The sequence below is a fragment of the Natrarchaeobius chitinivorans genome (assembly GCF_003841505.1).
Classification (GTDB): domain Archaea; phylum Halobacteriota; class Halobacteria; order Halobacteriales; family Natrialbaceae; genus Natrarchaeobius; species Natrarchaeobius chitinivorans.
This window is the reverse complement of the sequence record NZ_REGA01000005.1, coordinates 1-115343: the sequence shown is the minus strand read 5'-3', so window position 1 is coordinate 115343 and position 115343 is coordinate 1. Positions and strand designations below refer to the sequence as shown.

Annotated in this window: 84 protein-coding genes and 2 pseudogenes (1 of these 86 running past the window's edge); 46 read left to right on the top strand and 40 right to left on the bottom strand. The window is 59.3% G+C overall.

Going from position 1 to position 115343, the window contains the following annotated elements; translation table 11 throughout:
• The 5 genes from EA473_RS07975 to EA473_RS07955 form a co-directional block, all read left to right on the top strand.
• Positions 1 to 1520: the 3' portion of an acyl-CoA synthetase gene (locus EA473_RS07975; protein WP_124195135.1), read on the top strand. It extends 178 nt beyond the left edge of the window; 1520 of the gene's 1698 nt are visible here — the last part of the coding sequence; its start codon lies beyond the left edge, outside the window; its stop codon occupies positions 1518 to 1520.
• 142 nt (positions 1521 to 1662) lie between these two features.
• On the top strand, positions 1663 to 2439 hold the full coding sequence (locus EA473_RS07970) for a cyclase family protein (RefSeq protein WP_124195134.1): 777 nt from the start codon (positions 1663 to 1665) through the stop codon (positions 2437 to 2439).
• Between the two features lie 223 nt (positions 2440 to 2662).
• Positions 2663 to 3832 (top strand): thiolase domain-containing protein, encoded by a 1170-nt coding sequence (locus EA473_RS07965; RefSeq protein WP_124195133.1) that lies wholly within the window; start codon positions 2663 to 2665, stop codon positions 3830 to 3832.
• Entirely contained in the window at positions 3829 to 4791 is a 963-nt protein-coding gene (locus EA473_RS07960; protein WP_124195132.1) for a hypothetical protein, read from the top strand. Before EA473_RS07965 ends, EA473_RS07960 begins: the two co-directional genes overlap by 4 nt.
• A complete protein-coding gene (locus EA473_RS07955) occupies positions 4791 to 5210 on the top strand; it encodes a Zn-ribbon domain-containing OB-fold protein (RefSeq protein WP_124195131.1) in 420 nt (139 codons plus the stop codon). The genes EA473_RS07960 and EA473_RS07955 overlap by 1 nt, the downstream gene beginning before the upstream one ends.
• Positions 5211 to 6126: 916 nt before the next feature.
• On the opposite strand, the gene EA473_RS07950 is transcribed toward EA473_RS07955, so the two are convergent.
• The 7 genes and pseudogenes from EA473_RS07950 to EA473_RS07920 form a co-directional block, all read right to left on the bottom strand.
• On the bottom strand, positions 6127 to 7329 hold the full coding sequence (locus EA473_RS07950; RefSeq protein ID WP_124195130.1) for an MFS transporter: 1203 nt from the start codon (positions 7327 to 7329) through the stop codon (positions 6127 to 6129).
• Positions 7330 to 7340: 11 nt separating this feature from the next.
• Positions 7341 to 8840, bottom strand: a complete 1500-nt coding sequence (locus tag EA473_RS07945; RefSeq protein ID WP_124195129.1) for a tripartite tricarboxylate transporter permease — start codon at positions 8838 to 8840, stop codon at positions 7341 to 7343.
• Positions 8831 to 9397 (bottom strand): tripartite tricarboxylate transporter TctB family protein, encoded by a 567-nt coding sequence (locus EA473_RS07940; RefSeq protein WP_124195128.1) that lies wholly within the window; start codon positions 9395 to 9397, stop codon positions 8831 to 8833. The genes EA473_RS07945 and EA473_RS07940 overlap by 10 nt, the downstream gene beginning before the upstream one ends.
• 29 nt (positions 9398 to 9426) lie before the next feature.
• A complete protein-coding gene (locus tag EA473_RS07935; protein ID WP_165875229.1) occupies positions 9427 to 10458 on the bottom strand; it encodes a Bug family tripartite tricarboxylate transporter substrate binding protein in 1032 nt (343 codons plus the stop codon).
• Positions 10459 to 10658: 200 nt separating this feature from the next.
• On the bottom strand, positions 10659 to 11816 hold the full coding sequence (locus tag EA473_RS07930) for an NAD(P)/FAD-dependent oxidoreductase (protein WP_124195126.1): 1158 nt from the start codon (positions 11814 to 11816) through the stop codon (positions 10659 to 10661).
• Between the two features lie 446 nt (positions 11817 to 12262).
• Positions 12263 to 12412, bottom strand: a pseudogene (locus EA473_RS07925) (IS5/IS1182 family transposase); the annotation flags it as partial.
• Between the two features lie 25 nt (positions 12413 to 12437).
• The gene (locus EA473_RS07920; protein ID WP_165875228.1) at positions 12438 to 13379 is read right to left on the bottom strand and encodes a D-2-hydroxyacid dehydrogenase; all 942 of its coding nucleotides are present in this window, start codon (positions 13377 to 13379) and stop codon (positions 12438 to 12440) included.
• 189 nt (positions 13380 to 13568) lie between these two features.
• Here EA473_RS07920 and EA473_RS07915 point away from each other — a divergent pair, with 189 nt between their 5' ends.
• Entirely contained in the window at positions 13569 to 14789 is a 1221-nt protein-coding gene (locus EA473_RS07915) for a metal-dependent hydrolase family protein (protein WP_124195124.1), read from the top strand.
• A gap of 17 nt (positions 14790 to 14806) precedes the next feature.
• Here the strand turns inward: EA473_RS07915 and EA473_RS07910 are convergent, their stop codons facing one another.
• Together EA473_RS07910 and EA473_RS07905 are read right to left on the bottom strand one after the other, a co-directional pair.
• Positions 14807 to 15949: an NAD(P)/FAD-dependent oxidoreductase gene (locus EA473_RS07910; protein ID WP_124195123.1), complete on the bottom strand. Its 1143-nt coding sequence runs from the start codon at positions 15947 to 15949 to the stop codon at positions 14807 to 14809.
• A 170-nt stretch (positions 15950 to 16119) separates the two neighbouring features.
• Positions 16120 to 16881, bottom strand: a complete 762-nt coding sequence (locus EA473_RS07905; RefSeq protein WP_124195122.1) for an IclR family transcriptional regulator — start codon at positions 16879 to 16881, stop codon at positions 16120 to 16122.
• A 548-nt stretch (positions 16882 to 17429) separates the two neighbouring features.
• Between EA473_RS07905 and EA473_RS07900 the strand changes: the two genes are divergently transcribed.
• Positions 17430 to 18899, top strand: a complete 1470-nt coding sequence (locus EA473_RS07900; protein ID WP_124195261.1) for a CoA-acylating methylmalonate-semialdehyde dehydrogenase — start codon at positions 17430 to 17432, stop codon at positions 18897 to 18899.
• A 49-nt stretch (positions 18900 to 18948) separates the two neighbouring features.
• Here EA473_RS07900 and EA473_RS07895 read toward each other — a convergent pair whose 3' ends face one another.
• From EA473_RS07895 to EA473_RS07885, 3 genes are all read right to left on the bottom strand, one after another.
• Entirely contained in the window at positions 18949 to 20196 is a 1248-nt protein-coding gene (locus EA473_RS07895; protein WP_124195121.1) for an MFS transporter, read from the bottom strand.
• A 106-nt stretch (positions 20197 to 20302) separates the two neighbouring features.
• Positions 20303 to 21271 carry an electron transfer flavoprotein subunit alpha/FixB family protein gene (locus tag EA473_RS07890; RefSeq protein WP_124195120.1) on the bottom strand — a complete coding sequence of 323 codons (969 nt, stop codon included), beginning with the start codon at positions 21269 to 21271 and terminating at the stop codon, positions 20303 to 20305.
• On the bottom strand, positions 21268 to 22062 hold the full coding sequence (locus EA473_RS07885; RefSeq protein WP_124195119.1) for an electron transfer flavoprotein subunit beta/FixA family protein: 795 nt from the start codon (positions 22060 to 22062) through the stop codon (positions 21268 to 21270). The genes EA473_RS07890 and EA473_RS07885 overlap by 4 nt, the downstream gene beginning before the upstream one ends.
• A gap of 298 nt (positions 22063 to 22360) precedes the next feature.
• Here EA473_RS07885 and EA473_RS07880 point away from each other — a divergent pair, with 298 nt between their 5' ends.
• The 3 genes from EA473_RS07880 (at position 22361) to ribB (ending at position 27220) form a co-directional block, all read left to right on the top strand.
• Complete coding sequence (locus EA473_RS07880) at positions 22361 to 23641, top strand: OFA family MFS transporter (RefSeq protein ID WP_243645212.1); 1281 nt, start codon at positions 22361 to 22363, stop codon at positions 23639 to 23641.
• A 1840-nt stretch (positions 23642 to 25481) separates the two neighbouring features.
• Positions 25482 to 26255 (top strand): IclR family transcriptional regulator, encoded by a 774-nt coding sequence (locus EA473_RS07875; RefSeq protein ID WP_124195118.1) that lies wholly within the window; start codon positions 25482 to 25484, stop codon positions 26253 to 26255.
• Between the two features lie 290 nt (positions 26256 to 26545).
• Positions 26546 to 27220: a 3,4-dihydroxy-2-butanone-4-phosphate synthase gene (ribB, locus tag EA473_RS07870; protein WP_124195117.1), complete on the top strand. Its 675-nt coding sequence runs from the start codon at positions 26546 to 26548 to the stop codon at positions 27218 to 27220.
• Positions 27221 to 27539: 319 nt separating this feature from the next.
• Here the strand turns inward: ribB and EA473_RS07865 are convergent, their stop codons facing one another.
• Complete coding sequence (locus EA473_RS07865) at positions 27540 to 29090, bottom strand: amidase (protein ID WP_124195116.1); 1551 nt, start codon at positions 29088 to 29090, stop codon at positions 27540 to 27542.
• Positions 29091 to 29408: 318 nt separating this feature from the next.
• Between EA473_RS07865 and EA473_RS07860 the strand changes: the two genes are divergently transcribed.
• Entirely contained in the window at positions 29409 to 29858 is a 450-nt protein-coding gene (locus tag EA473_RS07860; RefSeq protein WP_124195115.1) for a DUF120 domain-containing protein, read from the top strand.
• 159 nt (positions 29859 to 30017) lie between these two features.
• Here the strand turns inward: EA473_RS07860 and EA473_RS07855 are convergent, their stop codons facing one another.
• Positions 30018 to 31397, bottom strand: coding sequence for an LLM class flavin-dependent oxidoreductase (locus tag EA473_RS07855; RefSeq protein WP_165875227.1), 1380 nt, complete (start codon positions 31395 to 31397; stop codon positions 30018 to 30020).
• Positions 31398 to 31642: 245 nt separating this feature from the next.
• Between EA473_RS07855 and EA473_RS07850 the strand changes: the two genes are divergently transcribed.
• Entirely contained in the window at positions 31643 to 32470 is an 828-nt protein-coding gene (locus tag EA473_RS07850; RefSeq protein WP_124195113.1) for an alpha/beta fold hydrolase, read from the top strand.
• Positions 32471 to 32473: 3 nt separating this feature from the next.
• Positions 32474 to 33292, top strand: coding sequence for an SDR family NAD(P)-dependent oxidoreductase (locus EA473_RS07845; protein ID WP_124195112.1), 819 nt, complete (start codon positions 32474 to 32476; stop codon positions 33290 to 33292).
• A 241-nt stretch (positions 33293 to 33533) separates the two neighbouring features.
• Here EA473_RS07845 and EA473_RS07840 read toward each other — a convergent pair whose 3' ends face one another.
• Both EA473_RS07840 and EA473_RS07835 read right to left on the bottom strand, forming a co-directional pair.
• Complete coding sequence (locus tag EA473_RS07840; RefSeq protein ID WP_124195111.1) at positions 33534 to 35696, bottom strand: hydantoinase B/oxoprolinase family protein; 2163 nt, start codon at positions 35694 to 35696, stop codon at positions 33534 to 33536.
• A 265-nt stretch (positions 35697 to 35961) separates the two neighbouring features.
• Positions 35962 to 36444, bottom strand: a complete 483-nt coding sequence (locus EA473_RS07835; protein WP_124195110.1) for a flavin reductase family protein — start codon at positions 36442 to 36444, stop codon at positions 35962 to 35964.
• A gap of 260 nt (positions 36445 to 36704) precedes the next feature.
• On the opposite strand from EA473_RS07835, the gene EA473_RS07830 reads away from it, so the two are divergent.
• A complete protein-coding gene (locus EA473_RS07830; RefSeq protein ID WP_124195109.1) occupies positions 36705 to 38126 on the top strand; it encodes an amidase in 1422 nt (473 codons plus the stop codon).
• A gap of 825 nt (positions 38127 to 38951) precedes the next feature.
• Here EA473_RS07830 and EA473_RS07825 read toward each other — a convergent pair.
• The gene (locus tag EA473_RS07825) at positions 38952 to 39188 is read right to left on the bottom strand and encodes a hypothetical protein (protein WP_124195108.1); all 237 of its coding nucleotides are present in this window, start codon (positions 39186 to 39188) and stop codon (positions 38952 to 38954) included.
• Positions 39185 to 41122, bottom strand: a complete 1938-nt coding sequence (locus tag EA473_RS07820; protein ID WP_165875226.1) for a sugar-transfer associated ATP-grasp domain-containing protein — start codon at positions 41120 to 41122, stop codon at positions 39185 to 39187. Before EA473_RS07820 ends, EA473_RS07825 begins: the two co-directional genes overlap by 4 nt.
• Before the next feature lie 592 nt (positions 41123 to 41714).
• On the opposite strand from EA473_RS07820, the gene EA473_RS07815 reads away from it, so the two are divergent.
• The 4 genes from EA473_RS07815 (at position 41715) to EA473_RS07795 (ending at position 47384) form a co-directional block, all read left to right on the top strand.
• The gene (locus EA473_RS07815; protein ID WP_243645211.1) at positions 41715 to 42758 is read left to right on the top strand and encodes a helix-turn-helix transcriptional regulator; all 1044 of its coding nucleotides are present in this window, start codon (positions 41715 to 41717) and stop codon (positions 42756 to 42758) included.
• A 160-nt stretch (positions 42759 to 42918) separates the two neighbouring features.
• Positions 42919 to 43731 carry a hypothetical protein gene (locus EA473_RS07810; RefSeq protein WP_124195105.1) on the top strand — a complete coding sequence of 271 codons (813 nt, stop codon included), beginning with the start codon at positions 42919 to 42921 and terminating at the stop codon, positions 43729 to 43731.
• A gap of 360 nt (positions 43732 to 44091) precedes the next feature.
• Complete coding sequence (locus EA473_RS07805) at positions 44092 to 45108, top strand: hypothetical protein (protein WP_165875225.1); 1017 nt, start codon at positions 44092 to 44094, stop codon at positions 45106 to 45108.
• Between the two features lie 383 nt (positions 45109 to 45491).
• A complete protein-coding gene (locus tag EA473_RS07795) occupies positions 45492 to 47384 on the top strand; it encodes a polysaccharide deacetylase family protein (RefSeq protein WP_124195104.1) in 1893 nt (630 codons plus the stop codon).
• 223 nt (positions 47385 to 47607) lie between these two features.
• On the opposite strand, the gene EA473_RS07785 is transcribed toward EA473_RS07795, so the two are convergent.
• Positions 47608 to 49455, bottom strand: a complete 1848-nt coding sequence (locus EA473_RS07785) for a carbamoyltransferase family protein (protein ID WP_124195102.1) — start codon at positions 49453 to 49455, stop codon at positions 47608 to 47610.
• A 523-nt stretch (positions 49456 to 49978) separates the two neighbouring features.
• On the opposite strand from EA473_RS07785, the gene EA473_RS07780 reads away from it, so the two are divergent.
• Complete coding sequence (locus EA473_RS07780) at positions 49979 to 50974, top strand: carboxypeptidase-like regulatory domain-containing protein (RefSeq protein ID WP_124195101.1); 996 nt, start codon at positions 49979 to 49981, stop codon at positions 50972 to 50974.
• A 533-nt stretch (positions 50975 to 51507) separates the two neighbouring features.
• Here the strand turns inward: EA473_RS07780 and glmS are convergent.
• Both glmS and EA473_RS22540 read right to left on the bottom strand, forming a co-directional pair.
• Positions 51508 to 53316, bottom strand: a complete 1809-nt coding sequence (gene glmS, locus EA473_RS07775; RefSeq protein WP_124195100.1) for a glutamine--fructose-6-phosphate transaminase (isomerizing) — start codon at positions 53314 to 53316, stop codon at positions 51508 to 51510.
• 855 nt (positions 53317 to 54171) lie between these two features.
• Positions 54172 to 54840, bottom strand: a complete 669-nt coding sequence (locus EA473_RS22540; RefSeq protein ID WP_207890155.1) for a helix-turn-helix transcriptional regulator — start codon at positions 54838 to 54840, stop codon at positions 54172 to 54174.
• A gap of 355 nt (positions 54841 to 55195) precedes the next feature.
• On the opposite strand from EA473_RS22540, the gene EA473_RS07765 reads away from it, so the two are divergent.
• From EA473_RS07765 to EA473_RS07750, 4 genes are read left to right on the top strand one after another with little or no spacing between them, the layout of a single operon-like run.
• Entirely contained in the window at positions 55196 to 56599 is a 1404-nt protein-coding gene (locus EA473_RS07765) for a nucleotide sugar dehydrogenase (RefSeq protein ID WP_124195099.1), read from the top strand.
• 46 nt (positions 56600 to 56645) lie between these two features.
• The gene (locus EA473_RS07760; RefSeq protein WP_124195098.1) at positions 56646 to 57710 is read left to right on the top strand and encodes a DUF354 domain-containing protein; all 1065 of its coding nucleotides are present in this window, start codon (positions 56646 to 56648) and stop codon (positions 57708 to 57710) included.
• A gap of 4 nt (positions 57711 to 57714) precedes the next feature.
• Positions 57715 to 58677 carry a glycosyltransferase gene (locus EA473_RS07755; RefSeq protein WP_124195097.1) on the top strand — a complete coding sequence of 321 codons (963 nt, stop codon included), beginning with the start codon at positions 57715 to 57717 and terminating at the stop codon, positions 58675 to 58677.
• Entirely contained in the window at positions 58667 to 60643 is a 1977-nt protein-coding gene (locus EA473_RS07750) for a hypothetical protein (protein WP_124195096.1), read from the top strand. The genes EA473_RS07755 and EA473_RS07750 overlap by 11 nt, the downstream gene beginning before the upstream one ends.
• A 299-nt stretch (positions 60644 to 60942) precedes the next feature.
• Here the strand turns inward: EA473_RS07750 and EA473_RS07745 are convergent, their stop codons facing one another.
• Together EA473_RS07745 and EA473_RS07740 are read right to left on the bottom strand one after the other, a co-directional pair.
• The gene (locus tag EA473_RS07745; protein WP_124195095.1) at positions 60943 to 61518 is read right to left on the bottom strand and encodes a metal-dependent hydrolase; all 576 of its coding nucleotides are present in this window, start codon (positions 61516 to 61518) and stop codon (positions 60943 to 60945) included.
• A complete protein-coding gene (locus EA473_RS07740) occupies positions 61519 to 62499 on the bottom strand; it encodes a DUF1616 domain-containing protein (RefSeq protein ID WP_124195094.1) in 981 nt (326 codons plus the stop codon).
• 387 nt (positions 62500 to 62886) lie between these two features.
• Here EA473_RS07740 and EA473_RS07735 point away from each other — a divergent pair, with 387 nt between their 5' ends.
• The gene (locus tag EA473_RS07735; protein ID WP_124195093.1) at positions 62887 to 63513 is read left to right on the top strand and encodes a DUF7344 domain-containing protein; all 627 of its coding nucleotides are present in this window, start codon (positions 62887 to 62889) and stop codon (positions 63511 to 63513) included.
• A gap of 22 nt (positions 63514 to 63535) precedes the next feature.
• Here EA473_RS07735 and EA473_RS07730 read toward each other — a convergent pair whose 3' ends face one another.
• A complete protein-coding gene (locus EA473_RS07730; protein WP_124195092.1) occupies positions 63536 to 64090 on the bottom strand; it encodes a hypothetical protein in 555 nt (184 codons plus the stop codon).
• A gap of 239 nt (positions 64091 to 64329) precedes the next feature.
• Positions 64330 to 66006, bottom strand: a complete 1677-nt coding sequence (locus tag EA473_RS07725; protein WP_124195091.1) for a hypothetical protein — start codon at positions 66004 to 66006, stop codon at positions 64330 to 64332.
• 296 nt (positions 66007 to 66302) lie between these two features.
• Here EA473_RS07725 and EA473_RS07720 point away from each other — a divergent pair, with 296 nt between their 5' ends.
• Positions 66303 to 67634, top strand: coding sequence for a polysaccharide deacetylase family protein (locus tag EA473_RS07720; RefSeq protein ID WP_124195090.1), 1332 nt, complete (start codon positions 66303 to 66305; stop codon positions 67632 to 67634).
• A gap of 578 nt (positions 67635 to 68212) precedes the next feature.
• Positions 68213 to 69022 carry a DUF6517 family protein gene (locus EA473_RS07715; RefSeq protein ID WP_124195089.1) on the top strand — a complete coding sequence of 270 codons (810 nt, stop codon included), beginning with the start codon at positions 68213 to 68215 and terminating at the stop codon, positions 69020 to 69022.
• 119 nt (positions 69023 to 69141) lie between these two features.
• On the opposite strand, the gene EA473_RS07710 is transcribed toward EA473_RS07715, so the two are convergent.
• Positions 69142 to 70140, bottom strand: coding sequence for a glycosyltransferase family 2 protein (locus EA473_RS07710; protein WP_124195088.1), 999 nt, complete (start codon positions 70138 to 70140; stop codon positions 69142 to 69144).
• A 171-nt stretch (positions 70141 to 70311) separates the two neighbouring features.
• On the opposite strand from EA473_RS07710, the gene EA473_RS07705 reads away from it, so the two are divergent.
• Both EA473_RS07705 and EA473_RS07700 read left to right on the top strand, forming a co-directional pair.
• Positions 70312 to 71574, top strand: coding sequence for a polysaccharide deacetylase family protein (locus EA473_RS07705; RefSeq protein ID WP_124195087.1), 1263 nt, complete (start codon positions 70312 to 70314; stop codon positions 71572 to 71574).
• Between the two features lies 1 nt (position 71575).
• Positions 71576 to 72721 carry a glycosyltransferase family 2 protein gene (locus EA473_RS07700; protein ID WP_124195086.1) on the top strand — a complete coding sequence of 382 codons (1146 nt, stop codon included), beginning with the start codon at positions 71576 to 71578 and terminating at the stop codon, positions 72719 to 72721.
• Between the two features lie 171 nt (positions 72722 to 72892).
• On the opposite strand, the gene EA473_RS07695 is transcribed toward EA473_RS07700, so the two are convergent.
• Complete coding sequence (locus tag EA473_RS07695) at positions 72893 to 74533, bottom strand: flippase (RefSeq protein ID WP_124195085.1); 1641 nt, start codon at positions 74531 to 74533, stop codon at positions 72893 to 72895.
• Positions 74534 to 75070: 537 nt separating this feature from the next.
• Between EA473_RS07695 and EA473_RS07690 the strand changes: the two genes are divergently transcribed.
• Positions 75071 to 76222 carry a polysaccharide deacetylase family protein gene (locus tag EA473_RS07690; protein ID WP_124195084.1) on the top strand — a complete coding sequence of 384 codons (1152 nt, stop codon included), beginning with the start codon at positions 75071 to 75073 and terminating at the stop codon, positions 76220 to 76222.
• 88 nt (positions 76223 to 76310) lie between these two features.
• Here EA473_RS07690 and EA473_RS07685 read toward each other — a convergent pair whose 3' ends face one another.
• From EA473_RS07685 to EA473_RS07675, 3 genes are all read right to left on the bottom strand, one after another.
• Positions 76311 to 77951, bottom strand: a complete 1641-nt coding sequence (locus EA473_RS07685; protein WP_394341302.1) for a right-handed parallel beta-helix repeat-containing protein — start codon at positions 77949 to 77951, stop codon at positions 76311 to 76313.
• Positions 77952 to 78276: 325 nt separating this feature from the next.
• Positions 78277 to 78936: a helix-turn-helix domain-containing protein gene (locus EA473_RS07680; RefSeq protein WP_124195083.1), complete on the bottom strand. Its 660-nt coding sequence runs from the start codon at positions 78934 to 78936 to the stop codon at positions 78277 to 78279.
• Positions 78937 to 79038: 102 nt separating this feature from the next.
• Positions 79039 to 80739, bottom strand: a complete 1701-nt coding sequence (locus EA473_RS07675; RefSeq protein ID WP_124195082.1) for an alkaline phosphatase family protein — start codon at positions 80737 to 80739, stop codon at positions 79039 to 79041.
• 1049 nt (positions 80740 to 81788) lie between these two features.
• Between EA473_RS07675 and EA473_RS07670 the strand changes: the two genes are divergently transcribed.
• Positions 81789 to 82244 carry a hypothetical protein gene (locus EA473_RS07670; RefSeq protein ID WP_124195081.1) on the top strand — a complete coding sequence of 152 codons (456 nt, stop codon included), beginning with the start codon at positions 81789 to 81791 and terminating at the stop codon, positions 82242 to 82244.
• Positions 82245 to 82562: 318 nt separating this feature from the next.
• Here the strand turns inward: EA473_RS07670 and EA473_RS07665 are convergent, their stop codons facing one another.
• Together EA473_RS07665 and EA473_RS07660 are read right to left on the bottom strand one after the other, a co-directional pair.
• Positions 82563 to 83846 carry a Cdc6/Cdc18 family protein gene (locus EA473_RS07665; RefSeq protein WP_124195080.1) on the bottom strand — a complete coding sequence of 428 codons (1284 nt, stop codon included), beginning with the start codon at positions 83844 to 83846 and terminating at the stop codon, positions 82563 to 82565.
• Between the two features lie 1758 nt (positions 83847 to 85604).
• Entirely contained in the window at positions 85605 to 86357 is a 753-nt protein-coding gene (locus tag EA473_RS07660; RefSeq protein ID WP_165875224.1) for an IclR family transcriptional regulator, read from the bottom strand.
• A 426-nt stretch (positions 86358 to 86783) separates the two neighbouring features.
• Between EA473_RS07660 and EA473_RS07655 the strand changes: the two genes are divergently transcribed.
• Complete coding sequence (locus tag EA473_RS07655) at positions 86784 to 87647, top strand: methylenetetrahydrofolate reductase (RefSeq protein ID WP_124195078.1); 864 nt, start codon at positions 86784 to 86786, stop codon at positions 87645 to 87647.
• Positions 87648 to 87949: 302 nt separating this feature from the next.
• Positions 87950 to 89008: a D-xylose 1-dehydrogenase Gfo6 gene (gene gfo6, locus EA473_RS07650; RefSeq protein ID WP_124195077.1), complete on the top strand. Its 1059-nt coding sequence runs from the start codon at positions 87950 to 87952 to the stop codon at positions 89006 to 89008.
• A gap of 202 nt (positions 89009 to 89210) precedes the next feature.
• Here gfo6 and EA473_RS07645 read toward each other — a convergent pair whose 3' ends face one another.
• From EA473_RS07645 to EA473_RS07635, 3 genes are all read right to left on the bottom strand, one after another.
• Entirely contained in the window at positions 89211 to 90338 is a 1128-nt protein-coding gene (locus EA473_RS07645; RefSeq protein WP_124195076.1) for a mandelate racemase/muconate lactonizing enzyme family protein, read from the bottom strand.
• An 84-nt stretch (positions 90339 to 90422) separates the two neighbouring features.
• Entirely contained in the window at positions 90423 to 91154 is a 732-nt protein-coding gene (locus tag EA473_RS07640; protein ID WP_124195075.1) for a fumarylacetoacetate hydrolase family protein, read from the bottom strand.
• A gap of 50 nt (positions 91155 to 91204) precedes the next feature.
• Complete coding sequence (locus EA473_RS07635; RefSeq protein ID WP_124195074.1) at positions 91205 to 92293, bottom strand: Gfo/Idh/MocA family protein; 1089 nt, start codon at positions 92291 to 92293, stop codon at positions 91205 to 91207.
• A 129-nt stretch (positions 92294 to 92422) separates the two neighbouring features.
• Here EA473_RS07635 and EA473_RS07630 point away from each other — a divergent pair, with 129 nt between their 5' ends.
• Positions 92423 to 93685 (top strand): mandelate racemase/muconate lactonizing enzyme family protein, encoded by a 1263-nt coding sequence (locus EA473_RS07630; RefSeq protein WP_124195073.1) that lies wholly within the window; start codon positions 92423 to 92425, stop codon positions 93683 to 93685.
• A 327-nt stretch (positions 93686 to 94012) separates the two neighbouring features.
• Here the strand turns inward: EA473_RS07630 and EA473_RS07625 are convergent, their stop codons facing one another.
• Together EA473_RS07625 and EA473_RS07620 are read right to left on the bottom strand one after the other, a co-directional pair.
• A complete protein-coding gene (locus tag EA473_RS07625) occupies positions 94013 to 96379 on the bottom strand; it encodes a TIM-barrel domain-containing protein (protein ID WP_124195072.1) in 2367 nt (788 codons plus the stop codon).
• Positions 96380 to 96529: 150 nt separating this feature from the next.
• The gene (locus EA473_RS07620; RefSeq protein WP_165875223.1) at positions 96530 to 97177 is read right to left on the bottom strand and encodes a histidine phosphatase family protein; all 648 of its coding nucleotides are present in this window, start codon (positions 97175 to 97177) and stop codon (positions 96530 to 96532) included.
• A 194-nt stretch (positions 97178 to 97371) separates the two neighbouring features.
• Between EA473_RS07620 and EA473_RS07615 the strand changes: the two genes are divergently transcribed.
• Genes EA473_RS07615 through EA473_RS07595 form a run of 5 tightly spaced genes read left to right on the top strand, consistent with a single transcriptional unit; the run spans position 97372 to position 102861 of the window.
• The gene (locus tag EA473_RS07615; protein ID WP_165875222.1) at positions 97372 to 98751 is read left to right on the top strand and encodes an ABC transporter substrate-binding protein; all 1380 of its coding nucleotides are present in this window, start codon (positions 97372 to 97374) and stop codon (positions 98749 to 98751) included.
• Positions 98752 to 98767: 16 nt separating this feature from the next.
• Positions 98768 to 99658 carry a carbohydrate ABC transporter permease gene (locus EA473_RS07610; RefSeq protein WP_124195069.1) on the top strand — a complete coding sequence of 297 codons (891 nt, stop codon included), beginning with the start codon at positions 98768 to 98770 and terminating at the stop codon, positions 99656 to 99658.
• A 22-nt stretch (positions 99659 to 99680) separates the two neighbouring features.
• Complete coding sequence (locus tag EA473_RS07605; RefSeq protein ID WP_124195068.1) at positions 99681 to 100595, top strand: carbohydrate ABC transporter permease; 915 nt, start codon at positions 99681 to 99683, stop codon at positions 100593 to 100595.
• Positions 100596 to 100606: 11 nt separating this feature from the next.
• A complete protein-coding gene (locus tag EA473_RS07600) occupies positions 100607 to 101722 on the top strand; it encodes an ABC transporter ATP-binding protein (RefSeq protein ID WP_124195067.1) in 1116 nt (371 codons plus the stop codon).
• On the top strand, positions 101719 to 102861 hold the full coding sequence (locus EA473_RS07595; RefSeq protein ID WP_124195066.1) for an ABC transporter ATP-binding protein: 1143 nt from the start codon (positions 101719 to 101721) through the stop codon (positions 102859 to 102861). The genes EA473_RS07600 and EA473_RS07595 overlap by 4 nt, the downstream gene beginning before the upstream one ends.
• 1271 nt (positions 102862 to 104132) lie before the next feature.
• Here the strand turns inward: EA473_RS07595 and EA473_RS07590 are convergent.
• Positions 104133 to 106580 carry a heavy metal translocating P-type ATPase gene (locus tag EA473_RS07590; RefSeq protein ID WP_124195065.1) on the bottom strand — a complete coding sequence of 816 codons (2448 nt, stop codon included), beginning with the start codon at positions 106578 to 106580 and terminating at the stop codon, positions 104133 to 104135.
• Positions 106581 to 106725: 145 nt separating this feature from the next.
• Between EA473_RS07590 and EA473_RS07585 the strand changes: the two genes are divergently transcribed.
• Positions 106726 to 107139 (top strand): hypothetical protein, encoded by a 414-nt coding sequence (locus EA473_RS07585; RefSeq protein WP_124195064.1) that lies wholly within the window; start codon positions 106726 to 106728, stop codon positions 107137 to 107139.
• A 220-nt stretch (positions 107140 to 107359) separates the two neighbouring features.
• Here the strand turns inward: EA473_RS07585 and EA473_RS07580 are convergent, their stop codons facing one another.
• Both EA473_RS07580 and cyoE read right to left on the bottom strand, forming a co-directional pair.
• Positions 107360 to 108751 (bottom strand): ATP-binding protein, encoded by a 1392-nt coding sequence (locus EA473_RS07580; protein WP_124195063.1) that lies wholly within the window; start codon positions 108749 to 108751, stop codon positions 107360 to 107362.
• A 387-nt stretch (positions 108752 to 109138) separates the two neighbouring features.
• Positions 109139 to 110548, bottom strand: coding sequence for a heme o synthase (gene cyoE, locus EA473_RS07575; protein WP_124195062.1), 1410 nt, complete (start codon positions 110546 to 110548; stop codon positions 109139 to 109141).
• 194 nt (positions 110549 to 110742) lie between these two features.
• Here cyoE and EA473_RS07570 point away from each other — a divergent pair, with 194 nt between their 5' ends.
• From EA473_RS07570 to EA473_RS07545, 7 genes and pseudogenes are all read left to right on the top strand, one after another.
• Positions 110743 to 111186 carry a DUF3054 domain-containing protein gene (locus EA473_RS07570; protein WP_243645209.1) on the top strand — a complete coding sequence of 148 codons (444 nt, stop codon included), beginning with the start codon at positions 110743 to 110745 and terminating at the stop codon, positions 111184 to 111186.
• A 59-nt stretch (positions 111187 to 111245) separates the two neighbouring features.
• Positions 111246 to 111392 carry a hypothetical protein gene (locus EA473_RS22225; RefSeq protein WP_165875221.1) on the top strand — a complete coding sequence of 49 codons (147 nt, stop codon included), beginning with the start codon at positions 111246 to 111248 and terminating at the stop codon, positions 111390 to 111392.
• 4 nt (positions 111393 to 111396) lie between these two features.
• Positions 111397 to 111942 (top strand): cytochrome C oxidase subunit II, encoded by a 546-nt coding sequence (locus tag EA473_RS07565; RefSeq protein WP_124195061.1) that lies wholly within the window; start codon positions 111397 to 111399, stop codon positions 111940 to 111942.
• A complete protein-coding gene (locus EA473_RS07560) occupies positions 111939 to 113687 on the top strand; it encodes a cytochrome c oxidase subunit I (protein ID WP_124195060.1) in 1749 nt (582 codons plus the stop codon). The genes EA473_RS07565 and EA473_RS07560 overlap by 4 nt, the downstream gene beginning before the upstream one ends.
• 26 nt (positions 113688 to 113713) lie before the next feature.
• On the top strand, positions 113714 to 114433 hold the full coding sequence (locus tag EA473_RS07555) for a hypothetical protein (protein ID WP_124195059.1): 720 nt from the start codon (positions 113714 to 113716) through the stop codon (positions 114431 to 114433).
• Between the two features lie 310 nt (positions 114434 to 114743).
• Positions 114744 to 115070, top strand: a complete 327-nt coding sequence (locus tag EA473_RS07550; protein WP_124195058.1) for a DUF5789 family protein — start codon at positions 114744 to 114746, stop codon at positions 115068 to 115070.
• Between the two features lie 62 nt (positions 115071 to 115132).
• Positions 115133 to 115343 (top strand): annotated as a pseudogene (locus EA473_RS07545) (IS5/IS1182 family transposase); the annotation flags it as partial.

Genomic DNA, 115343 nt, shown 5'->3' with positions numbered 1-115343 from the left:
ACCCTTACGCCGTGACTTTCGAGGAACTTCGAGCGCAGTCGGACGCCCTCGCGTCCTCTCTTCGAAGATACGGTATTGGCCGCGGCGACCGGATTGCGGTCTGTGGCGGACAGCGCCCCGAAACCCTCGTTGCTCACCTCGCAACCTGGAAAATCGGAGGGATATCGGTTCCGATGAGCGCTTTGTTCGGTCCGGATGCAATGCGACACCGTCTGTGCGATTCTGGTGCGATGGCATACATTGTCGACGAATCGAACGTCCCGACGCTCGAGTCGATTCGAGACAGCGTCGACCTAGATCGGGTGATCACCGTCGGCGAACGGTCCCACGGTGTTGGGGACGCTTCGCTTCGAGAAGCGGTCGCTGAGGGGTCGAATCGAATCGACCCAGTTCACACCTCTCCGGACGATCCTGCTGTTCTCCTCTATACCAGCGGTACGACCGGGAAGCCGAAAGGCGTCATTCTCGCACATCAGACCCTGCTCGGCGATCTGCCGTCGTTTATCGCGGCGAAGTGTAACATGGTCCTTCGGGACGACGACGTTCACTGGACCCCCTCCGAATGGGCGTGGGTCGGGTCCATCTACACGACCGCCTTCACAAGCCTTTTTTATGGGTTGCCGGTCGTTACGTATCAACGGGAGCAGTTCGACCCGCATCGTGCAGCCGACGTGATAGAATCACACGACGTCACCGTCTTCAGCGCAGCTCCAGCTGCCCTACGTCGAATGAAAGATGCGAACGTCGCCGAGGGCCGAGACTTGAGCTCCGTCCGTGTGGTTGCGGGTGGTGGTGCCGAAATAACGGCAGACATTCGGGACTGGGCCGAAGAGGCGTTTTCCGGTGCGGCGATCCACCAACTCTACGGTCAGACAGAGGCGAATCTCGTGGTCGGCGAATGTACCCAACTCGTGGAGTCCAGGCCCGGTTCAGACGGGCTCGCGGGACCCGGCCACGACGTTCAGATTCTGGACGTTGAATCGGGTGAGGTCCTCGACTCCCCGGACGTTCCCGGGGAGATAGCAGTGAAGTACGACGATCCGGTCTGTTTCAGCGAATACTGGAACGACTCCGAAGCGACGGAAGCAAAGATTCACGAAGGATGGCTCCTGACCGGCGACATCGGGAGTATCGATGAGGATGGATACGTCACCTTTCACCACCGGAAGGACGATCTCATCGTCACCAACGGCTACCGCGTCGGTCCGGGCGAGATCGAGTCGGTACTCGAAACCCACGCGGCCGTATCCAAGGCTGCAGTAGTCGGCATCCCGGACGACGAGCGCGGACAGGTTCCGAAGGCGTTCGTCGTTCTCTCCGAAACTGAGTCCTCTCACTCGTCGCTGATCGACGATCTCCAGGATCACGCACGCGAGAACCTGGCGCTTTACAAGTACCCGAGAGCCGTCGAATTTCGAGAATCGCTCCCGCAAACGCAGACGGGAAAAATAAAGCGTACCGTGCTCGGGAAAGCGGACGGAGACGACCCTAGCTCGGGTCCAACCACTTCTCGAGAGTGACCACTGCGTTGGAGAAACCGTTCCGTTTTGTCGCTCGTAACACCAGTTCGATTGGCCGAAATATGAGTAGACGAAACCGTTCGCACTCGCTGAGTTCCTCCGGCACGATAGTTTTAAGGGATCTCCAAATATACGTTTCTTCATGACCGAACTGATTGACTTGTCCGGTTACGTCGAAGAGGGCCAACCAGTGTACCCGGGAGGATCCCGAACACAGTTCTGGACGACGTCTACCCATGAGGAGTCGGGCCACACCTGGAAGCAGAAGGCAGGCGAGGAAACCGGTGCAGTAAAGCGGAAATTCAAAGCGAGGCGCCAGGGTGACGACGAGGAACACCCCGTCGTTCGGACGGTCCTCGTGAGCGAACACGGCCCGACACACATCGACGCGATGACTCACCTCGATCCCACTAGCGACGAAAGCATCGACGAGGCACCCCTCGAGACGTTCTACACCGGCGCTGTGGGTGTAGACGTCTCTCACGTCGATTCCTCCGATTTCATCGAAATCGAAGACATCGAAGGATCGTTAGAAGAGAACGACCTCGAAATTCGAGATGGGGACGCGATTACTCTCTATACCGGTCACAGGGACGAACACTACGACACGGAATCACCCGAAAAGCGGTACGATTACCTCTACGATTACACCGGCCTTTCTGAGGAAGCCGCCTACTGGCTCGCCGACGAAGGGGTAAAGAACATCGGCATCGACGCACCCAGTATTGATCACTCCTCGGCACTAGAAACAAAACAGTATCCCGCCCACGACATGGGTGCCGAACGCGAAGTTCTGAACATGGAAAATATGGCGAATCTCGATGCGGTCGCCGGTCGTCGCTTCACGCTCTGTGCATTCCCGCTCAAGCTTCGAGACGGGACCGGTTCGCCGATCAGACCAGTCGCAATAATCGAATAAGATACAATCTTGAAAACCGGTTACACTGTAGCAACAGCCCTAACTTCAAAAACCACTTAGCTACTCTGTTAGATTTGAGGAGTGGATAATCTATTCCTGAGGGTGATATTCACGTGATTGGGCAGTAACATATGAAAATCGACATCTCCAACTTCTTTGAACAGTGCCTTGACCTAACTGAACGATAGAAAATGGTATAATCCAGCGCTCATGATCAACTACCATGGCAGACGTATACGTCGTCGGAGCAGCGCAAACGAAATTCGGCGCGTTTCCGGACGAATCGTATCGCACCCTCTTTACCGAAGCGTTCGAATCAGCGGTCGAGTCCGTCGACGGAGAGTTCGATACCGACTCGATCGACGAAGCCTACGTTGGCACCCTCGGCGTCGGCGGCCGACAGCTCGGATTGAGTGGCCCAGCGGTGACCGAACACGCCGGACTGGACGGAACCACTTGTACACGAGTCGAGAACGCGTGTGCCTCGAGCGGAACCGCACTCCGGCTGGCAGTCCTGGCGATACGTGCCGGAGTCGCAGACGTCGCACTTGCGGGCGGGTTCGAAGTGATGACCGATATGAGCGCGGACCGCACTCGGTACTGGCTGGGTGTAAGCGGCGAGACGGAGTGGGGGCGGATGTCCGGCATGACCTTCGCTGGCGTCTACGCTCACATGGCTCACGCGCACATGAGCGAGTACGGGACGACGAGAGAGCAACTCTCGCGAGTGGCAGTGAAAAACCACGCGAACGGGGCGATGAATCCGAACGCACACCTCGGATTCGAGTGTAGCCTCGAGGACGCCGTAAACAGCACGAGCGTTGCGGATCCACTCAACCTCTATGACTGCTGTCCGACCTCTGATGGAGCCAGCGCCGTGCTTCTCGCGAACGAGGACGTCGCGTCGTCGCTGACCGACAAACCGGTCCGGATCACGGGCACCGGTCAGGCCAGCGATCGGGTCGGGCTGTTCCAGCGCCAGACGCTCTCCAGCATTCCGGCGACGAGAGACGCAGCCGAGGCGGCGTACGACGATGCGGGGATCGGTCCGGACGACATCGAGTTCGCCGAAGTCCACGATTGTTTCAGTATCGCCGAAATTATGGCGTACGAAGACCTCGGCTTTTGCGACCGTGGAGAGGGGGGCCAGTACCTCGAGTCCGGGGCCACTGAACGGCACGGAGAACGGCCCGTGAATTTGTCTGGCGGGCTCAAATCCAAAGGGCATCCGATCGGCGCGACCGGCACCGGACAGGTCGTCGAAGTATTCCATCAACTCCGTGGCGAGGCGGGGCAGAGACAGGTCGGGAATCTATCGTGCGGACTTACCCACAGCGTCGGTGGATCGGGCGGTGCGGTCGCCGTTCACGTCTTCGAGGAGGGGTGGGCATGACGGCGAGTTTGCTGGGTGGTGGTGCGTACACGCCGCGGTACCGCATCGACGCCGAGACGATTTCGAACGCGACCGGATCGTTTGCGGGCCGTGGTATCGAGACGAAAGCGGTCGCGAGTGCCGACGAGGACGCGGTCACGATGGGCGTAGAGGCCGCCGAGCGCGCGCTTGCAGACGCCGGGTGTTCCGCGGACGACGTCGGCTCAATTTCGGTCGGGACGACGACTCCGCCGGTCGACGAGGGAGACGTCGGGGTACAGTTCGCGGAGATGCTCGGACTGCGAGGGACCGTCGACGTGTCGATCCACACGCAGTCGACCCGTGGCGGGACGAGGGCGCTTCTTTCGGCAGTGCGAGCCCCGGACTCACCAGGGTTGGTGATCGCGACTGACTGTCCGAAGGGGCCTCGAGGGACCGCCATCGACGACGCGGCTGGAGCGGGTGCGGTCGCTTTCGTCGTCGGGTCGGACGGTCCGGTAACGCTCGAAGAAACCGGAACGTACGCTCGAGAGTTTTCCGGCACTCGCTTTCGGAGACGCGGGAGTACGGTCACGGAGTCGTACGGCGCAACCGCGTACGAGCGCCGCGCGTACACGGAAGTTTCCGGGGCGGCAATCGAGGCGATGGAAACGACACCAGGGGCAATCGCACCGACTGCTCCAAACGGGAGTCTGCCGTATCGCGCCGCTGGATCCACCGACGCGGATCCCGCGGTCTACGAACTGGCGGCGTGCCTCGGCGATACAGGCACGGCAAGCCCGTTTTTCGGTCTACTGGACGCGTGGGCAGGCGGTGAAACGGACGTACTGGTCGTCGGATACGGCGACGGATCCGGTGCGGACGCGATAGCGCTTCAGGGGTCGCTCTCGATATCGTGGGAGCGAGAAACGACCGATATCCGATACGCCGAGTACGCGGCGAAACGCGCACGCCCCGTCGGGAACGGAGGTGATCCGTAATGGGGGCGTATATCAGCTTGCCGACGTGGTGGCAGAACCTAGAACAGCGGTACCGCTTCGTCCTCGGTGAGTGTCTCGACTGTGGCGCGTACAACTTCCCGGCGGATGGTGCCTGCTCTGTGTGTTCGTCGCTGACTACGTTCAGAGAGGTCGAACCGGAGGGGACGGGCGAAATCGTCACGAAAACCGTCATGGAAGAGGGTGCACCGCCCGAGTTCGAGTCTTACCTGCAACGGGAAGGGACGATCGGTGTCGTTATCGTCGAACTCGACGAGGGCGTACTCGTCCCTGGAATGCTTACCGATTGCGACCCGTACGCCCCCGAGCGCGGTGATCGGGTCGAACGCACGATCCGCCGGATCTACGAACAGGAAGGGATCGTCCGCTACGGGGCCAAATTTCGGCCAGTTGTCGAGTAATCGCTATTCGATGAGTCTCGAGCCACTAGTAATCGCCTGAATGTTCAGGCTATCGGCCATCACTATTTATAATGTACTATCCCAACGAAATCTCTGTCGAAAAATTCACGGCGCACTCAACGAAGTCAAAGGAAAGAGGCCGACAAACCGGCTGTTGGCGACAAAAACTCACGTGACAAGTACCCAATCCGGAACTGGTGGCGGTTTCTCGAAGAAGCGGGATTGAGCTATCAGAAACCACGTCCGACAGGGGCCAAACCAGCTGTTAAGGGACAAGAAACATCCGCGAGGGACACAAATAAAGCGACTAAAGATCGACGCCACAGTAGTTTGTATTGATCAAAGGGAAATTGTTCAAGCCGAGTCGCGTACCGCATGGATTTCGCGCGATACGCGGCCATCCATCGAATTATCTGAGAACTTCAATCACGTTTGCCATTTGATCATAATTGCCGTGGATGGTGTTCATTTCTTTCTCGAATCGAAGAGTGCGTTCCACCTCCACGCAAGCGTTCATTCTCGTGATATATGAAGAGTTAAAAGAGGACATGATCATCATGGTGGATGTAGATCCGCATTTTCAGACATCGATCAGTGAGGATCACATATAACAAAAATGAACATGAGCATATAATGTCTACTATAGACACTGTCTAAAGGGACAAATTAGAGGGCTATAAACCAGCAAGAAAGCTTCTACCTTACATTCTGGTAGAGGGATTATCAGGGAGTTCAGATTTGATGAGATTGGTGAAATCTAAAGGTGGATAATTATTATAGATCTTATACTATTGTCCAGTGGCCATTGTCTTTTCATATATTGTGTTAACATTTCGGTGAACTGCTCAACTCGATGGGAGAAGTGGGATGACTAACCTGAACTGTGACTTCACACAAACTGGCCAAGGAAACAATATTATTTAATATTCCAGGCAGCGATCAGGATAACAATTGAAAAGAGTGCGAACAGGAGCAGAGCGTGATCGAAGTAACCATAGTCGGCAAACAAGCCAATAACAGTCGGGCTAAGTGACCCGATCGTAATGTAGAAACTCCTAATGAGGCCGAGACCAGTTCCTTGCATATCTTTTGGTAAGAGGTTTGTTAAATGAGATAGGGTAACGGTAGCCATCCCGAGGACAGCACCAAGAAACGGGGTAAGAAGAAGGATAGCCACCAGCGTGTTGGCGAAAATCACTAGCATACACAGGCTCACAGCCATTGTCCCCGATAGAATTATAACTGTCCACCCGATCCCAAAGCGGTCGTATGCGCCACCAGAAGCAGGCTTGATAACAATTCCGATAATAAAAAAGAGACCAAAGACGACGGAGCTAATCCCTGGAGATATTCCTTTAACTTCGGTCAAATAAAGAGGGTAAAATCCGGTGAATCCCTGCCAAACCCAGAAGCCGAGAAGTTGTATAAAAACAACTATCAAAACGGATCTGTTCGATACGTTCCGAAAGACGTACTGTAACGTATCGAAGGTAAATGAGTTGGTAACCCCGTTCGATCTCGTTGACTGGGCAGGAATTGCCACCCACAGGATCACTGTCATCATGAAAAAGAGCGGGATTGCGAAACTAAAACCGAATCGCCAGGAATATACCGCAGCCGTGAGACCGGCAATTGGCGGCATCAACGCATTCCCTACGTCCCCTGCGGCCATGGTCAATCCGATTGCAGTTCCATCTCTTTTGGTGTACAAATTGGAAAGAACGGTAAATCGTGCAACGCCGAAGAGCGCCGTTGCGATACCGAATAGTACCGTAGCTACGAATAACAGCGTGAGAACGTTCGAAAGAGATATAATTACGAGCGCAACGCCGGAAACGAGCGTGCTCAAGCCAAGAACTTTTCGTTCGCCTAACCGGTCGGCCCAGATGCCCCCAGGAGTTTGACCGAGGGCGTATGCGAACCAGAGCATCGTCAGAAGAAGTCCCGCAACAGTCAACGAAATGTTAAAATCAACCCGGATATATGGGAGCAAAACAGGGTATATCATTCTGATCCCAATCGAGAGAAACCACCCCCCAGAGACTGCGATGAGAACGTACCCTCGACCATCACTCCACAAATCATCGATGATTGACGAGCCTCGACTTAAAAGTTCCATAAAATCGTATGCTATAGCTCGAGTCTAGTTCGTACTCTGGAGATGTATGGCTTGAGGATTGGGCCGAAGACAGTCACCAGAATCAGCAGCACTAGCAGAATTCGGAGTGGTTCGGCGACGAAGATAAAAAGAGAATCACCGGAAATATCGAGTGATCGTGCGAGATTTTCCTCTGCGATCGGCCCTAGAATCATCCCGAGGACAAATGCGATGATAGAATAGTTGTGTAGTTTCATATACAGTCCAAGTATGGAGATCAGAAACACAGTAGCGACGTCAACCCAGTTTGAGCGGATTGCGTAAGCACCGAGCATCGAGAGCACGATGATAATCGGAATTATCACGTGGACGTCGATCTTGGTGATGTATCCCGCCCGAGTAATAAACAGAATACCCAGAACGAGAATAACAAGGTTTCCGACCAACAGCGCAATCAGGATGCTGTACGTGATGAACAACTCCGCTGAGAACAGGTTGGGTCCGGGACGGATACCGTGGAGAATCAAACCGCCAAGGAGCACGGCTGTCGAGCCACTACCGGGTATTCCAAACGAAAGGGTAGGAACGAGTGCTCCACCGACAGTAGCGTTGTTCGATGCCTCGGGTGCGATAACTCCCTCTGCCGCTCCCGTGCCGAATGCCTCGGGATTCTTTGACGAGCGAAGCGCCTCGATGTAGGCGACGAAATTCGAAATGGAACCACCGGCACCAGGAATCGCTCCAACAACCATACCGATTAAACCTGATTTAGCGACAAGAATCGGCCGTTTTACGACTGTATTGAACCCTTGAAGAATATTCCCCGAAATCGTAATACCTTCTTCTTTTATCTTTCCTTCTTGCGTTGTCAGTCGTAACATCTCGGCCACAGCGAAGACTGCAATTAGCCCGGCGATGAACGAAAGTCCATCGAACAAAACTGTAGTCCCAAATGTATATCGAGTTTCTGGACTGAGGGGGGCAATTCCAACTGTCGAGAGCAAGAATCCGAAGAGGCCCGCGATGAATCCCTTTACCATCGCACCGCGTGCGACTATCGTGATCGTCGCCAAGCCGAAAATCGCCATGAGGAAATACTCAGGAGTACCAAACATGAGAACAATAGGAATAATGATCGGAGAAATAAGAATGAGGAGGAGAAACGCCATCGAGCCGCCGAATACCGACGAAACGGCCGAGGTAGAGAGTGCGCCAACGGCGTTACCTTTTTTTGCCATTTCGTATCCATCGAACGTCGTTGCTGCTGCTCCTGCTGTACCAGGAACGTTGAAGAGGATTGCCGAGATACTCCCTCCGTACATTGCGCCGCTATATATGCCTGTAAGAAGGATGATTGCATCAACTCCTTCCATAGGAACAGTGAGCGGCAAGACGATAGCCATACCGAGACTAGCACCGATGCCGGGGAGCGAACCGACAAAAATGCCGATAATTAAACCGAGGATGAGAAAGTATAGCGTATGGCCTGATAGAATGAGTGCAACCGCTTCTCCGAGTGCCTCTAGAACCATCTAGGGCCCTCCCACAGGATTCCTTCATCCAATGGCAACACCAGTGTTGTGGTAAATAGGTATGCAAACATGGTGGCTATAACCGTAGCAACGACAATCACCTTGATAGGCTGATCGAACTGATAGGTGTATGCAACGACGAAGAGAGGCGTCATCCACATCATCCCAAACAGGTAGGAAAACACGACGTAACCGGACATCAACCCGATCGTGATCCAGGCATTTTTCATATTTGGTTCGACAGATTGTTCTTCCTCCACCGGATCGTCCTCAATCGGAGACTCAACCTGCTCAGTAGATTTGTCTACCGACTCGGTCGCATATGATTCGAGTCCACCTGATGAGGTCGTAATACGCCGAATCGACTCCGGCAAAAGATGATTTCCCAGCATCATGATCGCAAACAGCATCATGACCAAGGCGCTGTAACGGGGAAAGATATACGAGCCGGTAAACGTGTATGACTCAATGAACATGTAGGTCGAAATCGTGAGAAATATTAACAGAAGGATTTGCTCCGATCCAATCCATTCTTGTACGGTGTGTTTGATAGACATACTATGACACAAATAAGGTTCTGGTATATTTATTCTTCGGCTGCTTGCCGTAATTCCTCGAGGTCGACAGCAGATGGGATTTGCTCGAAAGCGTCTTCCATCACCTGATTAGCATATTCTGAATCGCGGAACCAGATGTGGTTTCCAGTATCTTCTGACCATTCCTGGATTTGATCACTCATCACAGCTTCTTCAAGGAGACCCCTCATCGTATCGATTGCGTCCTGTGGAGTATCTGGCGGGAACCAGAAACAGCGATTGAACTGAGAAACGAAGTCCATCTCTTCAAATCCTTCGTCGACAGCGGATGGTGCATCTTCGAAGACAACGCCTCCATCGCTCGGGAGCATGGCAACAAGGTCGACCGTTCCCTCTTCAATCGGACCGACCGTTCCCGTCTCAGACGTGATTGCAATCGGGATTTCATCAGCTGCCAGCGCCTCTGCGATTGGAGCCGCTCCCGCATACCCGACGTACCGATCCCACTCAATTCCCCACTCTTGGCGGGCTAGAAACGCCTGAACGTGAGTGATTCCGCCAGGTGATTGTCCACCCATTAATTCGAATTCACCATCATCGAAACGGTCAATGACGTCCTGGACATTTTGGAATTCGTGTTCTGGATTCGCGATTAGTGCGAATGCACCCCTACTGTGAGACATGATTCCCTCGAATTCCTGTAATTCAAACGGTGGTTCCTCGATCATCGCCGAAATTGGCGTCGAGGGGGGGTTGAAAGCCGTAATCGTGTACCCGTCGGGGTCCGAAAAGAATCCCTCCGACGCGCCTCGAAGTGTCGCTGCCCCCGGTACGTTTCGGACCTCGATAGGGTTGTCAATGAGATCGTCTACCGCCCCAAAGATCTGTCGGGCATACGTGTCGGTTCCACCACCTTCACCGAAGGGCACGATTACTTCAATCGACTGGTCCCCATCCGGGTACTCATCGGAATCGGTATCTCCGGAGTCTCCCACACAGCCTGCGGTTCCAACCGTTACGCCAGCGATACCGGTTGCAACCGTCTGGATATACCGTCGGCGCTTAATGTCACTTGTAATCATATCGCAATACCAAATCATCGATAAGCCTATTTAAAACTTTTGTAATTAATATTAGTATTTGAGGAGAAATATGTTTGAATCCGGATCGAATCACGATTCGAGCGTGCGGAATCAGTGGAAATTACCCCGAAGGTGCGATAGGGGAGTGATCTAAACGACAGTCAACGCGATGGCACTCAGTCCGCGCAAAACCACTGAGATCAAACGCTGTAGGTTTTCGAACTGACACCATCAAGAAGGTCATCTTCATCAAACCGCTCAAGACGATACTGTGAGAGATCGTACTTGACATCTTTTCCGAGGATGTCCTTAGCGACAGCCTCTGCGAAGGCAGGGCCGGTCTTGAATCCGTGTCCGCTACCACCGACGAGATTGTAAAAGTTCTGCAGGGGCTCTGGTTCGCCGATGATGAGGTTCGAATCAGGTGTAATTGAGAGTTTTCCGGACCACGATTCGACGACTGATGCATCGGTATAGGATGGAAGCCGCTGCTCGAGACGGTCGATCACTTCGAGAAGAAACTCCTCATTGACGCCGGTTTTTCGCTCGTCTAACCCGACCTGTGGTCGATCAATTCCTCCGACGATAAAATGACCAGATGATTCGGGCTTGGTGTAAAAGTCAGTCGCCATTGTATGATCGGCGAGCGTCGGGTGTGCTGTAGAGTATTCATGTTCCGACTCGAGAACGGCAATTTTCGATTCGCACAGATTGAGTGGAATGGAGATATCGACCATGTCTGCGACCCTACTTGCAAATTGACCTGCAGCATTGATGACGTAATCAACGTTGTACGTATCAGTTGGTGTGTCGATCGACGTGACCGTATCTCCCTCGCGAGACAGGCCAGTGACCTCGGTATTGACGTGGAATGTCACACCGAGTTGTTTTGCTTTCTCCACGAACCCAGACGTAACCAAGTACGGATCCGCAAATCCGGCATCAGGTTCGTACGCGCCGATGATGCCGTCCTCAGTGGAAATTCCTGAGAAGTACGATTCCAATTCGTCGGCCCCGACAAGCCGAACGTCTACACCGCAAGCACGTTGGCGGGAGACTATTTCCTGCAGCTTTTTTTCGTCCTGCTGGCGATATAAGACGAGATATCCATTGTTGTGAAATCCCCCATCTTGACCGACGTACTTTTCAAGATTCTTGATGATATCGTGGCCTCGCATTGCTAATTGGATCTGTGTTTGGTTCGTATAATGGAAGCGTATAATTCCAGCAGAATAGCCAGTCGAACCATTACCAGGGTGGTCCTTGTCGAAGACGATCACGTCATCTACACCATGTTTTTTGAGGAAATAAGCTGTCGCTGCGCCATGGATACCCGCACCTATTATTCCGACTCGCATACAGGCCGTTAATTGGAACAGAATAAATATTTTTGCATCTTGTTGATTAGTGCTGTCTGGAGAAGTAGTGGAAGTAGAATACCTACTGGCTATGTAGAGAAGGTAATGGAAACCACCACAGTAAATGAACTGGATACGTTAGCCCCGACCCCTATCTACACCAGTCACGAAGGGTTGCGGAACTATTGAAGGACGCAACGTGTTTAACCGCATCTCTGTCCCAACTGTGGAAACTCCAAATATCACAAGCACGCCACACGCACCCGTGTGTTCGCCTCCTATCACAGAGACGCCTTCAAAGAGATACTCGTCGTCATTCAACGGTATTGGCACAAGTACAGCGAGAAATCGTATGACGGCGATATGTCTAAGCTGGTTTACGAAGACTACCTTCAAGGAAAACCGATCGTTGAACTTTGTCTCTATCCGCCACGGAGGGTCCCTTCTACCGCAGTCCTAATTTCTCGTTCGATGGGGCGGATACCGTAGATGTCCCTGTAGTAGCAGTGGAGAAAACCACACATCAGTTCTGATAGCTCATGGTTTTGGGTTCGCCTCGTCTCCGCCGAGGCTCCTAAGTCGAACTCTTCGAGAATCATGAGAGGTGTGGTGTGATATATTCTAAACGATTCGGTGTTCGAGCTGATCACTAGTACACCACCGCTCGAATGCTGGAAGAAATTCATCCAGGAACTGTCCGGTTCGCTTATCGCTCCGGGAAGCCGAGTGCGCAGTGATGAAAATGTTTTCGTAGGTCCATAGCGGCGAATCGCTGGGTAACGGCTCCGGATCTGTTACGTCTAGACACGCCGCTCTAACCGATCGATCCTCGATAGCGGCCACAATTGCTTCTGTCTCCAAAACAGGTCCACGACCCACATTAACGATTACTGCATCCGAACGGGTCTGGTCGAGTTCGGATTTCCCAATCATGTGATGGGTTTCATCCGTCAGTGGAACTGAGAGCATGACGACACCCGCCTCAGAGAGCGCATCATGGAGGGACGTAGGCGGATAGACCGAATCGGCGTTTCCACTGTAATTCGACGCGGATCGTTTAACACCACGGACAGTCATCCCGAACGCACCGAGTCGTTTCGCAATCGCCTCACCGATGTGTCCGAGCCCGACAACACAACAGACATCTCCGGAATGATGTGTCATTCCTTCCGAAATGCGCTTCCACTCACGGTGTTGTTGTTGGGTTCGAAACTGGAATAACCGCCGGGTGATCGAAAGCAACATCGCAATCGCGTGTTCTGCCACTTGTGGCGCGTTGTTCCCGGGCTGATTGGTGAAACGAACATCACGTTCGCGGAATTGATCAAGTGGGAAGGCATCGTAGCCAGCACCGGTCGTTGTAACCCAGTCTCTCTGAGACAGACCCGCAAGGTACTCGTCAGACCAACTTCGATTCGACGAGATGAATACGAGCGGTGAAGATGCCGCCTCAAGTGTTTCGGTGACGTTTGAATTTTCCAGGACGGTTTGTTCCGTCCGTCTGGCTAGGTCACCACGATCAACAAATGCACCTGGGTCGATGACGATATCTCGGTTTGCCATTGGGAAAAGATTCCGTCGGACGGTATTAAAACGTCCCACTAACGCGAAAGTCGTGACACCGGAAATATCATGCAGCGATCGCATAATGTGGTATAGCACGACAAATTGAATGTGAAATCCACCCCAAACATCAAATGATTGAGTTTTTCCACCATAGTTATCACACTTCAAAATGACTGTGAAACTGCAATGAAAGCCATTACGTGTAGGCGCTTGATCGACGGTGTGTCGAATGATCCAATCGATGATGGGGTCGTACTGATAGAGGAGGACACAGTAACGAAAGTGGGACACCGTGAGGAAGTCGACATTCCGGCATCTGCAGAGGTGATCGATTACAGCGACAACGTGGTAATCCCCGGGTTGGTCGATGCCCACGTGCACCTCCACGGCGTCAACTCGCACAACCCACAAACTAGAATGACGGAAGACGCGACGGTCGGAACTGCCCGCGCAACCAACGACCTGCGAAAGTTGATCCAAGCAGGCTTTACCACCGTTCGTGATGCCGGGAGTAAGACCGGCCTCGGATTGAGAACAGTCGTTGAAGAGGGGACAATTCCCGGACCACGGATCTACACTGCTGGCCTCCGATTTTCGCAAACTGCCGGTCACGGCGACATTCACAGCTTGCCCTACGACTGGGTGACGAGTGGGTACGCCCCGATTTACTCCGTACTGACAGATGGTGCCGACGAGTGCCGGAAAGAAGCCCGAAAACAGATCCGACGCGGGGTAGATCTGTTGAAAATAATGACGACAGGTGGGCTCATCTCAGAGAAAGACGATCCGACTGACGTACATTTTACACCCGAGGAGATACGCGTCTTCGCAGAAGAAGCCCACCGCCACGACATTCCCCTTGCCTGTCACGCACAGGGCGCAGAAGGGGCAAAGGTCGCCCTTCGGAATGGTGTCGATACTATTGAACACGGAAATCACCTCGACGACGAAGGAATCGAACTACTGGTCGAAAAGGACGCAATACTGGTTACGACACTCGCACTGTTGGACAAGTTCGCAAAATACGGCGATGAACACGACGTGCCAACGAAAGCCGTTCGGAAATCTCGAGAAGCCCGAGAGACGCACATAGACGCGATAACTCGTGCATACGAGGCCGGAGCATCGATTGCGATGGGGACTGATACGACCGGGACGCCGCTTATGGAACACGGAAAGAACGGATACGAACTCGAACTGCTCGTTGATGCAGTTGGAATGAACAACATGGAAGCAATACAGGCGTCGACTAGTGTCGCAGCTCAAACGGTCGGTGACGAACCGATCGGCTGCCTCACCTCCGGCCACTTCGCCGATTTCGTGGTACTTGAAGAGGATCCACTGGAGGACATCACCGCGATTTACGAGATTGCCGAAGTATACAAAGGCGGAGAAGTTGCTATCTGAACGGCTGCCTTACTAAATTACCAATCGGTACTGTGACTTTTAACTTTGAAGTCATCAGCTTCGTTGAACCGTGAGGGTGCATACGGTTCAGGCTGGAACGAGAGATCCTGATCCAAGATCAGTTCCGTAACGAGTTTCCCTGCGAACGGTGCACGTGCAACCCCAGCACCGTTGAATCCAGCACAGATATAATAGTCAGAAAGGGACGTGGAACCGACGAGGGGGTTTCTGTCTGGTGTCGATGTACATCGACCGGCCCAGCTTTCGGCCACTCTGGCATCACGTAGTGAGTTGGCGATCCGATCCGAAGATTCGGAAACATGCACGAGAAACGACTCAGACACAGTAGTCGAGAATCCATTGGGATCCGGAATAAACGAAGACGTTCCACCACCGATCAACACGTCGTCACCCAGTTCCTGACGACCATAGAGACCGAGATCCGGACAGTGAAACATGGGGATATCGAGCTGCCGATCCGGTTTCAAGATCGCAATTTGACTCGTTCGTGCTTTGATAGGGAGGGAAATGTCGAGCATTGAGTTGGTCTGTGTACTCCATGCACCCGTCGCATTGACTAGATACTCGCTTCGATAAGTTCCATCGGTAGTGTTAACGAGAAATCTGTCACCATCGGTGTTGATGTCGGTTACGGAATCGAGTTTCAGTGTTCCACCTGCAGAGCGAAATTCGGAAAGCATTGCTGTCGTAAGCGAATAGGGATCCGAATGCAATGCACGATCGAATGTTAGCGCAGCAGTCGTTTCTACCGTATTGAAAGGCACATCTGTTGTTTGTAGATTATCGCTATCAAGGTACGTGAACGTATCCGGATGTGCCTCCGTGAGACGATGTAATCGATCCGCCCCTTCGCTTGAGTGTGCTAGAACGTAATCCTGGTCGTGATGAATGGTGATTTCATCGTGTCTACAACTCAACTCCTGATAGAACTCTATGCAGTACTCCCGTATGGCGCTTGGGAATTTGTGGGACGCATACGTATTTAGATGTCCAGCCGAACGCCCGGTTGCCTTACTTGCGGGTTGATCCTTTTCGAGGATGAGGACATCCGCATTAGTAGCGTTTACCCAGTGCCATCCACAGCTGGCACCGATGATACCACCGCCAATAACGATTAGTTCGTATTCATTTACACTCATAGTTGTTAGACGATATTCCGATTGTCAGCCCGATACACCCGCCGGCGATTCATGTTAACGCCGACACACGGATCACGCGGTCCGAACCAAGTCGTGTTAATTGATTGGTACAGTATCGGTGAGTACGAAGAGGAAATAAATATAACTTTCGAGTTGATCAATATTCCTGATCAATCATATTCCATTTTCAACTGGATCGTGTTTGCGGCGTCGATGATCAATTCTGGAAGGTCGTCTCGATACCACGATTCTTTCAATCGGGTCGCTGGACCGGACACACTGATTGCCCCAATGACAGATCCATGACAAACGATCGCGGTTCCGACTGCCCTGACTCCTTCAACTTCTTCGCCATCATTGTATGCAAATCCTTGATCGCGAACTTTATCGAGTTCGATACGGAGTTCTTCCTCGCTACTGATCGTATGCTTGGTCTGCGGTGAGAGGCCGTGCCGTGCGATGACCTGTTCGAGACGGACCGAATCGAATTCCGCCAGAATACACTTACCACCAGATAGGCAGTGCAAATAAGTCCGGTGTCCGATCCGACCAGTCGTCGGTACGGCGTTTTCCCCGATCGCCTTATCGATGTATACTGCTTGTCCGTGTTCTTCAACGATCAACCAGACTGCCTCACCCGTTTCTTCGGCGAGTTGCTGTAAAATAGGCTGAGCAATGCTACACACTTTGATGTTGTTTTTCGCGTACACTCCATGATCCAAAAATTTCAGACTGATATCGTATTTATGGTCGGACTCAACCAGATACCCCTCGTGGAGAAGGGTCTTAACGTGATCATGGACGCTACTGTTGGCCATGTTTAATTCATTCGCTATCTCCGAAGCGGTCAATCCAGAATTTTTCTGGATCACCCGCAAAATTTCCGTGATTGTTTTAGTTGTTTTGACTTTTGCTTCGTGTTCATTGGTCATAGGTAGACATCACGAGTCGAGTGTTTTTATATTTTGCTATAGAGTTGTAATTGTTAGACAGGTAATATTTCGCTGATGCCGAATTAGAACTCGCCCTAAACCGACGATAGTCAAATTAGGATGAGCGACCGAGACCATGTAAAAGGCAGGAGCCCAAAGCAACGTCGCTGACGATCTGAAGTGGTTCCACGAATCGCCAGTTATCCAATTAGAAGTAGGAACCATGGTTTCTAGTAGACTGCGAATAATGTTTTTCGCTACACTATTACACGCGTACGTCTGTCAGGGAAGCCTCCCGGGATTCACAATCTCTGGTTCATCAACCCGAACAGGTCAATTTTGCGCCGGCAGGATGTTATTCGCTAATACCGAAACAATAGTGTTCATACAGTCCATCAACCCCGATTGGAGATGTCTTGAACTGATCACAGTAGGTTATCCGTCGGGGGGAGACGGCTGAAGAGTGATTACATTGCATGGATCAATGTCCATTTCAACCAAGAACCGCAACCGAAACTTATGTTAAGGACTTCGCTGTAGATGGGTGCATGAGTGATTTTCGAAAAGAAACGGAAACAGTACAGAATTACGTCGGTGGCGAGTGGCAGGCACCCACCGGTGACGATGGACAGAACGTCATTAACCCCGCGACCGGCCAACAGGTCACTCACGTACCCTTCAGTACACCCGAGGATGTCGACCAAGCCGTCGAAAAAAGTCGCCAAGCTTTCCAGGACTGGCGCACGACTCCCGTCGAAGAGCGCATTCAACCTCTCTTCCGACTCAAACAGCTCCTCGAGGACAATCAACACGACCTCGCCGAGACTCTCGTTCGCGAACATGGCAAAACCAAATCGGAAGCCATGGGCGAAATTCGCCGCGGAATCGAAAACGTCGAAGTCGCCTGTGGCATTCCCTCGATGATGCAATCCGGTACCCTCCTCAACGCCGCTCCTAACATCGACGAGTCCGCACCACGCAAACCACTCGGTGTCTTCACAGCCATCACCCCATTCAACTTCCCTGCGATGATCCCACTGTGGTTTCTTCCCTACGCTGTCGCCACCGGCAACACGTTCATCCTCAAACCCAGCGAACGCAACCCTACTACGCCGTATCAGCTGATCTCGCTCGTCGAGCAAGCCGGCTTCCCTGACGGCGTCGTCACCCTTCTCAACGGTGGCCCAGACTCGGTCAACGCCCTGCTCGAGCATCAGGACGTCGAAGGGGTCTCGTTCGTCGGCTCCACCCCCGTTGCCGAGTACATCTACGAAACTGCAGCCCAACATGGCAAACGCGTCCAAGCACAGGGCGGTGCCAAAAACCACATCATCGTCTCCAAACACGCTGACCTCGAATTCGCCGCCGACCAAACGATCAGCTCTGCGTTCGCCAACAGCGGCCAGCGCTGTCTCGCCAACCCAATTGCCGTCGTCGTTGAGGACGTCTACGACGAGTTCGCCACCTTGGTCGTCGAGCGCGCCGAGGCCATCAACGTTGGCAACGGCCTCAAAGCCGAAACCGACATGGGACCGGTTCATACAGTCGACCACGCCCAGAAGGTGAAAAACTACATCCAGACCGGTATCGAAGAAGGTGCCGACTTGCTGCTCGACGGACGTGAGACCGATCCCGAAATGCCCGAAAACTACCTCGGCCCGACTATCTTCGGTGACGTGACCATGGACATGAAGATTGGGTGCGAAGAGATCTTTGGGCCAGTGTTAGGTCTGGCGGCAGTTGACGACTTCGAAGCGGCAATCACTCGGACGAACGCGAGCCGGTTCGGCAACGCAGCCTCCCTGTTCACGAAGCGAGGAGACGAAGCCACGGCGTTCAAACACGAGGTCGAGGCGGGGAACTTAGCGATCAACGCAGGGACGGCCGCGCCGATGGCATTTTTCCACTTTGGTGGCTGGAAAGACTCCTTTTTTGGGGATCTCCACGCTCAAGGCGAGGACATGATCCACTTCTACACCGACAAAGCCATCTGTATCGAACGGTGGCCCAGCCGCTGACCAGATCGATTCGAAATTGATCACACGGCCGAAGCGACAAAAAGACCAATCAATGAAGAACCATCAAGAGTAAAAATAGCAATGAGAGTATCAGACTGGCGCCGGCGATCATTGGAAACGCCGAGGCAACGCCCAATTCGGTCGCCAGGAATCCGAAAATAGCTGGTCCGCCAGCACTCCCGAGTGCAGATCCAGTCTGAATTATCCCGAACAGACTCCCGCTATATGCCTCAGTCGCTTCACTGGAGACGAGAGCATTCTTTACTGGATAGCTGACGTACATGGCAATACCGATGAGCATGAACCAGACGATCATTACGGGAATGAGAGCCTCAACAGTCAAACTCGTAGATAACCGCATCAGGAGAAGCGTTGCTCCGACGAGCATCGCAGTGAATAATGACGCGCCGATTCCAAGATAGTATCGATCGAATCGATCCGCTAGATCACCAGCCCACAGCGAAGCGATACTACCACCCAGTAACAACATGAAGAAGGCCACGTTGCTGATCGAGATGGACACACCAGTTTCGGCAGCGATGTACGATGTGGTAAACGTTTGAATCGCACGATGTTGGAGAGAAACGAACAGCGTGATCAAAAACAAGAGTGCAATCCGTCTGGTGGTCAGAAAAGCCATCGCTTTACGTAGCGTATCACCACGCTCTTGCAACGTCGACCCACCATCCGGGCGGAGAGATTCGGATGTCGAAAAGGATGCGGTAACAAACAGATTGAGGACAAATACTGTCATGATACCGCCGAGTGTTGCACCTACCAGCAACGCGATTCGCCAGCCAAAAAGTTCACCAATCCCACCGATCACGAGCGGGGCAGCCATGGTTCCGAGGGTTCCACCAAACCCGAAGACACCCATGGCTTTTCCCTCAGTTTCGTTTGTCTCAACGTCACTGATTATCGACATGCCGGTTGGGTGAAACGTACTCCCACCGACCCCGGCAATAGCCTGAGCCACAATCAACGTCTCGTAATTGGGGGCAAAGCCAGCAAATGCGATCCCACCGACCATACTGACAAGACCAAATAACATGAGCCGGGTTTTTCCGATATAATCGCCAATTACGCCCGCTGGCAACTGAAAGAGCGAGTACATAATGAAAAAAACCGTGACTAACAGACCCGCCTGACCGTACGTAATCTCGAGGTCAGCGACCAATATTGGGATGATCGGCGGAAACGCGATTGAGAAGAACTCTGTGATACCATGACTGATCGTAACTGGCGTGACGATATCAGGACGGTGAACGTCTGTGACCCGTTGTACGAACGATGGCACTACAGAGTGTTATAACTCATAAGTGATAAACCAACCGAGACACATCTCGCGCGTATGCACACGACCACGTATCGAACATCGAGCCAATGCAGTGTCTAGAGTACCCTCATACACCCGGTGGCTCGCCACCGCATTCCCTGATGAGTTCGGGTACAACATCGAACAGGTCGTCAACGATTGCATAATCAGCGATATCGAGGATCGGTGCGTTTGAATCGTTATTGATAGCGACAATGATGTCGCTGTCTTTCATGCCGGCAACGTGCTGGACCGCTCCCGAGATGCCGATTGCAAGGTAGACGGTTGGGGTGACAGTTTTACCCGATTGGCCGACCTGTCGATGGGCTGGGAGCCAGTCGTTGTCGACTATTGGCCGTGAAGCTGCTAGTGTCCCACCAGTCATATCGACCAAGTGTTCGATGAGTTTGAGGTTATCTTCGTCTTCGATACCCCGACCGATCGAAACAATGAACTCCGCTTCGGAGATATCAATGCCGTCAGCCGCGACAGCATCGAAACCGGTAACGGTCGACCGAACTGCATCCCGGTCGACCTCGATTTCGTGAGACACGACAGTTGCATCGCCAGGCTCGTGTGTCGTTGGCCATTCACCTGGTCTGAGCATAAGCAGCGCCGTTTCAGCTTCCGTCCCGACCGACGTCTCAACCTTTCCACCGTACATTTCACGAGTGGCTCGGAGTCGTCCGTCGTGCTCAACATCAACCACGTTTGTGATCAGCGGAAGATCAAGTCCCTGAGCAACTGCTGGTACGTAGTCGAGTCCATTTACCGAGTTTGGAGTAATTACATACGAGGGATCGATCCGGTCACAAAGCGCGGAGACGATCTGGCAATAGACATCGTGGTTGAATTCGTCGCCATGATCGATTGTGTGAATTGCACTGACACCTTCGCTGTTCAGCTCAGCCGCAAACCGGTCAACGTCACCGTTAATGATAGCGACATGGAGTTCGTCACCCAACGTACTGGCCAACTCCACACCAGCGGTGAGTAATTCGAAACTAACGTCACGGAGATCACCGTCACGGTGTTCGGCGACGACTAGGATACTCATATTTCGACCACCCCTGCCCCTTCAAGGAGTGAAGCAAGTGCAGATGCACTTTCTTCTGGTTCGCCTTCGAAATATGTTGCCGTACCTTCCGTTTCAGGTTCGGCCATCCCGAGTAGTTCAAGAGGCGATTCGACTACAGAGGAATTCATACCTAATTCTTCGAGCGATAGAGTTGTAATTTCCTTACGCTGGGCTTGGCGTATACTTCGCAGACTCGCATACCGGGGGTCGTTGATCCCAGTCTGGATCGTCAACACCGCTGGCACATCCACATTGGCCAGTTCCTCGATTCCACCCTCGAGTTCCCGACGAACAGAGATAGTTTCCCCTGACGAGTCTACTTCAAGATCATTGACGACTGCCGCCCAGCCAAATTCGAGCCGCTCTGCGAGTGCAACACCGGTTGCTCCGAACTGGTCATCGCCCGCCTGGACACCGGTTAGTACAATATCTGGCTCCTCGTGTTCGACTACCGCCGCAAGCAGCTCAACCTTTCCGTGGAGGTCCAGTACTTCGATATCGTCAAGGGCCTCGTCCCAGACTCGAACAGCGCGATCAGCTCCCTTCGCCAGTGCCGTCCGGATCGTCTCTTCGCTTCGCTCAGGACCGATGGTTGCGATAACGACTTCGTCAGCAAGACCAGCTTCGTTTAATTGAACAGCCTCTTCGATCGCATAGCTATCCCACTCATTGAGGTCGTATTGGAAGTATTCTTCACCAATCGTTATACCGGAAATATCGAATTGCTCTGCTAACTCTGCCACTTCTTTCACTGCGACCAGTATTTTCACACTAGTGGGGTGGTTATGGCGATAAAAATAATTGTCGGTAAAAAGAATGACATAGATACTGCCGGATGATTCCTCCTTAAACCAGTAGAGGGGAGATATCGATGAGAACGGGGTAGTCTCAAGAAAATCATCGGCATGGATATTAGTAAACAATAAATTATTTGTGGTAGCCGCAGAACATCCGATTTAAGGGACTTCACAGAATGAAAAATTGGAAGTGGCCACTTGGACTCAGGGGATATCCATCAAGTCGTTTGAGAATTACAATTGTGGACAATCCAGCCACAGTGAGGTGACAATGGGAACACAAACGACAGATCCGGCTACGGAGGCAAAGCGATCGCTTGGCTACTCTCGCTGGTGGCAAATTTTCGCCGCCGCAATTATGATGGCGCTGGTCAGTCCATATCAGTACATCTGGGCCTCTATCGAAGGACCACTCGCCACCGATCTGAACGTCTCGCTTTCTGCACTCGGCTTCGTCTTTACAGTTTACGTCATCATAATGGCCCTCGTCCAGTTTCCTGCAGGCTGGTGGCGCGACCGATATGGTCCTCGCGCGGTTACCCTCGTTGCCGGTATTCTTGCCGGGAGTGGCTACTATGCACTCGCGCTTTCGACGTCACTCTGGCATGTTTATTTGGCCTACGGGCTCGGGTCACTCGGCGTCGGTATGGTCTATACTGTCGCTGTGAACACCGCAATTAAGTGGTTTCCGGATAGACGTGGCCTGGCTACCGGAATCGGGACGATGGCCTTCGCCGCAGGAAGTGCCGCGTTCGTTCCTTATGTCCGGTGGGCCGTCGCTGAATCCACACTCGCAAACGCCCTCTCGAACATGGGTATCCTAATCGCCATCGGTATACTTGTAGGCGCAATTATCCTCAAGGATCCACCTGACGACTGGGAGCGAATAGAAGCATCTGTTAGAGAACACACTTCTGAGGAGACAGAGGATGATGATGGACAAACTTCCACTGCTCCAGACGGCGGGATACAGACGTTCAGGTGGCGAGAGATGGTTCGAACGTGGCAGTTTTGGGTAATGTACTTCATGTTTTTCGCCGTCAGTGCTGCTGGCCTAATGATCACAGCACGGGTCGTCCTGTACGCCGAACATGCCGGTCTGACGGTAACAGCGGTCACCGTTGCTGCGATGATTCTTCCGTTGGCGTCGGGTGCTGGTCGACTGATCGTTGGTGGCATCTCTGATTACTTCAATCGCGAACGCGTCACCGCCCTCTCGTTTCTCACGTGTGGCCTAGCGACGCTAGCGATCGTCCTTTTTGCAGGTTTGGAATCAGGGATCGGATACGCAGTAATGGTCGCCATTGCGGTTTTCTTCTGGAGCTCCCAGTTTTCACTCTTCCCAAGCATCGTTGGCGATTACTACGGTGCAGAATACTCCTCTGCAAATTATTCGATCGTCTATTCGGGTAAAATGTGGGGTGGCGTCTTCGGCGGTGGCGTCGTCGGGTGGCTCGTTGGCCTCATCGGGTGGGACCTTACCTTTCTACTCGGCGGTGCTCTAGCTCTCGCAGCTGGACTACTCGGCTTTCTCCTTCGGCCCCCACGTTAATTATCCGGACAGGCAGTCAAAACGTAGGAGGTACAGGACCCCAGGATGTACAAGCACTCTTCGATAAACTGGCGAAGTCAAGAGTGATTAATCCTCTAACCAACCAGAAACGAAAATGTCGACGGATTTTTTAACCCCTACCAGAGGGTTTCGGAACGTGTAAACCGAGTGAAAAGGGTTTTGGCTAGTTGATGGGTTATCAGCATTCGACGGGTATTGGGCCCACTCAACCGGACAGAGGCAGAGCGTTCGACCCAGCAGACGATCGAAACGGGACCAAATGGTATTCTGAGGAGAGTGTGACGAATCGAGTGATCACCAGTTGACACGGCCTCCCGCCCGTCGTTTCCATGCCAGCGCGATACCATCCGCGGTCCTGTCGGTCAATCGGTGAGTAAACAGTATGAGGACTCGCTAAGTCGGTATTATCGAAAGAGTGTGCAGAATTCAAGTCCAGTATGCAGTAGTGACTCACTCGAGGGTGTTGTTATTGATTGCAAAATGAGAGAGGAGCGATCGCCAGTGGCTATTACAAACATTTTCGAGAACAAGAAATAGTGTCTGATATAAAATTAGGTAATTTAGTTTAACCCAATCGATAAGTGGCGACTCGGCGACAAGCCGTCAAATGGCTTCGATATTCGTTGCAATATACTCTGTCGGACCAATCCCCCGATCGAAGCATCACCGAGACCGTCATTCATGACCCGTTCCGAACCGCCTCACCGGATACGTTGGGAGGGAATTAGTGTGATAGTACAACACCGATTGGAACTGTTTCAGAAATATAACAATACCAAATCATTATTCACCGAAGTCAGTATTGCTACATATGTGAAACACTATGTGGGATATAGGTCATATATTGTATTTATTATTAATGATATTATTATGTCTAATCCCATTCTATTAAGCAATCATATTGGGCGAACATAGTGTTTGTGCCCGCTGGATACGGTTCGAAGAGGATGAGTGATCAGTTCACCTCGAGATTGAATCTGCGTACTAGCGAATAGTATAGTCGTTACTGAAAACCATGCGCACCCACTCACACGTTAGTTGACGAGTAGACCGAAAGCAATATTGTCTGCTAAACAAAAGATTGTATAGGACACATAAGTATATGATAATATTGGGTGTTAGAGAAGGGATGCGAAGCGGTTACAGAAACGCTCAATTAGCGTATGACGAATCGAAACTCCTCACCGTCGGTACCGTCGGATAACGAAGGGTATCCGGTACCGGTACGGAATCTGCACCGTCGTGATCGGATTGCGGTCCCGGCGTCCGGTCCAGAACGTGGGTTTGCGCGGCACAGAACGTGAACAAGGGGATGCGCCGAATTTCCTCTACCTCGACGCACGGAGGTATGATCTAAATGGGGTTCAACCGGTCGTCACGCCCCTATCGTGCCGATTCGGATATCGGCCAATACCTATTACAACCATACAGTTGTAATTTCGAGTCGCGGGCGGGATTTGCGAGCCGAAGAGCGGATACCAACAGCCGGGAACGGTAACACCAACGCGATTCGATAATCGTGAACGTCGACCAATTTCGGGTCGGCTTTCTCCCGCCGGGATCAAACCCATCGATGAGAACCGGCCACGTTGGGGTGCTAAACGGCGATATCCTTCGGGCGCCAGTCCGAAAACGCGATCGTGAGAAAGGATCGATATATCCGAATCTCGAGCCAGCGGTGGATCCGAGCGGCCATTCCCGTGAACGCGAGAGACGAATCGGCACTCCGTGTGGTAATCGACGGCCGGAGAATTATCCGGTTGGTCGGGAGTCGGATCGAACGGGTGGAATTTTATAATAGATACAGTGATTACTAGGTATGACTTCCGAGGGCGGACCGAGACGGCGAATAAAGACGGCAGACACGGTAATCGATATATTCGAAACGCTTCGGGAGCTGGACGGAGCGACGACCGCCGAACTCGCGGCCGAGTTAGACGTCGCGACAAGCACCGCACACGGGTACCTGTCCACGCTCCACGACAGGGAGTTTCTCGTCAACGACGACGGAACGTACCGCGTCGGCCTCCGGAGTCTCGACTTCGGCATGTACGCGAAAAGTCGGATCGCCGCGACGGAGGTCGTCCCCCGAACGCTCGAGCAACTCGCCGACGAGACGGAGGAACTCGTCTGGTTTACGGTCGAAGAGCACGGACGGGCGATCGACGTCGAGAAGGCCGCCGGAGAGCGCGCCGTCACGGTCGGCACCTGGGTCGGGAAGCGAAAGCTGATGCACCATCTGGCGGGCGGCAAAGCGATTCTGGCTCACTTGCCGGAACGGCGAATCAGGGGGATTATCGATCGCCACGGACTCCCGAAGCGAACGGAGAATACGATCACCGACCCAGCGGAACTGTTCGATGAACTCGAGCAGATCAGGAGTACGAACATCGCGTTCAACGACGAAGAGACCGCTTCCGGCGTCCGGTCGGTCGGAACGCCCATCGTCGTAGACGGAACGCCGGTGGGAGCGATCGTGATCTCCGGACCCGCAAAGCGGATGAAAGGAGACCGGTTTCGCGAAACGATGCCGGATCTCCTCCTTGCGGCCTCGAACGAGGTCGAGTTGAAACTCCGCCCCGGTCGCTCCTGAACGGCTCTCGGACCGGTATTCGAGTCCGAGAATACCGTCACAGTGTGACGGAACCTGTGAAATGCCCCAATCGACGGTGTGTGGATGCGAGATAACCGACGTGATCGGTGTCTCGAAATTGCAATCGATCCCACATATGACAACCATTATACCGGCGGGCGTGTTTGAGGTGAGTAGAGACCGACGCGAGACCACCGATACCGTCACAACCCACGGAATCAGTGTCACCGATTCAGGCTACTGCCGCGGTGGCGGATAGCCCCACGTCGGACCCAAACGGGTGAACATACATGTCAAGCGAAATTGAAAGTGCGTACCGACGCCGAACAGTGAAACGAGCTCTCGAGGCGTTCCGATCCGGGAAGCCGGTGTTGATACACGATTTCGACGATCGAGAGGGAGAAACTGACCTGGTCTATCCCGCCGCGGCTGTGACGTCCCAGCACGTCTCAAGACTCCGCAACGACGCGGGCGGACTGATCTGCGTCGCACTCGCCTACGAGATCGCGGAGGCGTTCGAGTTGCCGTTTCTCTCCGAAGAGATCAGTCACCCGGTGAGCGAAACGGGTCACCTCGGCTACGACGATCGGTCGTCGTTTTCCCTCCCGGTAAACCACCGCGACACCAGAACGGGAATCACGGATCACGACCGAGCGCTGACGATTTCGGAACTCGGTCGTGCCGCTACGGATCCCGATTCGATCGACTTCGCGTCGACCTTCCGGTCGCCGGGACACGTCCACCTCCTGAAAGCGGCGGACGGGCTGTTATCGAGGCGACAGGGCCACACCGAACTCGGAATCGCACTCGCCAACGCGGCCGGCCGGGAACCGGCAGTTGTCGTCTGCGAGATGGTCGACGACGAGACGGGTGCGGCCCGATCCCGTGAATCGGCGATACAGTACGCGAACGAACACGGGTTCCCGTTCGTCGACGGGACGACGTTGATCAACGATCTGCCCTGATTTCGGCCGTCTCGGAACGTACACTGGACGTGCTCGAATACGGTTGTGGAGCCTCGAGCGCCCAGCAAGGGCCTCGAGCGTAGCAGTAAGAGTCTCGAGCCCCGCAGCATCTACCGGTGAAGCGTAACGCAACCCGACTTCCGGCCGGGAGTCACCGAGACACCACGGACGGCGACGAGCAGAGGGTTCGCCACCGGTGAGGAGAAACGAGAAGAGGATGGTCGGCCCGCGGCCGCTCGGACCGCGGCCGTTCGGATCCTGGCCGTTGGACCGCGGCCGTTCGGATCCTGGCCGTTGGACCGCGGCCGTTCTCGGGCGGTCAGTACGCCTGTTCCTGCCAGTCGACCGTCGACTCGTAGGTCGCCGCCGTCCGGACTATCGATTCCTCGTCGCAGTGCGCGCCGACGAACATGAGGCCGACCGGGAGGCCGTCGGCCGTGCCACAGGGGATCGACATCGCGGGATGGCCGGTGAGATTAAACGGCATCGTGTTGGTGGTCCGGCCCTCTTTGCCCTGTGCCCGGTTGACGATCTCGGTTCTGGAGAGATTCGACTCCAGTTCGAACGCGGTCAGCGGTGTCGTCGGCATCGCGAGGAGGTCGACGTCCTCGAACGCCTCGTCGTAGGCTTCGGTCAGTTCTCGGCGGAGGTTCATCGCCTTCCCGTGGTACCGTCCCTGATGATGGCGGCGCATATATCCGCCCAGCAGGCAAAGCAGGACGACCGTCGGCGCGAATTCGTCCGCTCGAGCGCGTCGCGCGTTGGCGAAGGCCTGTGACATGTGCGTATCGTACGCGCCGCCGGCGAAGTAGCCCGTGTTCTCGAGGTCCCACATCGCGGCGACCTCCTCGATTTCGATCCCGAGCGTGACGGAGAACGCGTCGACGTGCCACGGGATCGAAACCGTTTCGACCGTGGCTCCTTCCGACTCGAGGGCGTCGATCCCAGCGCGTGCCGCGTCGTCGACCCCCTCGTCGGTCCGCTCGAAGCCGAATCCCTCCTCGAGAACGCCGATTCGAACGTCGTCGACGCCCTCGGAAACTGCGTCGACGTACGATCCCGGTTCGACCGCCTTCGACCGGGGGTCGAGGTCGTCCGGGCCGGCGAGGACTTCTAACACTCGAGCGGCGTCGGCGACGGTCGTCGTTATCGGACCGAGGTGATCCCAGGAGTGGCCCTGGGGCGAGGCGCCGCGATACGGAACGAGCCCGTGAGTCGGTTTGAACCCGACGCAACCACACCACGAGGCCGGGACGCGAAGCGAACCGGCTTGATCCGTGCCGATAGCGACGTCGACGTCACCGTCGACGACCGCAGCAGCGGAACCGCCGGAGGAGCCCCCGGCGAGGTATCCCTCGACACGAGGGTTGTGAATCGGTCCGTACGGCGTCATCTCGCCGCTTCCGGAGACGGCCATCTCGTCCATGTTCGTCTTCGAGGTGATCGTCCCGCCGGCCTCGAGGACGCGTTCGACCGCGACGGCGTCGCTGCGCGGAACGTATCCCTCGAGGACTTTCGACCCGCAGGTCATCTCGATGCCGGCAACCGCGATGTTGTCTTTGACGCCGACGTCGTACCCGGCTAACGGACCATCCTCGGCGCCCTGGACCGTACACTTCGTGATGTGGGCATTCAACGGGTCCTCGTCGGACCCTGGCCTGTACCCGTTCGACCGGTCCCCGTAGCTGAACTGCGGGTCGAGATCCGGCTCGGGGAGGGCCTCGAGGGCCTCGTAGATCGCCATTCGTTCGTCGATCAACTCGGCGTACTCCGCCAGCTCCTCCTCGCCGAGGTCGAAGTAGTACTGTTCGGCAATCGATCGGAGTTGCTCGCGCGTCGGCGGCGGAACGTTCGGTGGTAACTGTGACACAATCTCTAGCTTTCGGTTCGATATCTTAAATCTTCGCCATCCACACGGGCTCGATTTCTCGTTCTCGCGGCGGAGGCGTCGACTCATACGATCTACTGTCGATATGTCGGTGGTACCGTGACTCGGAGCGGACCCAGCGGAATCGACTTCCACCAGCCCGTATCAGCGAGGGGAATCAGTACAGCGCCTTCGTCGGTTCGGGCGATCGGCGAGGAAGAGTGTAATCTAACCGGATTACTGGTATGCTCCGCAGAGGTCGACAGATCGGTCGCGACACGAACCTTGAAGCAACCCGGACACGAACGATGGTGTACGACGATGACCATAGCGGATTCGACCGCCAGCGAGCCAGTGGTACTGACCGGCGACGTGACCTCCGGAGAACGGGCAGCCGAGGATTTCCTCTCGCTGTCGGGGTACGTCGAACAGTTTCGCAGCCGTCTCGGATACGAGCCGTATCCGGGGACGTTGAACGTCGAACTGGATGCCACGAGCCGAAAGCGATGGGACCGAACGGTCGACGGCGACGGGGGGACGATCCGCATCGACCCCTGGAGCGACGGCGACCGGGAGTTCGGCGGTGCCTCGTGTTATCGGGCAGCGATCGTCAGCAGTCGATCCGAGAAAACAGCGTACTCGACGTGTCACCTCATCGTTCCGGATCGGACCACGCACGGACCGGGAACGATCGAACTCGTCGCGCCGGATCGGCTCCGTGATCGCCTCGAGCTTGCCGATGGAACGACCGTTACGGTCAACGTGCGGTGACGAATCTCGTCGGTCTCGTCGAGGACAGTAGTTCGATAGCCCACCGGACTCGTTCGCGCGCTCGCGGAATCCGATGAAATTAGAGGACGGATCAAAGGCGGTAGTAACGGTACAAAGGCAGAAGTAACGGTGCAAAAGGGTTCGCCTCCGAAAGCCGAGTTACGGGTTCGGGAACTCCTCGTCCAGGTACGGGACAACCTCTTCGCCGAACGCACGGAGTTGTTCGTCCGCTTCCTCGCCGGTCAGTCCTGCGGCCTCGAAGTAGCCGATCAGGTTGAGGTCGGTGAATCCGACGCTCTCTTTGATGCTCGCGATCTCGTCGATTATCTCCTCGCTGCTCCCGGTGACCGCGATGCTCTTCTTTTCGAGAATATCGAAGTCGGCTCGCACCGGCTGGTCCTCGTCGAGATCCTGACGCGATCGCAACTGTTCGACTTCCTCGTCGCTGAGGTTCAACAGGAGTTCCGCGCTGTACGAGGACGCGAGGTGATCCCAGACCGCCTCCGCACCGAGTTTGAACCGCTCGAACGTCTCCTCCGTTGCGACGTCGGTGTTGAAGAGCAGACGGTAAAACCCGAGGCCGCGCTGACGCTCGCTATCCCAGCCGTACTCGAACGGTTCGCCGTCGTGCTCGGATCGCCTGTCCGGCCACCCAGCCTCTTCGGCGGCGTCGTAGTAGCTCTCGACGACCGGGCTGATTCGCGATCGGGGACCGAGCGTGATGACGCCGTTGACGCCGTTTCTCGCGGCCCACCGTGTCGAACGGGGCGAGACGACGGGCATCCAGATCGGGGGGTGGGGATCCTGTAGTGGCTGTGGAAAGACCGGAATCTGTTCGACGCGGGAGTTCGTCGACAACAACACTCGCGTGTCGCTCGAGTACATGTCCCCGGACTCGTCCCAGTCCATGACGTCCTCGAGGTCGTGTTCGGACACCTCGTCTTCGAGGTAGGCGTGGTCCTGTACGTGGTGGTGTTTCGTGTACGACGGTGGCACGTGATGGAAGTCGCCGTTGTACGAGACGAGGTCCTCCGTCCAGGCCTTCATAAGAAGGTCGTACTTCTCCTCGAAAACGGCCCGGTTCTTCTCGTCGTCCATGCAGGTGCCGCCCCAGTACATCGCCCCGAGGACCTCCGCTTCCCGGGGTTGATACCCTCGACCGATACCGATCTCCGCCCGCCCATCGCTGTAGACGTCCAACATTGCGGTCTGTTCGGCGAGACGGATGGGATCGTGCCAGGGAAGGATGTTGCCCATCTGGCAGAGCTTGATCTCGTCGGTTTTCGCCGCCACCGCCATCTGGGAGTTCAGCGGGTTCGGGCTACACTCCGCTCCCGCGAGTTCGAAGTGGTGTTCCGTGAAAAACGCCCGGTCGAACCCGTACTCCTCCGCGAGGACGCCGTGTCGGATCTGGTCTCGAATAACCTGTTGCATGCTCTCGTGGACCTCTTCGACGGTGGCGTCCGGGATGACGACCTGATTGTCGGCTCGCTTCATCGGAACGTTGGTACTGCCGTTATGGAAGATACCCGTGTCCATGCACCACACATCTTCGTAGTGGGAAATAAGTGTATCGTCGACACGCGACATAACAAGCGTCGGTTCATTGTCACCACTGGCGAAGAACAGTCGGTCGCCACCGGCGGCGATGACCGGCATCGGCCTCGAGAGCCGACAGATTCGTCGCCTCGAGTCCGGGACGCTCCCCCAGTAACCGGCAGGCGTGGGGTGGCGAGGCATAACATATAACTGAACTGCCGGTGAGTCCTGAACACGGTGACGGAATGACGACTTACGACACGGCCTACGTCGACGTGAACGGCATCAGAACGCATTACCTCGAAGCGGGGCGAGACCACGACGAAACCGTCCTCTTAGTTCACTCCGGCGAGTTCGGCGCGGCAGCCGAGTTTAGCTGGAGCGCGATCATCGACGGACTCGCCGAGCAGTATCACGTACTCGCGCCGGATATGATCGGCTACGGCCACACGGAAAAGCTGTTCAGTTTCGAAGATCAGTTCGACCTCCGCGTAAGCCACGTCGGCGCGTTCCTCGAGACGCTGTGTGTCGACCAGGCACACGTCGTCGGCAACTCGCTGGGCGGCGGAGACGTCCTCAGCGTGGCCAGCGAACCCGCTCCCTGCGAGTGGCCGATCGAGAAGGCGGTGTCGATCAGCGGCGGCGGCGGCCCGCCTGATCAGTTCCAGGACATCCTCACGGAGTTCGACGGCAGCCGGGACGCGATGGCGGACATTCTGGACGTCCTCTTCGCCGAGGAGTGGTGGGACGAGTCCTACCTGGATCGGCGCGTCGAGATGAGCCGCGTTCCCGGCCAGTGGCAAGCCACGGCTGCGATCCGGTTCGAACCGCCGTTCGAACAGGATCGAACGTTCAGACGGAGCAACCGGTACGATCGGATCGACGTCCCGACGCTCGTCGTCGCCGGAGCCGACGACGTCCTCAAATCGGTCGACAAGATGCGATCCGTCCACGACGAGATCTCCGACGACGCCGACACCCGGTTCGAAGTGATCGAGGACTGTGGCCACTGCGCACAGATCGAACAGCCCGATCGCTGTCTCGAGGTGTTGCTCGACTTCCTCGAGGAGTAACCGATGGCGACCTACGATTTCACCGACGACGTCGTGATGATCACCGGCGGTGCCCGCGGCCTCGGGCGCAATCACGCGCTCGCGTTCGCCGACGCAGGGGCCGACGTCGTCCTCGCGGACGTACAGGACGCCGATCCGGTCGTCTCGGAGATTACCTCCCGCGGCGCCTCCGGGCTCTGGACACCGTGTGACGTCACGGACGAAGCGGCCGTCGAAGCAGCTGTCGCCACCGCCGTCGATCGGTTCGGACGGATCGACGTCCTGATCAACAACGCCGGTATCGCACGCACCGGTCGGCTCACGGAACTCGACGCCGAGACGTGGCGGTCCGTCCTCGAGGTCAATCTCACCGGCACCTGGCTCTGTGCGAAACACGTCGCACGGCAGATGCGCGAGACCGGTGCAACGAGCGACCGGAGGGAAGACGGCAAGACGGAAGAGTACCAATCGGCCGGGCGGATCGTGAACACGGCATCGTTCTTCGGCCATCAGCCGGTTCCCGGACTGGGGGCCTACAGCGCCTCGAAGTTCGGCGTCCGCTCGACCACGCGGACGCTCGCCCTCGAGCTCGCGGACCACGGAATTCGAGTCAACGCCGTCAGCCCCATCGGCGTCCGAACCGAGGCCGTCGACGAGTACGACGACGACACCCGATCGGTACTCGAGTCCGGAACCGACTGGGCCGGCCGATACAACGCCCTCGAGCCGGGGGAACGTCTCGAGGCCGACGACGTTACGAACGCGGTACTGTGGCTCTCGAGCGACGATTCTCGGTTCGTGACGGGAGTGACGCTGCCGGTGGATGCAGGCGGGTTAGCCTGATACGGATTAGCGTTGCGTTGGAGCGGTGATCGCCGACCCCGTCCGAACGATCACCGCTACAAGACACCGGTCCGTCTGAATCGTGGAGACGAACGTCCCCGAGAGTTACCTGCCGCCGGGGCGATCGGGAGTCGAAATCGCCGGGGTCCGAAGAACCGAGACACCCACTCACCGGCAATCAGAAAATCGAGGGGGTAACTCGCTGGTAATCAGAAAAGCCGGGACGCTAACCCCCCGCCAATCAGAAGAGACGCGACTCGAGGTACGGATCACCGGCACCCGCGACTTCCGTGTCGAGCAGGGTCGCACACGACGGACAGACGAACTCCCGGAGGATCACGTCCGAGTTCACGTCCCGTCCCGCGCCGGCGTTCGACAGGTCGCGTTCACGGACCGCCGCTCGATCCTTCCACGACTCCGTCGCCGGCGAGAGAACGGTCTCACACTCACAGGCCACGTACTCGGCGTCGCCGTCGGTGACGACTGGGAGGTACGGACCCAGCCGACGGTCCGTCGACTCGGCCTCGAGACGACCGATCGGTGGCTCTCCTCGCTCGCTTTCGGCGAGGCGCGCCTCTCGAATGGAGTCGCGACGAGCCGTCACGTCGCCGTCGATCTCTCCGTCGGCGGTCACCGGCACGCCATACACGTCGCGGGCGGAGTCGGGCGTGATCTTTCCGGCTGCGACGTCGGTAGCCACTCGATCGGCATCGCGTCGCAGCGGATCGCCGTACCCGCCGGATCCGGCCATGCGGACGTGCAGAAAGTCGTCGACCTCGAACGGCGTCTGCCCCCAGACCGCGGACTCCGTTTCGGCCGACTCCAGCGTCTCGCTCGAGGGCGGGAGATCGGTCTCCTCCGCCCAGACGTCGGTATCCCGGTAGGCCGTGTACTCCGTCGTACAGCCGGGATAGCCACCGAAGACGCCCGTGGAGGCCGAAACGTCGACGCCTCGCCCGAAGGTGACCGTCTCGAAGGAGTCGACGTCGCCGACGGGGGCGATCGCGTGCTCGTGACCGACGCCGCCTCGATACTCTCCGGGGCCGCCCGAATCCGCTACGAAACGACGGTACAGGTAGGCGATCGGAAGGGTGCTCTCGTGGCGTTCCGCGTTCGCCCACCGGGAGACGACGTTGACCAGTTCTCCGCCGAGATCGACGCCGTCGTCGAACGCTCGAGCGCCGGCAGCCCCCGCGTAGGTGTCCGTGATGACGTCGACGTTCGTGTGGCCGTCGACCGTCGCCTCGACGATGTACCCGCCGTGAGCGCCGTGCCAGATGCCCGTGGATCGGTCGGCGTACTCGTCGCTGGAGCCGACCATCTTCGAGACGACGAGCGACGAGAGGCAGTTGCAGACCTGAAGCGTCGCGACGGTCGCGATCGAGATCGGAGCCGGCCGCTCGGCGTTGACGAGCGTTCCCGACGGCGCGTTCACCTCGAGCGGGCGAATCAACCCGTCGTTCCAGGTCATGTCTGAACACAAAAGCGGGAGCAACGGGGCGAGCACGCCGCCGACGGTCGCCCAGTACGTGCAGTTTATGCCGTACTCCGCCTGTTCGTCGGTCCCCTCGAAATCGAAGGTCAGCGAGTCGCCTTCCTTCTCGAGGGCGAGTTCGACGGTAAACAGTTCGTCCTCCGGGACCGAGTCGACGTACTGGCGCGCTTCCCATCTGCCGTCCGGAAGGTCCTCGAGGCGTTTCGAAATCCGGTTTTCGGTGTGGCGGATGAGTTCGTCGCCGACGGCGGTGACGTCGGTCGCCCCGTACTCCTCGAGGAGACTCTTGAATCGATCTTCGGCGACGTTGGTCGCGGCGATTTGCGATCGGAGATCCAGTTCCAGCATCCCCGGGTCGCGGCTCATGTTGAGGATTGTATCGAGGACGTCCTGGCGCATCTCCCCAGCGTCGACGAGTTTCAGCCCGGGCGTCTGGAACCCCTCGTGGAATATCGACGTCGAGTTAGGTGAAAATCCGCCCGGATCGACCGATCCGACGTCGTTGACGTGGACGAAATTCGCGGCGAACGCCTGCAGTTCGCCGTCGTAGTAGATCGGCGAGATGATGTAGACGTCCGGAGGATGAAACGCAGCCGTGTACGGGTCGTTGAGGAGGAACACGTCGCCCTCGTTGACGTCCTCGCCGTAGTACTCGATGACGTGTTTCGTCGCCCGCGACGCGCCGATGTAGTGGTGCAAGAATCCCACCCCTCCCGTCAGCAGGTCGCCTTCGTCCGTGTACAACGCCATCATGAGGTCGTGAGCCTCGTTGGTGTTCGGCGACCCGGAGACCCGTTTGAGCGTCTCGACCGCCTCGTCGACGACCTGGGTCAGGCGGTGTTTGATGATCTGGAACGTGACCGGGTCGACGGACTCGAGTGTTAGTGGTTCGTCAGTACTGGAACTCATGGTTCACCTTACTGTGACCTCGTACCATACCACTACCTGGATGACACGAATAATAAATGTTCAGGACGACTTCGGTTCGCCGGTGGGGGAACTCCGACACCCGTTGGGGCAGGTTCGAGTATCCCCGTTCGGGGCGCGTGTTCGAGTACCACGTTCGAACGGTCCCACCGGACAGCGGACCGCCCCATAGGGTTGTCGTACCGATTTACCGGTGTGAGCGCTGACGGACCGCGGGTACACCGGCAACGATGGACAAAAGCTCCGATCACTCGATACGGCCGTACTCGCCCCTGAAAAACGTGAGGGGGTCGGCCGACGGGCGGTTGACGCCGAACTCCTGTACCTCGCCGACGTAGATCGTGTGATCGCCCGCATCGTGGCTGGCCGCGAGCGAACAATCCAGGTACGCGATGGCGTCTTCGAACACGAGCGCTCCGGTTTCGCCGCGAGTGGTATCGACGTCTTCGAACGGGTCGTCCATCTCCTTGTGTTCACCGGCGAATCGATTCGATAACCACTCCTGATCTGTACCCAGAACGTTGACGGCGTAGTTTTCAGCCCTCGCCGTAAAATCGTGTGAGTCGGTCCCCTTGTCCGCGTTGTACGCCACGAGCGGCGGATCGAGTGACACCGACGAAAACGAATTGACCGTCATTGCGTGGTCGTCACCGCCGTCGTTCATCGTCACGACCGTCACGCCGGTCGCGAAGTTGCCGAGCGTCTGGCGAAACGCATTCGTATCTATCATCTCGAGTGAGATATCGATGCAGGTCGTTAAAAATCATTCCCCGGGTTCGACCCTTACTCGTTTCATCGGCGCTACAACGGCCGGCAGTCAGTTCGGTGGGAGCGGAGACCAGTATCGACACCACCACTTGCCGACTGCGATCGACACCACCACTTGCCGACTGCGATCGACACCACCACTTGCCGACTGCGGTCCCGACTACGACGGAACGCGGGGTTCCCAACGCGTAGATATTTCACGGGTGCCTGCGAATCACACCCATGGACGAGACCACCGCTGCTGGAATCGCTCGAGCGATTCGAACGGGCGATCGGTCACCAGTTCGGGTCGTCGAGGAGTGCCTCGATCGGATCGAGGCCGACGACCACAACGCGTTCGTTACGGTGATATCGGAGAAAGCACGAGAGCGCGCTCTCGAGGCTGAACGCGCCGTCGAGAACGGAGACGATCTCGGCCCGCTACACGGCGTTCCCGTCGCGATCAAAGACGCCTACGCGTACAAGGCCGGAGTCCGTAACACGTTCGGCTCCCGCGCGTTCACCGATTTCGTTCCCGACCGGTCCGCCCCGCTCGTCACTCGTCTCGAAGACGCCGGGGCGATCGTCGTCGGCAAGACGAACACGCCGGAGTTCGCCGCCAAGGGCGTAACCGACAACGCGCTCGCCGGTCGAACTCGAAACCCGTTTTCCCCCGACCGAACCGCCGGCGGTTCATCAGGCGGAAGCGCGGCCGCGGTCGCCGCCGGCCTCGTCCCCCTCGCACAGGGTTCCGACCACGCGGGATCGGTGCGGATTCCGGCGAGCGCCTGCGGCGTCGTCGGCGTCTATCCAACTCCCGGGCGGGTTCCACAGGCGTTCCGTCCGAACGCGTACAGATACGACCTCCCGCACGTCAGTAGCGGACCGCTCGCCAGAACGGTCGAAGACGCGGCGCTCGCACTGGACGTGATGGCGGGATCCCATCCAGCGGAGCCGTTCAGCCCTCCCGACGACCCGGCGTTTCTCGAGGCGACCGATCGCTCGACGAACGGATTCCGAATCGGGTACGCTCCCGAGTTCGCCGGCGCGCCGGTTGATCCCGACGTCCGTCGTGTCGTACGCGACGCGGTCGCGAGCCTAGAGCACGCCGGTGGGACGGTCGAACGGACGAGTCTCGACTTCGACGAGTGGGACGACGCCCAGGACGCGATCATGACCGGTCTCGAGATCATGTACGCCGACCTCGCGGAGGACCTGCACACGGCTCACGGAATCGATCCGCTGGCACGTCGCGATCTCGTCGACGATCACGTTATCGACCGTATCGAAACGGGCCGGACGCGAACCGCACTCGAGTACAAACGGGCGAACGCAACGCGGTCGAAACTGTTCCGTGCCGTCCAGGCGGTTTTCGAGGAGTACGACGTCCTCGTCACCCCGACGCTTGCCGTCCCTCCGTTCGAATCCGCTGACGGTCTCCCGGAGACGATAGACGGACGGAAACCGTACGGCCCGCTGGGATGGCTGCTGACGTGGCCGTTGAACCTCACTCGCCATCCCGCCGCGTCAGTACCGGCCGGACTCGTCGACGGAGTGCCGGTTGGCGTTCAGATCGTGGCCCCGCGATTCGACGACGAAGCGGTTATCACTACGGCCGCCGCACTCGAGCGAGAACGGCCGTGGATCGACTACTACGACCGCTAGCGTCGGAGGGTCGGGAAAATCCTCCCACCGGCAATCGAACTCGATCGAGCAGAGCGAATTCGTCGGCTGATACTGCCGGCTGTAACTGTGTCAAGATTCTCGCCACCCCGGAGCGGCGAGAATCTTGAATGACTTACAGCCGGTAGTATGACTGACGACGACAGACCTCCGATTTTGGAGGGTCCAAACAGGAATTGACGCAAATCACACCAGTATTATCGGCCCACAATGAAGTTGATCACATACAATACTGCTCGGACAACGTGATACACAACGGTATAGGTGCAGACGACAGCCCCCGGCGTAGTCGTCGACTCTTTCGTCGGTCACGCTGTCCGGATTGTTCGAGGTTGAGGAAAGCGGTATTTCGACCATTTCCAACCGTATCTCTCGTTGACAATGAGGCTAGGGAAATCGTCGATTAGTTCGAAGTTCGATCAAAAGTCGGCACGGACACCCGAGCTGCGAGTGGATCATCTCCACTGATCGTCGACCATAACCGATATACCCGGCATCGATATTGTCCTATATCCACACTACAGCAACAGTTGATGGTAGAATAGGTCCCACTTCACACATGTGATCGAGATCACGAGGAACTAATCGACTTTCGGTCCTCAAAAGGAGGGGATTGGATAGCACGAGGCGTGGCCGGGGCCAAGGATACTCGTCGACATCGGCCATGACACCGGACGGGGTGGGCCCGGCTTCGAAGTCTCGAGGGACAGACACCGCGTTTCACGTACCGATACCGCTCGAGACGACGTCCTCCAGGGAAACCGGCTTCAGCGATGACGGCCCGAAGCGTACGCTGCCCCGACTCGATCAACTCGGCGGTTTCCGCTCGCGAACGTGACCGGTTGCCTCGGCGAGGACGAACAGCGTAAACAGCGTCGGAATGCCGACGAAGAGGGCCAACGGAACGTCGACGATGACGGGGTTGCCGGCGAGGTGGGAAACGACAGTCGGTACGTCGATCGACACCGTCAGCCCGTCGGTGAGCAACACGCCCGGCAACAGGCCGACGAAGACGAGAACCGAACCGAACGTGGCTCGCTTCATCGGGCGATCACCTCCTCTTGCCCGTCAGTCTCGCCATCGGCTGATTCGCGCTTCCGCTCGTGATCTGGATCCCCGGTACGCACGGATCGATCGGCATCGGCGTCGGTCCGGGCCCACTGCGCTTCGAGCTCGATCGCATCTTCGGTCCAGTCGACACGGTCCCAGGTTCTGGCGAGTTCGATCTTCTCGCCTGGCGACTTCAGATCGAACGAGTCGGGGAGCTTTTCGACGAACTCCGTTCGCTCGAGCAGGCCGTCGAACGTCGAATTCTGAATTCCGAGGCCGGGTCGGGCGTTGATCTCGAGGACCATCGGGCCCTCCGTCTCGTCGACCACGATGTCGACACCGGTGTACCCGAGCCGGGAGACCTCGGCGGCCATGACCGCCGTGTCGAGGATCTGCCCCCAGTTGTGAACGTAGAACGCCTCGAGATCGACGCCCGTATCGGGGTGGTCGTCGAACCACTTGTTCGTACTCTGGTAGCCGCCCAACGCCTTGCCGTCCGCGATGCTGAGACCGACGCCGACCGCCCCCATGTGAAGGTTCGCCGCGCCGTCTGACTCCTCGGTCGGCAGTCGCGTCATCGCCATGATCGGGTAGCCTTTGAAGACGATCACGCGGACGTCCGGAACCCCCTGGCCAGCGATCGACAGCAGTTGATCGTCGGGGTGGACCAGCCCTTCGATGACCGCGACGCCCTCGAGGCCCATGGGATCGTACTGCCCCTCCACGATCGAGCGCGTGTGTGCGAGGAGTTGTTCGGGTGTCTTCCGTCCCTTCGACGTTTCGAAGTCACCGTTTTCAGTTCGGCCGTTGACGACGATGATTCCTTCGCCACCGTATCCGCTGTCGGGTTTGATCACGAACTCGTCTCGCGTGTCGATGATCTCTTCTGCCGTCGACAGGTCGCTCAGCGATCCGACGAGGGCGTACGTTTCGGGCGTCGGAACGCCGGTTCCGTGGAAGGCGCGTTTCATCGACGCCTTGTCGAGTTCCGGATAGAGGTGCTGGGGATTGTACTGCTTGATCAGCCTGTTTCGGCGATTCATCGCCATGACCGACGTAGGTTCGACGCGCGACGTTTCCGCTCCGAAGAGTCCGCGGAGACGGGCCCTCGCGTTGTGAAGTCGCGCCCGCACCGATGCCCTGAGCACGGAGAATCGCGACTGTCCGTAGACGTTCGAAAAGCGGAGATACTCCTTGAGGCGAGTCGAAGACTGTGCACCGAGGTAGACGTTCGCGGCGAAGACGAACGCCCAGGATTCGGGCGTCTGCATGAACCACGTGACGATCGTTCCGTTCGCGACGACGGCGTAGGCGGCGACGATCGCGACCATCGTCCAGCTAAATCGGACCGCCGGCGCTCGCCAGCCGCGTTCCGTGAGTTCGCGGGCGAACCGATCGGCGTACCACGCGGTGATGATCGCCGGGAAAAACGCCTGCAGCGCGTTTACCTCCTGGGGAAGCGTGCCGTTGTCGCTCATGATGTGAAACGTCGTGATCGCGATGGCGACGGTCATCACGAGCGCGCAGATCCGGTGGGCGGTACCGAGGCGGAACGGCTGGATAACCAGGTACGTCGCCAGGGCGATCAGGAAGACGTTCACGAACAACACCAGTCCCCAGAGCAGTCCGCTCTCGATCAGGATAAACGAGATGACGATCGGGCCGAACATCCCGTAGGTCACGAGGCCCACTTTACTTCTGAGCAGTGAGATGACCAGCCCCGCGACGAGCAGCTCGAAGAACATCCGGTACGGCTCGAGGGGCTGCTGGGAGAAGTCGAGATGTTCCCTGAAGGCGATTCCGAGGAGGACGAGGGCCGCGAGGAATCCGATTACGGGCGCGTACGTGGTGACCGCCGAAGACACCGATCGCCGAACGATCGCCATCCGGGCCGGGAGCGATTCGACGGTTTCGTTTCGCATTGACATCAGTGGCTGGTCGCAATCTATCCTCTTTGCTATCGGAATCATAAACCGTCTCGCGCTGGGACACCGGCGTTAACGTCCACGGTAAGTCCGTTGCACGCGACGAAAGCGCCGACGTCACGTCGACCGATAGCCAACGGGGTACTCAGATCGGAAGTAACAACCGGAACTATTTACACACCCATCGCACAGCATTCGTGCGAGCAGGTGTGGATCGACGTCCAGTGGCTACGATATTCATGGCAACCGCGAGAGTAGCTCTCGTCTCCCCCAGGAGTGCTCTCGAACCGAGCGGACGGTCCGTTCCGTGTCGTTCGGGCGCTAGGCGACGATGCGTCCACTACGTTACGGTTCTATCCGCCAATTGTGCTGAGCTTTTCATATTTTAGTATGAATGTGTGATTCAGTGTGGGGCTTGCCCAACGATTATCAAAAAGGTATTGACGGGGCATCGTATACTGCAGTTCGTGATTGGTGGATGCGATCTTCTCTTCTTCTCTCTCCTGAAATGAACCGGCGACAATCGGGGACCGTAACGGTTCGACCGGGGTGGATCGTCCGTCTCGTGCTTTTCGTTCTCGCGAGTTCGATCGTGATGTCCGGATCGGCTTCGATCGTCGGCGCGACGGACGACCGAACCCGGGACGCAGTCCAGACCAGTGAACCGGCGTCAATCTCCTCCAGCACCCCGGAAGACGTCGATGCAGATCAGGTCAGGATGGACGTCGAACTGCTCGAGAACGGGTCCGCACAGTGGACCGTGGAGTTTTTCGTCCGCCTCGAAGACGAGGAATCGATCGAGGCGTTCGAGTCCATCCGCGACGACATCGACGAGGATCCGGAGCCGTACCTGACGCGATTCGCCGACCGGATCGACACGACGGTCGCCGCCGCCGGTGATGCGACCGATCGTGAGATGGCCATCGACGGGTTCGCCGTCGAAACCGACCGACAGACGGTCGGACGCGATTTCGGCATCGTCAGGTACACGTTCGACTGGCACGGATTCGCGGCCGTCGACGAGTCGGTACTGCAGGCCGGGGACGCGATAGAAGGACTGTACCTCGAGGAGGGGAGCCGGCTGCTGATCGCGTGGCCCGAGGACTATGAACTCGCGAGTGCGAGTCCCGAACCGGACGAACGGCGCGATCACGCCACGATCTGGTACGGGTCACAGACCGATTTCATCTCCGGGGAACCCGAAATCGTCCTCTCGAGCGGGTCGACGGGCCAGTCACTCCGGACTCTCGCGATCGGAATCGTCGTTTTCGGGGCGTCTGCACTCGGAGGTGGGCTCTGGTATCGACGGAAGCGAAACGCGAGCGAGGATGGCAAGGCGGGCGACCACCGCGAACTATCGACCGGGAAGTCGACGGCCGGCGAAACCGTCGACGACGACCGAACGCTCCCGGAAGAGTTTTTGAGCAACGAAGAGCGGGTGTTGCGCCTGCTCGAAACGAAGGGGGGCCGAATCAAACAACAGGACGTCGTCTCCGAACTCGAGTGGACCGACGCGAAAACGAGCAAGGTCGTCAGCGGACTTCGCGAGGATGGGAAACTCGAATCGTTCCGTCTCGGCCGCGAAAACGTGCTCACGTTGCCGGAGAGAAACGAGGACGATCACGAGTCAGAAGACTGATTCGGACGTGGAGTTCGCCAAAACCGCACGACTCCGGCGGATCGTTTCCTCCATTTTCCGATCGTTGACGTCGTTGAGTACCGTCCAAACCGCGGTAGAAGTCGTTGAATCGGAATAACCATCGCCCGTGTATAAGACGCCATCCAACGAGACGGATATCGTGACGCGAATTACGTCGATCTTGCTGGTACTGGCGCTCGCGGTTTCGATCGCGGTGGTACCGCTCGCGGTCGCCGATCTCGGAGCCCCCGAAAGCGACAGCGTGGCGGCCGGGAGCGTCCAGACCGACGACAGACATGACGACGACCGACAGACCGACGACCGACAGACCGACGACAGACAGACCGACAACAGACAGGACGACGCCGAGATGGAACCGGGCGAACAGCTCGCCGGCGTCGTCGGCGTCCAGCAAGCCGAGTTGAACGGTGAACTAGCCGAACGAGCGTACGGCATCCGGGTCGCATCCGCACAGACCGACGCTGACAGGGCGGGCGTTGCCAGCGATCAACTAACCGACGTCAACGACCGTCTGGACGAGCTCGAACGATTGCGCGCGGATCTGGACAGTGCCTACGAGAACGGCGAGATCAGTTACGGGGAGTACAGGTCACAGGTAGCGGTCGCGACCGCCGAACAGCGAATCTTGGAACAGTTGGCAACCGACGCGACGACGACCGTCGAGCAACTCGACGACGGTTCGCTCGAGGACCGCAACGATTCCCTCGAGGGCCACGATGATCCGCTCGAGGATTACGACCTCGACGAAATTCGATCGGAGGCCGATCGTGCAGCCGACGTAGACACCCCCGACGCCTCCGAAATCACCCAGTCGGTCGCCGGCGACAGCGTCGGTCAGGCGTTCGAAACTGAGTCGGACGGTACCGAATGGGAGGAGACGGATAGCGTGGCGGGGAGTTCGTCGATGTTGGACGGGGACGAAGAGAACGTCACTGGAGTCGATCCAGATTAGTCGCTGTGAGATCACCGGTAGATTCGCTTTCGAGGCTCTGATACGGTTTACTGTAAGTCCTTGCCGGCGCACCCGCCGCCCGGGTCGCGGGTGCGCCGGTAACCAGTTACAGTAATCCGTATGAGGCGTGTGTCAACGATCACCGCGATGCCCGTCCTATCGAGACGACGGGAAACCGATCGGGAGTCCAGAGACCGAACGGTTGTAGACGCTGCAACTGTTGTCGATCCCGAACGATTCGAAAGGAGCACGCTACTGGATGGCCGAATTCGGCAGCTGAACGGCTCTCGAGCGAATTCGCCCGTTACTTTCGCCCAGCGATCGAATACTATTGTACGACGGTGGAGGAGCCGAAATCGCATGACGGACAAGCATACCGATCGGACGACTGGAGATGACCGCACGAGAACCGGTGGCGAACGGACGACGGACGACGGCCTGAGTCGCCGTCGGACGCTCCGTCTCGGTGGAGTCGCAGGTGTCGCCGGGTTGTTCGGCTCGGCCGGAGTTGGCGTCGGAAGCGCGAACGAAGCTGGAGGAGGGTGTAACAGACCGGACGACGAGATCCACCTCGATTACGACGCGTACGACGACTGGGACGACGTCTACTGGCGATCGAACGGCGACCCCGAGAATATCTCGCTCGTCTCGAGTCCGACGTACTCTGGGGACAGCGCCCTCCAGATTCGAATGCGCGAAGACCAGAGCTGGGGTGTGAGCACGCACTACGATCTCGGCGAGGACGTGATAGAACTCAACGGCCGGGTTCAGTTCGCGCTCGATACCGGCTGGGAGATGCCCGGTCGTGATCCGTCGAACTGTCGACTCTGGAACTGTGCGATGGCGCTGGGAGAGGGGAGTGCGGGCGGCGGCGTCCCAGACGGAACGAACGGCTGGAGCAATCGGCTGTACGTTACGACGAGAGGTGGCGAACCGGACGGAACGAACGGCTGGAGCAATCGGCTGTACGTTACGACGAGAGGTGGCGAACCGGACGGACCGTTCGCTCTCCTCTCGCATACGTACCACATGGACCAGTACCAGGACCACGACTATCTCCTCGACGGGCAGGAGTACACCGTACAGGAGGCCGAAATCGTTCCGGGACGGTGGTACGAGTTCGAGTACTACGTTTGCGTGAACACGGTCACGAGCGGCCGAGCAAACGACGACGGCATCCTTCAGTACTGGCTCGACGGCGACCGAATCTACGACCGCCGTGACCTGCGGTTTACCGCCGACCTCGAGGACAACGTCATCGACACCACCGGCCCCGCCGGCTACTACGGCGGCCGGTACGTCTCACCTCGGAACCTCTATGCCTATTACGACCGTCACTCGATGGCGGTAAACGGCACGTTCGGGGACGGCTGTTGACAGCGTCGGCCCACCACGCCGACACGCGTGATCAGGGGGTCACTCCTCGAGCTCGCTGAACCGACGCGTCGACCGTTTCCATCGGTAGTGCCGTCGCCACCTGCTTCTCGTACTGCCGGACAGCAGTCAGTGCGACGTCGATCGCGAATTCGCGGCCGTCGCCATCGGAGACGCCCGCGGGAGGGCGACCGATCGTCGAATCGTTCTGTCCGACGGTATCACAACGGCATCCGATACGGTGCCTATCAGTTACAGCTGGTGGCTGATATTTCCATCTGAGGGCTGGCAGTGCCGTTTTGACGAGTCTGATCGGCGTTTTCTGCTGGTGCCAACGGTTTACCCACCTCATTAGCAAGTCCACAGGAACCAGAGGTCACACCGACATGGATCAACCCCTCTCGCGGCGACGAATGGTGGCCACACTCGGCGTCACGACGGCGCTCGCAGGCTGTCTCGACCCTCGGTCGACTGGTCGGGCGAACGAAAGTGGCCCCGGCGTCGATTCGACCGACGGCGAAGCTGTCGAAACCGGTGAACGCTCGAGTGACCCCGTTTCCGACGATTCCTGGCCGGCGATCGAAGCCGGCGAGGTCGTCTCTGATTTCGAGTCGGCAAACGAGTGGCAGGCGGTGGTCGGCGATATCGAAACCGTCACCGACGAGGTGCCGACCGGCACGCAGGCGATCGCCGTCGACGGCGACGAAGACAGGGCTGCGATGCGGATCGACTTTCCTCGTGGCCTCGACCTCGAGGGCTGGGACGTCTCGATGGCGATCGAGGCGAAGTCGGTCGATCGGATCCACCTCGAGTTCATGGCACCCGAACGCGGCGACCACCTCACCAGCATTCGTGACGTTCCCGACGAGTACGAGGGCTGGCTGCGTCTCGACTTCGGATACATCCAGAAACACGGCGATCCGGACCTCACCGACGTCCGCCGGCTGAACGTCGTCGCGGTCGGACCCGAAAACGGCCCGACCCGGTTCGCGGCAGACGATCTCAGACGAACCGAAGCGGCCGACAACGGGAAGGCGATTCTCGCGTTGTACGGGGGGTTCAGATCCCACTACGACCTCGCGGCGGACCGACTCGAGGAGCGTGGCTGGGCGGCCACAGCGGCAGTCGACCCGGACAGGATCGGCGGGAGCGGACGGATGAACGCCGACGAATTGCGTCGCCTTCGTGATCGCGGCTGGGACGTCTGTTCGTACCCGACCGGCGATCAGCCGCTCACCCAGATGCCGGACGATCGTCGCCGACAGATCCTCGAGAGGAAAAGAGACGATCTCGCGGAACTCGGCTTCGACGCCGGTTCGCGTCACTGCTTCGTCCCGGACGATCGGATGGACCAGGCCACCCAGACCGTCGTCCGGGACCTCTACGAGTCGGCGTTCCTGTTCGGTGCCTCCCCGACCGGTGTGCCGCCGACCGGGATCCACCTGTCGCCGCTGATCTGGGGGCCCGACCTCCACGGTGGGGTGCGCCGGGCGATCAACCTCTGTGACCAGTACGATCAACTCGTGGCGCTTCGCATCCCGAAAGTCGTCGCGGACGACGCGGACGGCGACGCGAACAGCATGTCGCTTTCGGACTTCGAACACCTGCTGGATCACCTCGAACACCGGGGCCTCGATGTAGTCACGCCGTCCGACGTGATCGACGGGACGATGGGCGGCGACGGCACCACCGGCGAGCCCACCCAGCAACTCCAGGGGACGATTCTCGACGGTGGCCGCCACCACACGATCGACGGGAGGGGATCGGCCGAATCGTCGACGTTCGACCTCCTCGAGGGGATCGCCACGTTCGAGGTCGCCGGGGATGGAGATCCGGTACTCGGCGTGGAACTGGTGGCGGTCGACGACAGCGACCGGCGGATGCTTCCGGCGGCGGGTTCGGATACGGGATCGAGCGAATCGATCGTCCCCGTCGTGGGAGGCACCTACCGACTCGTCGTCGAGGCCGACGGGGAGTGGACGGTCGTCGTCGATCAGCCGGCGGTTCACGCGGACGACCTCGCGACCCTGCCGGTCGACGCATCGGGGTCCGGATCCTCGTTCGTCGGCCCGTTTCTGACCGAAGGCGACGTCACCCTGGAAGCGACACACGACGGCGAGGGGCAGTTCGTCGTCGACGGAATCGGTGCTGACGGACACCGAGAGCAGCTCATCAATCAGAGCGGCCCGTTCGACAGCAACCGGTCGTACAGCGCGGGTGGGGCCGCCTGGATAACTGTCCACGCGGACGGCAACTGGACGGTCGAAATCACCGGGTGACGAGTTCCTACTTTTGCGTTTCGCGTGAAAGCCCCGACGATATCAGGGTAGGAAACGGTGCGCGACGATCGACGGTCGCGATCAACACTGCCGATCCGACGGGTCCCGACTGTCGTGCTATCGGACAGCAGTCAGTGCGACGTCGGTCGCGAATTCGCGGCCGTCGCCACCGGGGACGACCGCAGGAGGGCGACCGATCGACGCATCGTTCTGTCCGGCAGTATCAGGAGTCGAGGACCGTTCGCGTACTCGAGGACGATTCCGACCGGTCGCCGTCGGTTCGATCGGCGAGAGGATCCAGATTCGACAGCGGTTCACGGCCGTTACTCCCCTCTTCGACGGGCGGGAGACGAGCCGTGTTCTTCTCGAGGACGTACTCTTCGAGGACGAGAACGTCGAGTCCCATCCCGTAGAAGTCTTTCACCGCCTCCGACGGGGTGTTGACGATCGGTTCTCCGCGATCGTTGAACGAGGTGTTGAGCAGGACCGGCACGCCGGTTATCTCCTCGAACGCCGACAGCAAGCGGTAGTATCGCGGGTGTTGATCCTCACGTACGGTCTGTGGCCGCGTCGTGCCGTCAGCTGGATGAACGACGGCCGAGAGTTCGTCGGCGCGTTCCGGTCGCACGTCGAACGTATCGATCATGAACGGCGCGGGTTCGGCGTCTATCAGGAACTCCGCTGCGGCGTCTTCCAGGATCGACGGTGCGAACGGACGCCACTGCTCGCGGTGTTTGACGAACCGGTTGACGCGGTCGCGCCACTCGGCCGAGCGTGGATCCGCGAGGATGCTTCGGGCACCGAGCGCTCGCGGTCCGAGTTCCGATCGCCCCTGGAACCAGCCGACCAGCGCCCCCTCGGCCAGACGTTGTGCGACGTACCGTTCGACGTTCTCCGGCCGCGCGAAGTCGATCTTGTTCGTCTCGAGTTCCGCCTCGATCTCGTCGGACTCGTACTCGGGGCCGAAGTAGACCGTCGATAGCGGGTCGACGTCGGCCGGCCGCTGGAGCGCCCAGCCCGCACCGAGTGCGAGTCCAGCGTCGTGTGCGACCGGCTGGACGAAAGTCTCGTCGACGATCGAGAGTTCACGGATTCGCTTGTTGAGTTTGCAGTTGAGGGCGACGCCGCCCGCAAGCGCGACGTTCGTCGAATCGACCCGCGAAGCGTACGCCCGGACGACGTCGAGGACGATCTCCTCGAGGATCTTCTGGGTCGTGTACGCAAGATCCTTCTCCCACTGGTCGAACGAGCCGGGTTCGTCGGTTCGCGGCCGCCCGAACGCTTCTTCCAGTCGTTCGACCCCGTGGCCCGTCCCCCACCGCCTGGTCAGGTCCGTCACGTCGTACTCCGCCCCGACGTCGACGAGATCGCGCAACGTTCGGTCGATATCGCTGTTGTACTCGCCGTACGCCGCGAGTCCCATCACCTTCCCCTCGCCGTTGAACATCCGGTAGCCGAGATACTCGGTGACGATCGCGTAGAACAACCCGAGGCTGTTCGGGTGTTCGTCGGTGTGGACCCGCGTCAGTCCGCCTTCGTGTCCGCTCCAGACGACCGTCGAGTCGAACTCGCCTTTCGCGTCGATCGTCAGGACGAGCGCGTCCTCGAAACCCGAGGGGTGAAACGCGCTCGCGGCGTGACACCGGTGGTGTGAGAGCAGTTCGATCGGCGGGACCGGGGTCCCGATCTCCGCGAGACGGCTCTCGACTATGCCGGTGGGCCGCAGGCGGCTCCTGACTGCGTCGATTGCGGTTCGCTCGAGGGCAGTGATCTTTCTCGCAAGCCCCTCGGCTCGCAACGCATCGCGGACGTAGTGCGAGCGGATCCGCGATCGGAGCCGCGGGTCGTACGGGAGGAGGATGCGATCGACGTCCGCGAGTTCGAGGTCCCGGTGCTCGAGACAGGCGACGATGGCGTTCATCGGGAACGTCTCCGGCGCGTGTTTCTGCCGCGTCAGTCGTTCCTCCTCGATCCCGAACACGGGGACTCCGTCTTCGAAGAGAACGGCGCTTGGGTCGTGTTGTCCGTAGAGCCCGATCGCCGGTTTGAACGCGAGCGCGTAATCTGCCATACGTTCACTGAGAGCTCCCCGTTCGATACTATACGGCAGTTAAACGTACCAGGGACGGACGCGTCGATCCCGCAGCCACGTTCGCCAGCGATCCGTGCCATCCCGACGGACGGTGCGAACACGACCCGTTCCCAGCCGAGACCCCAGTCAGTCTCACCGCTGGAACGGTTTAACAACCGTATAGTGAACCCGTGGAGTGAGAAACTGTTCTCGAAATGCAACCCTCACGTGCGCTACGCCGAACGGAGTCGAGAATTGCCGTGAAGCCGACGAACTCCGACCCGAAGAGCCGGTCCGGAAGGGCGTCCCGATCTCCCGGGACACGAACGCCGACGTCCGCCGTCACTCCGGGCTCGAATTCTGATACTGTCGGACAGAACGATGTGTCGATCGGTCGCCCTCCTGCGTGCGTCTCCGATGGCGACGGCCGCGAATTCGCGATCGACGTCGCACTGACTGCTGTCCGGCAGTACGAGAAGCGCGAGACCCGTAGTTAGTCCACGAACCGACGAACTCACTCACTATGCGCCGGAATTCCCGCGGACACGACGCGAAGACGCGATCGATTCAGACCAGCCTCCAGATAGTTCTGGTCGTCGCTGGCGTCGGCCTGCTCGTCGCCGGACTGGCACTCGCAGCGAGCGGTGTGTCCGTCTCGAGTACGGTGGATTCGATCGGTGACGGGTGGAACGACCCGACGAGTACGGAGACCGGAACGGAAACGACCGACGACCGGGACGCCGAGACCGGTGCGGACGACGGAGCCGGCGCAGATGACGGTGACGACGTCGCAGACGAGGACGAGCAGGGCGACGAAACCGACACGGACGACGACACCGGCACAGACGACGAAGGGGGTGCAGACGACGATACTGACGATGACGACGGAGTCGGCGATGGCGACCAGGACGACTCGACTGACGACCTGAACGTTCTTACCGTCACCGTCGAGGACGAGGACGGAGACCCCGTCGAGAGCGCGTCCGTAGCGGTCGCCGGTGGTGCGAACGCAAACGAGCGAACGAACAACGAGACTGACGACGACGGAGTGGCCGAATTCGAACTCGAGGACGGCGAGTACGACGTCACCGCCGAGGCCGACGGTGACGAGGACGGGGCGGGCGTCGAAATCGACGGCGACGACGAGGAACTCTCGTTGACCCTCGAGAGAGGAGACGAGGATCACGACGGCGACGACGAAGAAAATCAGGGCGACGATGACGACGAACACGGCGGCGACGAGCGAGGTACACTGACGGTAACCGTCGTCACCGAGGACGGCAGCCACGCCGAGGACGCCGTCGTCGAGGTAGCCGAGCGGGGACTTCTGGGTGACAGCTACGAAGAGACAACCGACGACGGAGTGGCCGAGTTCGAACTCGAGGACGGCGAGTACGACGTCACCGCCGAGGCCGACGGCGGCGAAGACGAGGCGGACGTCGAAATCGACGGCGACGACGAGGAAATCCTCTTGATCCTCGAGGGAGGAGACGAGGATCACGACGACGGCGACGACTGACCCGCGTTCGAACCACTTCGTTCGTCTATCCCAACCGTCGACGTCCCGCTGTTCGACGGTTTTCTATCCCAACCGTCGTCGGCGTCCCGCGGTTCGCTTCCGTGCAGTAAACGTGACTTCTCGGAGTGAGCGATTCACTGTTCCGATCGGATCGGGCCGTACACGCACCGACTGTGATCTCTCGAGACCGGACGCGTCGAATCTCCGCCGTGGCCGGCCGTCCGCCGCCGGGTGTTGCCCGTGAACCGAAGGGAACGGTCCGTCCGACGAACGGACATCACCCCCCTGACGGCTCGATCGACGCCGGGCGATCACGACCGAGGGGATAGGGGCCGGTGTCGATCGTTACCGGTGATCGCCGACCCCATCCGAGCGATCACCGGTGAAACGCGACACTGATCCGTACGAGAGAGTCGAGGCGCCTGAGTCGAAAGTGAGGCGATTTCCCGCGGTAGGCATGAACCGACCGATACGTACCGGATCGGGAAAACGGTCCGCAATGAGGCGTCGTGAGCGTCGGCGGCGACCGGGGATTACTCGACCGTAACGCTCTTCGCGAGGTTTCGTGGTTTGTCGATCGGTCGGCCCAGCAGATCCGCCACGTGGTAGGAGACGAGTTGTAGCTGGACGTTCGCGAGTAAGGCGGTCCAGACCGGATGAGTGTCCGGTACCGACAGGTGCGCGTCGGCGTCGTCGACGAGCGGGTGATCGTTCGGGCCGACGGCGACGACTGGCGCGCCGCGGGACTGGGCCTCGGTCGCGTTGAGTTCGGTCTTCTCGTCCTCGCTTGCGGTGTAGACCGCGAACACCGGCGACTCCTCGGTGACCAGCGCGAGCGGGCCGTGCTTGAGTTCGCCGGCGGCGAACCCCTCGGCGTGTTCGTAGGTGATCTCTTTGAACTTGAGTGCGCCCTCGAGGGCGACCGAGTGGCCGAGTCCGCTGCCGAGGAAGAAGTACGATCGGTCCTCGAGCAGATCGCGTGCGAGCGAGTCCGCCCGACTGGTCTCCAGGACGGTCTCGACGTGGGCCGGAAGGTCGGGAAGCGCCTCGAGCATCGCGTTCCCGTCGGCCCGCGGCGTCGCGTCGGGCACGGCGCCGGCCAGTCGCTGGGAGAGCAACGCGAGCGTGACCGCCTGTGACGAGAAGGTCTTGGTCGCGGCGACGCCGACCTCCGGACCGGCCCGGATGTAGATCGCCTCGTCGGCTTCGCGGGCGGCGGTCGAACCGACGACGTTCGTGACCGCGAGCGATTTCGCTCCGCGCCCGGCCGCTTTGCGAACTGCATCGAGCGTGTCCGCGGTTTCGCCGCTCTGGGTGACCGCGACCACGAGGGATCGCTCGTCGACCGGTCCGGCCATCGCCTCGTACTCGCTCGCACGGATCACTTCGGTCGGGATTCCCGCCGAGCGAAACAGTTGCGCACCGAACATCGACGCGTGGTAGGAGGTCCCGCAAGCGACGAGCTGGACCGTTTCGATATTCGCAACTAGTTGCGACAGGGGGGTTTCGAACGCGACGGTCCCGTCGTCGACGCGGCCATCGATCGTGTTCGAGAGCGCCGTCGGCTGGTGGTGGATCTCCTTGAGCATGTAGTGGTCGTACTCGCCTTTGCCTGCGTCGCCGGGATCCCAGTCGACGGTGTCGGTCGATCGCTCGACCGGTCGTCCCTCGAGATCGGTGATGGCGTAGGTTTCCGGCTCCAGCACGACGAAATCGCCGTCTTCGAGGTAGATCACCTCGTCGGTGTGCTCGAGAAAGGCCGGGACGTCACTCGCGAGGAACCAGCCGCCGTCCGCGAGTCCGAGGACGAGGGGGGAACCCTTCCGGGCCGCGTAGACGCGTTCCTCACCGTCGACGATGGCGGCGATCGCGTAGCTGCCCTCGAGTTCGTCGACGGCACAACGAATGGCTCGTTCGGCGTCGATCCCCCGCTCTATGTGCTCGTTGATGAGGTGCGGAATGACCTCCGTATCGGTGTCACTGTCGAAGACGTGGCCCTTCTCGCGGAGTTCGGCTCTGAGTTCGTCGTGGTTGTCGATGACGCCGTTGTGGACGACGGCTACGTCGCCGACGGTGTCCGTGTGCGGGTGTGCGTTCTCGTCGGTTGGAGGACCGTGCGTACTCCAGCGAGTGTGACCGATCCCGACGGTACCGTGTAGACGGTCGTCGAGTCGGGATTTGAGTTCGGAAACCGCTCCCGAACACTTCTGAACCTTGACTCCCGATCCGTTCTGGACGGCGATCCCGGCCGAGTCGTACCCTCGATACTCGAGGTTCTCGAGAGCCGAGAGCAGCGTCTCCGTGGCCTCGTCATGACCGACCCGGGCGATGATCCCACACATCAGCTCATCACCATCCTTCCCTGCAACGAGTGCCACGGGACAGCACGCGACAAACGGCGATTTCTGCAAAGGGTGTCGATCGCGACGGACGTATCCGTGATAACCCGGTTCGAGATGGCTTTCCTGCGTTCGGTGCTGTTTCGTGTCATGGATTGATCGTGCCCGCCCGTCGAACGGAGGGCAGCTACCGATCGAAACGGAATCATCGGGCATTACTATAGATCGGATAAGATTCGAGTGTGTTCCGCGAACGGGCGAACCGACAGGGACGTTCCGCGACGGGCGCAGAGTGAGCGCGTCCGATTGGAGTGAACGTTCCCGCTCGAGGAAGGAGACGGCGAACGGACTCCCGATCGCGTTGCGACGCTCTGTCCCGGGGCACTCGACCGAGCAGGCATATCAGTCCCGAGACGGTCTGCTGGAGGTCAGTACCGTGGGAAAGAGACGGGGTACGGTTGTACCGCGACGGCGGTACAGCAATCCGAGAACCCGAGCGAACTCGTGGGACTGCGTTCGCCCTCGTTCGTCATACGGTCTGCTATGACCGATTGCCGGTCGATCGCCCGCCGTTGTGCGATAGACCGATAAAGACCATCGTAGACGATATCACTCGAGGTGTGAAGGGAAGACCGGGAGGGGGCGTCGGACCGGCGCGTACGACCCGTCCCGTTCGTACGACCGTCCCCGTTTACCGTAGGAATAAGGCCGTCCCGTCGCTCGCCACGTTCGAAATCGGCTCCTCTTTCCGACCGGGCGAGACGGGAATCGCGGTCTACGCCCGTGACATCGGGCGTGGTCTGGCCGAGGAGGCAGGGGAATGACTGCCAGAAAGGGCCACTCGAGTCCCCCGTCAGGTTACGGGACCGGATTGTCGGCGTCGGGACGTGCGGATCGGCGGTTCGACGGTCCCTCCGCGAGCGAGATCACGTTCTCCCGACCGACGGTGGTCTTCTCGATGGTCCCGTCTTCGCACATCCTCGAACAGATCCGACTGACTTTCGACTTCGACCAGCCCGTTTCGTCGGTGATCCGATGTTGTCGAATCTCGCCATCGTTTTCGACGAGTAACTGAACGACACGCCCTTCGTCGCTGAGAAGCCTCGGAGGCGTATCGATCGAGATGACGTCCTCGTACGGGTTCCGATCGTCGGATCGAGGTTCGTCCGTGTCTCCCTCGTCCTGAGACGCTACGTCCTGTCGGTGTGAGTCCCGAGAGCGAAAACTGGATGGATCGACAGCGCCGTCGCGGTCGAGTAGCAGTTCTCCGCCCCGAATACCGATAAGAACAGCGATCAGTGTGAACAGGACGACGATGAGGAGCCACTCCAAGAACGACGCGTTGCGGATCGCCGAAAACCAAACCGACCACACACCGTCTACGAATAGGACGGGTGCGCGAACCGACGTCGTCGGTACGTCGGTGTACGCGTCGAGGACGGTGGTCGAAACACCGTCACCGGCGGGGGCACGATACTCTCCCGCCGGTGTGTGTGGTCCGCTTGCGAGCTGGGAATGGTCGTCCATGGCTATCGCGATTCTGATGACGGATACGTTCGACCGGGCGTCGATGGCCCGGGTACGCGACCGTCGTCGAATCTCCGACGGAAGGGACCTTCATTATGGGTTCGTACAGGTCCGTTTAACGCCCTGCTAAGCTATCGCGGCGAATTCGGCTCGAATTTCGGGCGGATCGCCGATACACCTCGAGAGTATCCTGTTTTCAGCTGTTGAGAGGGGTGCAATCGTTTATCGAGGGTATAGTAAACGGACCGGAGCCGCTCGATGTGAGCGAGGACGATCCCGCATCGACGGGATCACGAACCCGAACGGGACGTCGGCGCACGAACGCGTCTGACGGTCCCGTGACAACGTACCATCCATGAATCCGACAATCAGCGACACGGACAACCGAACGGACGGTCGGGAGCACGACCGATACCCGCTCAGTCGAACCGAACCACAGACAGGCGGGAAACGAAAAGCGGTCGACGAATCGGCCCGCAACGCGACGATCTGCGTCGTCGGACTCGGCTACGTCGGATTGCCCCTCGCGGTCGGCTTCGCACGGGCAGACTACCGCGTCATTGGGTACGACGTCGACGAATCGACGGTCGAACGGCTCCAGGCGGGGATCGATACGACCGGCGACCTCTCCGACGACGCCGTCCGTGATGGCGACATCTCGTATACGACGAGCGCGGGAGCCATCGCCGACGCCGAGTACGTGATCGTCGCCGTTCCGACGCCGATCGACGACAGAAACGGACCGAACCTCGAGCACGTCGAGAGCGCCGCACGGACCGTCGGCTCGAAGATGACCGCCGGGACGACGGCGATACTCGAGTCGACCGTTTATCCGGGAGCGACCCGCGAAGTGTTCGTCCCAGCCCTCGAGGACGCGTCGGGGATGACGGCGGGTGAGGACTTCTTCGTCGGATACTCCCCGGAACGAGCGACGCCGGGAGACGAAGACCGCAGCGTCGAGGACGTCGTCAAAGTCGTCAGCGGCCAGAACGAGAAGGTTCTCGAGGACATCGCACAGCGATACGAGTCGGTCGTCGACGCGGGCGTCCACCGCGCGCCCTCGATCGAGGTCGCCGAAGCGTCGAAGGTCGTCGAGAACGCTCAGCGAGACCTCAACATCGCGTTCGTCAACGAACTCTCGGTCGCGTTCGACCAGATGGACGTAGACGCCCGCGACGTCCTCGAAGCCGCGGGGACGAAGTGGAACTTTCACGACTACCGACCCGGGCTCGTCGGCGGCCACTGTATCCCAGTTGACCCGTACTTCCTGGCGTATCGCTCGTCACGGGACGGGTTCGAGCCCGAACTGCTTCGGCGGAGTCGCGTCGTCAACGAGTCGATTCCCGACCACGTCGCCGAGTTGACGATCGGCGCGCTCAACGAGTGTCACAAGACCCTCTGTGAGAGTCGCGTTCTCGTCCTCGGGCTCGCGTACAAACCGAACGTCGGCGATATTCGCAATTCGAAAGTCGCCGACGTCGTCGACGCCCTGACGGACTACGACGTCGACGTCGAAGGCTTCGACCCGCTCGCAGACGACGACGACGTACGTGAGACGTTCGGTCTCGACGTACAGGAACGGCTCTCGTTCGACGGGATCGACGCGATCGTACTGGCGACCCCCCACCCCGAATTCGAACAGTTCGACCTCGAGGCGGTAGCGAACGCCCTCGCAGAAACGCCAGCGTTGATCGACGTGACCGGATCGATCGACGAGGACGTCGCGACCGACGCGGGGTTCGTCTATCGAACGTTATGACGCACGAAAACGCGGAAGACGACGTCGACAGTCGGGTGATCGCGTAATGCGGTTCGTCGTCACGATCCAGCATCCCGGACACGTCCACTTCTTCCGTCACGCGATCGGGGAACTCGAATCCCGTGGGCATCGCGTCCACGTCTTCGCGCGCGAGAACGGTGTGGCGGTCGACCTGCTCGAGGCCTACGACATCGACCACGAGATCCTGGCCGGCGAGGCGGATTCGATGCTCTCGCTCGCAGCGGTTCAGACCACGTACGAGACGCGGCTGTTGTATCGAGCGCGACGGATCGATCCCGACGTGATCACGGGCATCGGCGGCGTCGCCGCCGCACACGTCGCGACGGCGCTTCGTGCGACGGGCGTGATCTTCTACGACACCGAGCACGCGAGCCTGATCACGAGCCTCGGCTACCCCTTCGCCGACGTCGTCTGCACGCCGTCGTGTTACCGCGACGACGTCGGTTCGAAACAGGTGACGTACCCGGGGTATCACGAACTGGCGTATCTCCACCCCGATCGATTCGAGCCGGATCCGTCGGCCCTCGACGTCGCCGGCGTCGCCCCCGACGAGACGTTCGCCGTCGTCCGGCTCAGTAGCTGGAACGCGACGCACGACGTCGGTCACGGCGGCGTCGACGATCCCCGCGAACTGGTCGATCGACTCGAAGACGCCGGTGCGACCGTCCTGCTCACGGCGGAGGGCGAGCCGCCGCCGGACCTCGCGTCGTACCAGCTTACGTCTCCCGCAGAGCGGTTGCACGACCTGCTCGCGTACGCGGACGTCGTCGTCGGAGAGGGTGCGACGACGGCAGCCGAAGCCGCGGTACTCGGCACGCCGTCGGTCTACGTAAACTCGCTGTCGCTCGGCTACACCGACGACCTCGAGGAGTACGGGCTGTTGTACGCCTACGACGCCGACGATCGACACGAACGAGCGCTCGAGCGCGCGGTTTCGATCGTCGAATCGGACTCGAACCAGTGGGACCGTCGGCGCGAGCGACTGCTCGAGGAACGAATAGACGTGACGTCGTTCGTCGTTCGGACGGTGGAGTCGGCGGCTCACGGAACGAACCCGGACCGACCGATACCGGCGATCAATCCCGGATGAGACGATGAGAGTACTACAGATCGTCACCACGCGGCGGCCGTTTTTCGACCAACAGGTCTCGGCCCTCGAGGATCGCGGCGTCGACTGTACGGTCGTCGGCGTTCCCGGTCGCGACAGGGGCGATTCGGTGCGGACGCCGCTCGACTACGCGCGTTTCTACCCGAAGATACTCTCGGAGGTTCGGTCCGATCGGTACGATCTGGTTCACGCGAACTACGGACTGGTCGCCCCGTTCGCGCTCGCTCAGCCAGTCCGTCCGACGGTGCTCACGCTGTGGGGAACGGATCTGATGGCCGAATGGGAGTGGCTGCGGTCGATCAGTCGGTTCGGGGCCCGCCGTGTGAGCGAAGCGGTCGTACCGAGTTCCGTGATGTCACGGCAACTCGAAATCGATCACGAACTGATCCCGTTCGGCGTCGACACGGAACGGTTCAGACCGATCCCACGAACCGTCGCGCGCGAGCGCATCGGCTGGGAGACCGACCGACCGGTCGTGCTCTTCCCGTACGATCCGTCGCGGGCGGTCAAAGACTTCCCGCGGGCACGTCGTATCGTCGACCGCCTCGACGCCGACGTCGAGTTGCGTCCGATCGACGGCGTCGACTACGAGGAGATGCCGTACTACCTGAACGCGAGTGACGCGCTCCTGGTCACGTCGACGCGAGAGAGCGGCCCGATGGTCGTCAAGGAAGCTGCCGCCTGCAACCTGCCGATCGTTTCGACGGACGTCGGGTTCGTCTCCGAGACGGTCAGCGGCCTCCGCAACTGCTTCGTCAGCGACGACGACGGAGAACTCACGCTCGCGCTCACCGTCATCCTCGAAGACGGCCGACGGTCGAACGGGCGCGAACGGATCGACGGGATGGGCCTCGAGACGATGGGCGATCGACTGGTTGCGCTCTACGAACGGCTCATCGAGACGAGCGACGAGACGCGACGCCGGAGGATGATCCCCGATGGAATATAGATCACTGTCGGAACTGCGACCGCTACGACTCGACACCGTCGCAGCGATCGGCGGACTGGCAATCGCCCTGGCACTGCTCCCGCTGCGACTGTTCGCGTCGCAGATCTATCTCAACACCGTCCCGCTGGTGCTCGGCACAGCCTGCCTCCTCTACATCGCGGCGTTGTACCAGCAACGCGACGGGGAATCGTATCCCCGGTTACCGGAATCCGTAACGATGGCCCTGCCGAGTGTCGTCCTGGTCGGGCTCACAGCGATGGTCCTCCTGCCCGTTGTGCAGGGAGAGCGAACGGCCGCGTTCTTCGGCCTCTCGAGTGTCGTCGCGACGCTGCTGGTCGGACAGATTCTCTTCGCCAGCGACCGCACCTTCGACCGCGGCCTGTTGTTGCTCCAGATCGTCCTGTTCGCGTTCGTGTTCCGGTTTACCGCCCTGTACGCGACGCCGGGGTTCGTCGGGATCGATATCTGGACGCACATGGAACTGGCAAGCGCCATCCGCGAGGAAGGGAGTCTCGGCGCGATTTCTCACGACAAACACTACGCGTCGCCGTTTTATCACCTCCTGGTCGTCGCCTCCTCGCTGCTGTTCGACGTGTCGCTGCGTCTCGGGTTGTACCTGTCGGTCGGAATCGTGATGCCCGCGTCGATCCTGCTGGTGTATGCGACGACGAATTTACTGGTTTCGGATCGGTGGTCGGTGCTCGCGGCGGCTCTCTACGCCCTCGCGAGTCACGTCTCAATGTGGGGAATCCACCTCATCCCGACGAGCCTCGGGCTGGTATTCTTCCTCGGGATGTTGTACGCGCTGATTCGGGTGATGCGGATCGAGTACACGTTCCGGGACTTCTCGTTGTTGCTCCTGTTGAGCGTCGCGGTCGTCCTGACCCATCAGGTGTCGACGTTCATCATGCTCGTGTTGTTGCTCGCCGCCTTCGTCGCGCAGGTGGTCTTCGTCGTCGGTCCGTTCGGGCTCACGAGACTCGATCCGGACGTCTTCCGCGTGAAAAAGCCGGTCAACCTCATCGGGCTCGTGGTCTTCAACTTCGGAATGACCATCTTCGTCTGGTCGCTGACGCCGTACCGCCAGCAGTCGTTTCTGGCGACCGTACTGAGCTTTTTCACCCAGACCTTAGAGGAGAGCGCCGGCTTCCTCAACATCGCAAGCGGATCGACCGGCGGCGGGGAGGCCGCCTCGGTGACCGATCCGACGCTGCTCGAGCAGGTCCTACCGTACATAGACGCGCTCGGGTTCCTGTTTTTGCTCGGCGCAACGTTCGCGGGGTGTCTGTACGTCGTCCATCGGCGACGGGCCGAACAATCGGTGTTCACGCTCCTGCTCGCCGCTGCGTTCATGCTCGTCTTCGTCATGGGTATGCCGATGTTCGGAATCCACACCTTCATCCCGACGCGGTGGTTCGCGTTCCTCTACGCGCCGATGGCCATCCTCGGGGCGATCGGTCTCCGGACTGTCACCCAAAACCTGTCGCCAGCGTTCGTGGTGTCGTGTCTGCTGTTGTTCACGCTGATCTATCCGGGGGCGATGGTCCTCGCCGTGGAGAGCAACGCGGACAATCCGGTCTTCGACGAGCAACACGAACGGTTGGCCTACGACGAAGCGGAACTCGCCGCGGTCGAATCGGTCGCAGCACTCACCGGTTCGCCGGACGGCAGTGAGATCAGGCCGGACCAGCGGCTCTACACGGACCACCCGTACCAGACGGTGATCAGTCGCACCGGCGCGTATCCATCGACGACGACCGCGACAGTGCCGAACGATAGCGTCGCGGACCACGAGTACGTCGTCTACCGGGAAGCACAGTCGACTCGAGCCGTCTACTTTACCGACGAAAGCGGAGAGGGACGAATCACGCAAATCTCTCGAGATCAACTGTGTCGGCCGGATCAGGCGACGATCTACACCAACGGCGAAGTGACGGTGTGTACACCGTCGCCCGCGACCGCCTGATCGGCTCGCTCGCGGTTCACTCATTCCGAATCGGAGACCGGGGAGGGGTGTGAAAATAGTTTCAATTGGTGCGACATCGGCCGTCAGTCGTCCGACCGAAACGCCAATCGACCTGGGGATTCGTCCGTGCGAGAAACGACTCGAGACGGGCCGACTGATACTGCCACACAGAACGATGCGGCGATCGGTCCCTCTCCTGTAGCCGACTCCAGTGGCGACGGCCACGAATTCGTGACCGACGTCTCGCTGACTGCTGTCCGACAGTATGACTGTCGGTCGACGAAAACTATTCGACCTCGTCAGCGCAGCCGGTCGCGGACGAATCGCCAACAGTCGCTACCGAGTGGTGCGCCGTCGTGTATCCAGACGACGACGACCATCGCCGCCAGCGAGAGCTGCAACACGAACCCCGCCGACACTCCCTCCGCGAAAAGATCGTTCGCATACCGGATCATGTACACGCCGACGTGATCGAGGAACCCACCGTGATCGCCGGCAGGTGGCGAGGAAATCGGCCAGAGAACCACGCGCGGTTCCGGCGACCGGCCGGCGCGAATCGGGTTGAGGACGTCGGTGACGAGGTGAGACAGGTACGCAAGCGAGAAGGCACCGGCGAGACGCCAATCGCCGCTCCGGGCGACCAATGCGTACGCGACGAGACAGACGAACGGTGCGACGAAAAGCGAGTGGGCGATCGAATATCCGGTCTCGGTGACGCCGACCGTCCAGGCCAGAGGCTTATCGATCAGATCCGGAAGCAACGATCCGAAGACGACAGCAGCTGTCTCCCGGCCCGTCGGTGAGTCACCCACGAGCAGGTTCGACGCGAGCGAGTAGAGGACGTATCCGACAGCGACGTGCTCCCAGGGCCACATCTATCGGACCTCGATCGGCACGGAGACGACGCGGTAGGCGTCGTCACCCGTCGGCTCTGCCGGCGGTTCGCTCTCGAACAGCAATAGCGTCAGACGAAGGTCCTCGCCCCGCTGGGTCGGCGTAAATTCGAGGGGCTGTTCGCGGGTCTCCCCGTCGGCGACCGTCGTCGACTCGCGAGTGAGTTCCGTGCGGTCGGTCACGACGCCGTCACCGTCCACGCGCTCTAGCACCGCGACGGTCGTGTACGTCGTCTCCTCGCGTTCGTGATTCGTTATAGAGACCGCCACTTCGCCGGTCTCGCCCTGGGCGTAGGTCGACTCGTACATCGTCTTCGTCTCTCCGGTCACGTCCTCCGTCTCGATCGAGAATTCGGTGAATCCGTCGTGCTGTGGAGGGGCGGCCAGTGCAAAGCCGACGCTCGCAAGGAGCAACGTGAGGGCGAGTGCAATGGCGACGTTGTACGGTCGGGGAGTCGGGACTCCGTACGCGTTCGGTCGCAGTCCCGCAAAAAACGGCGTCACGTCCGAGAGCGTCGGTGAGTACCGTCGCTGGGGTGGACACCGCGCCCGTGAGACGATCGCGAGGACTGCGAGGGCAACGGTCAGTACGGCGATCGCGGAAAGTACCGTTTCGGCCGTCAAACCCCTAGGGGTTGCGGCCGTAATGAGGGTGGCCGCCGGAACGATCGCGACGCTAAAGACGACTGACAGGACGAACCGCTCGATGGGCTCGAGGCCTCGAGCGAGTAGCAGTGGATTCCTGAGTCCCATCTTCTCGTCGTCGAACGATCGGTAGTCGTCACCGGTTTCGTCCGGAAAGAGAGCCGCCATGAGGGCGTATCCCGGGAGAAAACAGACGAACGGGAGTGCGAAAGCGATCCTGAGAGGTCCCTCGACACCGGCGAACAGCCCGAACGCGAGGGTTCCGCTGACCGCGATGACGACCGCCAGGTCGAGAAACCACCAGTCTGGGTCACTCATACGGTTCTCGACGGGGCCGATGGGGTTTATTATCGCCCCGATAAAGCGAGAATAGATTCGTCAATTGGCCCTCGATCGAGGGTGATGTATAACGAGACCGATGGGAACTGACTTATATATACTTCCACCGTTCGAAAACGGTTGTGGAATTTGGAACGAACCGAAAGTATGAGTAAACGTTGGGAAAATACAATCGCAGATTTCGGTTATTATACGGCCGGCCGGGAGAACTCAAACACCGTCATCAGACTCTGACAGTCATTTTATCGTGGTATTAAAATGACGTAAATAATCTCAGTCGTCTCGTGAAATCAGAGAAAATATCGCAATTTGAGAGGACAGTTTCTATCCTTTATTACCCACTATCAGAGAGAGGAAGATGGCACGATGACACCGACTCATATCAGTCGTGAAGAACAACCTGCGGAGGAATCGAACGGAAGGGATGACGATTCCGACACCGAAGGGGGAACGAACGGGAAAGACGACGGTTCCGACGCCGAGGATGTGCTCTCCGAGGACGAAATTTTCCATCTCCTCCAGAACGAACGTCGGCGCCTGGTTCTCAGGTATCTCCGCGATACGGACAGTTCCGTGCGTATGCGCGACGTAGCAGAACAGGTCGCTGCGTGGGAACACGAGACCACCGTCGAAGCGCTCACGTCCAAGCAACGTCAGCGCGTGTATATCCCGCTGTACCAGTCTCACCTCTCGAAATTAGACGAAGCGGGCGTCATCGACTACCAGAAAAACCGTGGCATCGTCGAACGGAAACCCCGTGCGGACCGAATCGATCAGTACCTCCAGGTCGATTCCGACAGCGAACCCGCCGACGAGCAGTCGACGACCGCAGCCGCCAGCGACTACTACATCGCCGCAACGGCCATCTGTTTCGTCGCGGTTCTCGGCGCAGCACTGGAACTGCCGGGGATGTCGATCCTTACGGGGACCGGACTGGCCGCGCTCGTCCTGATGGTCTTTACGGTACTGACCGTCTCGCAGTACGTGAAGTGAAAAGAGATACGTGCCGTTGCGTTCAGACGAACCCCGAAATGGGAACGAACCAGGCGACGAGGGTCATCACGATGAACGTAAACGTCAACGCAGTGAGCACGGACGTCATCCAGGCGAACAGCAAGACGACGACGAAGCTGAAAAGGCAGAACCCGAGAAGAGATACCGAAAGCTGGCCCCCGTTTCTAGCTTCCGGATCGGGCAGTTCGACCGTGCCCCGGTCGGGATCGAAGTCGACGACGTCCGCGGCGTCGAGTGCGGGCAGGCGATTCTCGTAAAGGTGTTCGTGAACGGCGGCCCACGTCTCGATCGGCTGTTGATGTTGGTCGAGGAGTCGATCGACGATCGAGTCGATGGTCACGGGAGCGGGTATCTCCTCGATAGCAGCCAACAAGGCTTCGTCGGATTCCGGAACGAAATTCGTCGCCGTCGCTTCGACATCTACGCCGACAGACGACTCCGGTGTTGCCGTCGAATCGTAGTAGATCGTGACCGACGAGGACGGATCGGCGTCCTTTGTACGCTCTTCGCCGGATTCGTTCGACGAAGGGCTGAACCAGGACGGCGTCAGACGCATATTCCACGCTATCCCCTGGCGATATATAAGTATTTTCACCGTCGAGATAGTTGTCTGACGAGGGTCGGTTTCAGCCCATCCCTGTAAACGCTATTCACCGGTGATTAAGTCCCGATACCAGGTTTCGAACGGATCGCGAACCGGCGAACGATACTCCCTACTGCAATGTACGCCTGATCGCACGAAGCCGTGTGAGCAGTGTGTGACTACGTTGTGGATGGTAGGACAGTGGATACGGGTTACGTTCGAGGCGTGAACCGGGGCCTGGGCTTTCCACTTCGATCTCGCCGCGACCCCAGCCAGGTCTGAACGTCGTTTATCCGTAACTTATGCTGTGGCGGAAGCGGATAGAGACGGTCTCGACCGGGGAGCAGTCGACGATCGAGATCGTACCGGTCGAAGACTGCCCACCGGTTCGGCCACGGGGATTCGAACGAGGAAAGGAAGGGCGTGTTCCGGCGAACGAATCCCTCGACCTCGTTGAACAGAACGTGATTTCGGGGACGATCGGGTGGTCGATGACGCAACACGTCGTCGTCGAGCCGTTCGCACGCCCGCAGGAACGTTTCCGTCGTCCGAACGTGAGGAGGTGTCCGGAGGTGCCAGTCGAGCAGTTCCAGATCGGTCGCCAGAAACGGCGCGTAGAATCGATCCGCCAACTGGGTGTGAAACGGCATCGACGGCTGGTTCGCGATTCCCGCGCACGCGAGCGCGTTCTGAATTCCATCCGCTCGAGCGCGCGTCGAGGCGAACTCGTCCCCGATCGCCTCTCTGACGAACGTCTCGGGATCGACGTCGAACGCCGTCCGTTTCGCGAGTTCGAAGCTGGCATCGCTGTCGTACCCGAACTTCCCGAGAAGCGACTCCACGGGGTCCGGATCCGGATCGAGGCGATCGAACGGGAGCCGCTTGCCGAAGATCTCTACCCCGTCTCCCGCCGTGAAGTGTCCCCGGAAGAAGGTGTCACAGAGGAGTCCGTGATAGACCGTATCCACTTCGATTTCGTCCGTGTACCCCGCGTGGTGGATGTGAAGCGACTCTTTGATCCCCTGGGTGTATCGAACTTTGCGCTCGTCGGCGAGCAGGTACCGTTCGTCGGGCGGAAACGCCGTGTGTGTCGCGTCGTACTGGTGGGCGAGACGCTTCGCTCCGCGGACTTCCTGGGCCTCCGGCGAACCCACCGTATAGCAGCGATCGATCTCCGAGAGCTGAGAGAGGAAAATCCGGGAGTCGTAGCCCGCCGAAAGGAGGAGTCCCTTGCGACCGGGGTGGTCCGATCGACGCCGGATGGCCCTCGAGAGTCGCGTCGCCAGTTCGTCTACGTAGTCGAACTCCTGTGGATCGTAGACGAACCGGTCGAGCGAGTCGACCGCCGACGCCGTCAGTCGGCTGTCGAGGGGCAACCGACAGAGTCCGTTCACCCACGTCTTCTCCCCGAGAGTCACACCGAGGTGAACGAACTCGAGGAGGCCGTCGTCGTCGGGCGTCGGTTCCGGAATCGAGCGAGCGACTGCAGCGGCGTCCGTCCCGAACGTCCGGGGGCCCGATGCGTCGGTATAAAAACACTCCCGCGACCGAACCGGGTCGGTGACGACGAACGGGTCCTCGTCTACGGGATCGACGACCGCGAGATACGATCCGTTGAGCGACGTCAGCGCGTCGAGCCCGTCGCTCGCGTACCGTTCGAGGAGCCACCGTGCGGGCCCCGCTCCATCGGGGGCATACGCTTCGCCCCAGACGACACAACTCGCTTCTCGATCACGGTGAACGTCGCTCCAGCCGGGGCGCTCGAGACCAGGATCTCGGATTCCGACCGTAACGCCCGGACCGACGATCACCTCGTCGAACTCGTCTCGTGATCTGAACCGCTCGAATGCATCGATACCGCCGAAAACGCCGAAGAGTTCCTTGTTCATCGTTGACGACCACCTCGAAAGTGACGACTGATCGAGGGACACTATCGCCGCTCCCCCGTTATCGTCCGCTCGCTGGAAACGGTGCATACTGACTGCTGTAAGTTATTTCCGAAGACCGGTCACCGCCCCGCGGTCGCTCCGGTACACAACTACAGCAATCCGTATCAGTCCGGATAGGCGTTTACTATACCGTTGTTAAACGGGAGAGGTGGCGCGAACGGCGCGATTCTGACGGTCGAGTGGTTCGACTACCCACTGCATAATAATTGGACCTCTGTGGGTAGGTCGGTCCACCGATGGCAGACAGACGTACGAGCAGACGACGATTCCTCGGGCTCTCGAGTGCGGCCGCAGTCGCCGGCTTCGCCGGCTGTACGGACCGTGTCGAACTGGAAACCAGCAGTTCGGGCGGTAACGGAACCCGTAACGAATCGACGGGCGACGACGAGACAGACGTGTCGGCACTCCTCGATGGCGTGCCGGAACTCGAGACCGAGTACGACAGTCGCGAGCGGTACGGTCAACCCGGCGAGGCCCTCGATGCAGTCGAGGAGTTCGACGACTGGGAAATCGTCCAGGGGGCGGGGGACGCCGACGAGGACGTCGCGTTCGACGGCTCCCAGAGTCTCAGGCTAACGGTCGACGAGGACGAGACCGGCGTCGCGAGTCTGGAACTCGACGACGTGGATCTGACCGACAGGGACCTCTCGTTTGCGATCCGGACGTCGACGCCACAGAACCTGACGGTTAACGTTCACGTCGTCGATATCTTCGGGAACGAAACGATATCGTCCCTCCGAGAGATTACCTACCGAGCGCCCGACGTCGGCTGGTTTCGTGCGAGCCCGGGCGTGTACGAACGGAGCGAGATGGATACGGCGATGGACGAACTCGATCGCATCGAGTTCCACGTCCTGCACACCATGGACGAAGCCGAGGTCTGGATCGACGACGTCCGCATTCACGACACGCCCGATCAGGGCTACGTGATGCTCGTCTGGGACGACGGGTTCCGCGATTACTACGAGACCGCCTCGCCGTTGCACGACGAGTTCGGGTTTCAGACGGTACAGGCACCCGTTCCCCGGTGGACCGAAGAGGGTCGAGACGGGATCATGACGGTCGCCGAACTCCAGGAACGACAGGACGCAGGTGACCAGATCGTCGTCCACGGAACCCACGAACCGATCCACGAATACGACGACGAAGACGAGATCGAGACGCGAATCCGTGGCGACAAGTACTGGTTCGTCGAGAACGGCTTCGAAGGGGCGAACTACATCGTCTATCCGCACAACAGCTACGACGAGACGAGTCTCGAGTACTTCACCGACTACCACTACTGTGGCGGCTTCAATCAGGCGGGAGACGTCAACACCACCAGCGTCTACGGCTTCGATCCACTGGCGCTGCCGCGGACAATCGGCCACGACCTCGACATATCGAAGCGCTGCGTCGATCTCGCCGAGGAGCACCACCAGTGTACGATCCTGAACTTTCACGCCTTCGACGCCGAGAATACGATGCCCGAATCCGACTACGAAACGTTACTCGAGCACATCGACGACGCAGACGTCGAGGTCATCACTTTCGACGACCTCTGGGAGCTGCGCACCGATCCGTTCTGAGACTGTCGGCCAAGACGGTTCATACGGTTTACTGTAAGTCGTTACCGGAGCGACCGCGGGACTGCGCCCGATCGCTCCGGTACACAGTTACAGTAATCCGTATCACACATCGACCACACGCGAACGGCAGCCGCCGTCGGTGACGAGCCGTGAGACGTGGTCGAGTGTTTACGGACAGTTGTCCGACAGTACGCGGGCTCTGTTTCGATTCTGCAACGATCCATCGCCGTCTGCGTGTTCTCGAGTGACCGAGCGGTCCCCTTCCGTTCGGATCTGAAAGAGTTCCAGTCCCATCTAACAGTTCTGGTGCCCTCCCAAGCGTCGACTGCAGGGACGAATCGGCCTGCTGCGACGGATTCGACCCTGCAATTACTGTAGGATTCCCTCTCCCGATTGGCTGCCTGTCTACCTATAGTAGCCACTGAGAGTCATTGCACACCCGATCGCCAGACAGATCGGCGATCGGTGTGTAAATCGTTTCAGTTGTTACTATAGAAGCTCGTTATCCCAGTTCTAGCTGTTACTTATTTATATTGTTCCACCAAGCCCATATGGTTCGAGCAAGGAAGCCGAGGATAATGCACCGTCGAACATTACTTGCTGGGATTGGATCCGCCGGAGCGATCGGACTCGCTGGGTGTCTCGGAGTCGCCGGTCTCGACGAACATACTGCAAACCCTGTCGGCGTCGAGGAAGATGCACGAAGCGATACCGGATACGAACAAAGCGAGCCCGAAAACCTGGTTATCGAAGAGTCAGTAGGTGCTGTCGGGTACTCGGAAGGGGTTCGGGTCACGAACTACCTGATCGAACACGAGAAAGCAGTCGATATGGGACCGCTGGGTGAGCAACGCGGTGCAGTATTCATCGTGTTGTCTACGCCGCAGATTTCGGTCGTTGGCCAGCAGGTGAATCCCGTCGAGGACAAGTCGACGGAAGAACTTGTAGAACTGGTTGCGAGTAACTACGACGGTATCGGTAACGTCCAGCACGAACGGGACGACGACGTTTCGATTCTTGGGTCGTCCGTCACCGAGTCGATTTTTGTTGCCGATGCCGAGTTTAGCGGACAGGACGTCGAAGTGAACCTGCACATCACCGAAGCCGTCGAAACGGATGATGACCTGGTGGTGTCTATCGGTGTATACCCGCGAGATCTGGAGAGACGGGAGCGGGAAAACATTGAAACGCTCATGGAAGCGGTTTCAGAGGATGTGGACGTACATGCCGATGGTGGAGGTAATTATAACGAGGACGAAGGCGGGGCAGACGACGATACTGAAGAGGAAGACAGCGACACAGAAGACGACGACGAGGACGAAGAGAACGAAGGCGAGGATGAAGACGGCGAAGGTGATGAAGACGGCGACGATGGAATCAGCCTGTAGCGGTTCGAACAGGTTGACCGTGGTGAATGGCAAAGCTGCGTCGGATTTGTCTTCTGGTGGCAATGCACGTCACCCCACACCAGATCGCACATACGCGACGTCGCCGAGCGTGCGCTAGATTACCGGTCGGGCGGTGCCGTATCACCCGCTCCGAGTGCCCGTTCGATCAACGCGAGGACGGCGAGTGCCAGTCCGACGAGCCCGAGCGCTCGAGTTGGTCGCCGGCGGACGCCGGTGGCGACTGCCCAGCAGATTCCCGGATATCGTTGCGGCGAGGGGGCTGACCTCCGAAGGTGACACACCCCCCGGAAGAATCGTCCCTCCGCCAGGTAGTACTTCGCGAGCACGAGTCGGTGACTCGAGCGAATCTCGTAGCCGTTGGCCTCGAAACGTTCGACGTCGTCCGCGTACCTCGACAGGTACCGGTCGTTGGCGCTCTCGACGACGTCGGCCGACGGGTTCGACGTCTCATCGCGAACGACGAGTTCGTCGTCGACGTACGCGAGGTTTCCCTCCCGGAGCACTCGCAGGCAAAACTCCGGATCCTGAAACCGCTCGAGGTCTTCGTCGAACCCGCCGACCTCGCGTGCGACGTCGGTCCGGACCAGCAGCGTCGATCCGGCCCCCGGCTGGACGTTGTCCGCCAAAATCTCGCCGATCAATTCGTCGCCGCCCTCCATCGTCCGCTCTTCGTCCGTGTGGGCGAGCGCTGTCGCGACGGCCGTCCGTAACCGGCCGATCGGACCGGAGAGATCGAACGTCGCGTCGCAGTACGCGCCGACCCACTCGTCGGAGCGCTGCTCGAGGATCTCGAGCTGGCGCTCGAGTTTTTCCGGGTGCCACGCGTCGTCGGAGTCGAGGAAAGCAACGTACTCCCCACGAGCGCGTTCTAAGCCCGTGTTTCGGGCGGCGTTCGCTCCTCGGTTGGCCGCGTGGACGACCTGTCGGAGCCGTGGATCGTCGTACTGCGCGAGTACCGACGGGGTTCGGTCGGACGAGCCGTCGTCGACGACGACCACTTCGATATCGTCGACGGTCTGTTCGAGCGCGCTGTCGAGCGCCCGTGGAAGGGTTTCGGCTCTGTTGTACGTCGGAACGACGACTGTGATACGCGCCATTTCGCGGACGTGATCGTCCCGGGCGCATTATTATCGATATCGTAAACCCCCAACGGTAACTCGAGGGTTCCACCACCAGCAATCGCTACCCGCTGGACCCCCGTGCCGGAGACGACCGGGCGAGTGCTAACAGCTGCATAAGAAAGGCAGAACGGTTCCTCGCGACGCCCGATGACGAACCGAAACAGGCGATCGTTCGTGAGGGCGGCGTCCACGGTGGGTACCATCGGACTCGCCGGCTGCCTCGGAGTCCAGTGGGATCGAACGGACGAGGAGCCCTCGACGGAGCCAGAGGAGGAATCGTCCGAGCCGGAAGAGAAGACGAACTACCGGGCCGACCTCCCCGGCGAGTCCCTCGAGACGTTCGAGGAACTCGACGGCTGGGTCTCGATGCTCGACGGCGGCAGACTCGAGGCGGACCGCAAGGATCCGTACGCCGGAAGCCAGTCAGCTCACCTGATAGCGGACGAGGACGACGAGTACGCGGGCGTCTACGGAACGCTTCCACACGGCGAGAACCTTCGTGATCGGAACCTCTCGCTCGCGGTCAAGTTCACGGGCCGTAAACAGCTTCACCTCACGCTCGAACTGTTCGCCCCGAACTCCCGGAACGCTGTCAGGATGCGACGCGTACTCGTCGGTCCTGCCGACCGCTGGGTCCGCGTCGACTTCGGGACGACTCGCATCGAGGGACGCCCGGACCTCGGAGACGTTCGCGAGTTTCGTCTGAGAGCTCGTCGACGGGGCGAGGACGAGGGACCGATCGAGTGCTGGATCGACGACCTGCGGGCGGTCGAGCGCCCCGATAGAGGGAAGGTGGTCCTGTTGTTCGACGGAACCCTCGAGAGCCACCACATCACCGCCCTCGAATACCTGGACTCGTACGGGTTCTCGGGGGTCGAAGCGGTTATCCCCGAAGCAGTCGGCGAGACGGGACGGCTCACGCTCGACCAGCTGGACGAACTCGTCGACTCCGGCTGGGACGTCGCCGCGCGGCCGCGGACTGGTGTGCAGTCTCTCCCCGAGTTCTCGCCGGAGGAGCAAGAGGGGATGATCGGCCGAACTGCGGCGTGGCTCGAACACCGCGGGTTCGAGGAGGGGGCGAATCACTTCCTCACTCCGCGGAACGTGCTCGGCACGACCACCGCTGACCTCGTCGCGGAGTACCACGAGCAGGCGTTTCGGTTCGGCGGCGGCCCGAACGCATTGCCGGTTACGGATCCCCACAATCTCGGGTTCGTCTCCGGGGCCGCAGGCGAGGAGACGAACGGGTACGTCGATCGGGCCGCCGAATACGGTCAACTGACCGTGCTCCACTTCGAGCACCTCGGCGACGACGGGTTGAGCGAGGACTCCTTCGCAGACCTGCTCGAACACGTCGCGACCCGAGACGTTGACGTCGTCACGGCGTCCGAACTGCTGGAGGGTGTCTGAGATGTACCGGGGACAACGCGTCGGCGTCGTGATGCCGGCGTGTAACGAAGAGGGGTTCGTCGGCGACGTGATTGGTGACATGCCGACGTTCGTCGACCGCATCTACGCGATCGACGACTGTTCGACCGACGGCACGTGGCGGGAAATCCTCGCGGCCGCGAGAGAAGACCGGGACGCACTCGAGCGAAAACGGACTGCTCGAGACCGTCCCGCTCGAGACCGCCGAGAAACGACGCAACGTACCGAGGGGGTGACCGAAACCGCCCGGGCCGTCCCCGACGAACAGGACTCCGTGTTGACCGACGGTGGGGTGTCGGTGCTGGCGAAGCGGGCGACGGTACACGACCCGATCGGTCGCGTCGTTCCCATCCGACACCCCGAGAACCGCGGCGCTGGGGCTGCGATCAAAACCGGGTACCTCGCTGCGCTCGAGGACGGAGTCGACGCCGCGGTCACCGTCGACGCGGACGGACAGATGGATCTCGAGCAGATGTCGCGACTGCTCGACCCGCTCGTCGAGGGGACAGCCGACTACGCGAAAGGGAACCGGCTGCAGTCGTCCGAGTATCGGGCGTCGATGCCGCGATTTCGACTGTTCGGGAACGCGATCCTGACCGTACTGACGAAGTTCGCCTCCGGGTACTGGAAGACGATGGACCCGCAAAACGGCTACACGGCGATCTCACGCGAGGCGCTCGAGGCCGTCGACGTCGAGGGGCTCTACGAGTACTACGGATACTGCAACGACCTCCTCGTGAAGCTGAACGTCAACGACATGGCCGTCGCCGACGTGGCGATGCCAGCCGTCTACGGCGAAGAGGAATCGAGCATCGCCTACACGGAGTACGTCCCGAAGGTTTCGACGATGTTGTTTCGGAATTTCCTGTGGCGACTGCGGACGAAACACCTCGTGCGGGGTTTTCACCCGCTCGTCCTGTTGTACCCGTTCGGCGTTGTGACGGGGGTCATCGGGGCGATCGGTGTGCTCCAGTCGCTCGTCACTCTCGCCGGAACAGGCTCCGTCTCGTATCAGGGAACGGCAAGCGCGGTCGTGCTCGTCGTCGGAATAGCGAGCCTGCTTTTCGCGATCGGTTTCGACGTCGACGAGAGCGAACATCTCGAGACGCAGGTCGGACCGACACAGTAACACGACTCGTTCTGTTGACGGCACCGCTGGCGACCGATTTGTCCGTACTCGAGCACCGCCGGCGACCGGTTTGTCCGTACTGTACCGTCGGCGATTGGGAGACTCAGAAGCGACGCGGCCCTCGTTCCGCGAGAAACGTCGGCAAGGGACCGAGGTATCGGAGCAGGTCCGTCACGGGAGTAGTTCTCCAACGGCAGATCCGAGGAGACCGAGCGCGAATCCCGAGACGAGAAGCGAGAGGCCCAGAACGAGGAGCACGCGCTGGAACCAGCTACGCGTCGACGCACCGTCTCGATCGTCGTTCTCGAGTCGATCGCGGACTTCGTTCGCCTTCGAACCGACGGGATCGGGCAACAGCGCCAGGAGTTCGAACGGTTCGGCCGGATCGAGCGCACCGATGAGGAGCGCGAATGCGAGCGCAACGGCGAATCCAAACGGAGGAACGGCGGCGAGAGCGACCCACGGGTTGGAAATCGATGCCGTAACCGCGACGATCGGGAATGCGGCGAGCGCTATCGTCGCCGAAGCCCGCCCGATCCGAGCGTCCGCGATGGGATCGAAACCGATCTGTCGGGCGCTCCAGCAGTGAAAGACGAACATCGAGCCGTAGCCGACGCTCGTCGCGACGGCCGCCCCGTGCATGCCGTATCGCGGAATAAGCACGGCGTTGAGGACGACGTTGATTCCAGCCGCCACGCCGGTTGCAGCGATCGGATACCGGAGCGTCCCTTCCCCTTGCGAAACGGCGAGAACCGGTCGTGCGAGCGCGAATCCGAGCGCGCCCGGGAGTAACAACAAAAGCGGTGTCACCGCTGGTTCAGCCTCTGGACCGAAATAAAGGGGGACGGCGGTGTCGGCCAGCGCCGCGAGGCCGACCGCCATCAGGCCGGTCAGGAGGAAGGTGTATCGGGTGGTCCGAGACGCGAGTTCGGTGATCTTCCGACGGCGGTTTTGTGACCACAGCTCCGAGGTCGAGTGAACGTACACCGTCTGGAGCGCCAGCGGGACGAACCAGAGAAACTCCGCGAGCGTGAGCGCCGCCCGGTAGTTGCCCACCGCTTCGCTCTCGGTAAACCCCTGAAGCATCACGATGTCGATGTGATAAAGCGACATCAATAGGAACACGAGGACGATGCTCATCGAGTTGAACGTCAGCATCCGCGTTCGCGGAAACCGGTCGGTCGGTCGGCTGAACACACACGACAACGAAATTCGACGGTGAACGAGTGCCAACCCGACGGTGGCGACGACTGCGCTGGCAAAGAGGTGGCCAGCGAGCGCACCCACTACACCGAATCCCAGATACACCAGCGGAATCGCGATCGCGACGAAACTGACCTTGTCGAGGACTTTGAGCGGCTCCGAGTACCGCTCGAGGCCGAATCCCATGAGCGTTTTCCGGGCGTAGTCCCGAAACTGCGCCGAGAGCACGAGGACGGCGAGAACGTAGAAGTAGACCGTCAGTTCGGCTCCGAACAGGACGGCGACGAACCCGAGTTGGGTGACGAGGACGATACCCAGCGCACCCACGACGGCGAGCGCGACCGCCTGCCGAAAGTAGAAACCGACGACGTGCGCCATCCAGTTCGGGGTGGATCGATCCTCGGCGAGAAACTTCCGAACGCCGTCCGTTATCCCCGAGCTGACGAAGATCATGTAGATGGCGAAGATGGACAGCAAGAAGGCGTACTCTCCGAATCCATCGGCACCGAGGAGTCGGTACAGAAGCGGCGTCGAAACGACTGTCACGCCGAGTACGACGATCTTCGCCCCGACGACCGAGAGGATACCGCTCGTGATGGTTCTATTCACGACCCTGCCCTCCAGCGTCGGTCGGCGGATTTCGCCACCGATCGGCCGCGGTCGTCGCTGGGAGAGTTCCGTTGGTAAACGATCGCCACACTATCGGCGCGATATCTTCGGTGAGACCTTATTATACCCGTATTAAACCTCGACGAACGGATCTTTCTCGATCCGTACGGGTTCCGCGAGTACCCCTTTGTTTCTACTGAGGTTCCTCGAGCACCCCTTTGTCGCTACTGAGAGACGATGCGTACGTGATCGCGCGATTGGAGTCCGACCGGTGTTCAATCGTTCAGTTGTACGATACCGTCGGCGATCCGGATTTGTCCGACTCGAGGGGCAGTGGTCAGACCGAACCGGTTCGATACAGTACGGATAGTATGTACCGAATCGATACGCCACGGACAGTACCTGCAGATTCAATACGGCACGGACAGTACCTGCAGATTCGATACGCCACGGACAGTACGTGCCGAGTCACTGCCGGGAAGGTCATTACCCATCGAATAAGTATGGTCTCGAGCGGCCGAGTTCGAGTCGAATACGATGAATCACGAATCGACGCGTCGTCGTTTCGTCGTGACGGTCGGTGCAGGTTCGGTCGGCGCGACCGCTGGGTGTACCGGTCGGTTTAGCGGCCGCAACTCGAACGCCACCGATCCGGACGGCGGGGAGGAGACGGTTGACGGCGGAAATGCAAACGATCGCGGTGACGACGAGACGAACGACCGCGGTGACGATGGAACGAGCGAGCGCGGTGACGATGCCACCACCGATTCGTCCGACGAGTCGGAAGAGACAGAAGATGTCCCGAGCGTCGATGGCGGCGCAGTCGTCTTCGTCTACGACGACGGACCGATCGAAGACTACGAACAGGCGTTCCCGGTTCACCAGGAGTTCGACGCTCCGGCGAGCGTCGGAATCGTCACCGAGTGGATCGGACGGACGGATTTCAACGACACCGACTGGATGGACGACCACCATCTGGAAGAACTCGCGGCCGCCGGCTGGGAGATTTCCTCACACACGACGAGACACACCGCGTTGAGCGCGTTCGAGCTCGTCGAAGACGCCGTGGAAGGCGATACCAGGATCTACCCGGAACAGCGAAATCACGGATTTCACCACGGCCACGAGATCGAAGTTACCGACGGCGAGGAGAGCGTCCGCCGAACCATCGTCGACTCCGATCACGACGACGTCGGGGTCTACCTCGAGTTCGACGACCCACTCGAGACGTCGTTTCGAGCGGGGGAGGCGGTCGAGCGCTATCCGGCGGACGTGATGCACGAGTTCCTCGGTGAATCGAAGCGAGAACTCGAGCGGATGGGATTCACCGTCGACACGCTGTTGGCCCCCTACGACGCCGTCGACGAGTGGACCGTCGAGATCGCACGGGAGTACTACGACGGAATCGCGAACGCGCGACCGGGATCGATGTTCAACGAGCCCGAGGGGTTCGACCCCCTCGAAACCCGACGGGATTACTTCGTCGAGTTCACCACTCCAGCGGACGTCGAAGCGGACCTCGACAGAGTCGCCGAAGAGGAGGCGATCGGCGTCCTCGGTGCACACACGTTCAAAGCGGAGGTCACCGCCGACCGAATCCGTGAAACCCTCGAGTGGGTCGAGAAACGGGACCTCGAGGTCCTGACGTTTCGAGACGCGATCCGGGCGGTCGACGGAGATCGAAGATAACGGCCGAATCGTGACTGAAGACGGAAATTGAGGACACCGTCAGAATCGTGACCGTCGTTCGATCCCGTTCTCCGCGCGAAATCGGTGCTCAGTCGAAGCTGTTTCGCCAGGTCAACACGTCGCTGGCACCGAGATTTTCGATCCCGCCGGCGATCCGGTTTACTCTGAACTCCGGCCCGTCGATTCCCGGGTAGAGGCGTACCCCTGCGAGGCCGTCCCGGTAAGACTCGACGTCCGAGTTTCGCAGGTGGTTACCGTCGCCCTGGTCGACGTACGGGTACTGACTCGCGCGGAGTGTACACCGGTAGAACGTCGCGTCGTCACCCGCGATGACCAGGCCGTTCCTGTCGACACCGTCACGACCGGGCTGGTCTACGGTGACGTGACTGAACCGGCAGTTGTCTCTGCCACATCGGATCCCGTCTCGGAAGCCGGCTGAAGTGACGCCCGCCTCGCCCGAGACGTCGAAGAGTTCGACGAGCACACGGTCCTGTTTGTCGGTGTCTCGAATCCAGAGTGGATAACCGCCGGCTGCGTCGTGGCGGATTTCACCGTCGACGATGTGGCAGTAGCCTGCATTCGGCGAGACGACGATTCCGTGGTTCACCCGGTCGCCGCTGATCTCGATCGAGACGTCCTCGATTCGCGACGCACGGCAGGTGTTCATCACCGAAATCGCGTGGCTCGTCGGTTGGGGCGAAGTGATCGAGACGTCGACGCCCTCGACACGGAGATCGTCGCCGTTCTCGAGACGAACCCCCCGCTGACTGTCGTCGGACGGCCTCGTACGATCGACCTCGACGGTCGCGTCCCGTATTACGCTTCCTTTGCCGCCGATCCGAACGTTCGCCCCGTTGCTGTTTGCGAACCGGCCGCCGTCGACGACCACCGTTCCCTCGTCGTTCACCGCGTACAGCCCGTTATCGGGAAAGCCGCCGAGCTCGCAGTCGCTGAACTCGAGGTAGCCGACGTTGGTGTTCGCCTCGATCCCGATCGGACCGCGCCACACGTTTCCGGCGTGAGGCGTCTCGTCCGCGTGTACCCCTCCGTCCGGCGCACGGAACCGCTCGACGACGCCTCGTCCGTCCGGATCGACGACCGCGAACATTCCCGGCCCCCACGTACCGCTATCGTGTTCTCCGTCGATGGTCACGTCGCGGACCTCGAGATTTCGAGACACGCTCGCTTCGATCACCCGGATGCCGGTATTCGGTGCCCTCTGGTCGACGTCGAACCCCTCGAAGCGGAGCTCGCGGCCGGGATTGTACGAGACGCCGAGTCGGAACATTCGGTAGCGTGGTCCGTCGAAGTCGTGATAATTCGCCGGAACGAGCGTCGCATTTCGGCCGAAGAAGCCGACGTTTTCGAATCCGGTGAATCGGAACTGCGAGTCGACGTAGTACCGCCCCTCGGGGAATACGAACGCGGTGTCGTCGGCGCGAAGGTCCTCGAGTACCGGCGTGATCGGCTCGTCACCCGTATCATCCGCGCCAGCGTCGACGACGTTCACCACGGAATCGTACTCCTCGTGGAACGCCCCGGCAGACGAGGCTCCGACGATCACCGCACCGACCGTCGACGCTGTCATCACCGCGGCGTTTCGCAGAACCGTACGTCGAGATCGCGAGTCCGAATTCACCCGATCGCTCACCCCCTGCGTCGTCCGATCGTCCGAGCCATCATCCCCGTACTCCTCGCGTTGCGTTCGAATACTACGTCCTTCCGACATCGATAGTCAACTTTTCTTGAATGCGGTCGGGTCCAGTATCTACGGGTTCGGATAGCAAGTTTTTAAGGCAAACCCGATACGGAGCCTCGGCTACTCGACACTCGCTTCGTCCGGGGAAGCGGAATATACTGCTTCCCCGGTTGTCCGGTGCAACGAGTTATATTGCCCCTTGTTGTCCGGTGAAGCGGGTTACACGACACCATTCGTCCGGTGAAGCGAGTTACACGACACCATTTGTCCGGTGAAATGGGCTACCATGTGATACGACGCGCGCCCGATCGAGGCTCGAGAAGGCCAATAGGTACGGCCAAAACCAGTCCCACGATCACCCGGGTACGGCGGGCTTTCGGTCGGTTTCGATCGTCGCACGGATCAGTTCCGAGACGGCTCGACGGAGGCGCTGGGAGACTGCCGAGTCCGAAATCTCGAGGCGATCGGCGAGATCGTCCTGGGTGATCGACCGCGGAATGTCGTAGTAACCCCCGTAGTAAGCCATCGCGAGGATTTCGTGTTGCCGCTCCGTGAGGAAGTAGGTGGCGTCGTCCGAAGCGGTCGAGTCGTACAGCTGATTCACGCGGAACGAAACGTTCCGGTCGATACAGTACTCCCGGTACGCGGTCAACGTTTCCCGGTCGGGAAAGTGAACCCGAACGATCCACCCGATTTCGCCGCTCGTCATCGTAAAGACGAACAGCCCACGTTCAGCACAACGGTCGGGAACGATCTCCCGGTCGGTCTCGAGGGTGATTCGGTATATCGAGCGGTTCTCGAACGTCCCAACCCGCTGGGGCGACGAAACGGTCGGATCCGCCTCAAGCGACGACTCGAGTGTTGCGTGGTCGTCGCCGAAGACGGAAACGAACACCTTCGTGCGGTCGGTCCGGACGGCGTACTCGTACCTGATCGTGACGTCCGGTCGGACTGCTATCGTCGGCGTCAACGGAAGTTCGTCGTGGACGACGCGAATTTGTGCAATAAATCCCATAACCTGGTGCGTTCACTGCGACCAGTTCGTCCGCGGCCCAATACTTATAGAGCAGGTAACGATCGTTTCGGGAGCGGGAATGGCGAACGCTGGCGACACCGCTTAGTCGATGTACCCGAGATCGGCGAGCCGACCGGTCACCTCATCGTCCACATCGGCGTCGTCGTGCTTTTCATGGGCATCGTGATCTCCGCGTTCCGCGTAGGGAGGGTAGGTCATCGGCTCGATCGGATCGACAACAGGGAGGACGCCGCCATCCATCCGATCACTGTACGGAACTCCCATCGCCGCGAGGACCGTCGGTGCGACGTCGAAGAGGTGGGCACGCTCGAGTCCAGCATCTTCGTCGATGTCGGAACCCACCGCGACGAAGACGCCGTCGAGTTTGTGATTCCACGGTTCGACCGAACCGAAGTAGTTGCCATCGAGTCGTTCGGTGAGTGCGTGCTCGAACCCGTTCGGAATCGTGACGACGTCGACGGTCCGGTCAGCGTTGTCGCCGTGAAAGTACTGCTCACCCGGCGCGACGGTCTCGAATACCGGCTCTCCCTCCGGCGTCTCGACGCCCTGAAGCGATCGAATGAGATCTTCGCGGACTTTTTCGTACTCATCGGGCGGGACGACACCCTCCGGCTCGCGGCCCTCGAGATTGATTCGGACGCCCAGTTCCGTCCGCGCGCGAACGTAGGCCTTCGAAGAGGCGAAGTCGACCTGTTCGTTCGCCGTCCGCGAAACGCCACCAGGTGCGTGTGCAATCGCCACGTCGGCAAGCCCAACCCGCTCGAGGGCGGCCCGTACTCGGCTGGCCGTAAGCCCGAATCTGGCGGCGACCGACGCCGCCCGTGCGACCGCCCCGGGCTCCCACGAGTCACACTCCTCCCCCTCGCGGAGTCGTCGACGCATCGGCGTCCACGACGGCATTCCCTTTCCACCGGTCGTCGTCTCGAGGAACCCCTCGTCGCGGAGGAATTCGTTGATTCGGAACTCGTAGCCGTCGTACCGACCCATTCCGTGGTCGCTCACCAGGAAAATCCGGTCGGGATCACAGCCCTCGATGATCGTCGCGATTTCCTCGTCGGTCGTTTCGTAGACGGTTTCGACCGTCCGCTCGTCACCCGCTAATTCGTGGAAGACGGTATCCGTCTTCTGGAACTGGACGAAACCGAAGTCGGGATCGTACGCGTCGACGAGGTAGCGAAACGCTTCGCCGCGCATCCGTATCAGACGGCGGTACTCCGTGACCTTCTCGTCGGTCGTGAGTGAGTCGTCGTCACGGCTATAGTTCGGGTACACGCGATACTCCCCGATCGCATCGCGAACGTCCTCCAGTACCCCCTCCGGATGACAGGTGGGGCTCTCGGGACCGAGAAAACCAGGAATTACCGCGCCGTCGAACTCCTCGGGGGGGTGTGTCACCGGCGCGTTGACGACAACGCTCGAGCGGTCGTGACGGTCCAGCAGGGTCCAGAGTGAGTGTTCCTCGACGTCGTCGTTGCTCGTCACGTGCCAGTCGTAGCCGTCGTATCCCACGAACCCGATCGCACCGTGTTGTCCCGGATTGACGCCGGTGTAGATCGACGGCCAGGCGCTCGGCGTCCACGGCGGGATCTGGGACTCGAGGGGGGCCACCGCTCCGTCCGCACAGAGTCGCTCGATCGTCGGGATGCAGTCAGCTTCGAACAACTGCTCGAAGATCGGGAGACACCCCGCGTCGATACCAATTAGAAGCGTCTCCATCCCGCTCGAATCGGTTGTGGTACTCGTAGTCGATGCCGCATCGTCTCGACGATACATCCGGGTCATCTGTTCGATAAGCCTCGTTCGTAGTCACGATATCCGTTCAGCCGCTGCCGGACGAAATCGGGTAGTGGAACCGGTCGGTATGACACGACTGTCTACCACCCGGATGGGGGCTGAGACACATTACTATCGATCCGTTAAACCGATAGTAACAACTGAAACGAGTTACACACCGATCGCCAATCCGTCTGTCGATCGGGTGTGGAGTGACGTTCAGTGACGACTATAGGATCACGTCAAAATCGAGGGTGTCGCTGAAACACGAGCGAATCGTCGAAACACGAACGGTCTCGAAAGACAGGAAGTGTTGTGTTAAAAATATGAACTGGGATAGATTATCGGCAGGGTTCATCGGTTGCCGAGGACGAACCGAAATGGGACGTCGACCGCCGGACCTCGAGATCTCCAGTTGGCGCCGATAATTCCCCCGAGGTGAGCCGATCTCCAAGTCTCCCAATTTCGAAACACTAGGGATCATAACAACTACCGAACGCCAGCGTATCCCCGATCACGCGACGGGAGCACGGTTCGGAGTGCACCCGTTCAGAGTGCACCCGTTCAGAGTGAGCGAAGCGAGCGAGAACCGCGGAACGGCGAACGGCGACCGCAAGGAGCCGTGAGCAGAACGGAACGAGCGAGAACCGCGGAACGGCGAACGGGGAGGAACGACCCGTGAGCCAGCGAAGCGAGCGAGAAACCCAGACTGGAGATCGATGTACAGATGGTTTCAGTCGGTACTATGGGTGAAACGATCCCAAGTATTTTATTCAAACAGTTGTATCCGGTGAAATTCAGGTAATGAGATGTTTGGATTGCTTCGATTGGTTCTCCAGGCGCTCACACCTCACTCAGCGGGTCGATTTCGATGTGGTTGAACTATCCGATCAGTAGCAATCGACCGCCGTCATTTGTGCGCCCGGAAACAACTGTCGCAACTGCAACTGTTCGCTTGCTCCGACGGTAAAAATCTGAATTCAATCCAATTTTGAACTACTCGAGAAAACGGAGTGTCCACCTTATTTATCGATTCCTTGTGGGCTCGAACGCACGCTATGAAAGCACCAGATCTCGATCGACGCCAGTTCACGAAAGCGCTCGGCGTTGGTATGGTTGCAGCGATCGCAGGCTGTATGGAAGACCAGGACGACGACGAAGACGGATTCGGCGACGAGGACGACGGCGAAGACGGGTTTGGGGATGACGACGGCGAAGACGGTTTCGACGATGAAGAGGGCGACGACGAAGACGGGTTCGGCGATGAGGACGACGACGAAACCGAATTGGGTGATGAAGACGGCGATGACAATGAACTGGGCGACGAAGACGGCGATGACAATGAACTGGGCGACGAAGACGGCGATGACAATGAACTGGGCGACGAAGACGGCGATGACAATGAACTGGGCGATGAAGACGGCGACGACGATGAACTGAGCGACGGGGAAGACGAGAACGAATCCATAGACGGAGGTGACGAAGACGAAGTGTCCGACGAAGACGGCGAATAATCACCCCCAGAGAACCAGTAGCGATCCGTCGCAAAACGAAAGAGAGAGTCGGATCGAAGCGGCGTCAGTAGAATCGGTCCGAAACAACCCGGTGTCAGTAGAATCGGTCCGAAACAACCACTTCGAACGTTTTTGGAGATAGTGTATTGATTGAAGACATTTTAGTAGCCACTGGAAGTCACTACACACCTGATCACACGACCGCTGTGCGTTGGGTGTGTAAATAGTCCCAGTTACTATACCGCCGAAAATAATCGATGTACACTCCGGCGAAAGAATACGGTGATCAGTCAGTGGCGTTACAGCAGTTTTCCTGAGTTATTTTTCGATCCCACGAACGTCGATGTCCAACCACCGGAGGTCCCGATCCGCGAACGCGTCTTTGACCTTTTGTGGATCGACGTCGTCACTGAACTCGTGTTCGTTCCACTGTCCACCACCGGCACCCTTGTTGTGATCGATCGTATTCACGAAGCCAAACATCACGAGCTTTGAGAGGTGGTTGAACATCCCCCGCTGAGTGAGCGGATCCTTTCCGCTCTCCTCGTTGTACGAACGAACGACTCGAGCGTACGCGGCGTGAATCGTACGGGTGCGAGCTGGTGTGAGATCGGCGCTATCGAGGTGTGCGAGCGCTTTCAATATGTACAGTTTTTCGTCGTCCTGGTCGACGATCGATTCGACGATGTTACCGTATTCTAGATCCTTATCGGCCTGGCGAATGTGTCTCTCCTGAATTTGCTCCGAACCGTCTTCCTCCGCGATTTCTGCCGATCGACGGAGCAATCGAATCGCTCGCCGAGCGCTCCCGGATGCCTCCTGATAGGCGAGAGCCGAACACAAGGATATCGTCTCCTGGCTGTACGCTCCATCGTAGAGTGCCAAGTCCGCCCGGGCCCCGAGTATCTCCGAGAGTTCTTCGGCATCGTACGCTGGGAACTTGATTTCAGTCTCACACAGGCTGTCTTTTACCTTGGGGGACAGGTTCTTTCTGAACGTATAGTCGTTGCTGATCCCAATGACACCGACTCGCACATTATCAACGTACCCGATATCCCTAGATCGAGGTAATTCATAGAGGAGTGTATCATCGTCGCCGATTTTGTCTACTTCGTCCAGAATGACAAGTACGGTCCCATCGAGCTCGTCGAGTTCGTCGTACATGATGTCGTAGACGTCCTGGGGCGCATAGCCCGTCCCAGTAATGCGATTACCTTGATCGCGTAACCGATTCACGATACCTACCGCAACCTGATACGACGAGGTCTTGTGATCCGCTGTTGTGAAATTTTCGCAGTTAATCCAGACGACATTCAACGTGATCTGTTCATCATCGGGTAGCTGGTCGTTCTTCCGTTCGATATCGTGCTCGAGGTTTTCCCGGAGGTATTTCGTCGCGGCCGTCTTTCCGACACCAGTATCACCATACAAGAAGGCGTTCTGGGGCGGCCGACCCTTGTAGATGGGTTTGAAGACGCTCGTGTACTGGTCGAGAACGTCATCCCGACACAGGATTCGTTCGGGAGTATAATCTTCCTCGAGGACTTCCGCGTTTTTTATCAGTTCGACGTCGTCCGCGAAGATCGAATCAACGTCATCCATGATAGTACAGACAGTGACGCCGACCCACATTAATCTTTCCTGAGTTTCCTGAGTTTCTCGAGTTACAGCTCGAGCAGCGTTCGAGTAGCGTTCGACTATCGAAGACTCTCACACAGCGGTTTTCCTGAGTTCGCGACGAGAATCTCTGATGACAACGAAGGCTGATGTCCCCACACATATAAAGGGACGTCAGAGATCGAGAGAATATCTCAGGAAAATCGCTGTCCGACACTCTCACGTCCCGCATTCTTCGAGTCCGTTTGACTCTACTAGTATTACCTATACCATAAATCATATAATAAAGGTTCAGATCTACGATTGCTCGACCTGAACTGGAGCATTCCGTACTCTAGTAAATCGTACACGCAAACCCCGGAAACACACGGTCTCCCCGTTCCACTGCGATGACCTCGAGTAACCCAACCCACTCTTTCGAGTGGATTACTCAGGAAAACCGCTGTGTGAGAGGGGGAGATTCAAGGAAAGATTCCCAGAAGTCGATACGACCTCGGGAATACCCTGGCTCTCGGGATAGAAGAGTAGGTCGGACACCATCTTTCCGGTGAAGAACTGGCTCTGAGCACTGATTGCATCAGTCTATCAACTCTCTGCAATGACCGTCTCACTATCCAACGTATTGTGCCCACTCCAGAAGTGATCCAGTACCATCGTTGTCACAAGTATGGCCTGTACTTAAACGTATAAAGTCATTTCAACACCTCAATAGTTGGTGTACATATATAACAAATTGCATGCAATAATGGAGATATTCAGTACTGAAAACATTATATTATATTCTCTATTCGGCTGTATATCGCATTTATATGGGTCATGAGTGGTATTACACTTATTAAAGCGTAGGAACAGAGACAATATGTGATACTATAAGTAAGGATTTAATCAACATATAATATATTTTAACTGATAGTAAATCACGGGAAGTAGGGTAACCCACTTCTAACTTCTCTTATTCATTCGAACATATCATATACGTACGTCTATACTCTCCCCGTTTCCCCAATATATTACATACGTACGATCGTAATCCAACCGTGTGATTTGATACACACCGGTTATCACCGCTCTCTCTCGACTATTTCTGGTCTGTCGTACCGATTTGCCGGTTGGTTGCACCCGTCCCCGGCCCCACCGCCAACGCCCCACAGCAGTGCGAATCGTTCGGTGGCTACTATAGAATCGCACGAGAGGTGTTCACTGTGTACCATCGGTAAACAGCCTGGATTGCGGAGTGAAACGATGTGAGTGAGACAAGAACCGAATGGCTTTGTGAGCTGCTGTAACTGAAGTGAGGTAATTCGACTCGAGTGTTCGGTTGTACGAGTGAACTGATGTGTACACAGGTCGCCTGGTCCACGATAGTGATCCGGGTTCGCCACTCGGATCGAAACCGGGTTTGCCACTCGAATCGAAGATTGAGTAGGTATAAGCCGAGGCTCACGAAATGTGCAGCGGCTGGGATAATGCGGAAGCACCAGTCCAAGCAGACATCGACAGGGATCAAATTCTGCTCCGATACGGACTACTGCGAGCCATTACCGGTACGACTATTCCCATCTGTGGCCGATCGGCAAATAGTTGCAACAGACTGTATGAGAGCTGAACCGAGTTAATGAGGAGAATCGATAGATGGGGATAATCGATGGATGGGGGTAATCGAGCCAAAAACTGGTTTACATATCGGGTGCGGCGATCGGGGCCATCCCAAAAACGGGAGTAGTTGTTTACTCGGGGTAAAAGCTACTGATAGACGATATTCAATTCGATTACGTTTGCTTTCTCGATAACTGCATTTTTGAGTTCTGACTTCCGGCGTTCGACCTGAGACGATGGCCCCGAGACGCTCAGTGCCCCGGCGACCGTCGAATCACCGTGAATCGGAACCGCGATACACTTGACGCCCTGAAGATACTCTTCGTCATCGGTGGCGAATCCGCGTTCTCGTACGTTCGAGAGTCGGTCCAGCAATTCGTCACTGTCCGTGATCGTATTCGGCGTTTCCGGCTCTAGTCCACGAGAAGTGATGATATCGGATACCTGTGACTCGGGAAGATGTGCGAGTATCGCCTGGCCGAGACCAGTTGCGTGCAGCGGTGCTCGGTCCCCGGCGATGGCCTGAAGATTGATCGATTCGCTTCCAGAGATAGAACAGAGGTAGACGCCGTAGTCACCTTCTTTTACCATCAAATTGGCCAGTAACCCGGTTTCTTCGGCCAGGTTTCGGACTTCCTGGTGGCCGTGTTCGTAGAGTCGGTCACCTCTCAACATGCGTTGGCCTACTTCGACGAATCGATAGGTGAGGCGGTATTGATCGTTTTCGTTGATGACTAACCCGTGATTTCGAAGGGTATTCAGGTGAACGAAAATCGTACTTTTGGGAATATCGAGACGATTCGAAAGCTCAGTCACTCCGGATGGCCCGTTTCTGGAAAGCGTATTGACGATCTCCACCGTCGTCCCGAGTGCGTCGACCGTGTTGTTTGGGTCCGGCATACGTAGAGCCACGAACTGATGGACCATGAATGTGTTTATTCCGGGTAAACGGGGTCGCGGTATGCTGTGCCGATAGACTGAACGGCCTGTCGGTATTCTGTACTCGGGACACCAATACCGCGTCATGGACCGACAAGAGTAGGAGGCTATCCGGCGTCAGGATCGTTCAGCACGAATATGTGGCGATCAAAAATCGGGTAGTAGTCGAAATTCCTCGTACGTGAGCGCTCGGTCGACAAAAGGTTCTATAGTAGCCACTGAAAGTCAATGCACACCCGATCGCATGGCGGCTATGCGATCGGTGTGTAAATCGTTTCAGTTGTTACTATAGGTGGATACGCTCGACCGACAGAGATTCTATCGAATACGCCCGGTCGACAATGTCACACCGAAAAGATAAACACGCCCTGAGAGGTGACTACCTGTATGCCGCGTAACCCTGGCGTGCCGGAACAGCGTGATGCAGTTCAAACGTTACTCGAGGACGTGACCTTCGATCTGAACTCGATCGATTCGTTCGAGCAGGCGTTGACGAACATCCCGGACGGAGAAACGATCGCGGTTACGCTCGCGCCGAAAAACGGAATCGAACCAACGATCGAACGGTCCGTCTCCGCCGCGACACAGGGGTACGATGTCGTTCCCCACATCGGTGCACGGTTTATCTCCGATCGCGACGAACTCGATGAGATCGCCCAGCGACTGTTGGATGCCGACATAACCAATATATTCGTTCCGGGTGGGGATCTGGACGAACCGGTCGGGGATTTCTCTTCGGCGTACGAACTGCTCGTCGCGTTAGACGAGCTGGGGCATTCGTTCGAGGAAGTGGGTATCGGTGGATATCCGACGGGTCACGAATTCCTCGAGGATAGCGTTTTGCGATCGGCGATGGAGAAGAAAAAGGCGTACGCGACCTACATCGTCACACAGCTCAGTTTCGACTCGACTGCCATCATCGAGTGGATCAATAGAATCCGTAATCGGGGCATCGAACTTCCGGTCGAGGTCGGGATCCCGGGCGTGATGAATTACTGGCAGTTGATGTCGCTCTGTCGCAGGTGGGGGATCGCCGAACCGCTCCAGTTTTTGCGGAAGACGACCGGGTTCGTCGGATTCGCGACGGAGCTCATCAGAGCGAAGGGGAAGTACAAACCCGATGAACTGATCGACGATCTCTCCGCATACGTCGACGACGAACAGTTCAATATCGGCGGCCTCCGTCTGTATACGTTCAATCAGACTGCGACCACGGAGGCGTGGCGACAGAGCCGGTTGAACGGTGCGTGAGCGTCGACTTCGGAGGAGGTCAACGCCGTTCTACAGGCCGTCCGATTGCAACTCCTGATAGGTCGTCCGATTGCAACTCCTGATAGGTCCTCCGATTGCGATTTCTTGTAAGTCGGTCCGGGTTAGAGTGGAAGGCTCGAGACGATATCGGTGAACGAAGAACCTCGAGGCGTTCGATCCGCTGGGACCCAAACCCACGAGTGGATACGACCGGCTATGACGCAATACCCTCAACTGTCTGTGGCCCGCGACCGCCGTTCGTCTTGGGTAATTATATGGCTCTGAAGCGATCATGGAAGAGTATGTATCCACCATCGTACGAGGAGTTTTCACAGCGAGACTGGGACGACGAGACGGTCGAGGGGACGCTTTCGTTTGCACTGGTCGGGCTGGGAGGGTTCACGCGGGAGTGGGTCGTTCCGGCGATCGACGGATCGGAGTACGCGGAAACGACGTGTGTCGTCAGCGGTGACTCGGAGAAAGCACAGGAGGTCGCGGAAACCGCCGACGCCGACGTCTCACTGACGTATGAGGAATTCGAGAACGGCGTCGACAGCGACGCGTACGATGCGGTGTACATCGCGACGCCAAACGCCACTCACCTCGATCTCACCGAAGCGGCGGCGGAACACGAAAAACACGTCCTCTGTGAGAAGCCGATGGAGATTTCGGCCGATCGGTCCCGCCAGATGGTCGATCGCTGTGAAGAGGAGGGGGTCTCACTGATGATCGCCTACCGAATCCACTTCGAGCCCGCGATGCGATGGGTACGAGACCTGCTCTCGTCTGGGGAGATTGGCGACCCGGTACACGTCCGGGGAAGCATGTCCCAGCCGATCTTCGAGATGATCGGACCCGATCCCGATCAGTGGCGATTGAATCCGGAACTCTCCGGCGGAGCAGCGTTGATCGATCTCGGGATCTATCCGCTGAACACGACGCGGTTTCTGCTGGACGCCGATCCGGTCGCAGCGGACGGTCGATCGCGTTCCCCGACCGACGGGTTCGAGAGCGTCGACGAACACGTCGCGTTCACCGTCGAATTCGAGAACGGAGTGCTGGGATCGTACACGGCCAGCCAGAACGCAGCGATATCGAGTCACCTCCACGTCACGACGACGGACGGAGAAATCCGAATCGAGCCCGCCTTCTTCGGGGACGTCGACGTCAGCATCACTGACGGGGAACGACGGACGACGGTCACCTTCGAGGAGGCAAACGCGATCCGGGCGGAGTTCGACTACTTCGCATCGCGAGTGTTGAACGACCGGCCGCTCGAACCCGACGGTGAGCACGGACTCGTCGACATGGAAGCGATCGAGTCGATCTACGAATCCGACGACGTACTCGAGCCAATATAGTTCCGTTCTCCCCTCGAAACCGAGCGGAAATCTGTCGGATCGTTTTCAGGAACAGAGCGGAAACCGTACCGGATCGTTTCCAGAAACAGAGCGGAAATCTGTCGGATCGTTTCCAAAACCGAGCGGAAATCGTACCGGATCGCTTTACGAATTTTCGCGCGCCGTCGCCGAGACGGGAGTCCGAAACCGGTTGTCCCAGGAGTTATTCGTCGTCGACTTTCGCCGCTTCGATCGCGTCCCAGTCGAGTTCGACGCCGAGTCCGGGTCCGTTCGGCGGCGAGATGTAGCCGTCCTCGTGGGTAAGCGGGGACTCGAGCATGAAGTCTCGCGCCTGTTCGTCCCAGGCGGGTGGTTCGAGCGGGTACTCACACCACCGGGAGTCGCTCGCTGCGATGAGATGGAGGTTCGCGGCGAGTCCGAGGCCGTTCGACCACGTGTGGGGCGCAAACTCGCGTCCGTGCAGGCGGGCCATCTCCGCGACGGTCTTGCCGCCACGAATACCGGTCGCGAAGACCGCGTCGGGCTGGTAAATGTCGAGCGAATCGTGGTCGAGATATTCCCGAAACGGGGTGAGTCCGGAGTTGGATTCGCCGCCGGCGATGGCGATGGACGTGTTCCGTCGCAGTTCGGCGAGCCGGTCGTACTGGTCCTGTGGAAGCGGCTCTTCGAGCCACGCGACGCCGCCGATCTCTTCGAGTTCCGTTGCGACGTACAGCGCCTCGGTCTGTGACCAGCGCCGCTCGTCGCCTCGCATGCGGATGCTCCATCCCATATTGGCGTCGACCATAAGCGTCAGGTCGGGGAACTCCTCGCGGACGGCGCGGGCGACCGCGAGGTCGTCGTCGGGATCCTCGGACTGGAACCGAAGCTTGACGGCCTGAATCCCCTCGTCGACGCAGTTTTGAACGTATTCGAGTCGCTCCTCTGTGGGTTGTACTTCGCCGGTACTCGCGTAGACGGGAACCTGGCGGTCCCGTCCGCCGAGAAGCTTGTAGATCGGCTTCCCGACGTCTTTGCCGATGATGTCCCAGAGCGCGATTTCGATGTGCCACGGATCCGGACCGAGGAAGTTGAGCGAATTGAGTTTCGTTCGGATCGCGTCGAGTTCGTACGGATCCATTCCCTCGAGGAACTCGAGGAACCCGTCGTCCGTCTCGTAGCCGCCGGGGGTGGTGGCCGTCGCCGAAATCCCGGTGATCCCCTCGTCCGTCTCGACTTCGAACAGTTCCACGACGAGCGTCGACTGGGTGAACTCCGGAATCCAGGTGGGGTCGTATCCCCCGTCGAGTTCGTACGCCAGGCGATGCTGATTAATATCGGTAATCTTCATTGAGCGTTCGTCACCACCTACACCGTCTCGATAATGGGTAATAAGTCGTTGGGATCGACGCTTCCGGATCGGCTCCGAGAGTGATCAGGAGAGGTCGACGCCGTGTTCGAGGGTCCCGATCCCCTCGATCTCGACTTCGACGTGGTCGCCGTCGGCGAGCGGTCCGACGCCGGCGGGAGTGCCCGTGATGACGATGTCGCCGGGCTCGAGCGTGAGGTAGGTCGTGATCTCTTCGATCAGTTCGGGAATCGAGAAGATCAGCTCCGAGCGCGAGGACGACTGCTTGGTTTCGCCGTTTACGCGGAGTTCGATGCTCGCGTCGTCTGGGACGTGATCGGGGGTCGCGACGACCGGGCCGACGGGTGCGGCACCGTCGAACGCCTTTCCGCGCACCCAGTTCTGTTCTTCGTACTGGTCGTCGCGGTTCGAGACGTCGTTCGCGCAGGTGAAGCCGCGAACTAAGTCCATGGCGTCGTCCGCGTCGACGTGTCGACACTGGCGGTCGATGACGACGCCTAGTTCGGCTTCGAAGTCGATCTGATCTTTACCCGACGGCGGGGAGACGGTGTCGCCGTGACCGGCGAGCGTGTTCGGTCCCTTCAGGAACAGCCACGGCCGCTCCGGCAGGTCCATTCCGCTCTCTTCTGCGTGGTCCTCGTAGTTGAGGCCGATACAAACGATCTTCGACGGGTCCGAGGGAGGAAGGATCCGGACGTCTGCCGGATCGTACTCCTGGTCGCCGAATTCGATCGTTCCGTCTATCCACTCTCCGGTGCGCGTCGTTCCTGCTGGATCGATAAATCTGACCTGTCGCATGGATCGACGTTTGCACTACCTAGTCAAAAAGGCACCGAGATTGACCGCAGTTACCAGGATTTGATTCGGACGTCTCTCAGGGGGCCAGCGAGGGGCAGATCGACTTTCGACCCCGTCGTATCCGAAACGTAGATACCGACGATGATCTCGAGGGATCGAAGTGCCTCCTCGCCGCTGGAGATGTTGGTCGCGTCTCCGGCGACGAGGTCGGCGAGGTGTTCGGCCGCGTTGGCGAACCCCTGTGCGTAGTCGTCGGCACTGACGGAGAAGTCTGGAAGCGGCGTCTCCTCGTGACTGCCGTCGACCAGATCCCAGTATCGCCATTCGCCGGTCGGGATGTCGATGCTCAACCGACCGTCGGTGCCGATAATCTGGTACGCCATCGTCGAAATGTCCCGGGGATTCGTACAGTCGATGGTGAAGAACGCGCCGTTGTCGAGAACGATCATGCCGCCACCGCCGGTATCGTCGACCGTCTCCGAAACCTCGAGGGCGCTGTTTGCCTCGTTGCCGTCGGTCAGGTGGCCCGTGACTTCGACGGCGTCGGCATCGGTGAGATACGTGACGGTATCGAGCACGTGCGTCGAGTTTCGAACGAGTTCCATCCGGAACTGGGCGTTGACAGAGCGGACGTCGCCGATGAGATCCTCCTCGTAGACGAGTTCGCGCAGGCGCTGCATGCTCGGCGTAAACCGAGAGGTGTGATTGATCACGAGTTCGGTTCCGGTGTCCGAACAGACCTCGACCATGTTCTCTGCGTTCGTCAGACTCGAGGCGATCGGTTTCTCACACCAGATGGCGTCCGGTGCGGCCGGTGACTGGGCGGCGTCGACGACGTGATCGTGGTGGAGGAACGTCGGCGAACACACCGAGACGATATCCAGGTCCTCGTTTTCGAGCATCTCCGTGTGGCTCGCATAACGGCTACTCGTCGGAATGTCCCACAGCGAGCCGAACGTTTCCAGTTTCGATTCGTCGACGTCGGCGACCGCGACCAGTTCGATCCGGTCGCTGCGTTCGTAGGCACCCGCGTGACTCTCGTCGACTTTCTGTTCGCCGATCTCGTCGGCATCGTGCATCCCGAGGAGGCCGAGTCCAGCGACTCCACCCGTACCGATAATTCCGGCCTGTAGTACCATAGGTTGGTCTCCATCGGTCGTTGGGAACTCTTCTATAAGAAAGTAGGGGGTATATTATGAGCGGCTTTCATATCTGTCGAGGAGCGATGCCAAACGATTAAGTTGCGCTTAGACGAGTCTCAGATAGCGATGACAGACCAAGACGACGAGTACGTCATCCCCCCGGGGGGAGGCGTACCGTGGCGCGACCTGCAGATGACCGAATCGAACCGGCCGTCCGAACGGGACCTCGAGATCACCGACGTCTCGCGACTCGTCGTCCAGGGGAACTTCCCCTGGAGCCTCGTGAAGGTAGAAACCGACGCGGGTATCACCGGAATCGGCGAGACGTTCGTCGGCGAGGAGTCGAGCGACGTCGCACGACGCGTCGGCGAACTGATCGTCGGGGAGAATCCGCTGGACATCGACCGGTTGATGGACCACCTGGAACAGGAGCGAACGGGGACGGGCGCGTTCGGCCGCTCGGCGTTCGCCGGGATCGAAATCGCCCTCTGGGACATCAAAGGGAAGCTGCTCGACGTTCCCGTCTACGAGTTGCTGGGCGGGAAGTACCGCGACGAAGTACAGATCTACTGTGACACTCACGCTGGGGAATCCCTCGCGCAGGCACAGAAACTCGATCCCCAGGACGTCTACACGCCGGAGTCCTACGCCCGAGCAGCCCGAAATGTAGTCGACGAGGGGTACACCGCCCTGAAGTTCGATCTCGACGTTCGGACCCACCGGGAGATAGACACCGCCTCGAGGCGACTCGACAACGAATCTATCGAGCACAAGGCGTCGCTCATCGAGGCCGTCCGCGAGGAGATCGGCTACGAGATCGACCTTGGAGTCGACCTCCACTGGAACTTCACCGTCGAGAGCGCGATCCGACTCGGGAAGAAACTCGAGCCGTTCGACCTCGCGTGGATCGAAGATCCGATCCCGCCCGAGAAGACGGACGGACACCGCCGGATCGCCCAGGCGCTCGATACCCCGATTCTCACCGGGGAAAACGTCACGACCGTCGCTGGATTCCAGAACCTCCTCCAGAACGACGGGGTCGACGTCGCCGCGCCGGACGTGAACAAGACCGGCGGACTCCGCGACCTCCAGCGGGTCGCGACGCTGTGTGATCTGTACGGCGTCCCGCTTGCGCCACACAACATCTCGAGTCCGGTCGGGACGGTAGCAGGCGTCCACTTCGCCGCGTCGATTCCGAACTTCCTCGCACTCGAGTTCCACGCGGCTGACGTGCCGTGGTGGGAGGACCTCGTCCAGCGAGTCGACGGAAGCGGCCCGATCATCGAGGACGGCTACGTCGACCTGCCGGAAGGTCCCGGTCTCGGAATCGAACTCAACGACGACGTCGTCGAACGCTACCTCACCGACGAGTTCGACGGCTGGGAGTGATACGGTTTACTGTACGTCATTTCCGGCGCAACCGCGAGCCAGGCGACGGTTACGCCGGTGAATCGTTCCAGTAATCCGTATGAGTCCCGGTCGTCGTCCGACGAACGGACCGATACGCGAGCGCTGACGAACTCGGCCCAGGTTCTTTGAAAGGCTCGTTTTCGAGCACTCATACGGGTTTGCTGTACGTCATCTCCGAAGCCGCCCCCGTCTCGCGATCGCTCCGGTACAAGGGCAGCAATCCGTATCGGGCGTCGTTTTCCACCGAAACGCAGCGAGCAACCACGCAAGCAAAAAGAACGCTCCGCGGAAGCGAAAACCGCCCCGTTAGAACAGTGCCGTAACCGTCTCCGCCTCCTCGTCGTAGCTCCACTGACCGCTTTCGGGGTCGTCGGGGACGCGCTCGAGTCCCGTTCCGTTACACGAGATTTCGTCTGGTGCATCCGCTACCGCGTGGATCGTTACGCCGAAGTCGGCCGGGGTTCCGTCGACGTCGACGTCGATGGCGTCGCCGCCGGAAGCCGAACTGATAGAGACCGCCGTCCCTTCGGGATCCGTCTCGTAGACGGTCGTCTCGCAGTCGGTATCCCCGTCAGCGTCGAGAACCGTACGGAGCGTCACCCGATCGGCGGGGGTCTCGTCGACCCACTGGGTCGGCTCACGCGTCGGGATAGCGGTCTCACTGCGCTGGAAGACCGGCATCGTCTCGAGTGGCGCGTCGACCGTAACCGTCTGACTGCCGTCGTATCGCTCGCCGGTCCAGTAGTCGACCCACTCGCCTGGCGGGAGGTAGACGTCGCGTTCGTCCGTCGAGGAGAGGACCGGCGCGACCAGCAGGGAATCACCGAGCATGAGCTGGGTCTGTTCGCCGTAGACGGCACGGTCGTCCTGGAACTCGAGAACCAGCGGGCGGAGGACGGGAATGCCGGTCTCGGAGGCTTCGATCGACAGCCGGTGGAGATACGGGATGAGACGGTACCGTTCGCGTGCGTACCGGGTGACGATTTCGGCAGCCTCCTCGCCGTACTCCCACGGTTCTCGCGGTGTCGTCCCGTGGAATCTGGCGTGACTCAGGCCGAGCAAGCCGAACTGCGCCCAGCGGACGTACAGTTCCGGGGAGGGTTCGCCGTGGAACCCGCCGATGTCACAGCTCCAGAACCCGTACCCCGACAGCGAAATACTCAGTCCGCCCCGCAACGACGCCGCCATCGATTCGAACGTCGTGTTCGGGTCCCCACCCCAGTGGACGGGATACTGCTGGCCGCCGGTCCAGCCGGGCCGAGCCCACAGCAACGGGTCGACGCCCGCTTCGACCATGGCTTCGTGGACGGTGCCCGTGTACAGTAGTGAGTACTCGTTTCGTACCGCCGATCCGCTTCGGCCGTCTGACGTGATCGCATCAGTCGGCAGATACTCGCCGAAGTCGGTTTTGAACGCGTCGACGCCCATATCGAGCAGCTTCGCGTGTTTGTCCTTCCACCACTCTCGAGCGTCCGGGTTGGTGAAGTCGACGATACCACCTCGGTCGCTCGCCCAGCTCAGTCGGGTCAGCAAGTACGGTTCGCCGTCGGAGTTCGATACCAGATACCCGTTTTCGTACGCCTCGTCGAAGGCGTCCGTCTGGGAGAGAAGGTACGGATACTCCCAGAGACAGAGCTTGAACCCGTCGTCGTGAAGGTCGTCGATCATCCCTTCGGGATCGGGGAAGCTCTCTTCGTCCCAGACGAGATCACAGAGGTGTTCCGGTCGAAGCCACGGCGGATCGAGGTTGAACACGTCGCAGGGGAACTCTCGGCTCCGGATTTCGTCGGCGACTCCCTCGAGTTCATCGCGGTTCTGGTAGCCGAGGCGGGACATCCAGATACCGAGACTCCATTTCGGAACCGACCCCGGCCGTCCGGTAAGTCCGGTGTAGGTCTGGAGGACGTCCTTGAACGACGGCCCGTGACAGAAGACGAACGCGAGGGACTCGTCGTCGACCGTGATTTCTTTGGAGACCGACGAAGTGTGTCCGACGTCGAACGTGGTTCGCTTGACGGTGTCGACGAGGAGTCCGTAGCCGCGAGTCGAGACGAAAAACGGGACGTTCTTGTAGGACCGTTCGGTCTCGGCACCGTTTGGCTGGGTGATCCACGATTCGATCAACTGGCCGCGTTTGTCGAACTCGGTGAACTTCTCGCCGAACCCGTAGATGTGCTCGTCCGGAAAGAGCGTGAACGATCCGCTCGTCGAATCGATCCGGTACGGCCAGCGGTTGGTGCGCTCGAGGGAAAACCCGAGCGGGTCAGTGCGGCGCTCCTGTTTCGCCGTGAGGTCAGTATGCTGTTCGCGCAGCAGTTCGTCCCCGTCGCGTTCGTCGACTGCGAAGCGCCACTCGTCGAGACCGATCGTCACGACGAGTTCGTCCGTCCTGACGAGCAGGTCGCCGTCGCGCTCGCTGAGATCGACAGACGTCGGTTCGGAGACCGTCTCTGGAGAGATGTCGACGCCTTGCGCCCCGGAATCCGCCGTCGGCGATAGCTCGAATCGGAACGTACTTGGATTGTAGAACTCGAGGGTGACGACCGCGTCACTCTCGGGTAGTTCGTACTTGTCGACCTCGGCCGAGTGATCGTGATCGACCGTACACTCCAACGTTACGACGCCATCGGTACAGTCGTACCTATTCACCGTGGCGAGTGAAGCACGTGGCATACACCTACGTTGCGAGAGGGGTGGCTTATAACTAGTGACACTCGCTCGTTGAGCCGTATCCGAATCGAATTATACCCGAACGCAAGCCGTTCCGAACCGAATTATCCACCGGAGCAAGCCGTTCCGAACCGAATCCCGCCGGGGGGTCGGTCAGGCGGATTCGGTCTGGTCGTTCTCGAGGAAGTGGCGTCGATTACTGTTCTCGATCGAGTGATCGCCGTCCTCGACGCGGATTTCCGTGACCGAACAGTTCTCGAGGGAGACGTCTGCGATCGCGGTCTGGTAGTCCAGATCGTTCACGTACGCACAGATCTGACGGATGACACCGCTGTGAGTGACGATACACGATTCCGCCTCGGAGACGGATCGAACGTACTCGTCCCAGGCAGACCGGACGCGCTCGTCGAACGCCGCGTAGCTTTCACCGTCTTCGGGGGAGCGTTCGGCTGCCGCTTGGCCGTTTTCGAGGATCGCGTACTCGGGGTAGTCGGTGAAAAACGTCGAACTATCGAATCCCTGAAAGACGCCGAAGTCGCGTTCTCGCCAGACGTCGTCGAGTTCGATCGAGAGGTCTTCGAACGGCTGTTTCGACGCGATCGTTTCGGCAGTCTGGACCGCTCGAGGGAGATCGGAGGAGGCGATTCGATCGATTCCGGGATGGCTCTGTGCGAGATAGTCCGCGACCAGGCGGGCTTGCCTCCGTCCAACGTCGTCTAAATCGATGTACGCCCACCCCTGAATACGTCCCTCGTCGTTCCACTTGGTTTGACCGTGCCTCACGAGATAGATCCGCTTCATGAGCGCCACGACACAAACCTGGGTGTTAAATCTTCCCACCTCAGCAGGCAGGTGCTCCAGATGATCCCTTCTGACGCCGTTTATATTACTTTCTTCACGGATAGAAATTAGTCGTCGGTCGATTAGAGTCCCAAACATTTATTAGCAACTACTTCAATCACAAACCTGTTATGCAAGACAACGGACGGTGGAGAATGTCACACAGCACTCGACGTCAGTTTATCGGTGGAACTGGTGTTGCTGGGCTTGGTGCACTGGCTGGGTGTATCGGTGGCGACGGAAACGGGAACGGGAACGGAAACGGCAACGGCAACGGCAACGGGAACGGAAACGGAAACGGCAACGGCGACGTGCAACTCCCGGACGACATTACGATGTTGCACTTCGAGACGGACGACGACCGAAGGGCCGGTATCTCCGACCTCGGCGACCGTTTCGAGAGCGAAACCGGTGTCGAATTCAATCAGATCGTCAGTCAGGAAGGTGACCTGCCGACCGAAATTACTGCCGCGGTCGCAGCCGACAACCTCCCGAACGTCGCCTCGCTCCCGATGAGCGTAATGCACTCCGCGACGGACGCGATCGAACAGGAGAATGCAACGGCTATCATCGAATCCATCGGCGAGGATCGATTCTACGATAACCTCCTCGACCTCGTCCGCGTGCCCGACAGCGACGAGTACTACGGCGTTCCACTGTACACGTGGCCACAGTTGACCATCTACCGACCGGAGGTCTTCGACGAAATGGGGCTTCCCGAACCCCGAACGTGGGACGACCTCCTCGAGGCAGCAGAGGCACTTCACGATCCCGACAACAACCAGTTCGGGATCTTCTTCGGGACGGACAACGACCAGTACGCGACGCAGTGTTTCACTGGCTTTGCCCTCTCGAACAACGCGCGAGTATTCAGCGAGGACGGTGATATCATCTTCGACAGCGACGAGATGGTCGAAGCACTCGAGGTGTACGGCGAACTGGCCCAGTACACTCCCGACGGAGCCCAGGACGCAGGTGGAATCGGTCCAGCGTACGACAACGAACACGTCCACCTCTACTCCGGAAACGCGTTCAGCCTCTTTTTCAACTCGCTCGGCCTCGACGAAGGCGAGATGATGACCGACGGCGTCGTCGACAGCATCTCCCACGAGCGTGAGGCGACCTACGGTGAACTGGTCACGTTGAACACGATGACCGGACAGTCGGCGGGCGGATTCGAGGCGTCCGAACAGTGGTCCGAATTCCTGATCGGAGAGCCAGAGAACTACATCGACTGGTGTCACCTTCAGGTCGGTGGGTTCCAGCCGGTTCTCGAAGAAATTCCGGAAATGGACGAATACCAGGATCACGGTATCATCAGTAGCTGGCCGGAAGAACTTCGAGAAGAGACGCTTCCCAACGCGGTTCAGCGATCCGAACGGTTCGGATTCCGCGACGGAGAGGTCTTCCCGGAGATCGGTCAGATCACTGCGAACTTCCTGATCGCCACGGCGGTTCGTGACGTCGCACAGGGCGAAAACGCCCGGACCGTCGCCGAGGAAACGGCCGAGGAGATGCGCAGCCGAATCAGCTGAATAGAGTACTCAATCGATGTCTGTTATCTCTCAGACGAAACAGCGGTACGACAATCTGACGATCAAACAGAAGGAGGTGTATCTGGGCTACGCCCTCATCCTCCCGTCCGTCCTGCTCGTCGCGATTACGCTCGTCTATCCGTTGCTCTATAATTTCTATCTCAGCTTCACCGAGGTTCCGCTGACGCCGGCTGAATCTCCGGAGTGGATCGGCCTCGAGAACTACATGACGCTGATCTCGGATCCGGACTTCCTCGTGGCCCTCCGAAACACGTTCATCTTCACGCTGTTCAGTGACATCGGTGCGACAGTCATCGGTCTCGGCGTCGCATTGCTGTTTACGAAGGAGTTCTTCGGACGGCGTCTCGCGAGAGGGGTCGTGTTGCTGCCGTACATCGCACCGCTTATCGCGTCCGCGTTCGTCTGGCAGTGGATCTGGGACCCGACGTACGGCGTCGGCCAGTTCTTCTTCGCCGACCTCCTCGGGCTGTACGATAGCGGCACGGATCTTCGGAACTCGTTGACGATGGTCATCGTCTTCGAATCGTGGCGGTACTTCCCGTTCGCGTTCCTCCTGATCCTGGCTCGGCTGCAGTCGATCCCAGACGAGTTGTACGAAGCTGCGAAAGTCGACGGTGCCAGCAGATGGGCGCGATTCCGCGATATCACCCTTCCGGAACTGAAATACGTCATCGCGACCGTCTTCCTCATCCGGTGGATCTGGAACTTCAACGTCTTCGCCGACGTCTGGCTGTTCACGCGGGACGTCCCCGTACTGGGGGTATTCGTCTACCAGACCGGATTCAATCAGTTCGAGCAGGGAATCGCCGCAGCGACGTCGATGATCATGCTCGTGTTCCTGATGTTGTTCGTCGCGATCTACGTGACGTGGGTGATAGAATGGTAAGTATCGAACGAGGTATGAAACGATGATTGGATTACTCATGGCTGCGGTTAGAGAAAGCATTCAGACGACCAAGAGCGTCTTCTCCGGCGCGTTCCGACAGAGTCAGATCGAGTCGACGCTGTTCGATCGACTCGTCCTCTACGGCTGTGTCGGACTGACGCTGTTTTTCGTTCTCTTCCCGTTCTACTGGATGGTCGTAACCAGCATCATCCCGTCGACGGAGCTCTACCGACTACCACCGGCAGTGATCCCGACGGAGTTCACGTTCGATCACTTCCGAGAGATCATGGACGCACAGGTGCCGTTTTACATATATTTCTTCAATAGCTTCGTCGTCGCGGTGATCTCGTCGGCGATGGCCGTTGGAATATCCATCTTCGGTGCCTACAGCTTCGCCCGTCTCGAGTATCCAGGGCGTGCGTTCATGGTCCGAGGGGTTCTCCTCTCGTATATGATCGCGGGGATCCTCATGGTGGTCCCGATCTTCCAGATCGTCGTCTGGCTCGGCCTCGTCGATACGCTCACGAGCGTCGTTCTCACCCACTTCATCTTCACCATCCCGCTCGGTCTGTATCTCCTCGGGAACTACTTCCGATCGATTCCCAAGGAGATCGAGGAAGCAGGGCTGATCGACGGCTACTCACGCGTCGAAGTGCTCCTCAGGATTACAATTCCGATGAGCGTTCCCGCGATCGTGGCCGTCTTCCTCTACTCGTTCCTGCTATCCTGGAACGAGTACCTGTACGCGAGCATCTTCCTGAACACCCAGGAACTGTATACGCTCCCGATCGGAATCGAGTTCCTCCAGTTCGAGTTCGATGACGTGTGGGGCGAGATCATGGCCGCGTCGATGCTGACGACGATACCGGTCGTTATTATGTTCCTCTATCTCGAAAAGTACATGATGGCAGGACTGAGCTTCGGATCGATGGACTGAGGTGAACGACAGTGAGCAATAAAAACACGGAATACGGCGTCGAGTTGCGAAACGTAACGAAGCGTTTCGGCGACCTGACTGCCGTCGACGACATCGATCTCGCCGTCAGAGACGGCGAGTTTCTGGTATTGCTCGGTCCGTCCGGCTGTGGGAAGACGACCACGCTTCGGATGATTGCCGGACTCGAGGTTCCGACGGACGGAACGATCGAGATGCACGGCTCGGACGTGACCGAAAAGCTTCCACAGAAGCGCGACCTTTCGATGGTCTTCCAGAACTACGCTCTCTATCCCCACAAGACCGTCGAAGATAACCTGCGGTTTCCCCTGGGGAAGATGGACATCACCGAGGAGGAAGCCACGGAAAAAGTCGAGTACGCGACCGAACTGCTCGGCATCGAAGACCTTCTCGACAAGAAACCGGGCCAACTGAGCGGTGGCCAACGCCAACGAGTCGCGCTCGGGCGAACGATCGTCCGCGAACCGAACCTGTTCCTGATGGACGAGCCGTTATCGAATCTCGACGCGAAACTCCGCGTCAACACGCGCTCCGAGCTGAAAGATCTCCAACAACAGCTCGGAACGACGACGGTGTACGTCACTCACGACCAGGAAGAAGCGATGAGTATCGCGGATCGCATCGTCATTATGGACGACGGGCAAATCCAGCAGATCGGAACGCCCCAGGAGGTCTACAAAAACCCGGCGAACGAATTCGTCGCGTCGTTTCTCGGCGAACCCGGCATGAACTTCGTCCAGACGGCCGCCAGTTCGAACGGATCAGTCCACGCACAGATCACCGAACCTGTCGACCTCGAGGTTTCGGTCGAGGGGGACGTCCCCCACTCGAAAGTCGGTGTCCGCCCGCAGGACGTGTGGGTTGGACCCGGTAACTCTCCCGGAGCCCCGCGAGACAACGGGTACGTCGAGATCTCGAAGATGCGCCTCGAGACGATCGACCCGCTCGGTCACTCTTACGAGCTCCGACTCGAGAGAGGCGATCACTCGATCATCGCGCTCTCGGACGACGTCCCGGGACAAGTCGGTGACGAGGTCGACGTCGCGTTCAACCGATCGTCGATCCACGTCTTCGGAGAAAACACGGAAGCGCTCTCGGTGAAACCATGACGGAAGTCACGCTCGACGGACTGACGAAGGTGTACAGCGACTCACAGGGGACGGAAACGGCCGTCGAAGACGTGTCGTTGACCATCGAGGACGGCGAGTTCGTCGTGATCGTCGGTCCTTCCGGCTGTGGGAAATCGACGACGCTCCGGATGATCGCCGGACTCGAGACCGTCACCGACGGCGTTATCGAGTTCGGAGGCGAAGAGGTCCAGCACCTGACGCCATCGACCCGTGACGTCGCGATGGTGTTTCAAAACTACGCACTGTATCCGAGCATGAATGCCCGGAAAAACATCGAGTACGGGCTCAAACACTCGACCGACCTCTCCAAGTCCGAACGGCAAGAGCGCGTCGCCGAAACGGCCGAGATGCTCGACATCGAAGAGGTTCTCGAGCACAGTCCCGAGGAACTCTCGGGTGGGCAAAAACAGCGCGTCGCGCTCGGGCGAGCGATCGTCCGCGAACCGAACGTCTTCCTTCTGGACGAACCGCTGTCGAATCTCGACGCGAAACTCCGGTCGAGTATGCGCCACGAAATCCAGCGCATCCACGACGAAATCGGCGTGACGTCGATCTACGTCACCCACGACCAGAAGGAGGCGATGACGATGGCAGATCGCATCGTGTTGCTCAAAGACGGAAAAATGCAACAGATTGCCACCCCGGAGCGCCTCTACAACGAGCCGAACAACCTCTTTACCGCACAGTTCGTCGGGAGTCCGTCGATGAATCTGCTCGATGTCTCCCTCGAATCGGACGGCGAAGACGTCGTCGTCCGCCACGAGGGATCACAGATCTGTACGCTTCCGGCTACTGGGGGTCTTCCAGACGGTGATACGGTTACGGCAGGCCTCCGGCCGGAACACATCGAGATATCCGAAGAACCCGGCGACGAAACCGTCCCTGCAGAGGTCGTCGTACCGGAGTACCAGGGTAAAACGAACTTCATTCACGTCGAACTGCTGGGGCAGATGATAACGGTTCGAACGGAGCCGGACGTGCTTCCGGAGAAAGACAGTACGGTTCATCTCAGCATCGACAGCGCCAACCTCTACCTGTTCGACACCCAAACAGGCGAAACGCTAAAGCACAGAGAGACGACCGGTCGAGAGAGTGTCAGGGCTTCTCAGCAGTCGTAGTTCGGTCGGTACCGGCCACGTCTCTCGAATCCACGCGTCACCGTTGTCGGTTTTCTCACCACGTGTCCTCCCACCCGTCCTTCCTCTGTCGTGAGCATCCGAAGCGCTATCGGACTGCCAGTTATCGCTGAGAACGGCCGTCGTACTGGTGAATCGCGTTCGCGGGACGTCTTCACGGCCTACCGTCGTCCGGGAACGCAACCACACCGTATTTCCGGAGTAATTCGAGTCGGTTTCCTGTATCTCACCGGATCCATCCAGCAATCGGGAAAGCGACTGGAACGTATCGGGCCGGAAGACAGCTATCCGGCCTCCGGTTTCCTGAGACGATTACGATCCCGGACCCAACCGGATGACTGTCACATCGCAAACGAAATCCGTGGATAGCCGCCGCGTCGATCGTGACCGATTCGGCGACGTGACGCAAGTGCTCTGGACTGATTTCCCACCGGCCGAGTGTCATCCGGCACCTCTCGAGGCGCTCGGGAACCGTGCTCGTCGGCCAACTCCCCGAAGACGTCGTCGCTCTCGAGCGCCTCGTCAGTTCGACGTCTGTACAGTGTCGCCTTCCCCACATTCACTGTACGTTACTACACTAATGCACAGTGGGTGCGATTGATTGGATTCGGCCGATTTTGGCCACCTCGAGTCTCGTACTGCCGACCAACTCATCTATAAACCACAATATGCTATACCAAATTGGCTGGCAAAGGGTTCGGAGTATAATGGGCTTATCAGTGCTGGTGTGCGGAAATCGGGACGAATCAGTGAGACGGAACGACTTCAGATCAGCTCTCGAGCACCGATTCTCGCCGGTCTGAGACCCATTTTCCCGATATGCCGAGACAGGGACCAGCGTCGGTGCTCGGAAACACGGCGCCGATCTCCCCGACGCCGCGGCAGTCGGAACGGTTCCCGGAACCGTCGTTCTCGCTGCCGTCGGGGCGTTTTACGTGACGGTGCTCGCCGTTGTGCTATGGCCCCACGAGCGCGAGGCCAAAGGGGAGTTTCGTGACGTCGAGGCCGGCAACTGGAAAGACGCGGAGTGAGACCGAAGATCGCGTTCAGGTCCGACACACACGTCGCACGCAGCCCCCGGAATCGAACCGATTTCTCCACCCGGCATTGCCCAGTTCTAGCAATACTCTTGTGACGATGCGTCCTGTCTTTTCTGGTAGAGCCGTGCCGTCGTCGATGACCGACCAACTGGGACAGGAGATGGTCCGCGAGGGACTACTGCACCACTACCGCAAAGTCGTGGAACGACACCGTCACAGCACCGATCGCCTCGAGTTAGTGACGACCAGAATGCTACTCGTCGCCATGGCGAGGGCCGCGAACAGCGGGTTGATCGCACCGGCGGCCGCGAGCGGAATCGCGATCGCGTTGTACAAAAGCGCCCAGCCGACGTTCTCGCGGAGGCGGCGTCGGGTGCCGGCGGCGAGGTCGAACGTGGTTCCGACCGCGTGCAGATCGTCCTCGAGGACGACGATGTCCGCGGCGTCGGCCGCGCTGTCGGTTCCGCTCCCCATCGCGATCCCCAGGTCGGCGGCCGCGAGTGCGGGTGCGTCGTTGGTTCCGTCACCGACCATCGCGACGGTTCGATCCGCCGACAGCCGCCGGATCGTTGCGACTTTGCCGTCCGGCGGGATGCCGGCGAAGACGCGATCGACAGAGGGGTGCGTCCGGAACCGTTCGGCGGCGGACTCGTCGTCACCGGTGAGGACGATCACCTCGCGGTCGCCGACCGCGGCGACCGCGTCGTGCCAGGCGTCACGCTCGCGGTCGCCGACGAGCGCGAGCGCGAACGAGGAAGGTTCTGGGCCCGACGGAGAAGCTATCGACTCGACGTCACCACCGTCGCTTCGTACCAGCGGCTCGACGCCGATCGCGACCGGCAGGAGTCCGTCCCCGCGTGCGTCGTCCGCGGTCGTCGAGAGGCGGTCGGGAATCGCACCGATTTCCTCCTCGAGCAGGGCGACCGAACCGGCAACGACCCGCGACCCGTCGACGATTCCCTCGATTCCCCTGCCGGGGTGTCGCTCGAAGCGTTCGACCGACGCGGAGGCGAAGCGATCGTCGTCGACCGCGTCGACGATCGCGTCCGCGACCGGATGGCGATCGCGTCGCTCGATCACGCTTGCGATCGCGAGCGCGTCGCGGTCGCCGAGAACCTCCTGGACGGCCATCTCGCCGGCGGTCAGCGTCCCCGTCTTGTCGAAGACCACCGTATCGGCGTCGGGAGCGGTCTCGAAGACAGTGTGGTTCGTCACGACGATCCCGCGCTCGAGGGCGTCTCGAAGCCCGCCGACGATGGCCAGCGGGGTTGCAAGCCCCATCGCGCAGGGACAGGAGACGACGAGCACCGTCAGCCCGGTGAGCAACGCGCTCGAGACGGGTTCACCGCTCCCGAGTCGGACGACGGTGGCGGCGGCTGCGATCGTGAACACGAAGGGAACGAACACCGTCGAAAGCCGGTCGACGAACCGCTGGACGCCCGGCCTGGTGGTCTGGATCGACCACAGCAACTCGGCGATGCGGTCGAGCGTGCTCGTCGCGCCGGCCGACACCTCGACGACCAGCGGTTCGTGTGCGACGGACCCGCCGGCGACCGGGTCGCCCGGCCGTTTCGTCACCGGGAGCGATTCGCCCGTCAGCAGCGACTCGTCGACCGGGGCGGTGCCCTCGCGGACCGTCCCGTCGATCGGGATTCGGTCGCCCGCCTGGATCAGTACCTCGTCGCCGCCGCGGAGTTCCCCGGTCGGGACCGTCTCCGTCCCCGTCGCCGTTCGTCTGGTTGCCTCCCGGACCCTGGTCGTCGTGATCGCCGCCAGCCTCGACGTGGACCGTCGCTTGATCCTTCCCTCGTAATACCCACCGAGAGTGACGACGAGGATCACCGCGATGGAGACGTCGTAGTAGAGGTGTGTCTCCCGCAAGAGGAGCGCCACCGTGCTGTAGGCGTACGCCGAGAGCGCCGCCACCGCGATCAGCAGGTCCATGTTCGGCCGTCGCGTCCGGAGACTGGCGTACGCGCTTCGCAGGACGGGGCGACCGGTGTAGCCGATCACGATGGTCGTCAGAAGCCCCATCATCCCCATCGGAACGTAGTAGCCCGCCGCGCTCGAGTCGACGCTGAGGATGCCCGTATCGATGCCGACGTAGCTCGGATACAGGTAAAACAGGTACCACGGCATGACCAACATCGCACAGAATCCGCCGACCAGCAGCCGCTGTACCGCGTCCACGTCGGCGCGGTCGGTGTCCGGATCCGCCTCGAGGCTCGCGCGGTAGCCGTGGCCGGTCAACGCCTCGGGAACGTCCGCCTCGTCGATCGCCTCGGGATCGTAGACGACCCTGGCGAGATCGGTCGCGTAGTTAACGTCGACCCGATCGATCCCCTCGTGGCGCTCGCCGTAGAGCGAGACGAACGCCTCGCAGGTCGTACAGTGCATCCCGGCGACGGACACGAACACCTCCCGAAACCCGTCGGGTACCGACCGGTCGACGCCGGTATCGGTGAGACCGCCCGCGTTGGTATCCGCCTCGTAGCCCGCGTTCTCGCGAGCGCGCTCGCGGACTGACGCTTCCTCGAGGTCGGCCGCCTCGAGGACGTCCGCGACCTCGAGACAGCCGCGACAGCAGAACTCGCCGTCGACGCCAGAACCCGTCACCGGTGGATCCGGTGTCGGCAACTCGCACAGCGAGCATTCGCTCATTGGACGCGATACGTTTTCTCACCGCCTGTAGGCTCCCCCGAACGTATTCGATAGCCGGTTCGTCGATCCCTCAGTTACATAATACGACATGAAATGACATGCATGCCATAATTTTTATAAATTGAGTATTAGTTAGTGCGAATGTATGGAACGTAGACAGTTCATTGCAGGAATTGGCGTGGTAACAACGTTCGGGTTGTCAGGGTGCGCTAGTGATCTCGATGTGGAAGAAGAGCCTGAAACTGAGCCAGAAGAAGAAGCCGAAGAAGGCGATGAGACTGCTAACGGAAATCAAGGCTTCCAAGTTCGAGTTGTGTACGATGGCGACTGGGCAGGAGCTGCAGGTACTGAGGGAAGCACTAGCTCCATAGAGGGTCACGGAGAAGAGATCATAGATGTTGATGATTCTGACATTATATCAGCAAATGCACAAAAGCAAGATGATTCTGACCGAGAGTTAGTAATCCAAATCTTAGAAGACGGAGAAGTCGTCGCGGAAGAATCAACAACTGCTGGTTATGGAGTGGCTCAAGTCACTCATGATGATTTTGGGTTCTAGATTATAAACAGAGATAACCCGGATTGACGAACCGAAGCAGAACCATCAGTATCCGAAGTACGACCTCCTTCGTCTTGGCAGACTATCGTACCAACTGTAACGATTTACACACCCATCGCGGGTAGGTCTGTCGATCAGGTGTGCAACGATTTGCAGTAGCTACTATAGCCATTGTCCGACCTCGACGATCCCGATCGGGTATTCGGCTGGCCGATCGACGTCACGATTTCAGCGCCGTTACGACGTCGTCGACGGTGAATAGACGGAGATCGTCCCGTTCTTCCGCCGCTTCCTCGACGGCCGGTGTGAAGCCGCTCCGAGAGAACAACGCGTACTCGTGGTCCCGTTCTCCGCCCGCAGGTGGCGACCATCGAAGTTCCTCGACGTGGGTTCGAAGCCTCGAGAACGCGTCGTAGCCCAGCGGCGACCGCTGGAATTTGCACTCTCCGGCGATCAGGACGTCCTCGTTCGTCAGCCCCACCACGTCGACTTCGTGTTCTCTGTACCACCACTGACCGACGTCCGTGATCGTGTGTTCGGGGTACAGCGTTCGAAGAGCGCGACAGCAGAGATCCTCGAACGAGTCGCTGACGAAGTCTGCAAGTTCCGGTTCGATGAGCGTCTCGAACGCGTCGTCCCCGAAGTCCTCGTATCTGTCGCCGCTTCCGTAGACGAAGCGAAACCAGAAGCGGAAGAACTGATCGCGGATGCGGTAGCGGCTTCGCTTGCTCCGTTCCTTTCGTTCGGTAACCGGAACGCGTTGATCGACCAGCCGCAACCGCGAGAGACGGTTCACGTACTTCGACAGTTGGTTGTAATCGATGCCCGTCGCTCCGGCGATCTCGTTTCGACTCGTGTTTCCGCCGGCGATCGCTTCCAGAATAGAAAAGTAGCGCGTCGGTTCCGTGAGTTCCATCCGAAGAACGTAGTCGGGTTCGTCGTGTAACGTTCCGTGCCGGGACAGGATCGTCCGTTCAACGTTCTCCTCGAGCGTTCCGTCCGGATCCACCTCCTCGAGATAGTACGGAACGCCGCCGAAGACGCCCCACGTAAACACCTGCTCCGCTGCCGTGTCGCTCTCCGGCACGAACTCCATCGCCGCGCCGAACGGGAGTTGTCTGATGTCCAACTTCAACGAGGAGCGGCCGTACAGCGGACTGTTTCCGAGCAACGCGGCTTCTTCCATCATACTGATCGACGAGCCGACGAGGACGAACGTGACACCGGAGTCGTCGAGTTCGTGATCGAACATCGCCTGCAACACGGAGGGGAGGCTGTCGTCTTGCTCGACCAGGTACGGAAACTCGTCGAGGACGACGATCGCATCCTGCTCGGCGAGATATCCGAGAACGGACTCCCAGTCCTCGCGAATCCGTCCGATTCCGGGATACGCGTTCGACGCGACGTCGATGAACTGCTGAAGCTGTAACGCGCTCGTTTTCTGCTTTGCCTGGTACAGGACCGCGTCGTCGCGTCCGTCGAGAGACTGTTTGACGAGTTCGGTTTTCCCGAGGCGCCGCCGACCGAAGATCACCGCCAACTCCGCCTCGTCCGAATTGTAGAGTTCGGAAAGCCGGGAGAGTTCTTCCGTCCGATTGACGAACTCAGTCATAGCCGCTAGTCCCGCGGCATCGAACAAAATACCTTCGATAATCATACTCTGAAGTATCGTACTTCAAAGTACGTTATTTGACTCTCGGGTAGACGGGTGACGGCGCAACTCGATCGGAACCGGCGGGTGACGCGAGACGATGGGTGCGTTCCGATCTCGCGTCGCCTCCGAAGACTCGAGTCACCGAGCGCGTTTCGCGGGACTCACACACAGTAGTCCGGACGGGCCGCGGACTGCTGTCTCCGTTCGTCGACACGTCCGGACGGGTTCCGAGCGCGCCGAAAAAGACCGCCAGTGGACTGTTTTATACGGATTGCTGTACCCGTGTACCGGAGCGACCGGACCCCGTCCCGCGGTCACTCCGGTAATGACTTACAGCAGTCCGTATCACAGAACGAGAAACTCGAGGAGAACGACCGCGAGGAGCGCACCGAGGTACGCGTTCGAGGCGTGAAACGACCGGTAGGCGGCACGCGTGCTGGTTTCTCGGTACTGGCGGGCGACGGTCCAGACGAACGCCCCGCCGAAGAGAGCCGAGACGCCCGCGGCGATCGGTCCGAGGTCGGTGATCCCGATCAGGAGGACGGTTGCGAGGAGCGTGGCACCCATCGAGTAGAGGATGCGTCTTCGCGTCAGAGCGACGCTCCGAACGACCGGCAACATCGGGTAGCCGCCGGCGGCGTAATCCTCGGCGTGGGCGATGGCGAGGTTGTAGAAGTGAGCGGGCGTCCAGAGGACGACGATCCCCGCGAGCACGATCGCGGGGAGCCCGATCCCACCGGTTACGGCCGCCCATCCGATGAGTGCGGGCAACGCCCCCGACCCGCCGCCGATCGCGATGTTCCAGGTCGTGTTCGGTTTGAGAACGACGGTGTAGACGAAGCTGTAGTAGACGATCGCAGCCGCCGTCAGCAACGCGGAGAGCGCGTTGACGAGTGCGACCATCAGCCCGAGCGAGACGACGGCGAGGGCGATCCCGAAGACGAACGCGCGACGGGGTGAAACCCGGTCGGTGACGACGGGGCGATCCGCGGTTCGGGACATCTTCCGGTCGCGGTCGCGTTCGTACACGTGATTGAACGTTCCGCTCGCGCCGATCGCGAGGATGCCAGCGGTGAGCGTCGTCACGACCGTCACGCCCTCGAGGGGGGCTCCGGTCGCAGTCGCGAGTCCCATCCCCGCGAGCGCGAGCAAACACAGCAACCAGGCGAGGCGGAGTTTCATCAACTCGGCGTACGCGAGCACAGTGCGTCCTACTGCGTGGAGACGGCCGTCGGGAGCATCGGTCGCCGATTCGTCGCTCGAGGCGACGACTCCCTCGGTCGCCGGGTTCTCCCGTTCGCCCGGTCCCGTCGTTGCGTCCGTCGACTCCGCCGGCGTCTCGAGGCGAGATGGTGTGACCGGTTCGGTGGGGTTCGCGGACGGAAAATCGACGCTGTCGAGGTGCCACGTGAGCGTGAGCAAGAGCGCGACGAAGATCGCGATCCCGCCGAGGAGGTGACCGACCGCGAACGAGTCGCCGGCGGTACCCGCGTGCAGATAGCCCAGAGCCGCCTGGACGGGATACAGCGCTAGTGCGAGCGTCACGCCGGTCCGAACCGGCATCGGCACGCGTCGTATCCAGGCGACGGCGACCACCGCGAGGAGGAGGACGCCGACGACGCCTGCGGTCGCGTGGTGAGCGATCGTCACGGACGCCGGAAGCGACGTTCCCGCACCGGCCGCGCCCAGAGAGACGAGCAAGTAAGTACCGACTGTTACCCAGAGGAGAAGCGACGTAAACGATGGCCGGTTCATGATCGCACATCACGGCGGGAACACCCCGTGTTTTCCCGCGAACATATTCGGCGATCCGATTCCAGGAACGTATTCGGCTATCTGATTCCAGGAACGTCTTCGACGCTGCGATTCCAGGAACGTACTCGCCGACTCGCCTCGAGCGAACCAGTTCGGGACAACCGACGAGACGGTCGGGCGACCTACGACGAGTAATGCTCCGACGTCGACTGACGATGGGATCGTCGCCGTCTCGTGATTCGTTTCGTCCGCCGGTATCCGCCGTGTTCGTCGCTGTAGGTGACGTCGTGATCCTTGCAGCGTTCGTCGTTCTCGGGCTGTTGATGCACCAGATCTCGCCGACGTCACATCCCGTGTACGCGATCCAAACCGCGCTTCCGTTCCTCCTCGCGTGGCTGATCGTCGCGCCGATCGTCGGCGCGTACGCCTCGAGGACGCTTCGGTCGGTCCGACGAACGCTTGGAGTCGCTTCGCTGGCCTGGATCGTCGTATCGGTGCTCGGAGCCGGAATCCGGGCGACACCGTTCTTTCACGGCGGTGCGCCCGTCGAGTTCGTGCTCGTCAATCTCGTCGTCGGACTCGGGTTCGTTCTCTCGTGGCGAATACTGGTCGCGGTGTCGATTCCCCGTCTCACGTGACTCGGGCGAATATATTCGTGGCAATACCCACGGTCCGTACCGATCAGATTCCAACGAAGATGGCACACCAACCGACCGACGAAATACCGCTCATGCAGCGGCTGTACAACAAAATATGGCTTCTGGCCGCCCTGGCGACGATTTTCTTTTTCGTCGTCTATCTCGGGTGGGCGATGATCGACATCGCCGCGGTTCCCTCGGGGTGATTCCGTGACGTCTCCGATCGATCCCCCGGAAGGGGACTGGTGGAGCGAGTCCGTGAACCGGCGCGAAACGATCTGGCTCGGCATTGCTGGGGTCTGGTCGCTGTTCCTGTTCAGCTGGATGAGCGGCTGGGTTCGGGCCGGCGACCAGAACCCGACGGGCGATACCTACGAAATCTCTCCCGAGCAGTTCCGCGAAAAAGTAGATCAGTACAAGGAAGCGGCCGAGGAGACCGACGGCGGCTACGTTCCGGCCGACGAACACGTCTACATCGCGGGCCAGCGGTTCCAGTGGGACGGGTTACCGGCGGTTCTCGAGACCGGAACCCAGTACCAGTTTCACTTTAGCTCCTACGACGTCCAGCACGCGACGAACATCAGACCCGAGCACAACCTCTCGGCGCAGATGAACTTCGACATCCTCCCGGGATACGAGTGGATCGTCCCGATGACGTTCGACGAACCCGGCGAGTACCACGTCATCTGTTCGGAGTTTTGTGGCGACGGTCACCGAAGTATGCACGGCACGTTCACGGTGGTGGACGACGAATGAACGCCTCGAGGCTGGACGTCCTCGGGCTGTTCGATCACGAGTACGACGACGACGGCTGGCGGACGTGTTCGGTGACCGGACTCGAGATCCACAGTTCGACGGAAAATTACGCGAAACTATTCGGGCTCACGGCGGTCGTCGCGTTGCTCGTGGGCGGACTGTTCGCGATCACGGTCCCGCTGACCAGGTGGGAACTCGTCGGGCTGCTCGAGCCGGCCGACTTCTACATCCACCTCAGCATGCACGCCTGGAACCTGCTGATCTTCTGGATGGTGTTCATGGAGATCTCGATCCTCTACGTCGGCGGGCCGCTGGTCCTCGGGCGTAAACTCCCGATCACGACCGTCGCGAAAGCCGGTTGGGGAACCATGGTCGCCGGTGCAGTGTTGGTCAACTACGCGATCTGGACCACCACGCCACCGGATCAGGCGCCGTTGCTCACCGCGTACGCCCCGCTTCCGTCCGCGCCGCTGTTCTACGTGGGCGCGGTCGTGTTCCTCCTCGGGGCGACGATCGCCGCCCTCCCGTTTTTCCTCTCGATGTGGCAGGAGAAACGAGAGAATCCGGGGAAAACGCTCCCACTCGTCGCGTTCGGCGCCTTCGTCACGTCGATCATCGCCGTCCAGGCGATCCTCGGCGGACTGGCCGTCTTCACCTACGCGCTGCTCTGGCGGGTCGAGATCATCTCGTCGATCGACGCCTCGGTGTACCGCCACGTCTACTGGATCGTCGGCCACGGCACCCAGCAGATAAACCTCGTCGCGATGATCACCGTCTGGTACTTCCTGACCCACGTCGTCGGCGGAGCCGAGGTCGTCTCGGAGAAGGTCTCGCGTACCGCGTTTATCCTCTATCTGTTCTTCATCAACCTCGGTGCCGCCCACCACCTGCTCTCCGAGCCGGTCGTCGAACTCGGCTGGCGGCTGTTCAACACCTCCTACGCGTTCTACGGCGCTGCCTTCGCGAGCATGATCCACGCGTTCGCGATCCCCGCCGGACTCGAGGCCGGCCGTCGAAAGCGAGGGAAAGGCGGCGGCCTGTTCGGCTGGCTCACCTCCGCGCCGTGGCACAATCCCGTGTTCTCGTCGGTCGTGCTGTCGGTGATCCTGTTCGGGTTCATCGGCGGCATCACCGGCGTCGTCATGGGACAGCTCCAGCTGAACATGACCTGGCAGAACACGTTCGCGACCGTCGGCCACTTCCACGGCACCGTCGTCCTCGGCACGACGTTCGCGTTCATGGGGTTGATCCTGTTCTTGCTCCAGACGTCGTTCGACCGGAAACTCGCGTTACCGCGCCTCGCTAGCCTCTGGCCCTACCTCTTCGCGTCGACGATGGGAATCACGGCGCTGATGATGATGTACGTCGGCTTGCTCTACGGCGTTCCGCGCCGGGTCGCCGAGGTCGTCGAGAACATCCCCGGTACCGAGTTCAACCTCGTGGCGGCTGCCCCGCTGTTCAACGTATTTGGGGTGTTCGCCATGCTCGCGGTCGTCTCCGGTGCGCTGTTTCTCGTCATCGCGCTCGCGACGTTGCTGTTCGGAAAACGAAACGGCGACGGCGAGGCTGCCGAACGGTTGCTCCCCGACGGAACCCTGAAGCCGGAGGGCGGAGCCAGCGACCCTGTCCACGCCTACGAGATGCGGGGAACGTTCGTCCTGACCCTCGTGTTCATGGGGGTCTTCGTCGTCACCTGGGCGCTCAACTGGTATCTGCTCTCGCAGCTGTGGTCGATCGGCCTCTAACCACCGATTCCAACCCGCTTCACACAATGGATTCGAACGACGATACGTCGAACACAATCAGATCGGTTCTCGTACGACTCGGAGGGATCCCACGACGCCTGTGGCGAGACCTACTCAGCGTCTACTACACGAACACGCCAGTCTGGCGGTGGTTGAAAAGCGGGACGCTCGTCTTCTTCGGCTTTTTCCTGTGGGTGGCGACTTCCCTCCTCTACTCGTTCCAGTCGGAGTGGGGGTGGCTGACGTACGTGATGGCCTACGGGTTCGTCCTCATCCTGTGGGGCCCGCTTACGCACATGGTCGTCGTCCCGCTCGCAATCAGACTCAGACGGACAGCGAACCATCCGGTCGCACGAGCGTTCTCCAGACACGCCTCGAAGGTGAATCTCTCCGTGTTTTTGCTCGTCGTCATCGTCCTCGGAGCGGTACCGATCGGCCCCATGATGCTCGACGTCACCGGGTTCGTCGGCGGTGACGGAAGCCCGGACGTCAGCGCCGACGTCGACTGTGAGACCGACGATCAACTCGTCACCTGTCTCGTCGAGACCGACGACAGGGTCGACCACGTCGTCGTGTTATCGGGTAACCGGGAACTCGATCGCGCCGACGGCTCACCGCCGTTTACACTCGAGTTCGACCGGGCCGACGCCGAGGAAGTCGTCGGGCAGAAGCAGTTTACGGTCGAACTGCGGGACGGCGACGGCGACACCCTCCGTCGGTACGTACAGACGGTTCTGAAGGCGTGATACGGTTTTCTGTACGTCATTGCCGGCGCACCCGCGACCCGGGCGGCGGGTACGCCGGTACACAGGTACAGTAAACCGTATGAGTCACGACGATGTATCGCAGCTGTCGAAACGATTCTCCTCGCTCACACTCGAGCGTTCGGTATACCCGTCGTGGTGGACCTGACCTCGAGAACGGAAATGCACTGATGTTCAACGGGTACCGTATAATCACCGACGATCGCCCGAAAGATATCTAAACGGTAATTCAATCCAGCTGGCATACCCCCAGACATTTGTAAATCGGTGATGTACGAGTCCCGGACCACCAATGACAGATTTCAATAGCGTACCGCATCGGGAACTCGGTATCGAGTTCGGTGAATTAGCAAGCCAGATCGAAGAGCAGTCGTACCCGATTACGAACGACGAACTCGTCGAAGAGCACGGAGAACACGTCATCGAATTCTCGAACGGAACGGAATCGATCCGCGATATTCTCGGCTCGGTTGCGAACGAAACGTACGAATCGCCGAACGAGGCACGGCAAGCGTTGTTCAACATGGTTAGCAGCCGAGCGATCGGCCGGAGATATTACTCCGATCGCACGCCCCCCGCTCTGGGGGAAAAACGGGAAGATCAGCAACTCTCCTTTTGATAGACTCGAGGGTGTCATAGAACAGTTCTCATACCAGAGAGCAGGGTGAACGCTGAGGTGGTATGAGCCCAGCGACCCTGCAAGAGAATCCTACGGTAGAGACGTTCTTCAATGTCGTGGAAACCGAGACGCTAGCGCTGTTTGAGCATCTCTCCTTCGAGTTTCTCGAAGAGTTCGACGTGTTCGCCCCGGCGGAGACGGGGCGAACACGAGATCATGAACCACCCGAGATGATGCGTGCCTTTTTGCACTGCTACTACAAGAACATCTACG

Coding starts and splice junctions, on each gene's coding strand:
- EA473_RS07605 (WP_124195068.1), top strand. CDS start 99,681: ATGATTGGATTACTCATGGCTGCGGTTAGAGAAAGCATTCAGACGACC.
- EA473_RS07795 (WP_124195104.1), top strand. CDS start 45,492: ATGGATCAACCCCTCTCGCGGCGACGAATGGTGGCCACACTCGGCGTC.
- glmS (WP_124195100.1), bottom strand. CDS start 53,316: ATGTGTGGGATCATCGCCCGGGTCGGTCATGACGAGGCCACGGAGACG.
- EA473_RS07610 (WP_124195069.1), top strand. CDS start 98,768: ATGTCTGTTATCTCTCAGACGAAACAGCGGTACGACAATCTGACGATC.
- EA473_RS07705 (WP_124195087.1), top strand. CDS start 70,312: ATGACGAACCGAAACAGGCGATCGTTCGTGAGGGCGGCGTCCACGGTG.
- EA473_RS07595 (WP_124195066.1), top strand. CDS start 101,719: ATGACGGAAGTCACGCTCGACGGACTGACGAAGGTGTACAGCGACTCA.
- EA473_RS07910 (WP_124195123.1), bottom strand. CDS start 15,949: ATGAGTGTAAATGAATACGAACTAATCGTTATTGGCGGTGGTATCATC.
- EA473_RS07735 (WP_124195093.1), top strand. CDS start 62,887: ATGACACCGACTCATATCAGTCGTGAAGAACAACCTGCGGAGGAATCG.
- EA473_RS07955 (WP_124195131.1), top strand. CDS start 4,791: ATGGGGGCGTATATCAGCTTGCCGACGTGGTGGCAGAACCTAGAACAG.
- EA473_RS07945 (WP_124195129.1), bottom strand. CDS start 8,840: ATGGTTCTAGAGGCACTCGGAGAAGCGGTTGCACTCATTCTATCAGGC.
- EA473_RS07780 (WP_124195101.1), top strand. CDS start 49,979: ATGCGCCGGAATTCCCGCGGACACGACGCGAAGACGCGATCGATTCAG.
- EA473_RS07690 (WP_124195084.1), top strand. CDS start 75,071: ATGAATCACGAATCGACGCGTCGTCGTTTCGTCGTGACGGTCGGTGCA.
- EA473_RS07825 (WP_124195108.1), bottom strand. CDS start 39,188: ATGAAGCGAGCCACGTTCGGTTCGGTTCTCGTCTTCGTCGGCCTGTTG.
- EA473_RS07620 (WP_165875223.1), bottom strand. CDS start 97,177: ATGAAGCGGATCTATCTCGTGAGGCACGGTCAAACCAAGTGGAACGAC.
- EA473_RS07960 (WP_124195132.1), top strand. CDS start 3,829: ATGACGGCGAGTTTGCTGGGTGGTGGTGCGTACACGCCGCGGTACCGC.
- EA473_RS07935 (WP_165875229.1), bottom strand. CDS start 10,458: ATGATTACAAGTGACATTAAGCGCCGACGGTATATCCAGACGGTTGCA.
- EA473_RS07950 (WP_124195130.1), bottom strand. CDS start 7,329: ATGGAACTTTTAAGTCGAGGCTCGTCAATCATCGATGATTTGTGGAGT.
- EA473_RS07920 (WP_165875228.1), bottom strand. CDS start 13,379: ATGGCAAACCGAGATATCGTCATCGACCCAGGTGCATTTGTTGATCGT.
- EA473_RS07750 (WP_124195096.1), top strand. CDS start 58,667: ATGGAATATAGATCACTGTCGGAACTGCGACCGCTACGACTCGACACC.
- EA473_RS07930 (WP_124195126.1), bottom strand. CDS start 11,816: ATGCGAGTCGGAATAATAGGTGCGGGTATCCATGGCGCAGCGACAGCT.
- EA473_RS07785 (WP_124195102.1), bottom strand. CDS start 49,455: ATGGCAGATTACGCGCTCGCGTTCAAACCGGCGATCGGGCTCTACGGA.
- EA473_RS07940 (WP_124195128.1), bottom strand. CDS start 9,397: ATGTCTATCAAACACACCGTACAAGAATGGATTGGATCGGAGCAAATC.
- EA473_RS22225 (WP_165875221.1), top strand. CDS start 111,246: ATGGCACACCAACCGACCGACGAAATACCGCTCATGCAGCGGCTGTAC.
- EA473_RS07660 (WP_165875224.1), bottom strand. CDS start 86,357: ATGCCGGACCCAAACAACACGGTCGACGCACTCGGGACGACGGTGGAG.
- EA473_RS07645 (WP_124195076.1), bottom strand. CDS start 90,338: ATGAAGATTACCGATATTAATCAGCATCGCCTGGCGTACGAACTCGAC.
- EA473_RS07905 (WP_124195122.1), bottom strand. CDS start 16,881: ATGACCAATGAACACGAAGCAAAAGTCAAAACAACTAAAACAATCACG.
- EA473_RS07850 (WP_124195113.1), top strand. CDS start 31,643: ATGACGACTTACGACACGGCCTACGTCGACGTGAACGGCATCAGAACG.
- EA473_RS07570 (WP_243645209.1), top strand. CDS start 110,743: ATGCTCCGACGTCGACTGACGATGGGATCGTCGCCGTCTCGTGATTCG.
- EA473_RS07585 (WP_124195064.1), top strand. CDS start 106,726: ATGGAACGTAGACAGTTCATTGCAGGAATTGGCGTGGTAACAACGTTC.
- EA473_RS07625 (WP_124195072.1), bottom strand. CDS start 96,379: ATGCCACGTGCTTCACTCGCCACGGTGAATAGGTACGACTGTACCGAT.
- EA473_RS07915 (WP_124195124.1), top strand. CDS start 13,569: ATGAAAGCCATTACGTGTAGGCGCTTGATCGACGGTGTGTCGAATGAT.
- EA473_RS07835 (WP_124195110.1), bottom strand. CDS start 36,444: ATGATAGATACGAATGCGTTTCGCCAGACGCTCGGCAACTTCGCGACC.
- EA473_RS07680 (WP_124195083.1), bottom strand. CDS start 78,936: ATGGGATTTATTGCACAAATTCGCGTCGTCCACGACGAACTTCCGTTG.
- cyoE (WP_124195062.1), bottom strand. CDS start 110,548: ATGAACCGGCCATCGTTTACGTCGCTTCTCCTCTGGGTAACAGTCGGT.
- EA473_RS07685 (WP_394341302.1), bottom strand. CDS start 77,951: ATGTCGGAAGGACGTAGTATTCGAACGCAACGCGAGGAGTACGGGGAT.
- EA473_RS07890 (WP_124195120.1), bottom strand. CDS start 21,271: ATGAGTATCCTAGTCGTCGCCGAACACCGTGACGGTGATCTCCGTGAC.
- EA473_RS07820 (WP_165875226.1), bottom strand. CDS start 41,122: ATGTCAATGCGAAACGAAACCGTCGAATCGCTCCCGGCCCGGATGGCG.
- EA473_RS07555 (WP_124195059.1), top strand. CDS start 113,714: ATGGATTCGAACGACGATACGTCGAACACAATCAGATCGGTTCTCGTA.
- EA473_RS07670 (WP_124195081.1), top strand. CDS start 81,789: ATGAAAGCACCAGATCTCGATCGACGCCAGTTCACGAAAGCGCTCGGC.
- EA473_RS07765 (WP_124195099.1), top strand. CDS start 55,196: ATGAATCCGACAATCAGCGACACGGACAACCGAACGGACGGTCGGGAG.
- EA473_RS07845 (WP_124195112.1), top strand. CDS start 32,474: ATGGCGACCTACGATTTCACCGACGACGTCGTGATGATCACCGGCGGT.
- EA473_RS07550 (WP_124195058.1), top strand. CDS start 114,744: ATGACAGATTTCAATAGCGTACCGCATCGGGAACTCGGTATCGAGTTC.
- EA473_RS07875 (WP_124195118.1), top strand. CDS start 25,482: ATGACTTCCGAGGGCGGACCGAGACGGCGAATAAAGACGGCAGACACG.
- EA473_RS07615 (WP_165875222.1), top strand. CDS start 97,372: ATGTCACACAGCACTCGACGTCAGTTTATCGGTGGAACTGGTGTTGCT.
- EA473_RS07730 (WP_124195092.1), bottom strand. CDS start 64,090: ATGCGTCTGACGCCGTCCTGGTTCAGCCCTTCGTCGAACGAATCCGGC.
- EA473_RS07815 (WP_243645211.1), top strand. CDS start 41,715: ATGTCCGGATCGGCTTCGATCGTCGGCGCGACGGACGACCGAACCCGG.
- EA473_RS07725 (WP_124195091.1), bottom strand. CDS start 66,006: ATGAACAAGGAACTCTTCGGCGTTTTCGGCGGTATCGATGCATTCGAG.
- EA473_RS07760 (WP_124195098.1), top strand. CDS start 56,646: ATGCGGTTCGTCGTCACGATCCAGCATCCCGGACACGTCCACTTCTTC.
- EA473_RS07630 (WP_124195073.1), top strand. CDS start 92,423: ATGACAGACCAAGACGACGAGTACGTCATCCCCCCGGGGGGAGGCGTA.
- EA473_RS07830 (WP_124195109.1), top strand. CDS start 36,705: ATGGACGAGACCACCGCTGCTGGAATCGCTCGAGCGATTCGAACGGGC.
- EA473_RS07700 (WP_124195086.1), top strand. CDS start 71,576: ATGTACCGGGGACAACGCGTCGGCGTCGTGATGCCGGCGTGTAACGAA.
- EA473_RS07745 (WP_124195095.1), bottom strand. CDS start 61,518: ATGTGGCCCTGGGAGCACGTCGCTGTCGGATACGTCCTCTACTCGCTC.
- EA473_RS07965 (WP_124195133.1), top strand. CDS start 2,663: ATGGCAGACGTATACGTCGTCGGAGCAGCGCAAACGAAATTCGGCGCG.
- EA473_RS07840 (WP_124195111.1), bottom strand. CDS start 35,696: ATGAGTTCCAGTACTGACGAACCACTAACACTCGAGTCCGTCGACCCG.
- EA473_RS07710 (WP_124195088.1), bottom strand. CDS start 70,140: ATGGCGCGTATCACAGTCGTCGTTCCGACGTACAACAGAGCCGAAACC.
- EA473_RS07755 (WP_124195097.1), top strand. CDS start 57,715: ATGAGAGTACTACAGATCGTCACCACGCGGCGGCCGTTTTTCGACCAA.
- EA473_RS07855 (WP_165875227.1), bottom strand. CDS start 31,397: ATGGACACGGGTATCTTCCATAACGGCAGTACCAACGTTCCGATGAAG.
- EA473_RS07655 (WP_124195078.1), top strand. CDS start 86,784: ATGCCGCGTAACCCTGGCGTGCCGGAACAGCGTGATGCAGTTCAAACG.
- EA473_RS07860 (WP_124195115.1), top strand. CDS start 29,409: ATGACCATAGCGGATTCGACCGCCAGCGAGCCAGTGGTACTGACCGGC.
- EA473_RS22540 (WP_207890155.1), bottom strand. CDS start 54,840: ATGGACGACCATTCCCAGCTCGCAAGCGGACCACACACACCGGCGGGA.
- EA473_RS07560 (WP_124195060.1), top strand. CDS start 111,939: ATGAACGCCTCGAGGCTGGACGTCCTCGGGCTGTTCGATCACGAGTAC.
- EA473_RS07805 (WP_165875225.1), top strand. CDS start 44,092: ATGACGGACAAGCATACCGATCGGACGACTGGAGATGACCGCACGAGA.
- EA473_RS07675 (WP_124195082.1), bottom strand. CDS start 80,739: ATGACCCGGATGTATCGTCGAGACGATGCGGCATCGACTACGAGTACC.
- EA473_RS07640 (WP_124195075.1), bottom strand. CDS start 91,154: ATGCGACAGGTCAGATTTATCGATCCAGCAGGAACGACGCGCACCGGA.
- EA473_RS07635 (WP_124195074.1), bottom strand. CDS start 92,293: ATGGTACTACAGGCCGGAATTATCGGTACGGGTGGAGTCGCTGGACTC.
- EA473_RS07715 (WP_124195089.1), top strand. CDS start 68,213: ATGCACCGTCGAACATTACTTGCTGGGATTGGATCCGCCGGAGCGATC.
- EA473_RS07665 (WP_124195080.1), bottom strand. CDS start 83,846: ATGGATGACGTTGATTCGATCTTCGCGGACGACGTCGAACTGATAAAA.
- EA473_RS07880 (WP_243645212.1), top strand. CDS start 22,361: ATGGGAACACAAACGACAGATCCGGCTACGGAGGCAAAGCGATCGCTT.
- gfo6 (WP_124195077.1), top strand. CDS start 87,950: ATGTATCCACCATCGTACGAGGAGTTTTCACAGCGAGACTGGGACGAC.
- EA473_RS07590 (WP_124195065.1), bottom strand. CDS start 106,580: ATGAGCGAATGCTCGCTGTGCGAGTTGCCGACACCGGATCCACCGGTG.
- EA473_RS07720 (WP_124195090.1), top strand. CDS start 66,303: ATGGCAGACAGACGTACGAGCAGACGACGATTCCTCGGGCTCTCGAGT.
- EA473_RS07900 (WP_124195261.1), top strand. CDS start 17,430: ATGAGTGATTTTCGAAAAGAAACGGAAACAGTACAGAATTACGTCGGT.
- ribB (WP_124195117.1), top strand. CDS start 26,546: ATGTCAAGCGAAATTGAAAGTGCGTACCGACGCCGAACAGTGAAACGA.
- EA473_RS07740 (WP_124195094.1), bottom strand. CDS start 62,499: ATGAGTGACCCAGACTGGTGGTTTCTCGACCTGGCGGTCGTCATCGCG.
- EA473_RS07970 (WP_124195134.1), top strand. CDS start 1,663: ATGACCGAACTGATTGACTTGTCCGGTTACGTCGAAGAGGGCCAACCA.
- EA473_RS07580 (WP_124195063.1), bottom strand. CDS start 108,751: ATGACTGAGTTCGTCAATCGGACGGAAGAACTCTCCCGGCTTTCCGAA.